At 60.3% G+C, this 110,787-nt stretch carries 113 protein-coding genes and 2 tRNA genes (2 of these 115 only partly in view); 67 read left to right on the top strand and 48 right to left on the bottom strand.

Translation table 11 applies throughout. The features are described 5' to 3' along the window. The 4 genes from AC1DTN_RS01345 to AC1DTN_RS01330 all read right to left on the bottom strand — a co-directional run. Positions 1 to 529, bottom strand: the 5' portion of a protein-coding gene (locus tag AC1DTN_RS01345; protein WP_477919666.1) for a thermonuclease family protein. Its footprint begins 248 nt before the window's first position; only the first 529 of its 777 coding nucleotides appear in the window; its start codon is at positions 527 to 529; the stop codon falls past the left edge of the window. Positions 530 to 539: 10 nt separating this feature from the next. Further along, complete coding sequence (locus tag AC1DTN_RS01340; RefSeq protein ID WP_037101171.1) at positions 540 to 1,208, bottom strand: S24 family peptidase; 669 nt, start codon at positions 1,206 to 1,208, stop codon at positions 540 to 542. A 220-nt stretch (positions 1,209 to 1,428) separates the two neighbouring features. Continuing rightward, positions 1,429 to 2,076, bottom strand: coding sequence for a response regulator (locus AC1DTN_RS01335; RefSeq protein ID WP_477919664.1), 648 nt, complete (start codon positions 2,074 to 2,076; stop codon positions 1,429 to 1,431). Between the two features lie 90 nt (positions 2,077 to 2,166). Then, positions 2,167 to 2,565, bottom strand: coding sequence for a hypothetical protein (locus AC1DTN_RS01330; RefSeq protein WP_439014028.1), 399 nt, complete (start codon positions 2,563 to 2,565; stop codon positions 2,167 to 2,169). 133 nt (positions 2,566 to 2,698) lie between these two features. Here AC1DTN_RS01330 and AC1DTN_RS01325 point away from each other — a divergent pair, with 133 nt between their 5' ends. Then, positions 2,699 to 3,052, top strand: coding sequence for a DUF952 domain-containing protein (locus AC1DTN_RS01325; protein WP_477919662.1), 354 nt, complete (start codon positions 2,699 to 2,701; stop codon positions 3,050 to 3,052). Continuing rightward, positions 3,049 to 4,137 carry a quinone-dependent dihydroorotate dehydrogenase gene (locus AC1DTN_RS01320; RefSeq protein ID WP_477919660.1) on the top strand — a complete coding sequence of 363 codons (1,089 nt, stop codon included), beginning with the start codon at positions 3,049 to 3,051 and terminating at the stop codon, positions 4,135 to 4,137. Before AC1DTN_RS01325 ends, AC1DTN_RS01320 begins: the two co-directional genes overlap by 4 nt. Here the strand turns inward: AC1DTN_RS01320 and AC1DTN_RS01315 are convergent. Genes AC1DTN_RS01315 through AC1DTN_RS01305 form a run of 3 tightly spaced genes read right to left on the bottom strand, consistent with a single transcriptional unit; the run spans position 4,113 to position 6,257 of the window. Next, positions 4,113 to 5,459, bottom strand: coding sequence for an MATE family efflux transporter (locus AC1DTN_RS01315; RefSeq protein WP_477919658.1), 1,347 nt, complete (start codon positions 5,457 to 5,459; stop codon positions 4,113 to 4,115). The two genes, AC1DTN_RS01320 and AC1DTN_RS01315, sit on opposite strands and share 25 nt — an antisense overlap. A gap of 32 nt (positions 5,460 to 5,491) precedes the next feature. Further along, positions 5,492 to 5,989, bottom strand: a complete 498-nt coding sequence (locus AC1DTN_RS01310; protein WP_477919657.1) for a CAP domain-containing protein — start codon at positions 5,987 to 5,989, stop codon at positions 5,492 to 5,494. 1 nt (position 5,990) lies between these two features. Next, positions 5,991 to 6,257: a DUF6460 domain-containing protein gene (locus AC1DTN_RS01305; RefSeq protein WP_007821228.1), complete on the bottom strand. Its 267-nt coding sequence runs from the start codon at positions 6,255 to 6,257 to the stop codon at positions 5,991 to 5,993. Positions 6,258 to 6,397: 140 nt separating this feature from the next. Between AC1DTN_RS01305 and AC1DTN_RS01300 the strand changes: the two genes are divergently transcribed. From AC1DTN_RS01300 to AC1DTN_RS01290, 3 genes are all read left to right on the top strand, one after another. Beyond that, positions 6,398 to 7,330: a methyltransferase gene (locus AC1DTN_RS01300; protein ID WP_113322955.1), complete on the top strand. Its 933-nt coding sequence runs from the start codon at positions 6,398 to 6,400 to the stop codon at positions 7,328 to 7,330. A 194-nt stretch (positions 7,331 to 7,524) separates the two neighbouring features. Continuing rightward, positions 7,525 to 8,160: a YitT family protein gene (locus AC1DTN_RS01295; RefSeq protein WP_477919655.1), complete on the top strand. Its 636-nt coding sequence runs from the start codon at positions 7,525 to 7,527 to the stop codon at positions 8,158 to 8,160. A gap of 211 nt (positions 8,161 to 8,371) precedes the next feature. Next, positions 8,372 to 8,539 (top strand): hypothetical protein, encoded by a 168-nt coding sequence (locus AC1DTN_RS01290; protein WP_310380111.1) that lies wholly within the window; start codon positions 8,372 to 8,374, stop codon positions 8,537 to 8,539. Positions 8,540 to 8,607: 68 nt separating this feature from the next. Here the strand turns inward: AC1DTN_RS01290 and AC1DTN_RS01285 are convergent, their stop codons facing one another. Further along, complete coding sequence (locus AC1DTN_RS01285) at positions 8,608 to 9,069, bottom strand: carboxymuconolactone decarboxylase family protein (RefSeq protein WP_113322942.1); 462 nt, start codon at positions 9,067 to 9,069, stop codon at positions 8,608 to 8,610. A gap of 36 nt (positions 9,070 to 9,105) precedes the next feature. Then, positions 9,106 to 9,606: an RrF2 family transcriptional regulator gene (locus AC1DTN_RS01280; RefSeq protein ID WP_439014036.1), complete on the bottom strand. Its 501-nt coding sequence runs from the start codon at positions 9,604 to 9,606 to the stop codon at positions 9,106 to 9,108. A gap of 96 nt (positions 9,607 to 9,702) precedes the next feature. Here AC1DTN_RS01280 and AC1DTN_RS01275 point away from each other — a divergent pair, with 96 nt between their 5' ends. Then, positions 9,703 to 12,213, top strand: coding sequence for a ligase-associated DNA damage response DEXH box helicase (locus AC1DTN_RS01275; protein ID WP_477919652.1), 2,511 nt, complete (start codon positions 9,703 to 9,705; stop codon positions 12,211 to 12,213). A gap of 21 nt (positions 12,214 to 12,234) precedes the next feature. Beyond that, positions 12,235 to 12,972, top strand: coding sequence for a ligase-associated DNA damage response endonuclease PdeM (gene pdeM / locus AC1DTN_RS01270; RefSeq protein WP_477919650.1), 738 nt, complete (start codon positions 12,235 to 12,237; stop codon positions 12,970 to 12,972). Between the two features lie 35 nt (positions 12,973 to 13,007). On the opposite strand, the gene AC1DTN_RS01265 is transcribed toward pdeM, so the two are convergent. Continuing rightward, complete coding sequence (locus tag AC1DTN_RS01265; protein WP_310378984.1) at positions 13,008 to 13,589, bottom strand: transglycosylase SLT domain-containing protein; 582 nt, start codon at positions 13,587 to 13,589, stop codon at positions 13,008 to 13,010. Positions 13,590 to 13,646: 57 nt separating this feature from the next. Beyond that, the gene (locus tag AC1DTN_RS01260) at positions 13,647 to 14,594 is read right to left on the bottom strand and encodes an alpha/beta hydrolase family protein (RefSeq protein WP_477919648.1); all 948 of its coding nucleotides are present in this window, start codon (positions 14,592 to 14,594) and stop codon (positions 13,647 to 13,649) included. A gap of 86 nt (positions 14,595 to 14,680) precedes the next feature. On the opposite strand from AC1DTN_RS01260, the gene AC1DTN_RS01255 reads away from it, so the two are divergent. Next, on the top strand, positions 14,681 to 15,262 hold the full coding sequence (locus AC1DTN_RS01255) for a TetR/AcrR family transcriptional regulator (RefSeq protein ID WP_310378980.1): 582 nt from the start codon (positions 14,681 to 14,683) through the stop codon (positions 15,260 to 15,262). On the opposite strand, the gene AC1DTN_RS01250 is transcribed toward AC1DTN_RS01255, so the two are convergent. From AC1DTN_RS01250 to AC1DTN_RS01215, 8 genes are all read right to left on the bottom strand, one after another. After that, entirely contained in the window at positions 15,263 to 15,823 is a 561-nt protein-coding gene (locus AC1DTN_RS01250; RefSeq protein ID WP_310378978.1) for a dihydrofolate reductase family protein, read from the bottom strand. It lies immediately after the preceding gene. 227 nt (positions 15,824 to 16,050) lie between these two features. Beyond that, positions 16,051 to 16,851, bottom strand: a complete 801-nt coding sequence (locus AC1DTN_RS01245) for a TIGR02186 family protein (protein ID WP_477919646.1) — start codon at positions 16,849 to 16,851, stop codon at positions 16,051 to 16,053. Further along, entirely contained in the window at positions 16,851 to 17,774 is a 924-nt protein-coding gene (locus AC1DTN_RS01240) for a sulfite exporter TauE/SafE family protein (RefSeq protein ID WP_113322951.1), read from the bottom strand. The genes AC1DTN_RS01245 and AC1DTN_RS01240 overlap by 1 nt, the downstream gene beginning before the upstream one ends. 224 nt (positions 17,775 to 17,998) lie before the next feature. After that, positions 17,999 to 21,766: a peptidoglycan-binding protein gene (locus tag AC1DTN_RS01235; RefSeq protein WP_477919644.1), complete on the bottom strand. Its 3,768-nt coding sequence runs from the start codon at positions 21,764 to 21,766 to the stop codon at positions 17,999 to 18,001. A gap of 284 nt (positions 21,767 to 22,050) precedes the next feature. Then, positions 22,051 to 22,416, bottom strand: a complete 366-nt coding sequence (locus tag AC1DTN_RS01230; protein WP_310378970.1) for a VOC family protein — start codon at positions 22,414 to 22,416, stop codon at positions 22,051 to 22,053. A gap of 83 nt (positions 22,417 to 22,499) precedes the next feature. Further along, the gene (locus AC1DTN_RS01225) at positions 22,500 to 23,201 is read right to left on the bottom strand and encodes an SDR family NAD(P)-dependent oxidoreductase (protein WP_477919643.1); all 702 of its coding nucleotides are present in this window, start codon (positions 23,199 to 23,201) and stop codon (positions 22,500 to 22,502) included. Between the two features lie 77 nt (positions 23,202 to 23,278). Next, a complete protein-coding gene (locus AC1DTN_RS01220; protein ID WP_477919641.1) occupies positions 23,279 to 23,962 on the bottom strand; it encodes a DNA-3-methyladenine glycosylase I in 684 nt (227 codons plus the stop codon). A 72-nt stretch (positions 23,963 to 24,034) separates the two neighbouring features. Further along, positions 24,035 to 24,424, bottom strand: a complete 390-nt coding sequence (locus tag AC1DTN_RS01215) for a hypothetical protein (protein WP_477919639.1) — start codon at positions 24,422 to 24,424, stop codon at positions 24,035 to 24,037. Between the two features lie 232 nt (positions 24,425 to 24,656). Here AC1DTN_RS01215 and AC1DTN_RS01210 point away from each other — a divergent pair, with 232 nt between their 5' ends. The 5 genes from AC1DTN_RS01210 (at position 24,657) to AC1DTN_RS01190 (ending at position 31,080) form a co-directional block, all read left to right on the top strand. Next, a complete protein-coding gene (locus AC1DTN_RS01210) occupies positions 24,657 to 26,450 on the top strand; it encodes an acyl-CoA dehydrogenase C-terminal domain-containing protein (protein WP_477919638.1) in 1,794 nt (597 codons plus the stop codon). A gap of 171 nt (positions 26,451 to 26,621) precedes the next feature. Next, positions 26,622 to 27,830, top strand: a complete 1,209-nt coding sequence (locus AC1DTN_RS01205; protein WP_477919636.1) for an acetyl-CoA C-acetyltransferase — start codon at positions 26,622 to 26,624, stop codon at positions 27,828 to 27,830. Positions 27,831 to 27,842: 12 nt separating this feature from the next. Further along, positions 27,843 to 30,056: a 3-hydroxyacyl-CoA dehydrogenase NAD-binding domain-containing protein gene (locus AC1DTN_RS01200; RefSeq protein ID WP_477919634.1), complete on the top strand. Its 2,214-nt coding sequence runs from the start codon at positions 27,843 to 27,845 to the stop codon at positions 30,054 to 30,056. 158 nt (positions 30,057 to 30,214) lie between these two features. Then, the gene (locus AC1DTN_RS01195; protein ID WP_477919633.1) at positions 30,215 to 30,562 is read left to right on the top strand and encodes an ArsR/SmtB family transcription factor; all 348 of its coding nucleotides are present in this window, start codon (positions 30,215 to 30,217) and stop codon (positions 30,560 to 30,562) included. Next, positions 30,559 to 31,080: an SRPBCC family protein gene (locus AC1DTN_RS01190; protein WP_477919631.1), complete on the top strand. Its 522-nt coding sequence runs from the start codon at positions 30,559 to 30,561 to the stop codon at positions 31,078 to 31,080. Before AC1DTN_RS01195 ends, AC1DTN_RS01190 begins: the two co-directional genes overlap by 4 nt. A gap of 30 nt (positions 31,081 to 31,110) precedes the next feature. Here AC1DTN_RS01190 and AC1DTN_RS01185 read toward each other — a convergent pair whose 3' ends face one another. After that, a complete protein-coding gene (locus AC1DTN_RS01185) occupies positions 31,111 to 31,422 on the bottom strand; it encodes an ArsR/SmtB family transcription factor (protein WP_113323635.1) in 312 nt (103 codons plus the stop codon). A 258-nt stretch (positions 31,423 to 31,680) separates the two neighbouring features. Between AC1DTN_RS01185 and AC1DTN_RS01180 the strand changes: the two genes are divergently transcribed. Beyond that, positions 31,681 to 32,703 (top strand): LLM class flavin-dependent oxidoreductase, encoded by a 1,023-nt coding sequence (locus AC1DTN_RS01180; RefSeq protein WP_310378956.1) that lies wholly within the window; start codon positions 31,681 to 31,683, stop codon positions 32,701 to 32,703. A gap of 114 nt (positions 32,704 to 32,817) precedes the next feature. On the opposite strand, the gene AC1DTN_RS01175 is transcribed toward AC1DTN_RS01180, so the two are convergent. After that, positions 32,818 to 34,005, bottom strand: a complete 1,188-nt coding sequence (locus AC1DTN_RS01175; RefSeq protein WP_477919629.1) for an MFS transporter — start codon at positions 34,003 to 34,005, stop codon at positions 32,818 to 32,820. A 206-nt stretch (positions 34,006 to 34,211) separates the two neighbouring features. Here AC1DTN_RS01175 and AC1DTN_RS01170 point away from each other — a divergent pair, with 206 nt between their 5' ends. After that, on the top strand, positions 34,212 to 34,775 hold the full coding sequence (locus AC1DTN_RS01170; RefSeq protein ID WP_113323632.1) for a TetR/AcrR family transcriptional regulator: 564 nt from the start codon (positions 34,212 to 34,214) through the stop codon (positions 34,773 to 34,775). A 3-nt stretch (positions 34,776 to 34,778) separates the two neighbouring features. On the opposite strand, the gene AC1DTN_RS01165 is transcribed toward AC1DTN_RS01170, so the two are convergent. Next, positions 34,779 to 38,279: a PAS domain-containing hybrid sensor histidine kinase/response regulator gene (locus AC1DTN_RS01165; protein ID WP_477919627.1), complete on the bottom strand. Its 3,501-nt coding sequence runs from the start codon at positions 38,277 to 38,279 to the stop codon at positions 34,779 to 34,781. Between the two features lie 220 nt (positions 38,280 to 38,499). Here AC1DTN_RS01165 and mscL point away from each other — a divergent pair, with 220 nt between their 5' ends. Next, positions 38,500 to 38,940, top strand: coding sequence for a large conductance mechanosensitive channel protein MscL (mscL, locus tag AC1DTN_RS01160; protein WP_192728207.1), 441 nt, complete (start codon positions 38,500 to 38,502; stop codon positions 38,938 to 38,940). 122 nt (positions 38,941 to 39,062) lie between these two features. Continuing rightward, positions 39,063 to 40,229 (top strand): pyridoxal phosphate-dependent aminotransferase, encoded by a 1,167-nt coding sequence (locus AC1DTN_RS01155; protein WP_477919624.1) that lies wholly within the window; start codon positions 39,063 to 39,065, stop codon positions 40,227 to 40,229. Here AC1DTN_RS01155 and AC1DTN_RS01150 read toward each other — a convergent pair. Beyond that, positions 40,226 to 40,906 carry a Type 1 glutamine amidotransferase-like domain-containing protein gene (locus AC1DTN_RS01150; protein ID WP_477919623.1) on the bottom strand — a complete coding sequence of 227 codons (681 nt, stop codon included), beginning with the start codon at positions 40,904 to 40,906 and terminating at the stop codon, positions 40,226 to 40,228. The genes AC1DTN_RS01155 and AC1DTN_RS01150 overlap by 4 nt on opposite strands. Before the next feature lie 474 nt (positions 40,907 to 41,380). Here AC1DTN_RS01150 and galE point away from each other — a divergent pair, with 474 nt between their 5' ends. The 3 genes from galE (at position 41,381) to AC1DTN_RS01135 (ending at position 45,609) form a co-directional block, all read left to right on the top strand. Beyond that, positions 41,381 to 42,415 carry a UDP-glucose 4-epimerase GalE gene (gene galE / locus AC1DTN_RS01145; RefSeq protein ID WP_113323627.1) on the top strand — a complete coding sequence of 345 codons (1,035 nt, stop codon included), beginning with the start codon at positions 41,381 to 41,383 and terminating at the stop codon, positions 42,413 to 42,415. Positions 42,416 to 42,524: 109 nt separating this feature from the next. Continuing rightward, on the top strand, positions 42,525 to 44,480 hold the full coding sequence (locus tag AC1DTN_RS01140) for a putative bifunctional diguanylate cyclase/phosphodiesterase (RefSeq protein WP_477919621.1): 1,956 nt from the start codon (positions 42,525 to 42,527) through the stop codon (positions 44,478 to 44,480). Positions 44,481 to 44,547: 67 nt separating this feature from the next. Beyond that, on the top strand, positions 44,548 to 45,609 hold the full coding sequence (locus tag AC1DTN_RS01135) for an enoyl-CoA hydratase/isomerase family protein (protein ID WP_477919619.1): 1,062 nt from the start codon (positions 44,548 to 44,550) through the stop codon (positions 45,607 to 45,609). 21 nt (positions 45,610 to 45,630) lie between these two features. Here the strand turns inward: AC1DTN_RS01135 and AC1DTN_RS01130 are convergent, their stop codons facing one another. Continuing rightward, entirely contained in the window at positions 45,631 to 47,691 is a 2,061-nt protein-coding gene (locus AC1DTN_RS01130) for an ATP-dependent helicase (protein ID WP_477919618.1), read from the bottom strand. A 114-nt stretch (positions 47,692 to 47,805) separates the two neighbouring features. Continuing rightward, a complete protein-coding gene (locus tag AC1DTN_RS01125) occupies positions 47,806 to 48,084 on the bottom strand; it encodes a hypothetical protein (protein ID WP_477919616.1) in 279 nt (92 codons plus the stop codon). Between the two features lie 204 nt (positions 48,085 to 48,288). On the opposite strand from AC1DTN_RS01125, the gene AC1DTN_RS01120 reads away from it, so the two are divergent. Then, positions 48,289 to 48,507 carry a BON domain-containing protein gene (locus tag AC1DTN_RS01120; protein ID WP_477919615.1) on the top strand — a complete coding sequence of 73 codons (219 nt, stop codon included), beginning with the start codon at positions 48,289 to 48,291 and terminating at the stop codon, positions 48,505 to 48,507. 82 nt (positions 48,508 to 48,589) lie between these two features. Further along, entirely contained in the window at positions 48,590 to 48,853 is a 264-nt protein-coding gene (locus AC1DTN_RS01115; RefSeq protein ID WP_477919613.1) for a hypothetical protein, read from the top strand. Positions 48,854 to 49,088: 235 nt separating this feature from the next. Here AC1DTN_RS01115 and AC1DTN_RS01110 read toward each other — a convergent pair whose 3' ends face one another. After that, the gene (locus tag AC1DTN_RS01110) at positions 49,089 to 49,331 is read right to left on the bottom strand and encodes a DUF982 domain-containing protein (RefSeq protein ID WP_007821147.1); all 243 of its coding nucleotides are present in this window, start codon (positions 49,329 to 49,331) and stop codon (positions 49,089 to 49,091) included. 149 nt (positions 49,332 to 49,480) lie between these two features. Next, positions 49,481 to 49,555, bottom strand: a tRNA-Thr gene (locus tag AC1DTN_RS01105). A gap of 154 nt (positions 49,556 to 49,709) precedes the next feature. On the opposite strand from AC1DTN_RS01105, the gene AC1DTN_RS01100 reads away from it, so the two are divergent. From AC1DTN_RS01100 to AC1DTN_RS01055, 10 genes are all read left to right on the top strand, one after another. Then, entirely contained in the window at positions 49,710 to 49,919 is a 210-nt protein-coding gene (locus AC1DTN_RS01100; RefSeq protein WP_037071850.1) for a hypothetical protein, read from the top strand. A gap of 116 nt (positions 49,920 to 50,035) precedes the next feature. Continuing rightward, positions 50,036 to 51,328: a UDP-N-acetylglucosamine 1-carboxyvinyltransferase gene (gene murA, locus AC1DTN_RS01095; protein ID WP_007821142.1), complete on the top strand. Its 1,293-nt coding sequence runs from the start codon at positions 50,036 to 50,038 to the stop codon at positions 51,326 to 51,328. A 113-nt stretch (positions 51,329 to 51,441) separates the two neighbouring features. Continuing rightward, a complete protein-coding gene (locus AC1DTN_RS01090) occupies positions 51,442 to 51,879 on the top strand; it encodes a DUF2948 family protein (protein ID WP_477919611.1) in 438 nt (145 codons plus the stop codon). A gap of 34 nt (positions 51,880 to 51,913) precedes the next feature. After that, the gene (gene hisD, locus AC1DTN_RS01085; RefSeq protein WP_477919610.1) at positions 51,914 to 53,212 is read left to right on the top strand and encodes a histidinol dehydrogenase; all 1,299 of its coding nucleotides are present in this window, start codon (positions 51,914 to 51,916) and stop codon (positions 53,210 to 53,212) included. Positions 53,213 to 53,216: 4 nt separating this feature from the next. Further along, a complete protein-coding gene (locus AC1DTN_RS01080) occupies positions 53,217 to 53,690 on the top strand; it encodes a UPF0262 family protein (protein WP_007821133.1) in 474 nt (157 codons plus the stop codon). Continuing rightward, positions 53,687 to 54,172 (top strand): arsenate-mycothiol transferase ArsC, encoded by a 486-nt coding sequence (locus AC1DTN_RS01075; RefSeq protein WP_477919608.1) that lies wholly within the window; start codon positions 53,687 to 53,689, stop codon positions 54,170 to 54,172. The genes AC1DTN_RS01080 and AC1DTN_RS01075 overlap by 4 nt, the downstream gene beginning before the upstream one ends. A gap of 120 nt (positions 54,173 to 54,292) precedes the next feature. Next, positions 54,293 to 54,511, top strand: coding sequence for a translation initiation factor IF-1 (infA, locus tag AC1DTN_RS01070; protein ID WP_003545338.1), 219 nt, complete (start codon positions 54,293 to 54,295; stop codon positions 54,509 to 54,511). Positions 54,512 to 54,569: 58 nt separating this feature from the next. Beyond that, positions 54,570 to 55,190, top strand: coding sequence for a Maf-like protein (locus tag AC1DTN_RS01065; RefSeq protein ID WP_113325745.1), 621 nt, complete (start codon positions 54,570 to 54,572; stop codon positions 55,188 to 55,190). Between the two features lie 122 nt (positions 55,191 to 55,312). Continuing rightward, positions 55,313 to 55,525, top strand: a complete 213-nt coding sequence (yacG, locus tag AC1DTN_RS01060; RefSeq protein WP_310378916.1) for a DNA gyrase inhibitor YacG — start codon at positions 55,313 to 55,315, stop codon at positions 55,523 to 55,525. A gap of 246 nt (positions 55,526 to 55,771) precedes the next feature. Further along, a tRNA-Phe gene (locus tag AC1DTN_RS01055) sits at positions 55,772 to 55,847 on the top strand. A 669-nt stretch (positions 55,848 to 56,516) separates the two neighbouring features. Here AC1DTN_RS01055 and AC1DTN_RS01050 read toward each other — a convergent pair. Beyond that, positions 56,517 to 56,750 carry a hypothetical protein gene (locus AC1DTN_RS01050; protein ID WP_477919606.1) on the bottom strand — a complete coding sequence of 78 codons (234 nt, stop codon included), beginning with the start codon at positions 56,748 to 56,750 and terminating at the stop codon, positions 56,517 to 56,519. Between the two features lie 184 nt (positions 56,751 to 56,934). Between AC1DTN_RS01050 and ku (AC1DTN_RS01045) the strand changes: the two genes are divergently transcribed. Further along, a complete protein-coding gene (gene ku, locus AC1DTN_RS01045) occupies positions 56,935 to 57,741 on the top strand; it encodes a non-homologous end joining protein Ku (protein WP_477919604.1) in 807 nt (268 codons plus the stop codon). 33 nt (positions 57,742 to 57,774) lie between these two features. Here the strand turns inward: ku (AC1DTN_RS01045) and ligD are convergent, their stop codons facing one another. Genes ligD through AC1DTN_RS01025 form a run of 4 tightly spaced genes read right to left on the bottom strand, consistent with a single transcriptional unit; the run spans position 57,775 to position 61,687 of the window. Beyond that, positions 57,775 to 60,300 (bottom strand): DNA ligase D, encoded by a 2,526-nt coding sequence (gene ligD, locus AC1DTN_RS01040; RefSeq protein WP_477919603.1) that lies wholly within the window; start codon positions 60,298 to 60,300, stop codon positions 57,775 to 57,777. A gap of 2 nt (positions 60,301 to 60,302) precedes the next feature. Next, positions 60,303 to 61,145, bottom strand: coding sequence for a non-homologous end joining protein Ku (gene ku / locus AC1DTN_RS01035; protein WP_439014068.1), 843 nt, complete (start codon positions 61,143 to 61,145; stop codon positions 60,303 to 60,305). Between the two features lie 12 nt (positions 61,146 to 61,157). Further along, positions 61,158 to 61,391 carry a DUF2188 domain-containing protein gene (locus tag AC1DTN_RS01030; protein WP_439014069.1) on the bottom strand — a complete coding sequence of 78 codons (234 nt, stop codon included), beginning with the start codon at positions 61,389 to 61,391 and terminating at the stop codon, positions 61,158 to 61,160. Between the two features lie 32 nt (positions 61,392 to 61,423). After that, complete coding sequence (locus AC1DTN_RS01025; RefSeq protein WP_113321830.1) at positions 61,424 to 61,687, bottom strand: hypothetical protein; 264 nt, start codon at positions 61,685 to 61,687, stop codon at positions 61,424 to 61,426. Positions 61,688 to 61,841: 154 nt separating this feature from the next. On the opposite strand from AC1DTN_RS01025, the gene AC1DTN_RS01020 reads away from it, so the two are divergent. The 4 genes from AC1DTN_RS01020 to AC1DTN_RS01005 all read left to right on the top strand — a co-directional run bounded on the left by AC1DTN_RS01020 (position 61,842) and on the right by AC1DTN_RS01005 (position 66,586). Then, a complete protein-coding gene (locus tag AC1DTN_RS01020; RefSeq protein WP_113321831.1) occupies positions 61,842 to 62,270 on the top strand; it encodes an OsmC family protein in 429 nt (142 codons plus the stop codon). A gap of 96 nt (positions 62,271 to 62,366) precedes the next feature. Next, a complete protein-coding gene (locus AC1DTN_RS01015) occupies positions 62,367 to 63,818 on the top strand; it encodes an FAD/NAD(P)-binding protein (RefSeq protein ID WP_439014070.1) in 1,452 nt (483 codons plus the stop codon). A 114-nt stretch (positions 63,819 to 63,932) separates the two neighbouring features. Next, on the top strand, positions 63,933 to 64,826 hold the full coding sequence (locus tag AC1DTN_RS01010) for a DMT family transporter (RefSeq protein WP_477919600.1): 894 nt from the start codon (positions 63,933 to 63,935) through the stop codon (positions 64,824 to 64,826). A gap of 65 nt (positions 64,827 to 64,891) precedes the next feature. Beyond that, a complete protein-coding gene (locus AC1DTN_RS01005; RefSeq protein ID WP_477919598.1) occupies positions 64,892 to 66,586 on the top strand; it encodes a hypothetical protein in 1,695 nt (564 codons plus the stop codon). 1 nt (position 66,587) lies between these two features. Here AC1DTN_RS01005 and AC1DTN_RS01000 read toward each other — a convergent pair whose 3' ends face one another. The 4 genes from AC1DTN_RS01000 to AC1DTN_RS00985 are packed head-to-tail and all read right to left on the bottom strand — an operon-like array spanning position 66,588 to position 72,348. Continuing rightward, positions 66,588 to 68,228 (bottom strand): VOC family protein, encoded by a 1,641-nt coding sequence (locus AC1DTN_RS01000; RefSeq protein ID WP_477919597.1) that lies wholly within the window; start codon positions 68,226 to 68,228, stop codon positions 66,588 to 66,590. Between the two features lie 21 nt (positions 68,229 to 68,249). After that, a complete protein-coding gene (locus AC1DTN_RS00995; RefSeq protein WP_477919595.1) occupies positions 68,250 to 69,845 on the bottom strand; it encodes a response regulator in 1,596 nt (531 codons plus the stop codon). Positions 69,846 to 69,848: 3 nt separating this feature from the next. After that, on the bottom strand, positions 69,849 to 70,274 hold the full coding sequence (locus AC1DTN_RS00990) for a response regulator (RefSeq protein WP_007821084.1): 426 nt from the start codon (positions 70,272 to 70,274) through the stop codon (positions 69,849 to 69,851). Continuing rightward, positions 70,261 to 72,348, bottom strand: coding sequence for a sensor histidine kinase (locus AC1DTN_RS00985; RefSeq protein WP_477919886.1), 2,088 nt, complete (start codon positions 72,346 to 72,348; stop codon positions 70,261 to 70,263). Before AC1DTN_RS00985 ends, AC1DTN_RS00990 begins: the two co-directional genes overlap by 14 nt. 259 nt (positions 72,349 to 72,607) lie before the next feature. Between AC1DTN_RS00985 and AC1DTN_RS00980 the strand changes: the two genes are divergently transcribed. The 3 genes from AC1DTN_RS00980 to AC1DTN_RS00970 all read left to right on the top strand — a co-directional run bounded on the left by AC1DTN_RS00980 (position 72,608) and on the right by AC1DTN_RS00970 (position 74,609). Beyond that, positions 72,608 to 72,979 (top strand): response regulator, encoded by a 372-nt coding sequence (locus tag AC1DTN_RS00980; protein WP_439014073.1) that lies wholly within the window; start codon positions 72,608 to 72,610, stop codon positions 72,977 to 72,979. Positions 72,980 to 73,436: 457 nt separating this feature from the next. Beyond that, positions 73,437 to 74,141, top strand: a complete 705-nt coding sequence (locus tag AC1DTN_RS00975; RefSeq protein ID WP_439014074.1) for a response regulator transcription factor — start codon at positions 73,437 to 73,439, stop codon at positions 74,139 to 74,141. A gap of 30 nt (positions 74,142 to 74,171) precedes the next feature. Further along, on the top strand, positions 74,172 to 74,609 hold the full coding sequence (locus tag AC1DTN_RS00970; RefSeq protein WP_007821076.1) for a response regulator: 438 nt from the start codon (positions 74,172 to 74,174) through the stop codon (positions 74,607 to 74,609). A 70-nt stretch (positions 74,610 to 74,679) separates the two neighbouring features. On the opposite strand, the gene AC1DTN_RS00965 is transcribed toward AC1DTN_RS00970, so the two are convergent. The 4 genes from AC1DTN_RS00965 to ybaL all read right to left on the bottom strand — a co-directional run bounded on the left by AC1DTN_RS00965 (position 74,680) and on the right by ybaL (position 80,385). Beyond that, complete coding sequence (locus AC1DTN_RS00965) at positions 74,680 to 75,396, bottom strand: sensor histidine kinase (protein ID WP_439014075.1); 717 nt, start codon at positions 75,394 to 75,396, stop codon at positions 74,680 to 74,682. A 96-nt stretch (positions 75,397 to 75,492) separates the two neighbouring features. Further along, positions 75,493 to 78,045, bottom strand: coding sequence for a protein translocase subunit SecD (gene secD, locus AC1DTN_RS00960; protein ID WP_477919592.1), 2,553 nt, complete (start codon positions 78,043 to 78,045; stop codon positions 75,493 to 75,495). Between the two features lie 84 nt (positions 78,046 to 78,129). After that, complete coding sequence (locus AC1DTN_RS00955) at positions 78,130 to 78,510, bottom strand: hypothetical protein (RefSeq protein WP_477919885.1); 381 nt, start codon at positions 78,508 to 78,510, stop codon at positions 78,130 to 78,132. A gap of 54 nt (positions 78,511 to 78,564) precedes the next feature. Continuing rightward, on the bottom strand, positions 78,565 to 80,385 hold the full coding sequence (gene ybaL, locus AC1DTN_RS00950; protein ID WP_477919590.1) for a YbaL family putative K(+) efflux transporter: 1,821 nt from the start codon (positions 80,383 to 80,385) through the stop codon (positions 78,565 to 78,567). A gap of 34 nt (positions 80,386 to 80,419) precedes the next feature. Between ybaL and AC1DTN_RS00945 the strand changes: the two genes are divergently transcribed. Then, positions 80,420 to 80,725: a helix-turn-helix domain-containing protein gene (locus tag AC1DTN_RS00945; protein ID WP_113323607.1), complete on the top strand. Its 306-nt coding sequence runs from the start codon at positions 80,420 to 80,422 to the stop codon at positions 80,723 to 80,725. A 6-nt stretch (positions 80,726 to 80,731) separates the two neighbouring features. Here AC1DTN_RS00945 and AC1DTN_RS00940 read toward each other — a convergent pair whose 3' ends face one another. Further along, positions 80,732 to 82,156, bottom strand: a complete 1,425-nt coding sequence (locus AC1DTN_RS00940; protein WP_477919588.1) for an ArnT family glycosyltransferase — start codon at positions 82,154 to 82,156, stop codon at positions 80,732 to 80,734. A gap of 650 nt (positions 82,157 to 82,806) precedes the next feature. Between AC1DTN_RS00940 and AC1DTN_RS00935 the strand changes: the two genes are divergently transcribed. The 13 genes from AC1DTN_RS00935 (at position 82,807) to visR (ending at position 95,157) form a co-directional block, all read left to right on the top strand. After that, entirely contained in the window at positions 82,807 to 84,435 is a 1,629-nt protein-coding gene (locus AC1DTN_RS00935) for a globin-coupled sensor protein (protein WP_477919586.1), read from the top strand. A 63-nt stretch (positions 84,436 to 84,498) separates the two neighbouring features. After that, complete coding sequence (locus AC1DTN_RS00930) at positions 84,499 to 84,795, top strand: STAS domain-containing protein (RefSeq protein WP_007821057.1); 297 nt, start codon at positions 84,499 to 84,501, stop codon at positions 84,793 to 84,795. Next, positions 84,792 to 85,157: a chemotaxis response regulator CheY1 gene (gene cheY1, locus AC1DTN_RS00925; RefSeq protein ID WP_003570362.1), complete on the top strand. Its 366-nt coding sequence runs from the start codon at positions 84,792 to 84,794 to the stop codon at positions 85,155 to 85,157. Before AC1DTN_RS00930 ends, cheY1 begins: the two co-directional genes overlap by 4 nt. Before the next feature lie 18 nt (positions 85,158 to 85,175). After that, a complete protein-coding gene (locus AC1DTN_RS00920) occupies positions 85,176 to 87,473 on the top strand; it encodes a chemotaxis protein CheA (RefSeq protein WP_477919584.1) in 2,298 nt (765 codons plus the stop codon). A gap of 6 nt (positions 87,474 to 87,479) precedes the next feature. After that, complete coding sequence (locus AC1DTN_RS00915; RefSeq protein WP_439014082.1) at positions 87,480 to 87,947, top strand: chemotaxis protein CheW; 468 nt, start codon at positions 87,480 to 87,482, stop codon at positions 87,945 to 87,947. Further along, complete coding sequence (gene cheR / locus AC1DTN_RS00910) at positions 87,944 to 88,855, top strand: protein-glutamate O-methyltransferase CheR (RefSeq protein WP_439014083.1); 912 nt, start codon at positions 87,944 to 87,946, stop codon at positions 88,853 to 88,855. The genes AC1DTN_RS00915 and cheR overlap by 4 nt, the downstream gene beginning before the upstream one ends. Continuing rightward, positions 88,852 to 89,898: a protein-glutamate O-methylesterase CheB gene (gene cheB, locus AC1DTN_RS00905; RefSeq protein ID WP_113323613.1), complete on the top strand. Its 1,047-nt coding sequence runs from the start codon at positions 88,852 to 88,854 to the stop codon at positions 89,896 to 89,898. The genes cheR and cheB overlap by 4 nt, the downstream gene beginning before the upstream one ends. After that, on the top strand, positions 89,898 to 90,287 hold the full coding sequence (locus tag AC1DTN_RS00900; RefSeq protein ID WP_007816129.1) for a response regulator: 390 nt from the start codon (positions 89,898 to 89,900) through the stop codon (positions 90,285 to 90,287). Before cheB ends, AC1DTN_RS00900 begins: the two co-directional genes overlap by 1 nt. After that, positions 90,284 to 90,838 (top strand): chemoreceptor glutamine deamidase CheD, encoded by a 555-nt coding sequence (gene cheD, locus AC1DTN_RS00895; protein WP_007816127.1) that lies wholly within the window; start codon positions 90,284 to 90,286, stop codon positions 90,836 to 90,838. The genes AC1DTN_RS00900 and cheD overlap by 4 nt, the downstream gene beginning before the upstream one ends. Positions 90,839 to 90,854: 16 nt before the next feature. Continuing rightward, positions 90,855 to 91,244: a chemotaxis protein CheT gene (gene cheT / locus AC1DTN_RS00890; protein WP_113323614.1), complete on the top strand. Its 390-nt coding sequence runs from the start codon at positions 90,855 to 90,857 to the stop codon at positions 91,242 to 91,244. 114 nt (positions 91,245 to 91,358) lie between these two features. Then, on the top strand, positions 91,359 to 93,053 hold the full coding sequence (gene fliF / locus AC1DTN_RS00885; protein ID WP_477919581.1) for a flagellar basal-body MS-ring/collar protein FliF: 1,695 nt from the start codon (positions 91,359 to 91,361) through the stop codon (positions 93,051 to 93,053). Between the two features lie 602 nt (positions 93,054 to 93,655). Beyond that, positions 93,656 to 94,402, top strand: a complete 747-nt coding sequence (gene visN, locus AC1DTN_RS00880) for a transcriptional regulator VisN (RefSeq protein ID WP_113323616.1) — start codon at positions 93,656 to 93,658, stop codon at positions 94,400 to 94,402. A gap of 8 nt (positions 94,403 to 94,410) precedes the next feature. Next, on the top strand, positions 94,411 to 95,157 hold the full coding sequence (visR, locus tag AC1DTN_RS00875) for a transcriptional regulator VisR (RefSeq protein ID WP_113323617.1): 747 nt from the start codon (positions 94,411 to 94,413) through the stop codon (positions 95,155 to 95,157). 65 nt (positions 95,158 to 95,222) lie between these two features. On the opposite strand, the gene AC1DTN_RS00870 is transcribed toward visR, so the two are convergent. The 6 genes from AC1DTN_RS00870 to motA all read right to left on the bottom strand — a co-directional run bounded on the left by AC1DTN_RS00870 (position 95,223) and on the right by motA (position 100,459). Then, the gene (locus AC1DTN_RS00870) at positions 95,223 to 95,663 is read right to left on the bottom strand and encodes a hypothetical protein (protein WP_477919579.1); all 441 of its coding nucleotides are present in this window, start codon (positions 95,661 to 95,663) and stop codon (positions 95,223 to 95,225) included. 5 nt (positions 95,664 to 95,668) lie between these two features. Beyond that, positions 95,669 to 96,748, bottom strand: a complete 1,080-nt coding sequence (gene flhB, locus AC1DTN_RS00865; RefSeq protein WP_439014085.1) for a flagellar biosynthesis protein FlhB — start codon at positions 96,746 to 96,748, stop codon at positions 95,669 to 95,671. Between the two features lie 131 nt (positions 96,749 to 96,879). Further along, complete coding sequence (gene fliG / locus AC1DTN_RS00860; RefSeq protein WP_007816114.1) at positions 96,880 to 97,917, bottom strand: flagellar motor switch protein FliG; 1,038 nt, start codon at positions 97,915 to 97,917, stop codon at positions 96,880 to 96,882. A 28-nt stretch (positions 97,918 to 97,945) separates the two neighbouring features. Continuing rightward, positions 97,946 to 98,572, bottom strand: coding sequence for a flagellar motor switch protein FliN (fliN, locus tag AC1DTN_RS00855; protein WP_113323619.1), 627 nt, complete (start codon positions 98,570 to 98,572; stop codon positions 97,946 to 97,948). Positions 98,573 to 98,638: 66 nt separating this feature from the next. After that, on the bottom strand, positions 98,639 to 99,586 hold the full coding sequence (locus AC1DTN_RS00850; protein WP_113323620.1) for a FliM/FliN family flagellar motor switch protein: 948 nt from the start codon (positions 99,584 to 99,586) through the stop codon (positions 98,639 to 98,641). Continuing rightward, positions 99,587 to 100,459: a flagellar motor stator protein MotA gene (gene motA, locus AC1DTN_RS00845; protein ID WP_037071050.1), complete on the bottom strand. Its 873-nt coding sequence runs from the start codon at positions 100,457 to 100,459 to the stop codon at positions 99,587 to 99,589. Between the two features lie 249 nt (positions 100,460 to 100,708). Here motA and flgF point away from each other — a divergent pair, with 249 nt between their 5' ends. From flgF to fliP, 13 genes are all read left to right on the top strand, one after another. Then, positions 100,709 to 101,443 carry a flagellar basal-body rod protein FlgF gene (gene flgF, locus AC1DTN_RS00840; RefSeq protein WP_439014086.1) on the top strand — a complete coding sequence of 245 codons (735 nt, stop codon included), beginning with the start codon at positions 100,709 to 100,711 and terminating at the stop codon, positions 101,441 to 101,443. Between the two features lie 15 nt (positions 101,444 to 101,458). After that, complete coding sequence (gene fliI, locus AC1DTN_RS00835) at positions 101,459 to 102,859, top strand: flagellar protein export ATPase FliI (protein WP_439014087.1); 1,401 nt, start codon at positions 101,459 to 101,461, stop codon at positions 102,857 to 102,859. A 2-nt stretch (positions 102,860 to 102,861) separates the two neighbouring features. After that, entirely contained in the window at positions 102,862 to 103,404 is a 543-nt protein-coding gene (locus tag AC1DTN_RS00830; RefSeq protein WP_007816102.1) for a hypothetical protein, read from the top strand. A 170-nt stretch (positions 103,405 to 103,574) separates the two neighbouring features. Continuing rightward, positions 103,575 to 103,967 (top strand): flagellar basal body rod protein FlgB, encoded by a 393-nt coding sequence (flgB, locus tag AC1DTN_RS00825; RefSeq protein ID WP_132652652.1) that lies wholly within the window; start codon positions 103,575 to 103,577, stop codon positions 103,965 to 103,967. Positions 103,968 to 103,971: 4 nt separating this feature from the next. Then, a complete protein-coding gene (gene flgC, locus AC1DTN_RS00820) occupies positions 103,972 to 104,391 on the top strand; it encodes a flagellar basal body rod protein FlgC (protein WP_113012948.1) in 420 nt (139 codons plus the stop codon). Further along, entirely contained in the window at positions 104,391 to 104,732 is a 342-nt protein-coding gene (fliE, locus tag AC1DTN_RS00815) for a flagellar hook-basal body complex protein FliE (protein ID WP_310378846.1), read from the top strand. Before flgC ends, fliE begins: the two co-directional genes overlap by 1 nt. A gap of 19 nt (positions 104,733 to 104,751) precedes the next feature. Next, positions 104,752 to 105,540, top strand: coding sequence for a flagellar basal-body rod protein FlgG (gene flgG / locus AC1DTN_RS00810; RefSeq protein WP_310378844.1), 789 nt, complete (start codon positions 104,752 to 104,754; stop codon positions 105,538 to 105,540). Positions 105,541 to 105,556: 16 nt separating this feature from the next. Further along, the gene (gene flgA, locus AC1DTN_RS00805) at positions 105,557 to 106,039 is read left to right on the top strand and encodes a flagellar basal body P-ring formation chaperone FlgA (RefSeq protein WP_439014089.1); all 483 of its coding nucleotides are present in this window, start codon (positions 105,557 to 105,559) and stop codon (positions 106,037 to 106,039) included. Further along, positions 106,036 to 107,157, top strand: coding sequence for a flagellar basal body P-ring protein FlgI (locus AC1DTN_RS00800; protein ID WP_007816089.1), 1,122 nt, complete (start codon positions 106,036 to 106,038; stop codon positions 107,155 to 107,157). Before flgA ends, AC1DTN_RS00800 begins: the two co-directional genes overlap by 4 nt. After that, on the top strand, positions 107,154 to 107,693 hold the full coding sequence (locus AC1DTN_RS00795; protein WP_439014090.1) for a MotE family protein: 540 nt from the start codon (positions 107,154 to 107,156) through the stop codon (positions 107,691 to 107,693). Before AC1DTN_RS00800 ends, AC1DTN_RS00795 begins: the two co-directional genes overlap by 4 nt. After that, positions 107,690 to 108,403, top strand: coding sequence for a flagellar basal body L-ring protein FlgH (flgH, locus tag AC1DTN_RS00790; RefSeq protein WP_007816086.1), 714 nt, complete (start codon positions 107,690 to 107,692; stop codon positions 108,401 to 108,403). Before AC1DTN_RS00795 ends, flgH begins: the two co-directional genes overlap by 4 nt. A 12-nt stretch (positions 108,404 to 108,415) precedes the next feature. Continuing rightward, complete coding sequence (locus AC1DTN_RS00785) at positions 108,416 to 108,919, top strand: flagellar basal body-associated FliL family protein (protein WP_439014091.1); 504 nt, start codon at positions 108,416 to 108,418, stop codon at positions 108,917 to 108,919. Further along, positions 108,916 to 109,653, top strand: a complete 738-nt coding sequence (gene fliP / locus AC1DTN_RS00780; protein WP_007816083.1) for a flagellar type III secretion system pore protein FliP — start codon at positions 108,916 to 108,918, stop codon at positions 109,651 to 109,653. The genes AC1DTN_RS00785 and fliP overlap by 4 nt, the downstream gene beginning before the upstream one ends. A gap of 103 nt (positions 109,654 to 109,756) precedes the next feature. Here fliP and AC1DTN_RS00775 read toward each other — a convergent pair whose 3' ends face one another. Then, on the bottom strand, positions 109,757 to 110,787 hold the 3' portion of the coding sequence (locus AC1DTN_RS00775; RefSeq protein ID WP_439014092.1) for an O-linked N-acetylglucosamine transferase, SPINDLY family protein. 889 nt of this gene lie beyond the right edge of the window; the window shows 1,031 of its 1,920 coding nt (coding positions 890-1,920); its start codon lies off the right edge, out of view; it ends in the stop codon at positions 109,757 to 109,759.

Raw genomic sequence — 110,787 nt, 5'->3', positions numbered from 1 at the left:
GCAGGTAAAGCCGCAGCGCCGTCTTCGCCATCATGCCGCATGGCCACTGCTTGCCATCCGAGCCGCAGCTCTTGTCGGCGGGCGTCTCGATGACATTGGCAATCTGCAGCCTGCGTTTGCCGAAGGAGAGGATGCCGGCGCTCTCCACTGTCGGCCGCAGCAGTTCCACGCTGTCCTTTCCAGCAGGCGCAGTTGATGGCGTCTCAGTCGGCGCAGGAGCGCTTTGCGCCATTGCATCCGCTGGCGCATTTTCGGAAGAGGCCTCTGCTGTGTTTCCGGATGGAGCCGCCGCCGGCTCGGTTGGCGCAGGCTCCGTTGCCCGAGCGATCAATTCAGCATCTTCGTCTGTGATCGATACAGGCGGTTTTGCCACATCGGCGGTCGTATCGGGCAGCGCCGCGGCTACGCTTCCGGCATCGGCGTTGGATGACAGGCCCTCGCTTCCATCGAGCCGCGCTTGCCCGGCCAAGAGCAGGCCAACCACAGTCGCCATCCCCGCGATACCTGTGATGAAGGCTGCAGGGCGCATGATTATTTTCCTATTGGCTGGCCCAGATGATGCGGGCAATCCATTCGACGTCGGAAAGCTCGATCGTCCGGTTAGGATGTTCGGGATTGAGCGACAAAAGTTCGATGGAGCGCGGGCTCTGACGCAGAAGCACCTTGGCCATGACCTCGCCCTCGCGTGTCTTGACGACGACGCGGTCGTTGCGGCGCACTTGCGCACCGGGCTCCACTATCAGCACATCGCCGTCGCGATAGAGCGGCATCATGCTTTCGCCCTGTACCTCGAGCGCATAGACGCCAGCCTTCTGCGAGGGGCCAGCCGGAAATTCCACCACATCCCAGCCTTGGCCCGCAGGAAAACCGCCATCGTCGAAAAAGCCGCCAGCGCCCGCCTGTGCAAAGCCGAGCAGGGGAATGGAGCTTCCCTGTGAGGCAAAAATACTGTCCGGCAGGCTGGCGGCGGCGGCACCCGCCGGCCGCATGAAGCCAAGGAACTGCTCCATGCTCGCCCCCGTCGCCTCCAGCACCTTGGCGATGGATTCCGTCGAAGGCCAGCGCAGGCGCCCGTCTGCCGAGAGCCGCTTGGATTTGTTGAAGGAGGTCGGATCGAGCCCCGCCCGCCGCGCAAGACCGGACGGCGTCAGGTCATGCCCTTCGGCAAGCCTGTCGATCGCTCCCCAGATCTGGTCATGTGACAGCATATGCGTCCGGTTCCGCGGTCCATCCGGCCGCTTTCTATCGCCGGCAGATTAACCGAGGTACTTCCCCGAGTAAAGTGAAAATGAGGAATAAAATCCTGTCCCCTTAGAGCGCCGTGCGTCCATTCGGACGCACAAAGGACGCTCTAACTGTTTAAATCTGCGCATCAGGCCTTCCGAAAATCGATTCCGATTTTTCGGGCGGATGCTGTAGGGCGCAGGCTCAGGCGACCATCGCCATATTGATCTTGCCGAGCTGGATGACCGCCTGCGTGCGGCTGTCGACGTTGAGCTTCAGGAGGATTGCCGAGACATGCGCCTTGATCGTCGCTTCGGAAACGCCGAGTTCGTAGGCGATCTGCTTGTTTAGGAGTCCTTCGCCGAGCATGGTCAGCACCCGGCTCTGCTGCGGTGTCAGCGTATGCAGGCGATGGATGAGGTCGGCGACATCGGGGTCCTGCTCCTGTCCATCGCGATAGCTCTCCGGCGTGGCAATGTCGCCCGCGAGCACTGTCAGGATGCCGCGGCGGATATCCTCGATGCCTGAGGATTTCGAAATGAAACCGGAAGCGCCGAGCTCCAGCGCCCGGCGGATTGTCGTGGTGTCATCGGTTGCCGAGATGATGACGATCGGCAGGCTGACGAATTCGGAGCGCAGCGCCATCAGGCCGGAAAAACCGCTGACTCCGGGCATGGCAAGATCGAGCAGCATCAGGTCAGCATCCGGGTGCTCTCCCGCAGCAGTTCTTGCCGCGGAGAAATCCCCGGCTTCGACGATCTCCTGCCGTCCTTCCATGCCGGTCACCGCCTGCCGCAATGCGTCACGGAAAAGCGGGTGGTCATCAGCGATGATGATGGTCTGTTCCTGCATCGAAAACTCCCTCCCAAGAGCTCGATCCCGTCAGTCCTGTCCGGCTCCCCCGCACGAACATGACTCTCCACTTATATGAATATAACCAGATCAACTCCGCTGCGGAAGGGGATTGGCCTTGTCTTCCGCCTGGAATTCCCGAACTATACCCATGAAACTGCGCATCATCCGCTCCATGATGCCGATCGAGCGGTCGACTTCCGCATCCGTCGGCAAGGCGGGCCGGGCGGCTGTATTCTTCTCCAGCGCGCTCACCCGATCGGCAAGCCGGTCGAGTTCGTCCTCATAGGCGGCGCGTTCATCGGCCGCCATGCGGCAGACCAGCGCCCCGTCTTTTTCGGTGCAGAGCGACATCGCCCCCGTCTGCCGGTCGAGGCGCACGAAATGGTCGCCGCTGCGCTCGAGCTGGAAGCGGGCTGCGTCTGGCTCCGCCGCCAATGCCGCAAGCGGCAGAAGACCGGCGGCAAGCATGATTGCAAATGCCTTCATCGTCTCATCCTCCGCAAAGCCTGGTGCCTGTCCGTTTTTGCGCCCGCAGGCGTGGACATCGCCGTCTCTTTGGGGCAAAGCCCTCATCAGGAAGGCCAGCCCCCTCTCAACAAGGCCAGCCAACGGGATCATCATGACCGCGACACCGACCCTTTACAAGATCGTGCCGGAGGCGCTCTGGCAGGAAGCCAGACAAACCGGCGTTTTTCATGGCGCCGGCATCGATCAGAAGGACGGCTTCATCCATTTCTCGACGGCAGACCAGGTCAAGCAGACGGCAGCCCTGCATTTTGCCGGCCAGACCGGCCTTGTCCTCGTCGCCATCGATGGCCGTAATTTCGGTGACAAGCTGGTCTTCGAACCCTCGCGGGGCGGTGCGCTCTTCCCGCATCTTTATGCCGATCTGCCGCTTTCGGCCGTACTCTGGGAAGCGCCTTTGTTGGTCGACGATGCCGGTACCCATATTTTTCCGGAGCTTGCACCGTGATCGATCCCTTCAAGCGCATCGCCCGCCGCGGCCTCTTCCTCTTCGATCCGGAAACCGCGCACGGCATGTCGATCGCGGCACTGAAATCGGGCGTCGTGCCCGCGTGCCGCATCGCGCCGGATCCGCGTCTGCGCCAGACCGTTGCTGGTCTCGACTTTGCCAATCCGCTCGGTATGGCGGCAGGCTATGACAAGAACGCGGAAGTGCCGGAGGCACTGCTGAAGCTCGGTTTCGGCTTTACTGAGATCGGCACCGTTACACCGAAGCCGCAATCGGGCAATCCGCGCCCGCGCATCTTCCGCCTGGTGGAGGATGAAGGCGTCATCAACCGCCTTGGCTTCAACAATGAAGGCCATGAAGCGGCCTTCCGCCGTCTGTCGCAGATCGGCCGCGCCGGCATTATTGGCGTCAATATAGGTGCCAACAAGGACAGCGAGGACCGTATCGCCGATTATGTCGCCGGCATCCGCCGCTTCTATTCGGTCGCCCGCTATTTCACCGCCAATATTTCCTCGCCTAATACGCCGGGCCTGCGCGATCTGCAGGCACGCGAAAGCCTCGCCGCACTTTTGTCGGCCGTGCTGACGGCACGCGACGAGGAAGCTGAAAAGGCTGGCCGAAAAATCCCGGTCTTCCTGAAGATCGCCCCTGATCTTACCGAAGAGGGCATGGATGACATTGCCGCGGAGGCGCTGTCGCATGCGCTGGATGGTCTCATCGTATCCAATACGACGCTTTCGCGCGATGGCCTGAAGGATCGGCTCCAGGCGAAGGAGGCCGGCGGCCTTTCCGGCGCACCGCTCTTCGAGAAATCCACCGCTGTGCTTGCCAAGATGCGCAAACGTGTCGGTCCGGCCCTGCCGATCATCGGTGTCGGCGGCGTCTCCTCGGCCGAAACGGCGCTGGAGAAGGTCAGGGCAGGGGCAGATCTCGTGCAGCTCTATTCCTGCATGGTCTATGAAGGCCCGGGCCTTCCCGGCACGATCGTTCGCGGTCTTTCGAAGCTGCTCGACCGCGAAAAGGTTACCTCGATCCGCAATCTCAGGGATAGCCGCGTCGATTACTGGGCGGCACGAAACGTCTGAGCCGCCCGCGGCTTGATCAGCACCGCCAGGAAGAAGCCGCGAAACAGAAGGAAGGCATTCATCGCCAGCCATAGGCCATGATTGCCGAAGAGCGGCACGAAGACGGCGAGCATGGCGAGATATCCTGCAAAGGACATCAGCATCCGGTTGCGCATGTCGACGGACCAGGTCGCGCCGATGAAGACCCCGTCCATCAGGAAGGCGAGCGCACCTGTCAGCCCCGTGACCGCCGCCCAGGGCAGATAGGTCTCGGCCGCCGCCTGCACCTCGGGCGAATTGGTCAACACTGAAATCAGAGTGGGGCCGGCAAAATAGAAGAAGCCGGAAATGATCGCCGCCAGCCCGAAGGACCAGAGGATCGTGAGTCTCAAACCGCGGTCGAAGGCGGGCCGGTATTGCGCGCCGATCGCCCGGCCGGTGATCTGCTCGGCGGCATTGGCAAGGCCGTCGAGATAATAGCCCGACAGCAGGAAGAAGTTCATCAGCACGGCATTGGCCGCCAGTGTTATGGCGCCGAAGCTGGTGCCGATGCGGGTCATGATCGCGAATGAGCCGATCAGCACGAAGGTGCGGATCAGGATGTCGCGGTTCAGCGCGAAGAGTTCGGCGAGCTTGCTCCGCGAAAAGACCTCCATCCGACTTGGCCGATACGCTTTGTCGAAACTGCGCAGCACGATGAAAAGACCGGCAAGCGCGCCCGCCGTTTCGCCCGCCATCGTGCCCCAGGCGACGCCTGAAACGCCCCAGTCGAGCGAAAGCCCGAGATAGATGGAAAGCAGGATATTGATGCCGTTGATCAGCGCCTGCAGCAGCAGCCCTGTCCGACCCTGACCGCGGCCGAGGACGAAGCCGAGAAGGGCGTAATTGGCAAGCGCTGCCGGTGCGGCGAGAATGCGGATCGAGAAATAGGTGCTGGTCGCCTCGGCAATCCGCCCCTCCGCCCCCATCAGCTTCAGCCCGATCAGGATCAACAGCGGTGATAGCATCAGAAGTGCCAGACCGGAGCCGAGCGCCGAGACGATCGCCCGCCAGAAGACGGCCTGCTGCTCATGCGCGTCACGCCGCCCGAGCGCCTGCGCCGTCAGTCCGGTTGTGGACGCCCGCAGGAAATTGAAGCTGCCCATGATGAGGTCGAACAGCATGGCGCCGATCGCCAGCCCCGCCAGCGCTTCCGGATCGCCCATATGGCCGACGACGGCGGTATTGGTAATACCGAGCAGCGGCGTGGTCATGAAGCCGAGCGTCATCGGAATGGCGATCGACAGCACCAGCCGGTGCGTCACGTCGAATGCCAATGTATTTCTGCTGCTGCCGGTATCCATATCCGCCTCTTGGGGAGAGAGGCGGAATCGCCTCAGCTGGAAAGCACCATGGCCCAATAGGGCAGATTCTTGGAAGACGTATTATGTGCAACGGCAACGCCGAGACCGCTATAGCGTCCGAGCATATTTTCCAGATGGTGGGGGGAATTGATCCAGGCAGCGACGACCGCGTCGACGCTCTGCTGGCCCGACGCAATGTTTTCGGCGGCCGGCAGGGCAACACCGCTTGCCTTCACGCGGGCGCCGAAACTGTCTGTCATGCCCATCAGATGCTTCATCCTGCCCGCACTTGCCATGCGCTTGGCCTGGAAGATCGCGGCGGCACTTGCATGCGGATCGACGCTGAGCGGCGGCAGGCCGTTCTTGGCGCGAAGCTGGTTGACGAGCGGTAATGCAGAAGCCGTCTCGTCTGCGGCATTGGAAGGCGTGGTCGCAAGTTTCGGGGTCGTCGTGCAGCCGGCAATGCCGGCCACCAGTGCAAGACCTGAAAGCTGCAGCAGGCCGCGGCGTGAAAGGATGATTGAGCTCATGTTATTTGCGATAGCTGAAAAGACGGATGATGATGAAGATCGGGATGACGATGGTCGCACCCAGGATCAGATAGTCGCCGACGCGGCCAAGCGCAGAGAAGCCCTGCCGCCATAGATGGATCACGAAATCACGGAAGTTGTAGATAAGTTCCCAGGGGGTCAGCCCAAAGATGGCCATGACGAAGCCGACGATCAGCGACACCACCAAAAGTTTGATGATCGTGCGGCCAATGGAATCGCCGAGGAACCTGTTCACCTGATCGGACATGCGCCATCTCCTGTTTGCCTTGAGATACGGTCGCGGCGATTCGCCCGCAAGCCTTTTCCGCCAAGACAGCACCGCCTCTGAAATAGGACTTGAGTTTTTTTGTGGCCGAAGCCAAATGCCGCCAGCCAAAGGGTCTAATCATGCAGCCAAGCCAGCTCTCATCCGGCGATGTCATCGCCGACCGCCGTGCCGATTACGCCAGGATGCTGGATGAGGGCGGCGAGCCGGATGCCGCCGCCGAGCTGATGGAACAGGCGCTGGAACTGGTACCGGCATGGGCTGCAGGTTGGTACCGCCTCGCCACCTACCAGGAAAAGGTGGGCAAAACGGATGCCGCCGTCGAAGCCTATCGCCGTACGCTGGAACTCGATCCCGAGGATGTTTTCGGCTCGAGCCTCAAGCTTGCTCTGCTCGGCGACACTGAGACGCCGGCCCAGCCGCCAAGCCGCTATGTTGAACGCCTCTTCGACGATTATGCCGATCGTTTCGAGACCTCGCTCGTCGAGAAGCTGGACTATTCCGTTCCGCAGAAACTTGCGGCGCTCGTCGCGTCGACCGGAAGGCACTATCGGCGTGCCGTTGATCTCGGCTGCGGTACGGGCCTGCTCGGCCCTGAAATCCGCGCCCAAGTCACGGAGCTCGAAGGTTTCGACCTGTCGCAGAACATGCTGGCGAAGGCTGCCGAAAAGCATATCTACGACCACCTCGCCCAGGCAGACCTGTCGCTGGCGCCCGAAGCCTCCGGTCTCTTTGCCGATGGCGGGCGGCACCGCGCCGATCTCGTCACTGCCGCCGACGTGCTGATGTATCTCGGCAATCTGGAAAGCGTCTTTGCGATCCTCGACGACCTCGCCATAGCGGGCGCCGATTTTGTCTTTTCGGTCGAGGATGGCGGCGAAGGCGATGGCTTCAGCCTGGCGCCGTCACTGCGTTATGCCCACTCCCAATCCTATGTCGAAGGGCTGGCAGCGGCGCACGGTCTCGAAATCGTCGACATCGTCAAAACCACCATTCGCAAAGATGGCGGCAAACCGGTTTCGGGCATTCTGTTCCTTACGCGCAAGACCGACTGAACGCATATTTCTTGCGATTTTAAAATAGGTCAGCATTACTTACGTATTTCGCTTGCGCGCAACCTTGCAAGGCCTGATAATCCGGCCATTCCGGGAGAAGCGACGCGCCCCCAAAGCGCAGCACGCACCGCATCCACCCTTACATTTCCTCTTCCTCCGGCCTGTCCGGAGCCGCCGCTATTGGAGATCGCGTCATGAGCCAGCTCATCAGTGCCCTCGGTTTCTGGAACACCACTGCGACGCGTCACACGCCGGTCGAGGATGTGCAAGGCATATTCTCCGGCAGCCTCGTTTCCGCGCTCGGTCTCTATGTACTCGCCAGCGCCGGGCTTCTCACCGGCAGCACCGCCGGCATTGCCTTCCTGCTGCACTATGCTTTCGGCGTGAATTTCGGCCTCGCCTTCTTCCTGCTCAACCTGCCCTTCTTCTATCTCTCGTGGAGGCGCCTTGGCATGGCCTTCACGATCAAGACGTTCATCGCTATCGGCCTGACCTCGCTTCTCACCAGCCTGCAGCCGAAGGTTATGGAGATCGCCGCCATTCATCCGGCCTGGGCGGCTCTTCTTGGTGGTCTGCTGCTTGGCTACGGCCTTCTGGCGCTCTATCGCCATCGCGCCAGCCTCGGCGGCGTCGGCATTCTCGGCATCTATATGCAGGAGCGTTTCGGCATCCGCGCTGGCCTCGTGCAGCTTGTGATCGACATGTGCGTGCTGGCCGCCGCCTTTTTCGTCACCACGCCGCCGGTCGTCTTCTATTCCGTGCTCGGTGCCGTGGTCCTCAACCTCTTCGTCGCCGTCAACCACAGGGCCGACCGCTACATCGCGCTCTGAAGCATCTCGCGCAAAACCGTGCAGCTGTTTTGCGATAAAGACATGCGAAGACAAGAGCCTAAGGCGTGGTAGGCGAATCTGAAGGATGGCGACACGCTTTGGGGCAGTTCTAACCTTACAAATCCGTAAGCCATTCTAAACAAAACGTAACTTGCCCGTGATCGGTCCTGGCGCGACACTTCTCCTCGCGCCGGATATGATGAAGTGAGCTATGTCAGATTTGGAAAAGCTTGTCAGACGCCGCATGCAGGAAGAATACGCTAAGGGTTCTTCTGCAGAGGAAATCGCCAAGGTCGTTCGCGACATATTCAACAGCGTCGACCTCTCGGGCAAATGGCCTGGAGCCGTTGCCGCACGGGCCACGACTGATCACGGGTGACCGTATAATCAACCGACCCGAAACCTTCGGGTCGGTCGCTGGGATGAATTCCCTATAGGCAGAATCTATCAGGCTGCCTTCTGCGGCGCATCGATCGGATGCTGGCTGCGGAAGCCGACAGCAAGCCGGTTCCAGATATTGATCGTGCCGATTGCAACCGTGATCTTGGTCATTTCTTCTTCAGAGAAATGCGCCTTCAGGGCTTCGTAATCGGCATCCGGCGCACCAGTCTCTGCAATCTTCGTCACCGCATCGACCCAGCCGAGCAGCGCGCGTTCGCGGGCGTCGTAAACCGGCGATTCCCGCCATACGCACATCAGGTTGATCCACTGTTCGGAAAGCCCGTGATGGCGCGCTTCCTTCGAATGCATGTCGACGCAATAGGCGCAGCCATTGATCTGCGAGGCACGAAGCTTGATCAGGTGAATGAAGCGCTTATCCAGTCCGGATTCCTGCACATACTGCTCCAGAGCGACGACGGCCTTATAGGCATCCGGAGCGGCTTTGCCGAAGTTGAAACGTGCTTGCATGGTATTTCTCCTTGGGTTGGGGTTTGTGTTAGGGGCTCAGCGAGCCACTTTTCTTTCATGTATTTCCATGAAGGCGCAGCCTCTGGCTGCGATCCCGCCGTCATCATCAGCGGAAAGTTCGGACAGAATGTCGGCGATGCTGGTGTTCGCGAGTTCGGCGCGATAGGCGCGCTCGGCTCTGAGCATTGCCGCCGTGACCTGGCAGGGCTTGGTGAAATAGCGCTGCGGCAGCGGGTTCGGGCCGCGCTGGCGGATCTCGGCGCAGCGGAAGGCAGGCGCCGGCCCTTCGACCGCGAGCACGATATCGAGCAGCGAAATGTCTTCCGGCTTCTTCGCCAGCCGGTAACCGCCCTTCGGCCCCGGCACTGTCTCCAGAATTCCGGCTCCCGAAAGCGCCTGCAGGTGCTTCAGCAGATAGCTCGTCGATACGCCGTGATATTCGGCGAGGGCTGCGGCCGATAGCACGCCGCCCGCCGAAAGCCCTGATAGTACCGCCGTGCAATGAATGCTCTGTTCGACGCCGTCACCAAGCTTCACAGCCGATCTCCTTTAATCATGGATATTATTTATCCACGATTATGCTGGGGAGTCAATACCGCTTCTATTCGTCCGCGTTTGAACTACATTTGCCCCGTGGATCAGATCGATGCCGAGACCAGCCTTGCCTTGCCTACACCCTTTCTCCGCTGGTTTGCGGAAAAGGGCTGGCGCCCGCGCGCCCACCAGCTTGAATTGCTGGCCCGTGCCGAAGCCGGCGAGAGCACGCTGCTGATTGCGCCAACCGGCGCCGGCAAGACGCTCGCCGGCTTTCTGCCGTCGCTGACCGCCCTCACACGCCGTGGCAAGATCCCGCCTGGCTCGGCCTTCACGGGCATCCACACGCTCTACGTTTCGCCGCTGAAGGCGCTGGCCGTTGATATCGAGCGCAATCTCATGAAGCCCGTCACCGAGATGGGCTTGCCGATATCGATCGAGAACCGCACCGGTGATACGCCGAACGCCAAGCGCCAGCGCCAGAAGCTCAACCCGCCGGACATCCTGCTGACGACGCCGGAGCAGGTCGCCCTGTTATTGGCAAACCGGGAGGCCGAACGCTTCTTCAAGGATTTGAAATATGTCATCTTCGACGAGCTGCATTCGCTCGTCACCTCAAAGCGTGGGCACATGCTCTCGCTCGGCCTTGCTCGGCTGCGCAGGCTTGCACCCGATTTGAGGACCATCGGGCTCTCTGCCACCGTTGCCGAACCCCTGGATTTGCAGAAATGGTTGGTGGCACAGGAGGAGGGCACGGAGAGCCATGCCGGCCTAGTGCTCGTCGAAGGCGGCGCAAAGCCCGAGATTTCCATTCTCGATACGCAAGAGCACATCCCCTGGTCCGGCCATGCCGCCAAATATGCGATCCCGGATGTCTATCGACAGCTCATCGATCACAAGACGACGCTGCTTTTCGTCAATACCCGCTCGCAGGCCGAAATGCTCTTTCAGGAGCTCTGGACGGTCAACGAGGAAAATCTGCCGATCGCGCTCCATCATGGTTCCCTCGACGTTGCCCAGCGCCGCAAGGTTGAAGCCGCGATGGCCGCCAACCGGCTGCGGGCCGTCGTCGCCACATCGACCCTCGACCTCGGCATAGACTGGGGCGATGTCGATCTGGTCATTCATGTCGGCGCGCCCAAGGGCGCCTCGCGCCTTGCTCAGCGCATCGGCCGCGCCAATCACCGCATGGACGAACCGTCGAAGGCGATCCTCGTCCCCGCCAACCGCTTCGAGGTCATGGAGTGCCAGGCAGCACTCGATGCGAATTACATCGGCGCGCAGGATACGCCCCCCGTCGGCCGCGGTGGACTCGATGTGCTTGCCCAGCACGTGCTCGGCATGGCCTGCGCCGAACCCTTCGACATGCTGGAACTCTATGATGAGATCACCAGCGCCTCGCCCTATGCCGATCTTCCATGGGAGACATTCGAGCGTGTCGTCGACTTCGTCGCGACCGGCGGCTACGCCCTGCGCACCTATGAGCGTTATGCCCGCATCCGCAAGACCAAGGAAGGCCGCTGGCGTGTCTCCAATCCGCAGGTCGCCCAGCAATATCGCCTGAACCTCGGCACCATTGTCGAGGATCCGATGCTGAACATCCGCATGGCCAAACGCGGCGACGGCGGCAGGCTTGGCCGTCCGGGTGCAGTGCTAGGCAAGGTCGAGGAATATTTCCTCGAACAGCTTGCACCGGGCGATACTTTCATCTTCTCCGGCAAGGTGCTCCGCTTCGAAGGCATCCGGGAAAACGAGGCGCTGGTGAGCCAGGCCTATTCCTTCGATCCGAAAATCCCTTCCTATGCCGGCGGCAAGTTCCCGCTCTCGACCTACCTTGCCGATCAGGTCCGCTCGATGCTCGATGATCCCGACCGCTGGCACCGCCTGCCGGATCAGGTGCGAGACTGGCTCTCACTGCAGAAAGAAAAATCTCTCCTGCCGAAACGCGACGAGCTGTTGATCGAAACCTTCCCGCGCGGCAGCCGCGGTTACATGGTCATCTATCCCTTCGAAGGTCGGCTCGCACATCAGACGCTCGGCATGCTGCTTACCCGCCGTCTGGACAGGACAGGGGCTAAACCCCTCGGTTTCGTCGCAACGGATTATTCCCTTGCCATCTGGGGGCTTGAAGATCTCGGCCTGATGATCGCCAACGGCCGCCTCAGTCTTTCCGATCTCTTCGATGAGGACATGCTGGGCGACGATCTGGAATCCTGGCTGAATGAATCCTTCCTTCTGAAGCGCACCTTCCGCAATTGTGCCGTGATCGCAGGTTTGATCGAGCGGCGCCATCCGGGAAAGGAAAAGACCGGCCGGCAGATCACCGTCTCCGCCGACCTGATCTATGATGTGCTGCGCACCCACGAGCCCGATCACATCCTGCTGCAGGCAACACGGCAAGATGCTTCGACCGGTCTTTTGGATATTTCCCGCCTTGGCGATATGCTGAGGCGAATCAAGGGCCACATCACCCACCGGGCGCTGGATCATATTTCGCCGCTCGCCGTGCCGGTCATGCTGGAAATCGGCCGGGAATCGGTACCGGGTCAGGCTCATGACGCCCTGCTTGCCGAAGCCGCCGACGATCTGATCGCCGAGGCGATGGCATAAGAACTTGGCCTGAAACTTGGAATGACTGAAGTGATGAACCGCCTGGCGCTCGCGCGCGACATGACTGGCCTTGCCGCAATACCGGGCGTCGAAACCGCCATTCACGGTGTTGCGGCCGTCTGCGATCCGCTTGGCGCGCTCTATCTGCCGGATGCCGGCATTCTCGTCGTCTCCGACCTGCATCTGGAAAAAGGGGCGGCCTTTGCCCGCCGCGGCATGATGTTGCCGCCTTACGATACGCTGGCGACGCTCACCGTGCTCGCAGCCGTCATCTCCCGCTACGACCCGAAAATCGTCATTTCGCTCGGCGACAATTTTCACGACCGTGTCGGCTCGCGGCACCTGCCGGATGCCTTCCGCACCCTGATCGTCGAAATGGCCCGCGGCCGCGAATGGATCTGGATCAACGGCAATCACGACCCTGACGGCACCGTCGACCTGCCGGGCACCTGTTCGGACGAGCTATATTATGCCGGCCTGACCTTCCGTCATGAGCCGCGCGATGGCTTGCAGAAGGGTGAAATCGCCGGCCATCTGCATCCCGCAGCCACCGTCCGCCGCCGCGAAAAATCCGTTCGCCGTCCCTGCTTCGCCACGGACGGCGCCCGCCTGCTGATGCCCGCCTTCGGCGTCATGAGCGGTGGTCTCGACCTCGGCCACAAGGCTATGAAGGGTCTCTTCGACAAGGCGTCGCTGATTGCTCATCTGCTCGGGCGTGACAGGATCTATTCGGTCCGGTACGACAATTTGCGGGGCTGACACCTCCCCCTTTCCCACTGGGAGAAGGGAATAACTCAATTGCATCCCTGCAATTGCTGCTGATAGGTCCCGGCCATCCGCGCAAACTTCTGCGCCGTCTGCTGCAGCTGACCATTGTTGCGCCAGTCGCCGCGCTTGTATCCCGTCGGACCGGAATAATAGGCAAGGTAGAGACCATAGGCGTCGTTGAGCGGAATACCCGTCGCCTGGCTGTTGCTGTAGTGGTACCAGCCGATGAAATCGATCGCGTCGGCGAAGTTGGTACGCGTTGCGGCCCAGTTGCCGGTTTCGGACTGGTAGTGGTCCCAGGTCCCGTTCAGCGCCTGCGAATAGCCATAGGCCGTCGAAGGCCGCGTCCAGGGAATGAAACCGAAGAGTTTCGTGCGCGGCGGCCGCGCATAAGGCTGGAAGCCGGATTCGACATACATGGTCGCCATCAGGATTGGCACCGGCACGCCGTATTTCTTCTCCGCACGCTCCGCAGCACCCTGCCAGCTTGTGAAGAGACCATCCTTCTGATCGAAGACGGCGCAGATATTTCTCGTCTGGCGGGGCGCTGTCGCGCAGCCGGCAAGCAGGGCCAGCCCGATGACCGCGAGCACGATACGAGTACGCATGCTACAAACCTCTCGTTTCCGAGAGATTACTAACTCGTAAACGTTAAAGAGCGGTTTTTATGCGAATACGAGATGTTCCGATGGCTTTTTACCAGGCCAGGGATTGGTGCCGTCCCGCAGCCAGAGCAGAGTGTCGAGCCAGAAGCCGGCGGCGTGGCGGGCGTGGAAAAGATCGAAATGTCCGATCCTCGGAAATCCAAGATCTTCCGGCGTCAGCAGCACTTCTTCCACCTTTGCGTTGCGATAATGGGAAAGACCGCGCCTGATAGCGTGGACAGTCGCAATCTCATCATCGGTGACGGTGAGGCTCAGGATTGGCGCATGAAAACTCTCAAAGGGCTTCGACGCACCGGCTCTTTCGGCAGCCGATGGATGAGGGTCGATCCACCCCCGCTGGAACGCCCAGTCGAGCGCAACGCCCTTCGGAAGATCCTCGAGCCAGCCGAGACGCCGCCCTGGAAAATAGCCGAACAGCAAGGTCGTCGCTGGCATGAAAAGATGCCATTTCAGGAGCAGCCGCCAGCGGTGCGCGGGGGCATAGTCTCGCCAGTTCCCATATTGCGCGCCGACTGCAAGCATGCGCGTGATGCGGTCGGCATGCACCGAAAGGCCGGGCAGAAAGCCCCCGATACTGTGTCCGACGACGAAAAGCGGCTGGCCGGGCCGCTGGCCTTCCATGAAAAGCAGCGCCGCATCGAAATCCCGTTCACCCCAGTCCCGCCAGCGATAGCCGCAGCCGCGTAACCGTTCCGGGCGCGACAGGCCGATGCCGCGATAATCATAGGTCAGCACGTCAAAGCCGTGTTCGGCGAGAAAGCGCGCATAGTAGTGATAATAGTGTGCCGCGACGCCGGTTGCCGGATTGATGACGACGCTGCCATTGTTGCGGTCGCTGATTGCACTCCAGAGATGGCCGCGAAGTTCCACGCCGTCACGGCAGCCGATCGCGACAGCTTCTGCCTCCCGTGCAAGGTCGCTCTTCCTCCGTTTTCTTGCAGCCGACATATATCTCTCCCTTGCCTGCACTTTGGCCGGGACAGTAGGCGACAGTTGATGTTGAGGATACTCACTAGTCGGTATACATTGCCGACATGGTCAAATCCGCTTCCGACACGCGCGAACGCATCGTCACCGCCGCCGCCAAACTGTTCTACAGCGAAGGCATCCGGGCCGTGAGCGTCGATGCCGTGGCGGAGAAAGCCGATGTCACGAAGCGCACCCTCTATTATCATTTCGACAGCAAGGACGACCTGATCACCGCCTATCTGGAAACCCGCGATCAGCCCAATCTTGCGGTCTATCGGCGCTGGTTTGCGGAAACGGATGGGGATCTGGCGGCGAAGGTGAAGGGTATATTCGACAATCTTGCTCGCTCGGCCCGGCATCCGAAATGGAAGGGCTGCGGTTATCTCAGGACCTCGGCTGAACTTGCCAATATGCCCGGCCATCCCGCCATCAAGGTTGGCGCCGCGCATAAGAAGAATGTCGAGCAATGGCTCGCTGCTCTCTTCGAGGAGCAGCATCTTGTCGAGGCGCCAAAGCTCGCCCGCCAGGTCGTTCTGCTGCTCGACGGCTCCTTTGCCGCCGTGCTCCTGCATCGCGATCCCACCTATATGGAAACGGCAGGCGAAGCGGCCGCAGCCTTGGTGGCTGCAGCCGGTAAAGGCAAATGATCAGACTGCCCTGACGGGCTCATAGCGCAGGATCACCGCGCCGCTCTTCGTCACAGACGAGTCGAGCAGTTTCAGGGTCTGCTGCGCATCCGCAGGCTTGAAATGCGGATTACCGCGGCCGAGAATAACGGGCACGAGGCAGATGCGGATTTCATCCACCAACTCCGCCTTCAACAGGGTATCGGCAAGCTCGGCGCTGCCGAAGACGAAGATCGTCTTACCATCTTCTTCCTTCAGCCGCTTCAGCTCGGACACCGGATCATTGACGACGCGCGTATTGTTCCAGTCCGCCTTTTCCATGGTCCGCGAGACGGCGATCTTGGCGATGCCGTTCATATAGGCCTTGATCTTGTCTTCGCTCTCCGCGCTCGGCCAGTAGGCGGCCATGCCCTCATAAGTCTTGCGGCCGAAGACCAAAAGGTCGCCTTCCTCACCGAACTGCTCGGCATATTTCTCGAGCTCTGGTCCCCAGGCCAGATTGTGAAACTCGATATCCCACGGCTTCGTCCCTTCGAAGTAACCGTCCAGCGTCATCAGGTTCCAGACAACAAGCTTCCTCATCTCATCCTCCTTGGACCATGTTCTTCAAAACCAGTTGCCATAAGCAACTGGTTTTGAAATTAGCTTGACTGATAGTGAAATGCAAGCGGTTATGAGCAAGAAGACTTTGAATGGTGGCTATGGCAGGCATCGGGACAAGCGTCCGCCCACCGGGTACGTCATCGTCCCCGGACGTTTGATAAAAGCCCATTTGAAAGTCATCGCCGCGACGGCGGACCTCCGCCCGATCAATCCTTGCGGAAAATCAGGCTGGCGCCCCATCCCGTCAGCACGGCCAGCAACACCGCAAAGCAGCCGTAGAAAATCGGTTGCTCATGCGCCGCATCGGTAATCGTCTGCTCGATGCCCGTCTTGATGACGCGTAGCGGCTGCGATTTCTGCGTCACGAACTTCCCGCTCTTGAACAGATAGGCACGCACCGTATGCACGCCGTTCGGAATATTGGCCGGCAGCCGCAGGCTTGCCTTGAAGAGGTTGGAGGAGACGAAACGAACGCCGCTCGGATCGCGCTCGTAAAGCCCGCCCGACTGCTGCAGACGCCTGAAGGCGGTGCGGAATTCGTTGAGACTGTTGAAGTTGCCGGCAAAATCGATCGGCCGCAGCGGAATATGGTCGATGCCGATACCCTCTCCGGTCAGGTCGAGCGGCGTCGTGATGTCATCGATGGAGCGCGAACTCGACATCGAATAGGAATGCGGTACGTCGGCAAAGGTCATTGACGAGGTATTGATCCAGATGCCGAAGACCCGCTCCTTCTTGCGCACCGTGGCGTCTTCGCGCGGGCCTTCCAGAACCACGATGACATCATACTGGCCGATGGCGAGCAGCAGGTCGTCGGTATTCGTCACCGCGCCGAAAATCGTCAGATCCGCGCCGCGGAAATCGGAGGTAATGGCGATTTCGCTGGTGGAAGTGCCGATTTCCAGCCCCTCGCGCTCTGCCCGCGTCGTTCCCTGTCCGGGCAGCAGCACCTGTGCCGAGGCGGCGACAGGCATGAGAAGGGCAAGGAGCAGGAGGAGCCGAAGCATCAGTTCCCCATTCCCATGACCACCGAATAGATGTCTTCCGGTGTCACGACCAGTGCGACTGCAAGGCGCAGGCCGACGGCAAGAACCAGCAGGCCGAGCAGAGCGCGCAACTGTTCGCCACGCAGCCGCTGGCCGACGCGCACGCCATACTGCGCACCGATGACGCCGGCGAGCATCAGGAAGAAGGCGAGCACGATATCGACCGAATAGTTGGTCGCCGCCTGCACGATCGTCGTATAGGCGGTCACGAAGATGATCTGGAAGAGCGAGGTCCCGACGACCACATTGGTCGGGATGCGCAGCAGGTAGATCATCGCCGGCACCATGATGAAGCCGCCGCCGACACCCATCACAGAGGTGAGGATGCCGATCGAAAATCCGAGTGTCACGATCGGGATCACCGAGAGATAGATCTTCGATTTCTTGAATCGCACCTTCAGCGGCAGCTTGTGCACCCAGTGCTGATGGCCCGGTCGCCGTGGGGCAGGCGCTTCGTTACGGGCGGCACGGCGCATGGCGTTGACGCTTTCCCAAAGCATCAGCCCGCCGACCGTACCGAGGAAGACGACGTAAAGCAGGGAGATGAAGAGGTCGAGCTGACCGATGGCGCGCAGCAACGAGAAAATCCAGATGCCGACCGTCGCGCCCGAAAGACCGCCGACAAGCAGCACCGTACCGAGCTTCACATCCAGCGTACCGCGCCGGAAATGTGTGATCGCCCCCGATATCGAGGAAGCCACCACCTGGTTGGCGCCTGTCGCGACGGCGACGACCGGGGGGATGTTGTAGAAGATCAGGAGGGGCGTGATCAGGAAGCCGCCGCCAACGCCGAACATGCCGGACAGGAAACCGACGGCGGCCCCCATGCCGAGAATGATGAAGATGTTCACCGACAATTCTGCGATGGGCAGATAGATTGTCACAGCCGACCCCGATTATTGCCGCTCCTGCCGGGGCGGCACTCTCATGTCCCCATTCGAATGGCGCATCCTACTGTCAAATCGTTGCCAGAGGCTTTCGAAGGAAAAAAGCCATGGTCAGCTGGATGCGAGTCCCGATATGTCCCGCATAATCCGGCTTTTTTCAGGTTTTGTGACGGTCGGCGCGAAAGGTGCAAAGCCCTGCGGCAGGGTGCCGCCGGGTTGTCTTAGATGGCCTTGGCGCCTGGCTTGTTGCGCTCCAGAAGCGCCTTCACCGTCTCGTCATTGACCTTGCCGGTCGGCTCCTGGCCGATCGACTTCTGGAAGTTCTTGATGGCGGTCACCGTCTTGGCGCCCATCTCTCCGTCCGGCGGGCCGGCGTCGAATCCGTTATTGTTGAGGATCGCCTGGATGTTGCGGATGGCCTTCTTCATGTCGACGGTTGCCGTCTTCGGCGCAGCGCCGCTCGCCCATGCGTCCGGAATCTCGATGCCGTTCGCCTTGTTGTCGAGCGGCTGCGGCTTCCAGAGGTCGGCCTTGGCACGGGCGCGTTCGAGCTGGTCCGGCTTCATGGCATTCGCCACTTCGTCGCGCTTCTGAGCGGCGTCCTTGTCACCGGCCCTGGCGGCGATCGCAAACCACTTGTAGGATTCTTCCAGATCCGCCGGCACGCCATTGCCGCGGGCACAGAGGATGGCGAGGTTGAACTGGCTGTCGGTGATGCCGAGGTCGGCTGCCTTCTGGAACCATGAGGCGGCCGTCGCATAATCCTGCTGGCCGAGCGCGCCGGAGGCGTAGAGTACGGCGAGATTGTGCATGGCGCTGGCATTGCCCTGGGCTGCAGCCTGTTCGTAGAGGGCCTTGGCCTTCTGCACGTCGCGAGCGACGCCATTGCCCTTCTCATACATGCTGCCGAGACGGTACTGCGCCGGCGCAAAGCCCTTGTCGGCGGAAAGCTGGTACCAGCTCGCGGCCTGCTTCTGGTCGGCGGCAAGGCCGTTGCGGCCTTCGGTGTAGCGCGCCCCGATCTCGAAAAGCGCCAGCGCATCGCCGTTGCGTGCCGCGTCGGCGAGCGGCTGCGGCTGGATCGTGTCTGGAACGATGATGGAGGCAGCAGCAGGAGCTGCCAGCGTCGTTGCTGCCGGTGCGGCGGGCGCGTTCGGAACGAAGCCGGACGTCTCCTGTGCCGGTGCCTGGTCGAAGGATTCGGCTCCTTCGCCGTCAAGCGGCGCTACATCGGTCAGGTGGTCGGGTGTCGCCGCCTGCGGCTCTGGGGGAGCGGCCGCCTCGGGAGATGTTGTCTCCGGCGTCATCGCCGGCACCTGAGCGCCGATTTCCGGCGCGGTTGCTTCCGGTACAATCGGCGCAGGGGCCGCCATGTTGGCCGGCGGCGTTTCGGTCGCACCGGTCAGGGCCGAGACTTCAGCCGGCGGCGGGGCCTTTTCGCCCGTCGTCAGCGTGCGGGCAAGCGGGAAGGCCATGATGGCGAGCAGTACGGCGCCGACTGCCAGCAGGATCGGCCGGCGGAAACGCGAGAAGACGCCACCCTTGCCAGCTTTTTCAGGCTTGCCGGCACGGCGCTCGGCGCGCGTCGCAGGCTTTGAGTTGCTGTCGATCTCCATGGCGGCAGCCTGCGCGGCGCGGCGCGCAGCGGCTATATAGTCGGCCCGATCGTTTTCGGTGGCCGGCTTGCCGCGCTGGGCGTTCTGGCTGGCGCGCACGCGCTCCAGGATCTTCTTCACATCAGGTGCGCCCGAGCCCGGTTCCAGCAGCTCGTTTGCCGCCTCAGTCGGTACCACGTCGACGGGATCGATCGACGGAGCGGGATCGATGACTGTGCGCTCGGTGACCGCCTTTTCTTCCGTCTTGCGCGCGGGCATCAGCTTGCGGCCAAGGCTTGCGAGCAGGCTGCCTTTGGCGGGAACGACTGGCTTTTCCAGCTGGCTGGTAGCGTCGATGGCGATCGCGCTGGTGCTGTCGGCCAATGCCGCTTCCGGCATACGCGGCGCCGCCTCTTCGGCGATGGCGGCCGTGCGCAGCACAGGCGAAGCCTTCGGCGCCTGCATCACCGGAGCTTTAGCCGGCTCCCGGGCTGCATCGACCAGTGCGTAGGGATCGACGTCGAAATCGACTTCTGCCGCCGGTATCCGGGCGGCCGGGCGAACCCGCTCTTCCATCGTATCCAGCCGGTCGGCAATATGCACCAAAGTCTCGTGCAGGGCCTGGAAGGTCTTGTGGGTGCGTTCTTCGCCGTCGCGGCTCAGATCTTCGAGATGCCGCAGATCTTCGGCAAGCGCGACCAGGGCCGACATGTCGGCTGCTGCAGGCGCAGCGCCCTGCGCTCCGCCATTGCGCGAATAAGCATCGACCACTGCTTCTGCCGCCTGTCGCGCTGCCTCGATGATATATTCGTCGTTCGTCGCGATATAATCTTCGATCGCGCCCATGCGGCGGTCGAGATTTGCCGACACTTCGGCGTTTTCGCGTGGTGCGCTCAAGAGTTCGGAGAGATTGGCGATCTGATCTTCGAGGTTCTTCAGCGCGCGCGTGTCAGTCGGCGCGGCCGCCGTGCTTTCTTCGAGCCGCGCGGCGATGTCGCTGAGCCGCCCTTCGAGACGCTGAAAGGCGCTGTCGTCGATAACAGGTGCCGGGGCGGGGCGGATTTCCATCTCGTCGATGCGGCGTGCGAGATAGTCGAGCCGCTTGGCGAGCGCATCATTAACCGAGCCGCTTTCCAGCGCATCGATCTTGCGGGAGATGTCGGAAAGCGTGCCGGTCAGGTCCGGCTGCGGCGCGGCCTTCTGCGTGCGTTCGAGCAGATAGGAAAGGTGCTCAAGCCGCTCGTCGAGACGTGAAGTCGCTTCGGTATTGGCGAGGTCTTCAACGCGCGCCGTCAGCGCTTCCAGCCGGCCTGCCATGTCGTCAGCTGGACCGGGCCGGCTCATAGCGGCGCGTCCCATCAGCTCGATCTGGTCGCCAAGTGCGGAAAGGCGGTTTTCCAGCCGCTGCATCAGTGCCGGGTCGTTACCCGTGGCAGTGCGTCCACTGGCGGCGATCGCGCGGCTGATTTCGTCGAGCCGCGTGTCCATGGCGGCGAACTGTTCGGACATGATCCGGTCGTGCGGCTGGATCATGTTGCCGAATTGCTCGACGGCCGAAGCAATCGCGATGAGTTTGTCTTCCAGCGCACGAACGGCCGGACTTTCGCCCATGCCGCCGAGATGCCGCTTGATGTCGTCAAGCCGGTAGGCGAGCGACACGAGCTCTCCCTGCAGTCCGGCCGTGTCGAGCTCTGCCAGGCGGTTTTCCACATTGTCCCAGCGCTGTTCCATGTGGCGCATCGAATCTTCACGCGCCAGCCCGTCCATCAACGAACGCAGCTCCTCGAATTCGTTGCGCAGGCCGGTAGCCTCCGGTCCGGCCGAGCGGCTGGTGAGCTGCGCAATGCTCTGTGACAGACGACCCATGTCGGCGCGGATGTCGTCGGCGAAATGCCGGTCCTGCGCGCCGGTCTTGATCTCGCGCAGTTCCGTGCGTAGCGCATTCATCTCGCGCGTGACACCTTCGGAAATATCGCGCTTCAGGTCCTGCCGCAGATTGACGAGCGCCTGGGCGATTTCGGTCATCGTATCGTCGGAGGCGCGGAAGGCGGGTGCCGCCGGCTGCGGCGCCGGAGAGCGCTGCGGGGCAGGCGCGAGAGCCGGTTCACGCAGAAGGGCCGGTGCCGCTTCGCGCGTATAGGCGCGCTCGCGGTTCTCTCTGGTAGCGTCGAGCGCGCGCTGGCGCTGGCGGATTTCCGCAAGCGGATCGGCCGCGCGCGGCGCATAGGGACTGGCGTAGGGATCGCGTTCGGGCGTCGGATTGCGGGGCCGCTGTTCGCGCCCGCTGCCCATCAGGCCCTCGATCCGCGCCTCCAGCCCTTCGATGGTGCGGTTCAACGCGTCGAGCGAGGTCCTGTCGGAATGCCGGGAAGAATGTGATCGCGATCCGTTCATGTTCTTGCTCGCTTCGATTGCCCGATCTGGGCCCGATCATTGCTTTTTCCGAAGCGTACCGGGGCACACGTCGGAGAGCGCCATCCATAAGGAAATAGTCAATTAGACTTTCCTCAAGCTGGATAGACTTTCGGCGACACTCCTGAAACGCGAGACAAAGAAAAGGAATGCAGATCGCCAATGCTCACCGCGCACCTTTTACGAAACGTGGTAAAGAACTCGTTAACCCGGATGAGAATTTTTTAACTTTTGCTTTTTTGGCGCGTTTCCACTGATGGAAATCGTCAGATCGGCCGTTTGTATTGCAGCTCGATCTTCACGCCTTCGGGGCCATAGACGAAGACCTGGCCGAGATCGGTTTCCGGAATATCGTAATATTCGTGGCGATAGCCGCTCGCCTTGATGCGAGCGAGCGCCGGTTCGAATTCGAAGAGGCTGAAGGCCACATGGTTGAAGATGCCGGGCGGAAAGTCGCCTTCGCGCTCCGTCAGGCTCAGATGGATCACCGGCTGGTCGTCGAGATAAAGCCAGTGGCCCGGCGTGGAAAAGGGTGGCCGATAGCCTTCCTTCACGCCGAGAATGCTTTCCAGAAAGCCCATCATGACAGGCGCATTGCGGGTATCGATCGTCACATGGTCCAGGCGCAGCATCGTTCCCTCCCGAGCTTTCGAAGCCAGTCAGATCCTACCGGTTTCAGCGCCTTCGGGAAAGCGCATATGCCGCGCCGGCCGGATCAGAAACTTTCCGTCCAGGGCCGCAGTTCCACCTCCTGCGACCAGGCGCTGCGGTGCTGCAGCAGCACGCCGATATAGGACTGCGCGATCGCATCGGGCGAAAGCGTACCATCAGGCTTGTCTTCCCGGTCGGGTCTCACTGCCGATCGTACCCCGCCATCGATGATGAAATGCGCCACATGGATGCCGAGCGGCCCGAGTTCACGGGCGGCACTTTGGGCCAGCCCGCGCAGAGCGAATTTTCCCATGGCGAAGGGCGCCGATTGCGCATAGCCCTTGATGCTGGCCGTCGCCCCCGTCAGCAGGATCGCGCCACGTCCCCGCGGGATCATGCGTTTTGCCGCCTGCTGGGTTACGAGGAAGCCGCCGAAGGCGCTTGTGGCGATTGCCTGTTCCACCTCAATAGGATCCAGTTCGGCAATCGGCCCGCGCACCCGGCCGCTGGCATTGTAGACCACAATATCAGGCTCTCCGATCTCGGCATCCACGCGTTCGAACAGGGCGGAAACCGCCGCCGGCTGCGAGGCATCGGTTGCAAACGCCTTGGCTCCGGTTTCCTCAATCAACGGCCCGAGCTTGCCGATATCGCGCGCCGCAAGGCCCACTTTCACGCCGCGCTCTGAAAGCATGCGGGCAAGCGAGCCGCTGATGCCGGAACCGGCGCCGACGATCAGCGCGCTGCGATAGGGAAACTCGGCCATGATCTTCTCCTTCAGGATGAGCCTTTTGGAGAGGTAGGCAGTCGCTGCCCGTCAAAAAACCGCTGGCCGGAAATATTTCATTCTTCGGGCGTGTCGATCGAAAGCCCGCAGATGCGCGAGAGATAGGCAAGCGGCAGGCCCGTTTCCGCGGCCCAGCGGTTGAAGGTCTGCTGGATCAGCTGCTGGTCCTTCTTGCCGGTTCCGGATAAAGACAGCGGCACGCCCGCATCCCTCAGGCAGGCCAGCACATCAGTGGTCATGATGAAGCAGTCGCGACCGATGCCGCGCAGGAAATATTGACCCGTGGCTCCGCCCAGCCGGCTGCCGCGCTTGGTGAGCACTTCGAGCAGGCCGATAAGATCCTCACGCGGCCAATCGGCGAAGAAGGCGCCGGCGCTGCCGGCCTCGTTCGCAAGCTCGCGCACGAAGGCGGCATTGGCGCGTACCGACATGATCTTCGCGCCGTTCTTGACGATGCGGTCATCAACAGTCAGACCATGCCAAAATTCGTCGGGAGCGATGTTGAGGGCGGCAGGATCGAAGCCATCGAAAGCCTCTTCGAAGCCCTGCCATTTATTGTCGATGACCTTGTGAACGAAGCCGCTGTAGAAGATGCGCCGGGTCATCTGCGAAAGAATGCGATCATCGGGCAGCGCGCGCAACGCCTCATGGTCAGGCATGGCCGGCAGCATCGCTTTCAGCGCATCGGCTCCGCCTTTTCTCTCTTCTGCACGGCGCCTTATGATATCGAAATCGCTCAAGGCCTGGCTCCCCGAATGGACTTTGCTTGCGCAAGCCTATTCCGGGAGCTGTCCTGCCTTCAAGCGGTTAGCTCAGGCTGCTACGGTTTCGCGCACCTCATCTAAGAGGAAATGCACGATCAGATAATCGATCTTGTAATGCCGCCCGCTATCGCTGACTTTCTCCTCGCTGCCGCCATCGGCAGGGTGCCAGGGGTGATAGTGCGGGTTGGTGGCGATCAGTGTCACCGCCTTGCCGGCGTAGGGACCTTCGCCCGGCCGGAACCGCATCTCTGCCAGCGGCCAGATGCGTTCGTAGGTTTCCATGGGAATACGCACTCTCAGCGCCTTGCGCAGAACCGGAGGCTCGTCATGCGCAACAAGCCGTTCGCCGTTGACCGGCTCGACTGTTAGGGGCTCGATGGTCACTTCCTCCGCCGTATCGAAAATGGAATTGAACTCCGCAGGCCACGCTCTCTTCATGAAACAGCTCCTCCCAGGCTTCTCCAAAGTCGCAAGAGGAGTGTAGCGCGCTTAGCCGGAGAAGCAACGCACTATTCCCGCTGAGGCGAAATGGCGCTGCATGGTTGGCCCTCTCCACCCACTTCACAAAATTGCGCGCATGCGGAATTTGACGTTTACGCAAACGTCAATATTTTGTAAGAGAGTCTCAAGGCCGGAGCGATCCGGTTGCCGAATTGGAGGAATTCGAACGATGCCAGTCTACAAGGCCCCGGTGAACGACACGCTCTTCGTGCTCAACGATGTGCTGGGTCTCGAGCGCTACAACAATCTCCCGGGTTTTGCCGATGCCACGCCTGACATGGTGGAGGCCATTCTGGGCGAGGCGGCGAAGGTGGCCGAGGAAGTCCTGTTTCCCCTCAATTATCCCGGTGATCAGGAAGGCTGCCTGCGCCACGACGACGGTACGGTCTCGACGCCGAAGGGTTTCAAGCAAGCCTATCAGGCCTATCGCGAAGGCGGCTGGATCGGCCTTGCCGTGCCGGAGGAATTCGGCGGCCAGGGCTTGCCCTACACATTGCACGCTGCCGTCGGCGAATATACTTCGGCGGCGAATATGTCGCTGATGATGTATCCGGGTCTGACGCAAGGCGCTATCGCTGCGATCCTCGTCCACGGTACCGACGAGCAGAAGAGCACATACCTGCCGAAGATGGTGGACGGCAGCTGGTCCGGCACCATGAACCTCACCGAGCCGCATTGCGGCACCGATCTCGGCATGCTGCGTACCAAGGCAGTACCGCAGGCGGATGGCAGCTACAGGATATCAGGCCAAAAGATCTTCATCTCTGCCGGCGAGCATGACCTGGCCGACAACATCATCCACCTGGTGCTGGCCCGCATCGAAGGCGCGCCTGAGGGCACCAAGGGCATCTCGCTTTTCATCGTTCCGAAATTCCTTGTCGGCAAGGACGGCGCGCCGGGCGCCCGCAATGCCGTCTCCTGCGGTGTCATCGAACACAAGATGGGCATCCACGGCAACGCCACCTGCGTCATGAACTACGACGAGGCGACTGGCTTCCTGATCGGCGCCGAAAACCGCGGCCTCAACGCCATGTTCGTGATGATGAACGAGGCCCGCCTGATGGTCGGCCTGCAGGGCATCGCCATTTCCGAGATCGCCTATCAGAACGCCGCCAATTACGCCCGCGATCGCATCCAGGGCCGCTCGCTGTCTGGCGTGAAGGCGCCGGACAAGAAGGCCGATCCCATCATCGTCCATCCCGACATCCGCCGCTCGCTGATGACCATCCGCGCCTTCAATGAAGCCGGCCGCGCCTTCCTGCTCTGGACCGCGCTCAAGTCTGATATCGCCCATCGCGCCACCGACGAGAAGGAGCGCCAGACGGCCGACGATATTCTCGGCCTCGTCACCCCGATCCTGAAGGGCGTGATGACCGACAAGGGCTTCGATCATGCCGTCATGGCTCAACAGGTCTTCGGCGGTCACGGCTATATCGAAGAGCATGGCATGAGCCAGTATGTGCGCGATGCGCGCATCGCCATGATCTATGAAGGGGCGAACGGCATCCAGGCGCTCGATCTCGTCGGCCGCAAATTGGCGCTGAACGGCGGCCGCGCCGCCATGGCGCTCTTCAAGGAGATCGGCGATTTCTGCGAGGAAAACCGCAATGACGAACAACTGAGCTTCTTCACCAAGCACCTGAAAAAGGGCTTGAACGACGTGCAGGGCGCGACCATGTGGTTCATGCAGAACGCCATGGCCAAGCCCGACAATGCTGGTGCCGGTTCCACCGATTACATGCACCTCTTCGGCCTTGTCGTTCTCGGTTATATGTGGGCGCGCATGGCAAAAGCCGCCAACGAGCGTCTTGCCGCCGGCGACGCCAGGGAGGACTATCTGAAGAACAAGCTGATCACGGCGAAATTCTTCATGGAGCGCGTGATGCCGGAAACCGCATTGCGCAGGGCCCGCATCGAAACCGGCGCCGACACGATGATGGAACTCGCCGCCGAAGCGTTTTGAGCCATTTCTCCCTCCCCTTGCGGGGAGGGTTGGGGGTAAGAAGCGGTCGGCACAGCCGACGAAACGATCCAGTGGATCGTTTCGAGCGCCGAACGCCCTGAGTTTAAGCGAAGGGCTGGGTAGTCTTCGCAGATTTCAAAGGCGCGTCCGCGCCGCCAGGGAGATGAGACAATGACCGAGGTTTTCATTTACGACCACGTCCGCACGCCCCGCGGCCGCGGCAAGAAGGACGGCTCACTCCACGAAGTGCCCTCCGTCCGTCTCGCGGCAAAGACGCTGGAGGCGATCCGCGACCGCAACGGCCTGAATACGGAAACGGTCGACGACATCGTCATGGGCTGTGTCGATCCGGTCATGGATGCCGGCGCCGTCATCCCCAAGGCTGCTGCCTTCGAGGCCGGTTATTCGACGAAAGCACCCGGCATGCAGATCTCCCGCTTCTGCGCCTCCGGCCTCGATGCCGTGAATTTCGGCGCCGGCAAGATCGCGCAGGGCGCTGACGATATCGTCATCGCCGGCGGCGTCGAAAGCATGTCCCGCGTCGGCCTCGGCATGTCCGGTGGTGCCTGGTTCATGGATCCCTCCGTCAATTTCCCGGCCTATTTCATGCCACAGGGCGTTTCGGCCGATCTCATTGCCACCAAATACGGCTTCTCCCGTGACGACGTCGACGCCTATGCCGTCGAAAGCCAGAAGCGCGCCGCAAACGCCTGGAACAACGGCTGGTTCAAGAATTCCGTCATCCCGGTAAAGGATCAGAACGGCCTGACCATCCTTGCTCATGACGAGCACATGCGCCCCGGCACCGACATGCAGGCGCTCGCCTCCCTCAATCCCTCCTTCCAGATGCCCGGCGAAATGGGCGGCTTCGAAGCCGTCGCCATTCAGGCCCATCCGGAAGTCGAGCGCGTCAACTACGTCCACCATGCCGGCAATTCCTCGGGGATCGTCGATGGCGCCGCTGCCGTCCTGCTCGGCTCGAAAGCAGGGGGGGCAAGCATGGGCCTGAAGCCGCGCGCTCGCATCAAGGCCTTCGCCAATATCGGCTCCGACCCGGCGCTGATGCTCACCGGCCCGGTTGATGTCACCGAAAAGCTCCTGAAGCGCACGGGCATGACGCTTGCCGATATCGACCTCTTCGAATTGAACGAAGCCTTCGCCGCCGTCGTGCTGCGCTACATGCAGGCTTTCGACATTCCGCACGACCAGATCAACGTCAATGGCGGGGCAATCGCCATGGGCCATCCGCTCGGCGCGACCGGCGCCATGATCCTCGGCACCGTACTGGACGAACTGGAGCGCCGCGATCTCAATACCGCTCTGGTCACCCTCTGCATCGGCGCCGGCATGGGCACGGCAACCATCATCGAACGCGTTTAAGGGAGAGAGACGATGAGCTACACCAACTTCACCGTCGAGACCGATGCGGACGGTATTGCCCTGGTCACCTGGGACATGCCCGGCAAGTCGATGAACGTCTTCACCGAAGAGGTGATGAACGAGCTCGATGCCATCATCGATGCGACGGTCGCCGACAGCGCCGTCAAGGGCGTGGTCATCACCTCGGGCAAGTCCTCCTTCTCGGGCGGTGCCGATCTCTCGATGATCAAGTCCATGTTCACACTCTACCAGCAGGAGAAAGCCGCAAATCCTGACGGTGCGGCACAGAAACTCTTCGATCTGGTCGGCCGCATGACCGGCCTGTTCCGCAAGCTCGAAACCTGCGGCAAGCCCTGGGTTTCCGCCATCAACGGCACTTGCATGGGCGGCGCACTGGAAATGTCGCTCGCCTGCCATGGCCGCGTGGCCTCCAACACCAAGAGCGTCAAGATCGCCCTGCCGGAAGTCAAGGTTGGCATTTTCCCAGGCGCCGGCGGCACGCAGCGGATCTCGCGCCTGACCGATGCCCAGTCCGCCTTGCAGATGATGACGACGGGCCAGTCGCTGAACGCCTCGCGCGCCAAGGCCATGAACCTCGTCCATCAGGTGGTCGAGCCGGATCAGCTCATTCCGGCCGCCAAGCAGATGATCAAGGATGGCCTGAAGCCCGTCGCCCCCTGGGACGAAAAGGGCTTCAAGGTGCCCGGCGGCGGCATCTGGACGCCCGCCGCAGCCCAGCTCTGGCCGGCAGCGCCGGCGATCCTGCGTCGCGAAACATCAGGCAATTATCCCGGCGCGCTCGCCATCCTGAAATGCGTCTATGAAGGCCTGCAGGTTCCCTTCGATACGGCGCTGAAGATCGAGCAGCGTTATTTCACGCAGGTGCTGCAGACCACCGAAGCCTTCTCTATGATCCGTTCGCTCTTCATCTCCATGCAGGAGCTCAACAAGGGCGCCCGCCGCCCGGCCGGTGTGCCGAAGATGGAACTCAAGAAGGTCGGCGTCGTCGGCGCCGGCTTCATGGGCGCCTCGATCGCCTATGTCACGGCCGCTGCTGGCTTCGAGGTCGTGCTGATCGACCGCGATATCGAAGCTGCCACCAAGGGCAGGGGCGTTGGCGAGGGCCTTGTCAAAGATTCTATCGGTAAGGGTCGTCTTACGCAGGAGGAGGGTGCAGCACTTCTATCCCGCCTGACACCCTCCGCCGATTATGCAGATCTGAAAGATGCCGATCTCGTCATCGAAGCCGTTTTCGAGGACCGTGCCGTCAAGAAGGCGGTTATCGAGCAAGTGGAAGCCGTCATCCCGGAAACGACGATCTTCGCCTCCAACACCTCGACCCTGCCGATCACGGGCCTTGCCGAAAATTCGAAACGCCCGGACCAGTTCATCGGCGTGCATTTCTTCTCGCCGGTCGAAAAGATGATGCTGACCGAGGTCATCCTCGGCAAGAATACCGGTGACCGGGCACTCGCCGTGGCCCTGGATTATGTCGCCGCCATCAAGAAGACCCCCATTGTCGTCAACGATACCAGAGGCTTCTTCGTCAACCGCTGCGTCTTCCGCTATATCCACGAAGCCTATGACATGCTGATCGAAGGCGTGCCGGCGGCAATGATCGAGAATGCCGCCAAGATGGCCGGCATGCCGGTCGGCCCGCTGTCGCTGAACGATGAAGTGGCGATCGATCTCTCGCAGAAGATCCTCAAGGCAACCGTCGCCGATCTCGGCCGCAAGGCCGTCGACGAACGCCACCTTGCCCTCATCGACAAGCTGGTGGACGAACTCGACCGTCGCGGCCGCAAGAACGGCAAGGGTTTCTACGAATATCCGGCAAAACCCGCCAAGAAGTTCCTCTGGCCCGAGCTGAAGACGCTCTATCCGCAGAAGCCGGCCGACGAAATCGACGTTAACACCCTGAAGCAGCGCTTCCTGGTCACCATCGCGCTCGAAGCCGCCCGTACCATGGAAGAGGGCATCGTCACCGATCCCCGCGAAGCCGATGTCGGCTCCATCCTCGGCTTCGGCTTTGCGCCCTATACCGGCGGCGCGCTGAGCTACATCGACGGCATGGGTGTAAAGGCCTTCGTGGACCTCGCCGAAAAGCTGGCCTCCAGCTATGGCGTCCACTTCAAGCCGACGCCGCTCTTGAAGGACATGGCTGCGAAGGGCGAAACCTTCTACAGCCGCTTCGATCCCTATCCGGCAACTGATAAGGCTGCATAATTGGTGAGGCGCCGCGGCTCGTAAGGGCAGCGGCGCCGCTCTCACATTCCCTCCATCTCTGGCTGGGCTTGAGCGGAGAATCCTGCTGCAAGCGCACGAACAGCCAACTCAAAACACTTAGCCCTTGCGCTAAGTATCAGATCCTGATACTTAGCCTTATGGATTACCATTCACATCAACTCGACAGCATATTCCTGGCATTGGCCGATCCCACGCGCCGCGCCGTCATCGGTCGTTTAGGCACCGGCCCAGCCAGCATCAGCGACCTTGCAAAGCCTTTCGACATGGCCTTGCCGTCCTTCATGAAACACATCCACCTTCTGGAAGAGACAGGCCTGATCGAAACGAGAAAGCAGGGCCGCGTGCGCACCTGCACGCTGGAAAGGAAGCGTCTCGCGATGGTCGACGGCTGGCTTTCGGCTCAGCGCGCCATCTGGGAAGCCCGCACGGACAGGCTCGAAGCTTTCGTCACCGCCACGCAATCCGAGGAGGAGAAATCCCAATGAATATCAATGTGAATCCCGATCTCGATCTGACCATTTCGCGCGTCATCAAGGCCCCGCCGGCTGCCGTCTGGAGCGCCTGGACCTCACCGGCAAGATTCGAAAAATGGTGGATCCCAGCGCCGGCGCTCTGCCGTGTCGCCGCCATGGAAGTCAAACCCGGCGGCGCCCTCGTGACCGAGATGAGCGAGGATGGCGGTTCCTTCCAACACCATCTCAGCGCCTGCTATCTGGATATTCAGGAAGGCCGGCGCCTCATTTTCACCAATGCGCTCCTCGGCGGCTGGCGCCCCGCGCCGACCCCTTTCATGACAGCCATCATCACCTTCGCCGACCATCCCGAAGGCACCGATTACAACGCCCTCGTCATGCATAAGGACAAGGATACCCGCAACACGCATGTGGAGTTGGGCTTCTACGACGGCTGGGGGCACGGTCGCCGAGCAATTGGCGAAGCTCGTGGAGAAATAAAGAATGTTCATGCCCGGCGTAGTAGCCAGGCTAGAGCAGTTAACCGGTGACGGTGGGGAATGCAGGCGATACGAAGTCTCCTAACCCGCCAGCCGGCGATCCGTTGTCTGGCCCTCGTCGAACATTTCGCTCAGCATCTCAAGGATCACATGGACCTTCTCGGATTTGACCGAGTAGTAGATCGTCTGCGCATCGCGTCGCGTCTTGACGAGATCTCTGCTGCGGAGCTTGGCGAGGTGTTGGGAGAGTGCCGATTGGCTGATTCCGATAATATCGGCGAGGTTGTTGACCGCGACCTCGCGCTCGGCAAGCGTCTTCAGCATCCGCAGTCGATGGGCGTTCGCCATGACCAGCAGCAGGTCGGCTTTCTTTTCAAAACTATCAGTATTCATTGCTTTCCCTTCACAATTTAGCGGACGGCAATTTATATGACTAATTAAGAATTGTCTTAAGAGTATGGCCGGGAACAAATTTTTCCCCCTGCTTTTGTGGGGTTTCCCGATAGACCGCGTTCTGTGCCGCAACTGCGCGGCGCCGAATTCGCATTTGATCAGTCATTCGGTTCAGAAATCTCCTGCGAGCGCCTATATGCCTGTCAGGAATCATGACAAGAAGCGTGCGGGGCACACTTCAGTTTAAGCGATGGAATCATGAAGAAGATCGGTTTTCTCTCGTTCGGGCATTGGACGCCCTCGCCGCAATCCCAGACGCGCTCGGCAGGCGATACGCTGCTGCAGTCGATCGATCTTGCCGTTGCCGCCGAGGAGCTTGGCCTGGACGGCGCCTATTTCCGCGTCCACCATTTTGCTCGTCAGCTTGCTTCGCCATACCCGCTGCTCGCGGCCGTCGGCGCCCGGACCAGCCGCATCGAGATCGGTACCGCGGTCATCGACATGCGCTACGAGAACCCGCTCTACATGGCTGAAGATGCCGGCGCGGCCGATCTGATTTCCCGCGGACGCCTGCAGCTGGGCATCAGCCGCGGCTCGCCCGAGCAGGTCATCGATGGCTGGCGCTATTTCGGCTACAACCCGCCGGAAGGCCAGAGCGATGCCGATATGGGCCGCCGCCATGCCGAGGTCTTCCTGGAAGTGCTGCGGGGCGAAGGCTTCGCCGAGCCCAATCCGCGGCCGATGTTCCCCAATCCCCCCGGCCTGCTGCGGCTCGAGCCGCATTCGGCTGGTCTGCGTGAGCGCATCTGGTGGGGCGCAGGCTCGAACGCTACGGCAGTCTGGGCCGCCAAGCTTGGCATGAACCTGCAGAGTTCGACGCTGAAGGATGACGAGACGGGCGAAGCCTTCCATATCCAGCAGGCCAAGCAGATCCGTGCTTATCGCGAGGCCTGGAAGGAAGCCGGCCATCAGCGTGAGCCGCGCGTTTCCGTCAGCCGCAGCATCTTCGCGCTGGTGAACGATCGCGACCGCTCCTATTTCGGCTATGGCAATGAAGGGCAGGACAAGGTCGGTTTCATCGACGAGAATACGAGGGCAATCTTCGGCCGTTCCTATGCCGCCGAGCCCGATGCTCTCATTGAGGAGCTTAAGAAGGACGAGGCGATCGCCGAGGCCGATACGCTCCTGCTTACCGTCCCCAACCAGCTCGGCGTGGAATACAATGCCCACGTCATCGAATCGATCCTGAAATATGTCGCGCCGGCGCTCGGCTGGCGGTGATCGTATCCTGCGATGGCATATAGCATGTCGCGCAAAAATGTGCGCGATCTTGCGATAACGACTTGCGAAAACAAGAGCTTAAAGCGTGGCGGATCTGAAAGATCGCGACATGCCTTAAGCCGTCGCCGTCTCCCTTGTCGCGCCCATCACCATCAGCCCGGCAAGGCTGAGGAGGACGATGGCGGTTGCGTAGATGTCTGTGGTCATGCCGTAGCCGATTGACTTGACGAGGAAGCCGGCAAGGATTGCCGGCAGGCTGAAGGCGAGATAGCTCTGAATATAGAAGGCCGAAAGCAGGCCGGCCCGTTCTTCCGGCTTGGCAAGTGGCATGATCGTGCCGATTGAGCCGAGGAAATTGGTGCCGAAACCGGCGCCCGTCAAAAGCGTGCCGACGAGCAGTAGCGGCACATTGGCAAGATGCACGCCCGCGACGACCGTTGCGATGCCCAATGTTTGGGAGGCGACTCCGAAGATGAGATTGGCTTTCGGGCTGCGGTTGCGGCGCAGGAAGACGGCGATTGCGCCCGACAGCATCAGCGCTGCCACGACCGCGCCACCCGTCAGCGGCGCGGGGCTGCCGGTGGTCGAAGCGACCAGGGAGGGCACGAGCGACAGGTAGAAGCCGCCGAGCGTCCAGTTGGCGATATTGATCGGTGTCACCAGCGACAGCGGCTTCTTCACCTGCTGCGGAATGAAAATCGTCGGCTTCAGCGAGTTGAAGACACCGGGCCGCGTGCCGCCCGTCTCTCGCGTCAGCCACAGCGCAACGGCCTGCACGGCAAAGGCGGCAAGCAGCAGGGCATAGACGAGATGCAGTGGCTCGGGTCCATATTGGATCAGCGCGCTGGTGCCGATGGCGCCGATCGCCATGCCGGAAAGCGGCGCGAGCGAGTTGACGATCTGCCCCTTTGCCCGGTCGATATCGACAAGGGCGGCACCCAGCGAAGCGCCGGCGATGCCAGTCGCAAGTCCCTGCACGATACGAGCTGCGATCAGCCATTCCGGCCCGCTGGCAATGGAAAACAGCGCCATGGCGATGATTTCGAGCACCAGCGCGCCGAAAATGACGGGCCGCCGTCCGAGATGGTCGGAGATGGAGCCGGCAATCAGCAGGGCTGCGAGCAGTGCGAAGGCGTAGACTGCGAAGATCACGGTGATCAGGATGGGAGAAACGGCAAAGCTTTCCTGATAGATGCGATAGAGAGGCGTCGGCGCGGCCGATGCGCCGAAGAAGATGGCGAGCGTCAGAGCATGGAAGCCCATGGGCGACGAATTCTTGATGGATTCGGAAGCGGCGACCATATAAGCTCCTTAAAGCTAATTTATTGCGTTAGCTCTATCTAGGACGCACAAAGCCTAAAAGCAAATAATTTGCGTTTACGGAAGTATGAAAGTTTCTGAACTGTTGGCCGCGGTTTTGCACTCGGAATTGCGTAAAAGGAGCTGGAAGCGTGCTAGGCGAATCTGAAAGATCGCAGCACACTTCAGGCGGATAAGGTTGGTTCGAAATGGCAGTGAAAGAGAATATCCGTCCGGGTGGCAGAAGCGCGCGTGTTCAGGCTTCCGTGCATGCGGCGGTGCGTGACCTCCTCGTAGAGATGAGCCGTGCAGAGATCACCGTGCCGCTGATCGCTGCGCGTGCAGGCGTGACGCCTTCCACCATCTATCGCCGTTGGGGTGACCTGCAGGAATTGCTGGCCGACGTCGCCGTGGAGCGCCTGCGCCCCGATATGGAGCCGGCCGATACCGGTACCGGCGCCGGTGATCTGGAGGCCTGGGCCGAGCAATATGCCGAAGAAATGTCTTCCGGTCCTGGCCGTGAATATATCCGCGATGTGCTCTCCGCCCAGACCGGCGACAACGCCAACAAATGTTGTAACTTCACCCGTCAGCAGATCGAGGCGATTGCCGGTCGAGCGAAGGAGAGGGGCGAGGCGTTCCCCGATGTCGATGCAGTGATGGATCGCGTAGTCGCCCCCATCATGTACCGTATCCTGTTCGGCGATGTCCCGACCGCGGCCCGCGTCCAGGAGCTTGTCGGCCACGTCTTCGGCCGGCGCAAGGCAGCCTGATCTTCACTCCGCGGCGGTGCGCTTCAGGCCGGAAATCTGGGTGATATAGGCGCGAAGCGCCGCCGGCCGCACCGGCTTGTGCTGTACGGCGATGCCATGCTTCTCCGCCTCGGCGCGCACCTCCGGCGTCCTGTCGGCAGTGACGAGCAAGGCCGGAATATCGACACCGAAATGCTGCCGCAGATGCAGGATCGCTTCGACCCCGGTCCCGTCGGCAAGATGATAGTCGGCAATGACAAGATCGGGCGGCTGACGCATCGACAGCGCTTGGACAACAGAAAGCGAATCCGCCGCCTGCGTATCGCAGCCCCATCCGTCGATCAGCAGCCGCATGCCTTCGAGGATCTTGGTTTCGTTGTCGATGCAGAGGATGCGCAATCCCTTCAGCGGCTGCGCCGTGCGGTCGACGGGAACGACGGCTGTTGCTGCGTCCGCGCTCTTCGAGATATCGAGCGGCATGAGAATGCGGAATTCCGTGCCCTTGCCATGCGTTGAATGAAGCTCGACCTTGTGATTGAGCACGCGGGCGATGCGGTCGACGATGGAGAGGCCGAGCCCGAGGCCCGATGCGGTCTTGGCACCCTCATCCAGCCGCGCGAATTCCTTGAACACGGTCCGGAATTTCGAAGGCGGTATGCCGATGCCGGAATCCATCACCTGGATCATCACTTGATTGCCACGTCGTCTTACCCCGACCAGCACCTTGCCGCTGACAGTATATTTGATGGCATTGGAAACGAGGTTCTGTACCAGACGGCGCAGCAGGTTCGGATCGGAGCGCACCCGCAGGGAGGTCGGCATGACCTTGAGCTTCAGTTTCTTCTCGCGGGCGATCGGTGCAAAATCGGTCTCGATGCGCTCGAGTAGATCTGAAAGCGGCACGGAAGCCAGCCGCGGGCGCATGGCGCCGGTATCCAGCCGGGAAATATCGAGCACGGCGCCGAGAATGGATTCGACCGATTCCAGCGCGGAATCGATATTGCGAACGATCGGGCTGTTTTCCGATTGCGCCATGCGTTCGACGAGCGCGGAAGAATAGAGCCGGGCCGCATTAAGTGGCTGCAGAATATCGTGGCCGGCGGCAGCAAAGAAGCGCGTCTTACCGATATTGGCTTCCTCGGCCGCTGCACGCGCCTCCGCGAGCTCCTTGTTGACGCGGGTCAGTTCCGCGGTGCGCTCGACGACACGCTGCTCCAGCGTCTCGTTTGCCTGTTTCAGCGCCCGGTCGGCGGCCACACGCTGGGTGATGTCGGTGAAGGTCGCGACGATGCCCTTGTCCGGCATGGCGTTGGAACGCACTTCGATGATGCGCTCGCCGCCGCCGAGCACCAGCGGGAAGGGCTTGTCGAGCGTCAGGAAATGCCGCACCGCTTGGCCCTGGTCGCCGGGCGCAATATCGCCGCGCTGGCTGAGGATACTGACGATTTCCGATAGCGGAAAACCCACCTGGCCGGCATTTTCCGGCAGGTCCAGCAATTGCCGGAAGCGGCGGTTCCAGATCGTCAGCCGATTGGAACTGTCGAAGACGGCAATGCCCTGATCCATCTGCGAGAGCGCCGTCTGCAGCATATCCTGATTATATTGCAGTGCTTCGCTTGCCTGATCGAGCAGCCAGGCCGTGTCCGAGGAAGCATCCTCGATTTTTTGCAGGATCAACGACAGCACGAGCCGCGCTGAAGAGGAGCCGATGGCGCTGCCGAGAAGCTGCTCGGTGAAATGGATGAGCGCCATATCCGCCGGCTGGTCGTCCTCCAGCTTGCGTCCTGACGTCTGCTCGTAAGTCGCAAGCGAGCGCTGCATGCGCTCCTCGCCGAGATAGCGGGCGATCGCCGTCTTGAGATCTCCGACGCTAATGCGGGTCTTCCAGCCCCGCGTGGCAAATTGCGAGCGCGAATGCCGCTTGACGAAGATGCCGGCCTGGATGCGTTCCAGCGGCTTGGCGTTGCGCGTCAACGAGCCGACGATGAAGGTGGCGGTATTGACGAGCAGGCTCATTGCCGTCGCATTGACGAGCGGATCGGCATCTGGGCCGGTGAAGAGCGTTGTACCGGGAAAGATGAAGCCGAGGAAACTGCTCGCTACATAGGAATAATCCGGGCCTCCGAATGAGGGCAGGAACAGCAGGTAGACCCAGATGACGAATCCGGACGAGAGGCCGAGGATGGCGCCGCGTGCATTCGCCCGCCGCCAGATCATGCCGCCGAAGAGGGCGGGCGCAATCTGCGCGATGGCGGCAAAGGAGAGCAGGCCGATCGAGGCAAGCCCTGCCGTGCTGTCGGTCGAACGGTAATAGGCGTAGCCAAGCAGCAGCACGGCGAAGATGGCGCTGCGGCGGATATTGAGCAGGCTCTTTGCGAAGTCGTCGCGCTGGCTCGCAAGGCCCGCGAGCTTCCGGCGTAGGAAGAACGGCATGACGATGTCGTTCGACACCATGATGGAAAGCGCTACGGAATCGACGATCACCATGGCGGTCGCCGCCGAAAATCCGCCGATGAAGGTGATCAGCGAGACAACAGGCATTTGCCCCACAAGCGGCAGAGAGAGCACGTAAAGGTCTGCGTTGCCGTTGCCGCCGAAGGTCAGCAGCCCGCCGATCGCAACCGGCAGCACGAAGAGATTGATGGCGATCAGATAAAGCGGGAAGAGAAAGCCCGCGAGCCGGAGCTGCTTTGCCGTGCGGTTTTCGACGACTGTGACATGGAACTGGCGCGGCAGCATGATAATGGCGAAGGCCGAAAGCAGCGTCAGCGTGATCCATCGGCTGAGCGGTGTCTGATAGTCGAGTGCGGCGGTGACCAGAGCGTTCTCCGATCCTTTCTGCCACAGGTCGCTTGGCCCGTCGAACAGGAACCAGATAACGCAGATGCCTGCCGTCAGGAAAGCAACCAGCTTCACCATCGATTCCATCGATACTGCGAGGATGAGCCCGTCCTGATGTTCCGTCGCATCGGTGTGGCGGGTACCGAACATGATCGCGAAGCAGGCAAGCACCAGCGTGACGATCAGCGGAAGGTCGAGGAAGTAGAGGTTGCCGCTGCCGATGCCATAGTCGGACGGATTGACCATGGCCGTGACCGTCGCTGAAATGGATTTCAGCTGCAGCGCGATATAGGGGATGGTGCCGATGAGGCAGATCAGCGCCACGATGGTTGCGACAGTGGAATTCTTGCCGTAGCGCGCGGCAATGAAATCGGCGACGGATGTAAGCTTCTCGGCCTTGGCGAGCTCGATGATGCGCTTCAAAAGCGGCATGCCGAGTGTGAAGACGAGGATCGGCCCGATATAGATCCCGGCAAATTCCAGCCCATGATGGGCTGCAAGGCCGACACCGCCGAAATAGGTCCAGGAGGTGCAGTAGATCGCCAGGCTGAGCGCATAGACCACCGGCCGACCGCCTTCCGGCACACCGAATTTCCGGCTCCGGCGGTCGCCGTAGCTTGCTACTGCGAAAAGCAGCAGAAGATAACCCAAGGCAAACGCAAATATGACCCAGCCTGGAAGCATCGACCCTCCGCCGGCGGACTATCCGCCGTCCTCCCGGAACAGTTCCGAGATTAGGGCAATTCAGCAAGTTTGAAAATTCCCGCGGCCTTGGTCTTAAGTTCTACGCGGATGGGGGCAGTGTCCGAATATTTCCAATTGCCGATTGATTAATTGAGATGAAGGTGTAGCTAATGAAAACAACGGCATGTCTTTGAAAATGCATCAAGGGGAGACAGATCGGATGCTCAATGAGTTCAAAGCTTTCATCGCCCGCGGCAATGTCATGGATCTCGCAGTCGGTGTTATCATAGGCGGCGCCTTCGGCGGCATCGTCAAGTCGCTGGTCGAAGACATGATCATGCCGATCGTCGGTGCGATCTTCGGCGGTTTCGACTTCTCCAACTACTACATTCCGCTGTCGAAGGAGGCCTTTGGGCAGCCAACCCTTGCACTTGCCCGTAGCCGCGGGGCCGTTTTCGCGTACGGCAATTTCATCACGGTCCTCATCAATTTCCTCATCCTCGCCGTGATCATTTTCCTGATGATCAAGGCTGTGAACATCCTGCGCGAGCAGGTCGAGCGCAAGGAAAAGGAAGCGCCGGCAGAGGTTCCGCCGCCGCCGGCCGATGTCGCGCTGCTGACTGAAATCCGCGATCTTCTCGCCAAGCGCCCAGCCGTCTGATCCGGTCCTAAGCCCGTTCGCTCCGGCCGGGCTCATCCATCACGAAAATCGATATGCCATCACGCAATGTCATAGGATTTGCGTCCGCAAATCCGCTATGAAGGCGTGAACTGGAGATATGCATGTCGATTGTAAGCAGCCTCAGCCCGCGCGCCATTGCAGCGCCAGAAAGCGGGATCGTCGAAGTCGTCAATTATGCCCGTGGCCGTGAGGGCCTCTTGCCGCTCTGGGTCGGTGAGGGCGATCTTCCCACCCCCGATTTCATCAATCAGGCGGCCATGCAGGCGCTCGCCGCCGGCGAGACCTTCTATACCTGGCAGCGCGGCATTCCCGAACTGCGCCAGGCGCTGTCGGATTATTACTTCAGGCATTTCGGCATCCGCCTTCCGGTCGAGCATTTCTACGTCACCGGTTCAGGCATGCAGGCAATCCAGATCGCCGTTCAGGCACTGACCTCGCCCGACGACGAACTTGTCTATCTTACGCCGGCCTGGCCAAATATCGCTGCCGCCCTGGAAATCGCCGGCGCCCGTTCGGTCGGCGTCGAGCTGCAGTTCGAAGGCGGCACCTGGGCTGTCGACCTCAATCGCATCGAAGCGGCGATCACGCCGAGGACCCGTGGCCTCTTCATCAATACCCCATCAAACCCGACCGGCTGGACCGCGACGAAGAGGGATCTGGCGGATATCCTGACGTTGGCTCGAAAACATGATCTCTGGATCATGGCCGATGAGATCTATGCGCGTTATTTCTATGCTGGTGGCCGCGCGCCGTCTTTCCTCGACGTCATGGAGCCCGGCGACAAGATCATCTTCGTCAACTCCTTCTCCAAGAATTGGTCTATGACCGGCTGGCGGGTCGGCTGGATCGTTGCCCCGCCGGAAACCGGGCAGGTGCTCGAAAACCTGATCCAGTATTCGACCTCGGGCGTCGCACAGTTCATGCAGAAGGGCGCAGTCGCTGCCCTCAACGAGGGTGACGCCTTCGTGCAGTCGAATATCGACAAGGCAACCCGCTCCCGCGATATCCTCTGCGATGCACTGATCGCCACCAATCGGGTCGAAACACTGAAACCCGATGGCGCGCTTTACGCCTTCCTCAAGATCGACGGGGTTACCGACAGCCGTAAGGCTGCGATCGACATCGTCGACAAGACCGGCGTCGGCCTTGCCCCCGGCACGGCCTTCGGACCCGGCGGCGAGCTTTTTCTGCGCGCCTGTTTCCTGCGCGATCCGGCGCAGGTGACAGTCGCGGCCGAGCGGCTTTGCGACTATATCCTGAAGCTCTAGGCGGAGCGACGCATCGCTTCCGGTAGCACGGGTAACAGCGTCACATTCCGGCCCTCGACGATGATGACTTCGCCGTCTCTCAGCGGCTGAAAGGGCGTGCCGGCTTCTTCAAGGAAGTGGACGGTCTTTTCGGCAGCTTCGGCCTCGTCATGGTCAGAGCGGTAATGCGGGACGATGGAGAAATCGACGAGCCCGAGACCGTCCCACAGGATTGCTTCGTCGTAATCCGGTGCAAGCTGCTGCGGATCGTCCATGATGTCGATGCCCTTTAGCGAGGGCGTTGCAACGACCGACCCGGCGCTGAAGCCGCCATAGACGAGCGCATCCTGGCGCAGCAATTCTCCGATGATGCGATCGAAGCCGCTCTGCCGCATGGCCCGCCGCAGAAGAAAGGCATTGCCGCCGACGCCCCAGACGAGGTCGAAGCCGGCGAGCGCCTTTTTCAGCGCGTGCGGTTGCCCAAAATAGTCTCGCAAATCCACTTCTTCCGCCTCGATCCCCCAATCGGCAAGTTCTTCCTTGGGATCGTAGATATTGGCCTCGTAGGCACGCCGGGCCTCGGCCGGAATGAAGTCCAGCGCGTTCTGGATGACGGCGGCGCGCCGTCCGCCATTGAGAAGTTTCCTCAGCCGGAAGGCGCTGGCGCCGAGCCGGTAGGATGACAGGTAGAGTCTCATCGTTGCCGCTCCCTGTTTTGGAGAAGCGGGTTACGAACCGGCATTGAGAGAAGATCTTGTGCCACGAGAAGTCCTTTGCATGGGGCGGACATCGGGGCAGAAACACAAAACCCCGCGCGTGTCCGGCGGGGTTGGGTCGGTGGTAGTGAACAGTTTCAGGTCACAAGCCGACGCCCCCACCGCAAAGGGTGGTCGTCATGCCCATCATCATAGCCTGGAACGCAAAGTTGTTCATGCACCTACTTTGACTTGCCGTGAACGCCTTGTCAACGCGCCCGGAATAAGGGGCGGCAAAAGGCGGTTTTGTCCCGAAACCGGCTGTTCGATAAAATTGTAGAAATACCTGAAATCCGCCTCTAACCACATCTCCAAACATACCGGCCGCAAAGGCTTTCCGAGGCCGTTTGATAACAAAATCGGAAAGGAAAAAGCCGTTCTGATGCTCCCGAAAAAGATAAAACAGGGAATGCAGACATGGCGGTTCTGGTGACAGGTGGGGCTGGATATATCGGCAGCCACATGGTTTGGACGCTGCTCGATGCCGGGGAAGATGTGGTCGTGCTCGACCGGCTCTCCACCGGTTTTCGCTGGGCCGTGGCGCCGGCGGCGCGCTTCTATCTCGGCGATGTCGCCGATCCGGATGTGCTGAAGAAGATCTTCATCGAAAACGATATCGAGGCGATCATTCATTTCGCCGGCTCCGCCGTCGTGCCGGCCTCGGTCTCTGACCCGCTTTCTTATTATGACAACAATTCCGGCAAGACACGTGTCCTGCTGAGTGCTGCGATCAAGGCGGGCATCCGTAACTTCGTCTTCTCGTCGACAGCCGCTGTCTACGGTCAGCAGAAGGGCTCCGCGCCCGTGAAGGAGACGGCGCCGCTCAATCCGGAAAATCCATACGGCCAGTCGAAGCTGATGACTGAAATGATGCTTCGTGACGCCTCTGCCGCCTATGACTTCAGCTATGTGGCGCTGCGTTACTTCAACGTTGCAGGCGCCGATCCGCAGCTGCGCACCGGCCAGTCGACCTCGGGCGCGACCCACCTCATCAAGGTCGCCTGTGAGGCCGCACTCGGAAAGCGCGACAGCATCGCCGTCTACGGCTTCGACTACCCGACCCATGACGGCACCGGTGTGCGCGACTACATTCATGTGAGCGATTTGACGGCAGCGCATTTGAAGGCGCTCCAGCATCTGCGCCAGGGCAGGGGGCCACTTGTCGCCAACTGCGGCTATGGCAACGGCTATTCCGTGCTCGATGTGTTGAACATGGTCACCCGCTTGAACGGTCACTCGTTCAAGATCAACATGGCGCCACGCCGGCCGGGCGACGCAGCAAGCGTCGTCGCCGATGCGACCCTTGCCCGTCGCGTGCTGGACTGGACACCGAAACACGACTCGCTGGAAACCATCGTCCGCAGCTCGCTCGATTGGGAACTCTTCCTGATGAACAGGAGCGTCGACGATCTGCACAGCATTCATCGCGCACTGGCTGCGGCTTCTTTCTGAAATGCAATCGAACATTTACCATCCCAGCGCAGTGCGGGTGGCCTGACGTTACGTGAATAAGGAATAATCAAGCTTTCTCTGGCTCGTTTCCGCCAAGGGAAAAGGGATCATGAAGAACTTCATCGCGTCACTACGGCTGCAAAAAGATAATCCGAAGTTTCTGGTGGCGCAGTTCGAAGCTTTGTCATCGCAGATTCCGATTCTGTACGTTCTCCTCGTCATCAATGCGCTGGCTGTCGCCATCACCCACATCAAGTCGGCGCCTCTTTGGCTTTCGCTCTACATCCCCGTCGGTCTCAGCATCGTCTGCGTCTTCCGCCTCTGCTGGTGGGAGATATCAGGCAAGGAAAACGTCACGCCGGAACGTGCGCTGCGGCTGATGAAGGTGACGCTGGTCGGCGCGGTGATCCTCACGATCGGCTTCGGCGGCTGGGCTATCGCGCTCTATCAATATGGCGATGCCTCGCAGCAGGGCCAGATCGCCTATTTCCTGGTCGTAACCGGCATTTCCTGCGTCTTTTGCCTGATGCATCTGCCGCTCGCCGCGGCAATCACCACGGTCATCACTTTCACAGCCATGATCGTGACCTTCCTCTTTTCCGGCAACCCGGTCTTTGTGGCCACGGCAGTCAGCGGCTTGTTCCTGGTGCTGCCCTTCCTGCGTGTCATCAACAGCTACTTCCAGAATTTCGCGCACCTGGTGCGGCTTGCCGAAGAGCTCAAGCAGAAACAGGCCGAAGCTGAGGAACTGAACCTCGTCAACAGCCGCAACGCGCTCCAGGACCAACTGACCGGCCTTGCCAATCGCCGCAGCTTCTTCCTGTCGCTCGAAAGGATGCTGTTGAAGGATCCGTCTTCACCGCCTGTCATCGGCATCATCGATCTTGATGGCTTCAAGCCGGTCAATGACGTCTTCGGCCATGCGGCTGGTGATCTCGTGCTGAAGGAGACAGCACGCCGCTTCGTCTCGCTGTTGGGCGATCAGGGTATCGTCTCGCGCCTTGGCGGCGATGAATTCGGCATCATCTTCCCCTCCGACATGACGCTCAGGGCCGTCTCTGACCTCGGTGTGGCGCTCTGTGCGGCCGTACGCGACCCCTTCGAGATTCCAGACGGCTCGGTGCGTGTTTCCGGTTCCTGCGGCATCGTCTATCCTGAGGTGGGCGAGTACACGGCCGAAGATCTTTACGAGAAAGCGGATTTCGCTCTCTACCAGGTCAAGAGCAAGCGCATCGGCGGTGTGGAATTCTTCTCGCCGGAACACGAAAAGATCCTGACGCAACGCTATCTGATCGAGCTGGAGCTGCAGGCTGACAATTTCGCCAAGGAGTTGAAGCTCGAATATCAGCCGATCGTGGAGCTGCGCAGCGGCCGCGTCGTCGGTTTTGAGGCCCTTGCGCGCTGGGATAGCGCCCGCTTCGGCCGCATCAGTCCGGATGCCTTCATTCCGGCCGCCGAACGCACGGCGGTGATCGGCCGCATGACACGCATTCTCTTCGGCCAGGCGCTCGACGCACTGAAGATCATGCCGGCGCACCTGCGCGTCTCCTTCAACCTGTCGGCCCGCGACATCTGCGATCATGAGACATCGATGGCATTGCTCGCGATGATCAGCCGCGCCGGCGTCGATCCGAAACGCATCGAGTTCGAGATCACCGAGACGGCACTCCTGTCCGACTTCGACACTGCCGATCAGGTGATCGGCATGCTGCGTGCTGCCGGCATCTCGATCGCGCTTGACGATTTCGGCACGGGCTATTCGAGCTTGAGCCACATCCACCGCCTGGCCTTCGACAAGCTGAAGATAGACAAGGCCTTTGTGATGAATTTCGACCGCGATGCGCGCTGCATGAACATCACCCGCTCCGTCGCCAACCTCTGCCAGAACCTCGGCATCGCCTCCGTGGCCGAGGGTGTGGAAAGCGAGGATGTGGCCGAGTCGCTAAAAGGCATCGGCGTAAGATTGGCGCAGGGCTATTATTTCTCGAGGTCGCTCCCGCTGGAACTGGCGATCGATTACGCGGCGCGGCGCGATGTCGCCGTTTCGCAGTCCCTCTCGGCCTGATTGATCAGTCAGCCACTGGAACCCCGACCCGACCCGGTTTATTCATGGGTCAGGAGTGAGGTGGATCATGGACAACAGCAATCAGAGCGAAGTCATTGTCGAGCGACGGGGCACGGCAGGCATCATCCGGCTGAACCGCCCAAAGGCGTTGAACAGCCTGACGATCCCCATGGTGCGCGCGATCACCGCCGCGCTTGATGAGTTCGCCACCGACGGAAACGTGGCCACCGTTATCGTCATGGGTGAAGGCGAGCGTGGCTTCTGCGCCGGCGGCGATATCCGCGCCATCCACCTGAGTGGCCGCGCCGGCGATGGTCTCGCGGAAATCTTCTGGCGCGAGGAATTCCGCCTCAACCACAGGATTGCCACCTATCCGAAGCCGTATGTGGCGCTGATGGACGGCATCACCATGGGCGGCGGCGTCGGGCTTTCCAGCCACGGCCGCCACCGCATCGTCACCGAGCGCACCCGCCTTGCCATGCCGGAAACCGGCATCGGCTATTTTCCCGATATCGGCGCCACATGGCTGCTGCCCCGCACGCCGGGCGAAAGCGGTACGTGGATGGCCCTGACCGGGCTCGATATCAATGCTGCCGATGCGATCCATACCGGGCTTGCCGATTTCTATATGCCTTCCTCGCGTCTCGAAGAGGCGGTCCAGCGTCTGACGAACCTGCCTGCGGGAAGTTCGTCGGACGATGTGGACGCAGCGCTAGGCGATCTCTCGGAACAGCCGGGCGAGGGCAGATTGCAGGCCAATGCCGCGATGATCGACCGTGCTTTTCACTTCAACCGCGTCGAGGACATCGCATCCGCACTGGGTGCGGAGGAGGGTGAATTCGCTGCCGAAACCCGCCGTGTGATGCTCACACGTTCGCCGACCAGTCTCAAACTTGCCTTGCGGCTGCTGAGAGCCGGCCGCCAGAGTGGCACGCTCGGCGAATGTCTTGCCCGCGAGCTCGGCGCCTGCATGCACATCCTGCATGGTCCGGATTTCTACGAGGGCGTCCGTGCAGCCGTCATCGACAAGGACCGCAATCCGAAATGGTCGCCGCCGACGATCGCCCTGGTCAATGATGAGATGATCGGCCGCTTCTTCGAGCCGGCAAAGCCGCCCCTTTTGCTCTAACCCTGCTGGTCAGGAGAGGTTTCAACGCCACATGCCGCGCATACGCGCGCCGACATCAATACGCACTTGCCGCGCCTGCTGGGCGGCTGCCGTATCGGTCTTGACCTGCGGCCAGCCGCAGACCTCGAAGAATTGCAGCAGCGTGGCTGGAATGAAGCGGCTGCGCGACGCATAGACATGCCGGTCGCCCTGCGAATTCTGACCATAAGTGAAGAAGCGTTGCGGCACGACGAGATCGAGACTGTCCTTGGCGCGGGTCATCGCCACATAGAGCAATCGCCGCTCCTCCTCGATTTCTGCCGTCGTGCCGACTGCGAGATCTGAAGGGATGCAGCCGTCGATGACGTTCAGCATGAAGACCTTGGTCCATTCCTGCCCCTTGGCCGAATGGATGGTCGAGAGGATGAGATAGTCCTCGTCGAGCAGCGGCACGCCTGCCTGATCCGAAGTCGCATCGGGCGGATCGAGTGTGAGCTCCGTCAGGAATCGCTCACGCGAGGCATAACCACCGGCGATCTGCTCGAGTTGCACGAGATCGGCAAGCCGCGCGCTCGCATCCTCATGCAGCCGTTCCAGATGCGGCTCATACCATCGCCGTACCAGCTCGATCTCGGCCGGCCAGCCAGCCTTGCCGGTCTTCAGCTCCTGCATGGTGGAAACGAAGGAGGTCCACTCCTCGCCCGAGCGCGGCGGTGCGGGCATGACGGCAAGCGCTGCGATCGGGCTTGCATCGTCAGCCATCTGGTCCAGCACCTTCTGCGCGGTGGACGGGCCAACACCCGGAAGGATCTGCATCAAGCGGAAACCAGCCACACGGTCGCGCGGGTTCTGGGCAAAGCGCAGCGCTGCCAGCATGTCCTTCACATGCGCACTGTCGAGGAATTTCAGCCCGCCAAACTTCACGAAAGGAATGTTGCGGCGGGTTAGTTCCACCTCAAGTGGGCCGCTGTGATGCGAGGCGCGGAAGAGCACGGCCTGGCTTTTCAGCTTCACGCCCTCCTCGCGATTGTCGAGAACCTTGTCGGCCACATAGCGCGCCTGATCGTTCTCGTCGCGCACCGTCACCAGTCGTGGCCGTTCCGGCGATTCCCGCTCCGTCCAGAGGTTCTTGGTGAAACGCTCGGAAGCAAGGTCGATCACCGCGTTGGCGGCGGCAAGGATCGGCTGCGTCGAACGGTAGTTGCGGTCGAGCGTGACGATATTGGCGGCCGGGCTGAAGGACGCCGGAAAATCGAGGATGTTGCGCACCGTGGCCGCACGGAAGGAATAGATCGACTGCGCATCGTCGCCGACAACGGTCAGGCCCTGGCCATCAGGCTTGAGGGCAAGCAGGATCGAAGACTGAAGCCTGTTGGTGTCCTGATACTCGTCAACGAGCACATGGTCGAAGCGGCTGCCAATATCCTCGGCGATCATGGGTTCGGCCACCATCTGTGCCCAGTAGAGCAGCAGGTCGTCGTAATCGAGCACATTCTGGCTCTGTTTCGACTCGACGTAACAGGCAAAAAGCTCACGAAGCTGCTTTTCCCAGGTGGCGCACCAGGGGAAGGCGTCGCGCAGCACCAGCGGCAGTTCCGTTTCGGAGTTTACGGCACGGGAATAGATGGCAAGGCAGGTGCCCTTCGTCGGAAACCGGCTTTCCGTCTTTGAGAAGCCGAGATCGTGGCGCACGAGGTTCATCAGGTCGGCGCTGTCTTCCCGGTCATGAATGGAGAAGGCCGGGTCGATGCCGATCTGTTCGGCATAGTTGCGCAAGAGCCGCGCGCCGATGCCGTGAAACGTGCCGCTCCAGGCGAGCGCATCCGCCATGATGCCGGAATTCTTGCCGAGAACCTCGCCGCAGATACGCTCGACGCGCCGGCCCATTTCGGCAGCCGCCCGGCGCGAAAAGGTCATCAGCAGGATACGGCGCGGATCGGCACCCTTGAGAACGAGGTGCGCAACGCGATGCGCGAGCGTATTGGTCTTGCCAGAACCGGCGCCGGCGATGACCAGCAGCGGCCCGGCCACATGGCTGCCGTCGGTGAGTGTGCCGTGCTCCACGGCCATGCGCTGCTGGGGATTGAGTCTTTCGAGATACATCCAGCCGTCCGGTTGGGCTTCGCGGGAGAATCAACGCCCGCGAATAAAATCAGATGTTCCTTGGATGTTCTCGATTGGCGCCGCTGTCAAGCAGGCGCTGGCTGCCATGCACTATTACGGAAAGTCCGGCACGATCTGCCGCCGCACCAGCTTCAGGCTGCGGTCGGGCTGGAGAATATAGGTTTCGTAGACGCGCTGGCCCTGCTGATCGTAGAAGTCGTTGTGGACGGCGCTGCCGATCGGCGATTTCGTCAGCTTCGTGCGCGGCTGCCCGCCATAGGTGATGCTGCCGGGAATGGGCTCCAGCGCAGGCGCGTCCGCGGCGGAACAGCCGGCCAGCAAGGGTACAGCCAAAAGGGTCGTAGCAAGCAGGGCAGGCACAAGCGCTTTCATCAACATTTTCCTCGGCCGCAATTGCATGGGGCTTCTGCCGACGGGAACAGGAGTATCGGAGCACCACCATCACGGCGACTATGCATCCAGCCGGCTGCGTATGGCAACAAACGTCGTCTTCTTGCGTTAAACCCCTATTAGGTAATGTCAGGAACGGTCATGGTGCTGCGGTTTCACGGCTCGCCACCCCACGAGGAAGCCTGGATGAAGGGCCACAACACGGCCGCCATGCGCGCGTCCGTGGAAAGCGCCCTGCATGCCGCAGCCGATCTCGATGCGACCGAAATCGTCGTCTCCACCATCGGCTCGTCCGTCATTCTCGAAGGTTTCGTGAGCCAATGGGGTGATAGCGAGCGGGCCTTGGCAATCGCCGAGGACATTGTCGGAAGCGGTTACGTGCATTGCCGCCTGCTGGTGAGATAAATCACGATCCGCACAGGAATTTCCAAGGAACCAACTCCCTGTCCCGCGTGTTGAAAAGCTGATTTCAATACGGGAGACAATAATGCAAACGCTGATACGCCTGTGGGCCGCGGCCCTGCTTCTGGGATGCGGCGCCTTTGCCGGCTCCGCCTATGCCTCACTTGAAACCGATATGAACTATTCGGCCCTGCCGAAAGATGAAATAGCGCTGAACGAATATACCAGCGCCGCTGTCTGCAATTCCGCCGAACCGCATTACCTACCGTCCTTCATCCGTGCCGCAGATGGCACAATCATCGGTGTAGGATATATTCAGGTGGAGGATGAGGATACTTCGGATTGCTGATAGAATATTCGAAGTTTCTTTCGAACGAGGCTCGTCTGCAGTCTCCCGCAGAAGGTGACGAGCCTCTAACCATCATCATGATGGCTGGCGTCGTTCTATTGATGAACAGATGAATGGCGCAATGTCTTTCGAGACAAAGCCCTGCGCGAGCTCCGGGCAGGGTTAAGTGAAAATTAAGCATTGCTTCGTTTCGGAACAGATCGGACTTCTGTTGTCCAATACCGCCGCCGAAAGCTTAATGCACTTTAAGCTTTGCTTCCTCGGCCGCCGCCATAAACTCCGCGCGGGCCTCTTCGACGGTCTTTCTTCCATCGAGCGCGGCGCGGCAGGCGCTGCGGGCCTTGAGATATTTCAATCCGCGTACGGCAGGCCAGAGATCGGTCAGGCAGGTCAGCGCGTCAAACGGTCCGTTAACCGTGCGTGCTCCCGCCTCTTCGAAACCTACCTTGATCGGACTATTCCATCGTTCAGTTGCCATCGACGCTCCTCCAGCATGTCTCGATAGAAACATTGAATGAAGCCTTCGGGTTCCTCCGCAAAGGCATTCAGAATGCTAATATTCTAGCGAGATTTTTGCCGGCAGCAATGGCGCCGATTGGCGCGGGGGATAATGCTAAAGGAGAAAACTGGTGCTGCCGAGTGGGATTGAACCACCGACCTCACCCTTACCAAGGGTGTGCTCTACCACTGAGCTACGGCAGCAGGACCAGACGCGAGAAGCGGAAACGCTCAATTCGCGTGAACGGGGCGGCTATTGCCACAGCTTCGGCAGGAGTGCAAGCCGCAAATTCCAACTTATCTGGGAATAACGTCCCGCCCACTTTTGGAATGGCGCGAATTCGGGTAGTTCTGGGGGATGAACGAAGAGACTGAGAAGGCCCGGCAGAGCCGGAAAGCGGCCATGGAAGCCCAAGCGGCATTGCGCCGCGAACGGGCTGCCGAAAAGCTGAGAGAAAATCTTTCAAGACGCAAACAGCAAGTGCGCGCGCGCCGATCCGGCCAGGCGGACGAGACGAATGGGCTGCCCGCTGCAAAAACGCCTGCCGCAAAAATGGACGAATCGTAATGTTCGGTCCGCGACGAATTGAAGCGTGCGGGGATTTGCTCTAAAGACCCCCACTTCTTGCCTTGCCCCCACAGGCAAAACTTTTGAGGAAAGGCGGGCCTCGCCCGTAAGTGCACATGGATCGTATCAGAATTGTCGGCGGCAATGAGCTTAACGGCATCATTCCGATTTCCGGCGCCAAGAATGCCGCGCTGCCGCTGATGATCGCCTCGCTGCTGACGAGCGATACGCTGACGCTCGAAAACGTGCCCCACCTTGCCGATGTCGAATTGCTGATGCGCATCCTCGGCAATCACGGTGTTGATGTCGCCGTCAACGGCCGCCGCGAGCGGCAGGAAGATTCCTACGCCCGCACGATCCATTTCACCTGCCGCACCATCGTCGATACGACCGCTCCCTACGAACTGGTCTCGAAGATGCGTGCTTCCTTTTGGGTCATCGGTCCGCTCCTGGCCCGCGAAGGTCATTGCCGCGTTTCGCTGCCGGGCGGCTGCGCAATCGGCACGCGTCCGGTCGATCTCTTCATCGACGGTCTGACCGCGCTCGGCGCGACGATGGAAATCGATGGCGGTTATATCAACGCCAAGGCACCGCAGGGCGGCCTCATCGGTACGCATTACACCTTCCCGAAGGTCTCGGTCGGCGCCACGCACGTCCTGATGATGGCGGCAACACTTGCCCGCGGCACGACCGTGATCGGCAATGCCGCACGCGAGCCCGAGGTCGTCGACCTCGCCAACTGCCTGAACGCCATGGGCGCAAAAATTTCCGGCGCAGGCACCTCGACCATCACGATCGAAGGCGTCACCTCGCTTTCGGGCGCGCGCCATCGCGTCCTGCCTGACCGTATCGAGACCGGCACCTATGCTATGGCCGTCGCCATGGCCGGCGGCGATGTCGTACTTGAAAATACCGATATTGCCCTGCTGGAAACGGCGCTGGAAACGCTGCGCCGCGCCGGCGCGGACATCTCGTCGACCAACAATGGCATGCGCATCAAGCGTAACGGCGCCGGCATCCAGCCGGTCGATATCGTCACGGATCCCTTCCCGGGCTTCCCGACCGACCTGCAGGCGCAGTTCATGGCGCTGATGACCCGCTCTTCCGGCATCTCGCATGTCACCGAAACCATTTTCGAAAACCGCTTCATGCATGTGCAGGAGCTTGCCCGCCTCGGCGCGAAGATCTCTCTGTCGGGCCAGACGGCCAAGATCGAGGGTGTCCAGCGGCTGAAGGGCGCCCCGGTCATGGCGACCGATCTTCGCGCTTCCGTTTCGCTCGTCATCGCCGGGCTTGCCGCCGAAGGCGAGACCACGGTTTCCCGCGTCTATCACCTCGATCGTGGCTTTGAGCGGCTGGAAGAAAAGCTGACCCGCTGCGGCGCCATCGTCGAGCGCGTCAGCGAGTAAGAAAGGGCGCTTATGCGCCCTTTATCCCGGTTGCGTATTTGGTCTGAGCGCCTTATCTCCCTTGTCTGACAGATCGCCGCAGGTGCGGCTGAAAGACATGGGATAGAGGCTGGATGACCGACCTGAAGCTTGTTGCGCTCGATAGCGAAGACTTGGCCGTCATTTCCGCACATATGCAGGACAGCGTCCTCAAGGTAGCCGATATCGACTGGTCGCCGCGCGACAAGCAGTTTTCGCTCGCCGCCAACCGCTTCGTCTGGGAAGAGGCGGCCCGCAAGCGCAAGGGTTTCGAACGCCGCCGCGCTGCTCTCGTTTTCAAGCGCGTGCTTTCCGTCCGCTCGATCGGCATCGACCGTGCTCGGCGTGACGACGTGCTGTCGCTGCTGGCCTTGCGTTTCGAGCAGAAGGGCGAGGGGCCGGAAGGCACGCTGGAGCTTTCGCTGTCCGGCACGGCTTCGATCGCCCTCGATGTCGAATGCATCGAAGTGCAGCTTGCCGATATCGGCGGCGCCTGGGAAACGACTTCTAAGCCGCGCCACCCCGGCACTTGAGCCCAACAGTTTCGATCAGAGAAGGAATACCGCCTTGGCAATCTGGCTCACTCAGGCATCCGATGGTTTTGAGCAGCGTTTCGCGGCTTTTCTGACCACCAAGCGGGAAGTCTCCGAAGACGTCAACGCCGTGGTACGCGCCATTATCGATGACGTGCGCACACGCGGCGATGTCGCTCTCGCCGAATATTCGAAGAAGTTCGACAGCATCGACTACGCCACCGTACCGATGCGCGTCACCGAGGAAGAAATCGACAATGCCGTCGAGGTCGTCCCCTCGGAAGTTCTCGGCGCCTTGAAGGTTGCCGCACTCCGCATCGAATCCCATCACCGTCGTCAGCTTCCGAAGGACGATATCTACGAAGACAATATGGGCGTGGGCCTCGGCTCGCGCTGGACGGCAATCGAAGCCGTCGGCCTCTATGTGCCGGGCGGCACGGCGAGCTATCCGAGCTCGGTCCTGATGAACGCCGTACCGGCGAGGGTTGCAGGGGTCGATCGCATTGTTATCGCCGTGCCGGCGACGGGCGGTTCGGTCAATCCGGCGGTGCTGGCCGCGGCCAAACTTGCCGGCGTCAACGAAATCTACCGCGTCGGCGGCGCGCAGGCGATTGCTGCCCTTGCCTATGGCACGGAAACGATTGCCCCGGTTGCCAAGATTACTGGCCCAGGCAATGCCTATGTGGCCGCCGCCAAGCGCCAGGTCTTCGGCACTGTTGGTATCGACATGATCGCCGGCCCGTCAGAAGTGCTTGTCATCGCCGACAAGGACAACAATCCCGATTGGGTTGCTGCTGATCTGCTCGCCCAGGCCGAGCATGACGAGAGCTCCCAGGCCATCCTGATCACCGACGACGAGGAATTCGGCAAGGCGGTCGAAGCGGCCGTCGAACGGCAGCTGAAGACGCTGAACCGTGCAGAGACTGCTGCGGCTAGCTGGCGCGATTTTGGCGCAATCATCCTTGTCTCCGATCTCAAGGATGCCATTCCGCTCGCAAACCGTATCGCCGCCGAACATCTGGAACTCGCCGTTGCCGATCCCGATGCCTTCGTGGACAAGATCCGCAATGCCGGCGCGATCTTCATCGGCGCCCACACGCCCGAAGTGATCGGCGATTATGTCGGCGGCTCCAATCACGTGCTGCCGACGGCGCGTTCCGCCCGCTTCTCCTCCGGCCTTTCGGTTCTCGACTTCGTCAAGCGCACCTCGATCCTGCGGCTAGGTCCGCAGCAGCTCCGTGACCTTGGCCCGGCAGCGATTGCGCTTGCCGTTTCCGAAGGCCTCGATGCCCATGCGCGATCGGTCGCGATCCGCCTGAACGTCGAAAGGTGAGGGAATGGTGAAGGACGACTTTCGGCTCTGCGACGTTGTCCTTGACGATACGATCGGCCGTTCGACTCCTGATGTCGAGCATGAGCGCGCGGTGGCGATCTTCGACCTGATCGAGGAGAATTCCTTCACACCCGTCGGCCATGCCGGCGGCCCCTACCGGCTGAACATTTCTCTGGTCGATTCCAAGTTGGTCTTTTCCATCACCACGGAAAAGGGCGAGAATGTTGCAACCCATATCCTGTCGCTGACGCCCTTCCGGCGGATCGTGAAAGACTATTTCATGATCTGCGAGAGCTATTACGAGGCGATCCGCTCGGCCTCACCGAGCCGCATCGAGGCGATCGATATGGGCCGGCGCGGCATTCATAACGAAGGTTCGCAGACCCTGAAGGACCGTCTCTCGGGCAAGATAGATGTCGATTTCGACACCGCCCGGCGTCTCTTCACGCTGGTCTGCGTGCTCTATTGGCGTGGATGACGGCGATGGAGCCGCATGTCGAAACGGAGGACGGAAAGCGGCCGGGCGCCATCCTCTTCATGTGCGGGCTGAATGTCATCCGCTCGCCGATGGCAGAAGCGATCGCCCGTAGCATTCTGCCCGGAAATACCTATATAAGGTCTGCCGGCGTTCGCGCCGGCGAACGCGATCCTTTCGTCGATGTGGTGCTGGAAGAAATAGGCCTGTCGCTCGGCCGCCGCCAGCCGCAGACGCTGGAGGAGCTTGAGGACGATTATTTCGACCTCATCATCACGCTCTCACCGCAGGCCCATCACGCAGCACTTGAGCTGACCCGCTCCAGTGCCGTTGACGTGGTCTACTGGCCGACCATGGATCCGACGGTCGCGACCGGAACGCGCGAGCAGATATTGGACAGCTATCGAGAGGTTCGCGATCACCTCGCCGGCCTCATCGAAAGCCGGCTACTCAAGAGAAATGGCATCGCCGCGCAATCGGCATGAAACAAAAGATAGAAAGCCCGATCTACGAGGTTCACAAATCCCCGTTGATTGTGTAGTTTCCGCGCAAATTTTGAGGCGCCCAGCGCCGCTTTACCCAACACACAGGAAGAAAACCCTTATATGCCGAAAGAAGAAGTCCTCGAATTCCCGGGTATCGTGACCGAACTTCTGCCGAATGCGACATTCCGCGTGAAGCTCGAAAACGAGCATGAGATCATTGCCCACACCGCCGGCCGCATGCGCAAGAACCGTATCCGCGTTCTCGCCGGCGACAAGGTTCTGGTCGAAATGACGCCCTACGACCTGACGAAGGGCCGCATCACCTACCGCTTCAAGTAAGCTTGGTCTGCGAAGCTCCCCGGAGTTTCCGCTCCCGCCTGCCGATGGTCGAGGTTCCATGGCGCTGAAATACAAGCTCATTCTGGCCTCGGGCTCGCCCCGCCGCGTCGATCTGCTCAATCAGGCCGGCATCGAGCCTTCGCGCCTGATGCCGATGGATATCGACGAGGCACCGAAGAAGTCGGAGCATCCACGCTCGCTCGCTCGCCGCCTCTCAGGCGAAAAGGCGGAAGCGGCACTTGCCGCCATCAAGGGCGACATCACCTGGAAGGGCAGCTATATCCTGTCCGCCGATACGGTGGTCGCTGTCGGTCGCCGCATTCTCGGCAAGGCGGAATTTGCCGATGAGGCGTCAAACTCGCTGCACCTGCTCTCCGGCCGCAACCACGTTGTCTATACCGGCATCTGCCTGATCACGCCCGATCGCAAGGTGCGCCACAAGATCGTCGAGACGAAAGTGCGCTTCAAGCGCCTGTCGAGCTTCGAGATCGAAAACTACATTGCCTCGGGCCAATGGCGCGGCAAGGCCGGCGCCTACGGTATCCAGGGGCTGGCTGGCACCTTCGTGCAGAAAATGGTGGGCTCCTACACCAATGTCGTGGGGCTGCCGCTTTATGAAACCATTCTGCTTCTGACCGGCGAGGGCTTTGATGTCCACAGCCGTTGGCCCGAGGGCTGATCTCCCGCTAGAGCGCCGTGCGTCCATTCGGGCGCACAAAGGACGCTCTAGCTTGTTGAATCTACTCATCAGGCTTTCCGAAAATCGGAACGATTTTCGGGCCGATGTTGTAGGAGGAAACCATGTCTGATGAAATGAAGACCGACGACAAGGTCAAGCCGCTGCGCAAGACGCGCCCCTGCCCGGAATGCGGCAAACCGTCGAACCGCGAACACTATCCCTTCTGTTCCAACCGCTGCCGCGAAGTGGACCTATCGCGCTGGCTGACGGGCTCCTACGCCATCCCCGTGGCCGACGACGAGACGAAGGCGGATTATCCCGACGAGGAAAACTAGGGCAACTCCAGCAAAAATGTGCAGCGGTTTTTGCGTCCGCAATTGCGTGAAGACCAAGGAACAGACTAGGTTGTCCACTGCGAAGCCTTTATTTTTCCTCGCAAATCGCCAAAATCCGCAGGACCGTCAAAAAACTATCATTTGATGCTTGCCATGGGCGAACAAGATGCTATAACCCCGCTCGCTTCCGGGGCGAACCAAGGCCCTGACATTCTCAAGCAGGATGTTTCCTAGGAAGCATGGCTAGCCCAGGTAGCTCAGTTGGTAGAGCAGCGGATTGAAAATCCGCGTGTCACTGGTTCGATTCCGGTCCTGGGCACCATTCAATCTCTGAAGCATTTCTATCCAAACATACATGGCATTGTAGAATGCGGTGTATCCACCTTTGTGCGCTCGGTAGGCGCGACTTCACGACATCATGAGCGGCCCGCCTTTTGAGGCTCATCATCATGCAGGAAGCAGATATCGATCCTCAGGGGAGAAAATGTTTCCAACTGGTTGTGGATCTAACCTGACTGGGGTAGCGCGCCGTACACTAAACCCTGCGCCATCTTCACCTCCTCTGCACAATCCCGCGTAACCCTCGGACCTTAGTCCGTTTCGGATAGGCGCATTTTTGCGCATGATCCGAAATTGGATCGCAACAATGGGGAGGATACTGTGATCTACGAAAAGCGGAATATTACCGACAGTCCGAAAGAACGGACGCTCTTCGAGAGGGAAGCAGCGGATGCCCTCAACAAGCATTATCGGCGTCCGATCGCTATCTGGTTTTCCTGGCAGCCAGGGCAGAAGCCTAACACCATCGATCTGCGGGCCACTCCCCAGGTACTAACTCAAGCTGAGAGTCGAGGTCCGAGAGGGCTTCCATGATTTGAGAGACCGTGCCGAACGAACTGCGGGACGATGCCCATGCAAACTCCCGACCCTTTGCGTTGACGTTCGATGGCCGCTTCAGTTCTCATCGGCTGCGACGCTCCGCACCGCATCGTCAAACAGAAATGTCGTGCGGCTCTTCAACCGGCCGGAATTCCGGCGGACGAGAGAATGGCGAAGGTCCGAGGTCGAAGCTCGAGAACCAGCCCGGCGGTCCGTATTTTGTTTCGTCGCTCAAATTCGGCGGCGGAAACAGTCCGGCAAACTTCGCGTAGGAGATCATCACGCCGAAAAACAGCGTAAGGGCGAAGGCGACTTTCTTGGCTCGGGAGACATCATCTTTTTGCATTTGTTTGCCTGCTCATAACGAACATCGAACCAGTTGGTACGAAAATCGTGTCAGGAAATTGTCGAAACGAATATGTGATTGCGACCGGGCCTCTTGGCCGTTGCATTCCGTTGGAACGTCGCCGGAATTTTCTCTCCAATATGGAATGGACGGAACCTCTCGCGACCATTTCCGTTTATGGCCCATGGCCCGTCAAACATTCTGGAAAGGTTACCTCAAGCTCTCGCTTGTCACCGCGTCCGTTTCACTGACGCCGGCGACGACGGAGTCGAGCAAGGTGCGGTTTCATGTATTGAACCGCGCAACGAAAAACCGCGTCGAAAGCCGCTATGTCGATAGCGTCACACACAAGCCCGTTGCCGAGAGGGATCAGATGAAAGGCTATCCGCGTGGCGAGGACGACTATGTTCTGCTCGAGGACGAGGAGATCGAAGAGGTGGGGCTGGAAAGCACGCGCACAATCGATATCGATACTTTCGTGCCGCGCGGGTCGATCGACTGGATCTGGTACGACAAGCCGCATTTCCTGGCGCCGGAAGACAAGGTCGGCATTGAGGCCTTCTGTGTGATCCGCGAGGCGATGAAAGCCAACGATGTCGTCGGCATCGCTCGGCTGGTGCTTTACCGGCGAGAGCGTGCGGTGCTCCTGGAACCCCAAGGCAAGGGCATCATTCTCTGGACGCTGCGTTATGGAGACGAGGTGCGCGAACCGGCCGCCGAACTCGATATGAAGGCGAAGGTCGATAGCGAGTTGCTGACCCTGATGAAAAAGCTGGTCAAGGAAGAGACGAAGGAATGGAGCCCTTCGATGGTACAGGATCCGGTTCAGAAGCGGCTGAAGGCGTTGATCCGCAGCAAGGAAAAGAACCTCAAGAAGGCTGCCCCGGCTCGCAAGCCTCCACCGGTGAAATCGACGGGCAATGTCATCAACATCATGGATGCACTGAAGAAGAGCCTGGCCACTGAAGGCGGTAGCGGGAAGTCGCGATAATCTTAAAAAGTCAGCAGGGTTGGAAGTGAAGCCCTATCGCTTCCGCTTCTGCAATGGCTTTGCCGCCGCAAAGAACCCATCCCAAGGGTCCTTGCTAAGCGCATCGAGCCGCGCCGGCGTATTATCGACGGTGAAATAGGCGGGGCCGATTTCGGTGGTCAGTTCACTCCATTCCAGCGGCATGGAAACGGCCGCACCCGGGCGAGCGCGCGCGGAATAGGCGGCAACGGCGGTGTTGCCGCGGCCGTTCCGAAGATAGTCGATAAAGATCTTGCCGCTGCGCTTCGCCTTGGTTGCGGTTGCAAGATAGCGCTCGGGATCATCTTGCGACATGCTGTCTGCCAGCCATTTGGCAAAGCCCTTCACATCCGCCCAATCGGCCTTCGGCTCAAGCGGCGTCACTACATGCAGGCCTTTGCCGCCGGATGTTTTGACAAAGGCTGCAAGGCCTTCACCTTCGATGCGCTCCTTCAATTCGTAAGCTGCCGCTATCACATTTTCCCATGGCACATCCTCGCCGGGATCGAGGTCCATGGTGATCATATCGGGTTTTTCCCAATTGTCCGTCGTCGTGCCCCAGGGATGGATTTCCAGCGCGGCCGATTGCACCAGCGCCACGACACCGTCGAAATCGGTAATGCGCAGCAGCTTCTCGCCACCCTTGTCTTTGGGGTCGGTAATTTCCTCGATATGGTCGTTCATGCCTTTCCAGGCATGTTTCTGGAAAAAGCGCTGATGGCCGGAAATCCCGTCGGGCAGGCGCAGCAGGGCAAGCGGCCGGTTGACCACATAGGGCGCCATGAGGTGCCAGACCTGCGCATAATAATTGGCGAGGCCTTCCTTGGTGACGCCCTCATCCGGCCAGTAGATGCGGTCGGGATGAGTGAGCGGCACCGCCAATTTCGGCAGGTTTTTCGTGGTCGTCTTTTCCATCTCGCGCACAACGTCCTTTACCGGCTTGTCCTCCCGTAATCCGCGGAAGGCCGCGTGGCGCAGATTACCATCCGCCGACCATGCGCGGAACTCCACTTCGGCAACGAGCTGCGGCTTGACGTAATGCAGGCCGCGCCGTTCCTCGGCGGTCAGCGTGTCGTCGAAGGAATTCTGCTTCATCTCCATCGCAGAAAGCCGCTCGTAAAGCATCTGCGCCGTCGCGACCGTGAAACCAGTGCCGACGCGGCCGACATGCTTCAGCGCGCCATCCTCGTAATAACCCATGGCGAGCGAGCCGATGGCATTCTTCATCGCGGTCGAGGGCACATAGCCGCCGATGACGAATTCCTGCCGCTGCGAGCATTTCGACTTGATCCATTCACCGTTGCGGCCGGAAATATATTTGCTGTCGCGCTGCTTGGAGACGACGCCTTCGAGGCTGAGCCGGCAGGCGTGATCCAGCACCAGCCCGCCGTTCTCGTTGAAATGCGTGCTGTAACGCAGCTTGCTGCTATCTTTGGGAACCACGGTCTCCAGCAGACGTTTGCGTTCGAGGAGGCTTACATCGAGCAGGCTGTATCCGTCGAGATGGAGCAGGTCGAAAGCATAGAAAACGAAGCGGTCGTAACGACCTTCGCTAAGGTCGTGCTGCAGGGCGGAGAAGTCCGACGCGCCGTTATCGCGCTCGACGACGAGTTCACCATCGATGACGGCCGTTTCGACCGGCAAAGATGCAAAGGCATCGACAAGGTCCCTGCCGAATTTCTCCGTCCAGTCGAGACCGCCGCGTGTGAGCATCGTCACCCGCCCATTCTCAATATTCACCTGCAGCCGGTAACCGTCGAACTTGATCTCGTGGATCCAGCCCTCACCGGCCGGTGGCTTGGGTTTCAGCTTGGCGAGCGCCATCTCGATGAAGTCGGGCATATCAGCTTTTTTCGCGCCCTTCGGCCAATCCCGCTCTTGTGGGGCAGGGGACTTTGCCCTTCTCGCTGGCGGCGCCTTGGCCTTTGCGGCAACGGCCTTGCCACCCTCCGGTCTGGAGTGCCAGGTGGCATCGGGATATTCCGCCACCTCTTCGAGTTGCCGGCCGGTCTTGGCGGATTCGGGGCGCTCTTCGAGGATATCGGCTTCGCCCTCACGGCGGGCTTCTTCGTCGTCGCCCTTGATGAGCAGCCAGTTTTCGCGCTTCTCGCCGGGTTTTCCATGCATGCGCACCAGATGCCAGCGCCCCTTCAGCTTCTCGCCGTCGAGTTCGAATTCCATGTGCCCCTTGCGATAGGCCTTGTGCGGATCGCCGAGCGGCGTCCAGCTGCCGCGATCCCAGACGATGACCGTGCCGCCGCCATACTGTCCCTTTGGAATGATGCCTTCGAAATCGCCATAGGAGAGAGGATGATCCTCGACATGGACGGCAAGGCGCTTGTCTTCGGGGTTAAGGCTCGGTCCCTTGGTGACGGCCCAGCTTTTCAGCACGCCGTCCATCTCAAGGCGGAAATCATAGTGCAGGCGGGTGGCGTCGTGCTTCTGGATGACGAAACTGTTGCCTGTCGCCCGGCCTTTCCGGCCGCGCGGCTCCGATGTGATCTTGAAATCGCGTTTGGCCTGATAGGTTTCGAGCGCCATGATCAGCTCGCTTTTCTGCTGGTTCTATCAGAGGTCTTGCGTGCGGCAGGCTTCTTCGCCGGCGCCTTGCCGCCCATTTTCGCACTTTGGCGCAGCGCCTCCATGAGATCGACTACCTTGCGCTCCGGCTCGCGCTTGCGTTTCGGCGGCGCCCGCCCTTCGATCTTGGCTTTCACCAGCTCGACGAGCGCGGCCTCGTAGCGGTCGTGGTATTCACTCGGGTCGAAACGGCCCTCTTTGGTGCCGATGATATGGCCGGCAAGCTCCAGCATCTCCTTGTCGAACTTGATATCGGGAATGTCCTTGAAGACGGAGCTTGCCGAGCGCACTTCATAGTCGAAGTTCAGCATGGTCGCGATGATGTGGTCGTCATGCGCGCGGACGAGCAGCGTGCGATTGCGGCGGAAGAGCACTGCTTCGGCAAGAGCTGCCACCCTGCCGTCAACCATGGCTCTGGCAATCAATGCGAGGGCTTCCGCATCATGCTCGTCGACTGGTGCCAGATAGTAGGGGCGGTCGAAATAGAGCTTGTCGATCCCGTCGAAGGGAATGAATCCCTTCACGTCAAGCACCTTCTCGCTTTCGGGCATGATCTCCGATATCTCATCACCTTCGATGAGGATGTAGTCACCGCTCTCCGTCCGATAGCCCTTGACCTGATCGTCGCGCTCCACCGGCTTGCCGGTTTCGCTGTCGACGAACCGCCGCTCAACGCGATGGCCAGTCCTGCGGTTGACGATGTTGAAAGAGACGCGTTCGGAAGAGGAAACGGCGGTATAAAGGCCAACGGCGCAAGCAAGGTCGCCGACCTTTAGATGGCCCTTCCAGCTTGCGCGTCCCGCCATCGTCTCCTCCGTTCAGAGCCTGCTGTTGCTTTTGTCGGTGTCGATCTGCTGGAATTTCCAGCCGCTTCCATCCGGCGCCGGGTAGGCGAGCAGCGCATCGCCCTTGCCGATCTTCTGGCGCGCGGCTGCGTTTCTTGCGCGATCCATCGCCTGTTCTGCTGTGGCATAGGGTTCAGACAATGTATCACCGAGCTTGTAGGCCCAGCCATTGTCATGCGGAACGATCTGATAGGTGATGTCGGCCATGTGCTTTCCTCCTTGTCAGCCGTTCTGGTCATTCATTGCCGGGACGAGCGGCTGCGCCGCTCGTCAAGCGCGATGATCTTTTCAAGCGATGCTATATCCTCGCTGGTGACGACAGGAACCGGATCGGCGGCGATCGCCTCCAGTACTTCCTTGGATACCGCACCGTTGCGGATTGCCCATTCCAGCGTCTCACGTGTCTCCCGCTCGGCCTTGAGCTGGGCATAGAGCGCGACGATCAGCCGGTCGCGCGCATCCATACTGCTGCGTTTGCGGTCGATCTTGCGGATGCCGGGCATGGGAAAGTCCTGCCTTCATGAGGTTTTTCAGGTGAAAAAACCGCTGAACAGAGGAAAGGTTCCGCTGAGCGGTGCAACGAAAATCAAAATCGCCGCATTGCGGGTTTGCGGCCGAGACACTATCTGAAAGCTCTATTCAATAGAGGATTACAATATGGCCGATCTCAAGGCGCGTCCCCGTCCCACAGGTGCAAGTGCCGTTCTTGGTCGTACCGGTTTTCCGCACGTTACGTCGGTCACCGGCGGTGAGATCGATATCGTCACCAGCCCATCACAGCCGGGCTTCAACCCGCTCGACCTGCTCTATTCCTCGCTTTCGGCCTGTCTCGTGCTGAGTGCCCGCATGGCGGCAAGCCAGCTCGGCGTCCTCGACAAGATCACCGAGATGACCGCTGATGTGACCGGCGAAAAGGCGGCGGAAGGGCTGTCGCGCGTCGCCAAGTTCAACATCATCTTCTCCATCAAGGGCGATATCGACGAGGAAACGCGCCGCAAGATTGCACATATGGCCGAAGACGAAATCTGCACCGTCAGCAACACCATCAGAGGCACTCCGGATTTCGCAACCACGATCTCCGGCTGATCGGGTCGCCGCAGGTTTCTGCATGAAAATTATAGACAATGGGACCGGAGCATTGCGTGGCCTCCGGGCTCCACCTATGCTCCGGCATCGATTGAAATGACGCCGGCTGAGATGCAGTTCCAGACAGAACCTTCGAACGAACAGAAATCCCAGCGGCCGCTCGTCGCCATCATCGGCGGCGGCGTTTCCGGGGCGGGTGTCGCCTATCATTTGCTGAAGCTTGCCGGCGCCGATGCACCCGATATCGTGGTCTTCGAGCCGCGCCCCATGCTGGGCCGTGGCCTTGCCTATGACACCGCCGATCCGGCGCACCGCATCAATGTGCCGGCCGCCAAGATGAGCCTGCAGCCCGATGATCCGGAGGAGTTCCAGCGCTGGATCGAGGCGAACAATGCCGTGCGCGACGATCCCGAGGCTGCGCGCGAGAACGGCCAGCTTTTCCCGCGCCGGCGCGTGTTCGGCGATTATGTCGGTGCACTTCTGAAGCCCTTCCTGAAGTCGGGTGCCATCACTCATCGCCGCGCCACAGTGACGGCCATCCGCCGCCAGCGTGATAGCTGGGTGATCCTCGACGATAAGGGCGGGCGCACTGAGACCGATATTGTCGCCATCGCCACCAGCCATCCGCCGCCGGTGGCGCCGGGCAGGCTGGCGGCTATTCTTGGCGATCATCCTCGTTTCGTTGCCGATACCACGAAACCAGGTTCCCTTGAGGTCGTGCGGCCGCAGGACAGAGTTCTCGTCATCGGCAACGGGCTGACGGGGGCAGACGTGATCGCTTCGCTTGCGCGAAACGGCCATGAGGGTCCTGTTGTGGCGATTTCTCGCCGCGGCCTGCGCTCTCGCGGCCATGCCGCGGTTCTGCAGGAACCCTTTGGCGATTTCATCGCCGATCCCGCATCCTCGGCAGTCGCGCTGTTGCGCAAGATCCGGCTGACCATTCTCCAGGCAGCCGAGCAGGGCTCGAGTTGGCATGCCGTCATCGATCAGGTGCGCTCCCAGGGGCACGATCTCTGGCGCGCTTTGCCGGTCGCCGAGCGGCGGCGCATCGTCCGGCATCTCAGGTCCTACTGGGATGTTCACCGTTTCCGCATCGCCCCGCAGGTGGAGGCGGTGCTCGATTCAGCAATCGAAGCCGGCCGGCTGGAAGTGCTTGCAGCATCCGTCGCCGATGCCAAGGTCGAGGGTGAAACGATCCGCATCACCCTGCAGCCGCGGCATGCCCGCGAAAGAGTGGAACGAACGTTCGATGCCGTCATCGTCACGACCGGTCCCGCACATGGTGGTATTTTGCAGACGCAACCCTGGCTCGGTGAACTCGAGCGCGAAGGCTATCTCGTCCTTGATCCCACCGGTCTCGGACTTGCTTGCTCCGAGCGTTCCGAAGCGCTCGGAGCGGATGGTCAGGCGATCCCCTCGTTGCTCATTTCCGGTCCGCTTGCGCGTGGAACCTTCGGTGAATTGATGGGATTGCCGCAGATCACCGAACATACGGTCTTCGTTGCCCGCGAGATCACAGACAAACTGAAAGCCGCAGCCGCGAGATAATTGGCGACCTATTTCTGATCGATCTGTCGTTCTCTGACTGTCTTCGAGGCGCGACTCCTGATAGTCGCTGCGTCAGTCGCGGCTGAGATCGGCCGCGCAGAAAGCATCGAGATCATGTCGCAGGCCGCTTCCTCCGTTTCCGAAACTCCATCTTCCAGCCGTCTCCCGCTAGTCGCCCTTATTATTGGCGGCGCGGCGATCGGTGGATCGCCGATCTTCGTGCGGCTTTCCGAGGTCGGGCCGATGGCAACGGCCTTCTGGCGTGTGGCACTGGCGCTGATCCCGATCTTCATGTTCTCGCTTCTGCGCAAGGATACCGGCCCCAAGCCGAAGAGCCTTGCCGATTATGGCATGCTGATCCTGCCGGGCGCCGTGTTGGCGCTTGATCTGTCGGCCTGGCATCTGTCGATCACCATGACCTCGGTTGCGAATGCGACACTGCTCGCAAACCTTGCGCCGGTCTTCGTGACCGCCATCGGCTTTCTGTTCTTCGGCACCAAGGTTACCCGCGTCTTCGTGCTCGGCCTCATCCTGGCATTGGCCGGCGTGGTCGTGCTGAAGGGCGGGCCTGCTGCCTTTGGAAATGGCGACCTGCGCGGTGATGGCGTCGCCATGATCGCCGCCTTCTTCTATGCCTGCTACATCCTGGCGATCGGCGCGCTGCGCAGTCGTTTCGATACGATCCGTATCATGCTGTGGAGCACAGCCTCTGCCGCAGTCGGCGTCTTCCCGCTTGCGTTCTTCTTCGAAGGCCACATGCTGCCGGCAAGCCTTTACGGCTGGTCGGTGGTCTTCGGCCTTGCCTTCGTCAGCCATGCCGGCGGGCAAGTGGCGATCGCCTATGCGCTTGCCTATCTGCCGGCAGCCTTCTCCTCGCTGACGCTGCTTCTCCAGCCGGTCGTGGCGGCCATCCTCGCCTGGGCGCTGCTCAACGAATCGATCACGGCAATGCAGGCCTTGGGCGGCCTGATTGTTCTTGCCGGTATCACGGTCGCACGGCGCGGATAATCCCGTTTAAAGGAAGCTTGACCATTGGCTGATAGATCTGTCCCGGAGTTTGGGCAGGATCGGCCATGGCGAACCTTGATCAGGTATTTTCAGCTGAAGTTCAAAAGGCGGAAAAGCCGCAGGAAGTCGCTGCGCGGCAGGCTTCGACTGCGCCCTTGCTGGCTTTCATGGCCCTTGCCGCCATCCTTGTCGCTCTCTTCAAATTTCCGCCGCTCCTCGATTATGCAAACCACTATGCCCGTATGTGGCTGCTTGCCGGCGGCATAAAGGAAGCACCCTTCCCCGAAATCTACGCGATCGAGTGGAACCGCACTTTCACCAATGTCGGCATTGATCTGCTCGCCCGCTTCATCGGTCCCGTCATCGGCGTCTCACTGCTCGCCCGCGTCCTGCTATTCCTGGCGATTGTCCTGCCGCCGCTCGGTGCCATCGTACTGCATCGGCGCCTGTTCGGCGGCAGCTATTACTGGCAGATCGGCATGCTCTATCTCGCCTGGTGCGCCACGCTGGTCGGCGGTTTCATCAATTTCCAGATAGGCCTCGGCCTTGCATTGTTGTTTGCAACGCTGGACCACCGCCTGGAGTCCGGGTCTGCAGTCAGGCTCTTCTTATGGCGGGTGGCCGTATCGCTGCTGCTCACCGTCGTCCATATATTCTCTGTAGGCTTTTTTCTGGCGATCGTCTGCGGACTGGAATTTTCCTGGCGCTTTGATGTCCTCAAATCTCGTTCGGCGGTCCTGCACCTTGCCGGCAGGCTCGCGGCGGCAATGATCGCCTGCCTGCTGCCGCCGGTCGCGCTGGCGCTGACCGCCGACCTCCCAGGCAGTCATGTGGGCGGCATCGTGGCTGCTTGGAACGACGGCCCAGTGCTGCTGGTTTTCAATCTGCTGTCGGCCGTCTGGACCTATGTTGCGCTCGTCGATGTAATCTTCCTTGTGCCGATTCTACTCGTTTGCAGCAGGGCGATTGCCACGAAAAACATGCGCATTCATGCAGGGCTCGTTATCACCGTGGCAGGCCTTCTTGTGCTATCCATCCTTTCGCCACGGCATGCTTTTGGCACCGGTTGGATAAGCTGGCGCTTCCCCATCATGGCCGCCCTTGTCGGCATGGTGATGATCTGCCCTTTTCAAAAGATCGGCCGCCGTCGGGCCGTCATCCTGTTCCTCGGCTTGAATGTCGCTGTCTTTGGCCGGACTGCCTGGATCGGTTTCAACTGGTGGCGGGGGCAGGTCGATGTTACGAGCGTAGCGAAGGTGCTTGAAGCCATTCCCTCGGGCGCCGCGATCCTGCCGTTGCAGCACGATCCGGCCTTTGCTGAGATAAAACTCGATCAGCGGCATTACGCATTCACCGAGGATACGTTTCGGCATCTGCCGACATTGGCGATTCCACTGGCGCATGCTTTCGTTCCGACGCTCTTCAGCGCGCAGGGCAAGCAGCCTCTTGCCGTCCTTCCATCCTGGTCAGATCGCTCGGTACCGGAAGGAAATCTCTTTTCAACCGGCGTTCTGTCCTGTCCAGGTCTGATGGCGGAGGCCGCCAGCTTCACGCCCTATCTTGTCGACTGGCGCAGCAAGTTCGATTTTATCCTGGTCGTCAACGCCGACGTCGTCGATCAGAATGTCGGCGACGTCATGCCGGCGGGTACCCATCTCCTGAAAGACGCCGGTTTTGCAAGGCTCTACGGGATCGATCGCAACGCGCCGACGGCAGGGGATGCCGTTCCGGCATCATGCCCAGACAGCTTCCACTGGTAGCTTATTGGGTTCCCTGCAGTTTGCTTTCCTGCAGCAGCCACTTTTGAATGATCGGCACGTCGGCATCGCCGAGATCGTGACCGCCGGGTATGACGTCGGAATCGACGGTCGCACCCGACGTCTTCAGCCGCTCTTCCAGCTCGCTCGCATATTTGCCGTAGGCATCCATCTTGCCGCTGATGACAAGCAGGTCCGTGCCCTTCAAGTCGGCATGCGGATAGGCGCTGAGCACCGGCATGGAGCGCAGAAGCACAGCCTTGTGCACCAGGTTCGGGTGCAGGTAGAGCAGCGAATTCAGAAGGTTAGCGCCATTTGAGTAGCCGACATAGACGATCTTCTTCGGATCGAGACCATAAGATTTGACCGCACCTTCGATGAAGGCGGCGAAGGCTTCGGCTTCGTTCTTGATGTCGTCCTGGTCGAAGGAGAAAGGCGTGATGCGCTTGTACCAGCGCGGGAAGCCTTCCTCGGTCGCGCGCCCACGCACGCCGAGAAGGGTGGCGCGTGGCGCGACCTTGTTCAGCAGCGGCATAAGCGTCGTCTCGTTGCCGCCGGAGCCATGCAGCAGCACGAAGACGCTGCCGTCGGGATCGGGCGGCGTATAGAAACGATGGACGAAAGGCAGGTCGCGATAATTGATGCGCGGTTGACCGGGCATGGAAAACTGCGGCAGCACGACCTTCAGGTCGCTGAGATTGGTGATCGAATCTTTCGGCGGAATGAAGAGCTTGGTCCCGAGTGTAGCTTTCGGCTCATCCACCATCATGCCCGGCTGGTTGGTGGCAAGCTCTATAAGCGTGCCGCCGGGCTCGCGGGCGTAGAGCGAGCGGAAGTATTTGCGATCGTGCAGATTGGTCGCCGATGCGTTTTCCTTTTCGAGCGCCTTGTGGACGGCCAGCACGGCTTCGTCGTCATCTGCGCGGAAAGCCACATGATCGACGGTGCCGGTACCCGGCGCGCCGGACCAGAAGCCACGCGCATCGCGCACGTCGATGATATCGCCCGACTGGGAGACGAGGCGGTCGATCGTGCCGCGATTTGCATGGAACCTGTAGCCGAAATGGCTTTCGATGAAATGGCGGCTCTCGTTCGGCTTTTCGGTCAGCATGGTCGCACCGCGCACGCGCTGCACGGCATGCTCGATCGGCACATCGCCACCATTCCAGACGGCCGGCGACTTCAGATCCTTGGCGCCGGCAAGCTTGACGATGACATTGTCGGGGTCCTTCAACCGCAGCACCGGCTCGCCGAATTCATCCGCGGGGCCTTCCGAGCGGAAGCCGAAGCGCATGGCACGCGTCAGCCAGTAACCGATACTGGTCGGATCGATCGCCAGCGACATTTCGCTGATCTGACCGTAGCCAGCCCGGCCGAGTGCTCCGTCCTCCCAGACGAGGAAGGTGACGAGCGAGCCAGGACTGCCCTCTGCATCGCCATAGAAGAGGTGAAGCTGTGTGGCGTCCTCGAAACCGGCCGTCTGTTTGACGAGCCGCATGCCGAGGAATCCGGCGTAGAAATCCACATTCGCCTGCACCTTGCGGGTGATCAGCGTGATATGGTGTATGCCTGAAGCCATGGATGAAAGCCCGAATTGAAAAGGCGAGGCCAGAAGCGCGAGTATGAGGGTCGTTGCTAGCGTCATACGTTGCCAATGACCTTTTCTCTAATTTTGTTCCGCAAAAAGCACAAGTGCGTCACCACGCGGCAGGAGCTCCAGCGTGTCGACTTCCTCCAATGCTTCTTCGAGTTGTTGCAGCGTCGGCGGCTTGATCATATAGGCGAGCGCGCCGAGGTCTTTTGCCCGTTGCATGTCGCTTTCGTCGCTTGACGTGCTGAGCACACAGACCGGAATCCTATTCAACCGATGATCGGCTGAAAGCGCGTTCAGCACTTCGAAACCATCCATGATCGGCATGTTGATATCGAGCAGCATCAGATCGATCTGCGGCTCGCCGGGAACGCCGGCGCGCTGCTCCAGAAGCCGCATCGCCTCGCGGCCGTTGGTCGCCACATGCAGGTTGAAGTTCACCTTCTCGCGCCGCATCAACTTGATCTTCAGAAGCTGGATATCGGCCGGGCTGTCTTCCACCAGCAGCACTTCGGCGAGCCTGCCGCGGCTTTCGCTCGTATGGTCGGATGCTTTTGCCGCCTGTGGCTGTTCGCTGGTGGCCGGCTGATCGCCTGATATCTTCGCGAGCGGTACTTCGAGCAGGAAGGTCGCACCCCTGCCGGTCTTCGCCTCGCACCAGATCGATCCGCCATGCAGCTGCGCGATGCGACGGCATATGGCAAGCCCGAGCCCTGTGCCTTCGATGCCGCGGCCGACGAGGCGCTTGAAGGGTTGGAAGATCAGCTCACGATGATTAGGGTCGATTCCGGGCCCGTTGTCATCGACCGTCAGGCGGCATATCCCCCTGTCTGCTATAGCCGAAACGCGCACTTCCGGAACGATATCCTCGCAATAGCGGATCGCATTGGAGACGAGGTTCTGTAAAAGCTGGATCAGCAGCGTCGCGTCGCCCATCACCTCCGGCAGCCGACCGCGGATGATGATCGCCTGCCGGCTTTCGATCTGCTGATGCAGATTGTGCTCCACCTGATCGAGCACGGCCGACAGCGAAACCGGCTTGAGCTCGAGCTCGCTCGAGACCTCCAGTTTCGTGAAGCCCGAGACCTTGACGATCAGGTCTTCCATGTGATCGGCGGCGCTGAGGATATAATCGAGAAGCTCGCGGTCCTCGGCCGGCAGCTCGGCCGAGCCGTGCAGGATGCGGCTGAAGGATTTGATCGTTCGTAGCGGCTCTTTGAGATCATGCGCCATGGCGCGGGTGAAGATTTCGAGCGACTGCCGCTTCTGCTCAAGCTTTGCCTCCAGTGCACCATGCATCATGGCGTTCTGGATGCAGCGATGTAGCGTCTCGGGCGAAAGCGCATCCTTGGTGAGATAGTCGCGCGCACCGCTTTTCATCACTTCAACTGCGACGGTCTCGTTGCCCTGGCCGGTCAGCATCACCACATTCGCGGCCGCATCTTGGGCGAGGATTTCCGAGAGCACGCCAAGGCCGTCGCGGCCGGGAAGCGAATAGTCGAGCAAAATACAGTGAGGGTGTCTCTGGCTGTTGAGGGCGAGACCCTCGTCACCGCTCTCGGCCTCGATCACGGTATAGTTCGTGCCGGAGACGCGCGCCAGCATGCGGCGATAGACTTCCCGGTCGTCTATATTGTCATCGATGATGAGAACGCAGCAGTCTTCCGCCAAACGTCAGTCCTCTAGGGGCAGGATTGCGATTTCGAACCAGTATTCCTTGAGCCGCTGGATAGCGGCGAACAGTCCGTCGAGATCGACCGGTTTCTGTACATAAGTGTTGGCGCCGAGCGCATAGCAGCCCTCGATGTCGCGCTCGTCGTCCGATGTCGTGAGGATCACGACCGGGATCTTGCGCCAATGCGCATTGGACTTGATCGCCTCAAGTGTCTTGCGCCCGTCGAGACCCGGCATATTGAGGTCGAGCAGGATGAGGCCGGGCTTCGGCGCCATGGTGGCGAGCACGTCGAGCGCTTCCTGACCGGAGGCTGCCCAGCGGATGGGGTTGCGCAGATTGGTGCGCTTGAAGGCCCGCATCGTTGCTTCGAAATCGTCTTCGCTGTCCTCGACGATGAGGATCGGTTGCGTGTCACGCTGCAGCATTCTGGCCCTCGCGCTTCCTTCCCAAAGTAAAGTAAAATGTCGTGCCGATTCCGACGTCCGACTCCAGCCATATCTCACCATTGTGACGCCCAATGATCTTGCGCACGAAGGTGAGCCCTGCGCCGGTGCCGTCCTCGGAATCCTGCGATTTTTCAAGCCGTTTGAAAATGCGGAAAATATCCTCGTGGAATTCTTGGGGTATGCCCTTGCCGTTGTCCTTCACGTAGAAGACGTTGCGGGCCGTCGTCCCGTCCTTGCCGGCATAGCGTTCCAGATAGCCGACGCTGATGAGCGGCACGGGTTTGTCGTTGTATTTGATGGCATTGGTGACGAGGTTGCGGAATACCTCGGTTAGCCGCGGGGCATCGCAGACGACCTCCGGCAGCATCCCGTCGATGACGACCTTCGCATGCCGCTCCTCCAGAAAAAGCTCCATGGTGGCGACGACGTCGCGGATGATCGAACCGATATCGGTTCTTTTGACCGCGAGCTGCTGGCGACCGATGCGCGAGAAATAGAGAAGATCGTTGACGAGCTTTTCCATGCGCTGACTGAGCCGGACAAGTCGGTTAAGCCGGCGCACGCCGTCTTCGTCGAGCTTCTCCTCATAATCTTCCAGCAGGAAACGCGAATGATTGTGCAGGCCGCGCAGCGGTTCCTTGAGATCATGCGAGGCGATATAGGCGAACTCATCGAGATCGTGGTTGGAGCGTTCGAGATCGGCCGTATATGCCTCGAGCTGCACAAGCGTCGTCTTCATCCGCTCCTCCTGCCGCATGCGCTCGCTGATATCGCGCACGATGCCGACGAAGGTCTTGCCCGAGCTGCCGACGACAGCGCTGACCGAGAGGTCGATTGGGAAGACCACGCCGTTCTTGCGCCGGCCGGAGACCATGCGCGTCGTGCCGATGATGCGTTCCTCACCGGTGCGCCGGTAATTGCCGAGATAGGCGTCATGTTCGGAATGATAGGGTTCCGGCATCAGCATCTTGATATTGTTGCCGATCACTTCCTGCGGCGTGTAACCGAACATGGTCTCGGCGGCTGGATTGAAGCTCATGATCCGCCCCACCTCGTCGATGGAGATCACGGCGTCAGGCGTATTGCGCACCAGCGCGCTGAAGCGGATGCGCTCGGTTTCCAGATGCTGGCTGTTGCGCATGAAATAGAAGACGAAAATGGCAATCAGCCAGAGCGTTGCTGCCGTGATCGAGCGATTGGTGGCTTCCCGCCAGTAATCATTCTCAGCATGGTTGACGGCGAAAAAGCCAAGCAGGATCAGGACAGTGCAGACGAAGGCGAATAACATCGGCGCGTTGCGATTACCGAACCAGAGCGCCGTCAGCACGAGCGGGACATAGAGAATACCGTTTGCCACGCCAAGCGGCGTATAGAGATCGACGATGAGGCCGGTAAAACAGATCGATGCCGGTATCCAGAGGGGGATCTGTGCCCTGTTGGTTGGCAACATCCACCAGGATCTGGCGAGAAGCCCGCAACCGAAAGCCACCAGACCGATAGCCGTAGGCAAGGCCATCGCGGCATAGGGACCCCAGCGATATCCCTGTTCGGCATCTGTGACGTATCCGGCAAGCGCGATCATGCCGAGCGTGATCGCGATATAGCTGGTGAGTTCCTGTACAAGCTGGCCGCGCGGCTCCTTCCCATAGAGCGCAAAGAGAATGGAAAGATTTGATATCAGGAAGATCAGCGCTGTGTTCGGCCCCATGCCGCCGCCGATCTGCTCGACAAAGGTTGGAGAGATGAAAAACTGCGTCAGGAACACATCGACATTATGTATCGTGCGGCCGAGCGTGATGATCTCTGTTAGGCGCACCGCGGAAAGCAGGGCGGCAAGGCTGCAGGCAATGACGGGCACGATGCGGTTAGGCTTGCCTGTCTCCATCGACGTGGCAAGCCCGATACCCGACAGCACGAAGCAGATGGCGGTATTGAATGCCATGGACGGAAAGCCGGGCACGATCGAGATGATGATTTCGACCTCCAGCAGCCACCCGGTCAGCGCCGTCAGGCCGAGCAGGACCAGCAGGTAGCCGATGACGAGCGCGACCATGCGGTAGCGACCGCTTTCCGCCCCGTCTCGTCCTGATGTAGCAGTATCCCGCACCTGCATCACCTCTCCGCCATGTCCTTGTTGGCGAGCCATCTTTTCCGAAATCTATGAATACTCAATAGGCAGATTGTTGCGCAAAACATGCTTTTTACGACAGTAAATCCCTAAAGGTCGATATCGAATTTTAGTGAAGTGGCGTTAATGTCTCAGTGAAGGACAGTGCAGAACATCAGAAACAATATCCGGATTGTGGTGCCAGATGTCGATCTTGTTTTACGTCGACGATAGCAGGGATGATCTCTTCTATCTCGACTATATCCGAAAGAAACAACAGGTGGATGTTGATCTATTCTGTTTCCCGACCGCACAGGCTGCATTCGAGGCGCTTGAGGAGCGTCTGGAAAGAGGCGAAGGCGCGCCGGATATACTGATCGCCGATCTCTACATGCCTCTCGACAGCGGCAGCGGGCTGATCGCGCGGCTGCGACAGGATGATCGCTTTTCCACCATGCAGCTCGGCGTGTGCAGCGGTTCGGATGCGGTGGAGGACCGAGAACGGGCACTTGCCGCCGGTGCCGATTTCTACCTTGAGAAGCCGCTGGACTTTGCTAGGATCATCGGCAATCGGTGATTGCAGAAAGCGCAATTTATTTGCATGCAAAAAGTGCGCGACGCCTGCAAGAAAGCACAATTGACAAGCCTGGCAGTGCATTTCAAACTGCACCCGAAGAGAAGAAAACCAAAAAGCACTGAGAGAGCCGCCCGATCCCTGTTCGCCGCCACGAACGTCAGCCAACCCCTTAGCTGATGGCCCGACCGGCTCTCCCGCGCTTACTTCTGGCACTGTCTTCCGCATCCATGGATGTTGAATACGGAGAGATTGGGATACCTAGGTAAGAGCTACTATTCGAGTAAACTGTCCTACGCATCACCTGTAGTTGAGATGTCTCTGCCTGCGATATCGAAAGTCCCCATTTCGTTATCGATCATCAACTATCTCGCAATTTTTGTAGCTGTTCGCGCTTAAGACGTATATCCCAAGATTTCGGGATCGTCGGAATGAGAATTGGGGAGGAGGAATGGTGGGAATGACCAGTGCTGCCGCAGTTCCCTTTCATGCCGGTCCGGAACTTAGCCGGGCTATCAATCGCACGGATTTTTTTCGCCTGCTGAAGGCGGCCGCACAGCACTACAATTTCGACAATTTTACCCTGGCGCGCATTTCGGAGGCTGCAACTCCTTTCGGCGAACGCGATGTCGTCATCACCAATGTCGCCGAACGGCGCATGAGCCTCTTTGTCAAGACCCTCAAGGAAGCGCTGGGAACCGCCAAGGCGCGGACGGCGCAGTTTTTGACGACACCGGTGCATGGAAAAAGTGCGGCGATAGAAGGCTACCCGCCAGACCTCGTCTTTAATGAATTCAGCGGCAACACATTCCTTTTCATTCCACTGTTTACGCCGGAAGGACGTCGCTACTGCCTGGTGCTCGCCGGCCAGCGTCAGGAGCCGGACCAGGGCGAGGTGGCGGATATTCTGCTCGATGCCATGCGCATCTTCGACAAGCTGTATGAGGAAATCCTGACGCAGGAAATATCCGGTCGGCTCACGCAGCGCGAAACCGAAATCGTCAAATGGACGAGCGAAGGCAAGACCTCTGCGGAGATCGCCATAATCCTCGGTCTTTCGGAACATACGGTCAATTCCCATATCACGGCCTCCGTCCGGAAGCTCGATGCCGTCAACCGCGTTCATATGGTGGCGATTGCGTTGCGAAACGGTCTGGTTTCGTGAGCTGGTTTCATTTCGGGGAAAGCTGAAACGATGAGTGCGGAAGCAACGCGCAGGAATGCGGTAAAGGTATTATTCGTCGATGACGAGTTTATCGAATTCCGTTCGCTCAAAAAGAAGATCGCCGATCTCTCCGAACCGCGTGTCGATGTCGAATATTCTCAATCGATCGGTGATGCGCTGGACAAGATAAAGGCCGCTCGCTTCGATCTCATCCTTCTCGACAACCGCCTGTTGCCGAATGCGGATTTTCGCGAGACCGTACCTGAACTCAGGGGCATCGGCTATACCGGCCCGATCGGTGTCGTCTCGACCGATATATCTGGTAACTATTTCCAGGAATTCCCCGATTACGGCGTCGATTTCCGCATCGGCAAAGATGAGATCGACGTCCAGACGCTACAGCACATCATCCGGGAATACGTGACCTATGATGTCCCGGATTTCTGGAAGGATGATTACAGCATCTGACCGGAAAGCCTGATGCGTAGATTCAAAGAGTTAGAGCGTCCTTTGTGCGTCCGAATGGACGCACGGCGCCCTAAGCCGGCAGGCGGATCGCAAAGCGGCTGCCGCTCTCATCGGAATGGTCGAGCCTGATATCGCCGCCGAACGCGCCGAGCAGGTCCCTCGTGGTCGTCAGGCCAAGCCCCGGTCCGGGCACGCTGCCTGCTTTCGGCAGCTTCCAGAAGGCATCGAAGATCTTCTCCCGATAGGCAGGTTCGATGCCGCAGCCGTTATCAGCAACGATGATGCGCCAGTCCGCACCTTCCCGTGCGGCCGTCACGGTGACGTGGGGCGCAGCGGCGCCATGATATGTCAACGCATTGGAGAAGAGGTGCCTCAGAACAATGGTCAGAAGTGCGGCATCGCTGCGGATGAGAGGCAGATTGTCCGCATCAAGTGCCGCGCCGTTCACCGGAAATTCCTCCAGCGACTGCTTCCAGGCCTCTTGCGCAACGTCGGTGAGGCGCACGTCACCGATTGTAATCTGCGGCGTCGTTCCCGCAAGGCTCATCAATGCCTTGGTCAGCCTCTGCGCCGTCTGGGCCTTGTCCATGATCATCCTGAGGCTCTGCAGCTGTTCGCTGTCGAGCGTCGGCTCCAGATCGTCGAGCAGCATTTCCGCATACATGGCGATATGGCGGAGCGGCGATTGCAGGTCATGCGAGGCGGTCGCGAGGAAGCGTTTGATGCGCTCCTCCTGATCCCCGGTGGAACCGGCTTCCGGCTTTTTCGCCGTCGGGTTGGAAGACATGTCGCGGTGCTCCCGATCTCTTTGAACTGAACATAGAAAGAGGGCGCCGGCTGTGCAACCGGCGCCCTCTCCAAGTCCACCTTAAATATCGACGGTTTAGCCTGCCGTTTTGCGCGGCTGGCCTGCATCCGGCGGAATGATTTCCACGGCTGCATCGTTCGAAGCTGCCACTGCCTTGGCATGGCGGCGGCGCCAGTCGCCGAGGAAGAGCAGGATCGGTGCTGCGATGAAGACCGAGGAAGCGGCGGCGACGAGAATGCCGAAAGCCATCGGCACTGCAAAGCTTTCCACCGCACTACCGCCCCAGATTGCCATCGGCAGGAGCGAGAGGAAGGCTGTCGCATTGGTGTAGAGGCTTCGGGCCAACGTCTCGTTGATCGACTTGTCGATGATTTCGCGCAGCGGCATCGACTTGTAGAGGCGCATGTTTTCACGCATACGGTCGTAGACGACGACCTTATCGTTCACCGAGTAGCCGACGAGCGTCAGGATGGCGGCGATAGCCGTCAGGTTGAAGTCCAGACCGGTCAGCGCGAAGAAGCCGATCACCTTCGTCACGTCGAGCACGAGCGTGACGATGGCGCCGACGGCGAAAGGCCATTCGAAGCGGTACCAGATGTAGAACAGCATCGCGAGGCTGGCGATCACGACGGACAGGATACCTGCCCAGGCAAGCTCGCCGCTGACCTTCGGACCGATGACATCGGTGCCGGTGACGGTTGCCGACGGGTCGATCTTGACGATCTCGGCCTTGAGCTTGGTCACGGCTGCCGTCTGTGCCTCTTCGCCGCCTTCTTGGCGCTGCGCGCGTACCAGCATGGTGTTGTTGTCACCGAAGGACTGCAGGGCCACTTCGCCAAGGCCAAGGCTGTTCAGTTCTTCGCGGAAGCGGCCGAGATCGGCAGCGTCCTGTGTCTTCACCGACATCTGGATACCGCCACGGAAATCGACGCCGTAGTTGAGGCCCGGATAGACGAAGAGTGCGATCGAGGCGATCGACAGCAATGCGGAGACGGTCACACCGAGGAAGCGGGCCTTCATGAACTGGATATGCTTGTCGTAGGGGCTGAAGAAGGAGAACATCGGCTTGATGTTGATCGTCTTCATCTTCCGGCGGCGGGTGATCTCGATCATCGTGACGCGCACGAAGGCGACCGAGGTGAACATCGAGATGATCAGGCCGAGCGCCATGGTTACGGCAAAGCCGCGAACTGGGCCGGAGCCGAACCAGAACAGGACGGCTGCGGCGATCAGCGCCGTCATGTTGCCGTCGATGATGGTCGAATAGGCGCGGCGGAAGCCGGTGTCGATGGCGGCAAAGGCGCTCTTGCCCTTGCGGCTTTCTTCGCGGATGCGCTCGTTGATCAGGACGTTCGCGTCGACCGCAAGGCCGATGCCGAGCACGACGCCGGCGATGCCGGGCAGCGTCAGCGTCGCGCCGACAAGCGTCAGCGCCGAGAAGGTCAGGATCGTGTGGATGAGAAGCGCGGTGTTCGCCAGAATACCCCAGGTGCCGTAGAGCACGAAGATGAAGGCGGCGACGAGCGCGAAACCGACGACGCCGGCATAGAGGCCCATCCGGATCGCATCCGCGCCAAGGTCGGCGCCGACGGTGCGTTCTTCGATGACGGTGAGTTTGGCGGGCAGGGCGCCGGCGCGCAGCATGGCGGCGAGCGTGTTGGCGCTATCAGTCGAGAAGTTGCCCGAGATCTGGCCGGAACCGCCGGTGATCGGCTCGCGAATGACGGGCGCGCTCAGCACCTTGTCGTCGAGGACGATCGCGAAGGGATTGCCGACGTTCTGGCGGGTAATTTCGGCAAAGCGGGTTGCACCGGCGCTGTCGAAGCGGAAGGTGACGACCGGCTGCTGGCTCTGGTCGAAGCTGACGCGGGCATCCGAGAGGCGGTCGCCAGAAATCTCGACGCGGTCGAGAACCGGGTAGCTGTTACCCTCGTCGTCCTTCATGATCGTCACACCCGGGCCGGCCTGGCCGTTCGGGGCGAGCATGTGGAAGGACATCTTGGCGGTGGAGCCGAGCAGTTCGCGAAGGCGGGACGGATCCTGCGCGCCCGGAAGCTGCACGAGAATGCGGTTGGCGCCGATACGCTGGATCGTCGGCTCGGCAACGCCGACCTGGTCGACGCGCTGGCGGATGACTTCAAGGCTCTGCGTGACGGCATTGTCGACGTTTGTCGAAATACCGGCCGGGGAGAAGCCGATAGTGATGTTGCCGCCATCGGCTGTGACTGCAAGATCGGACTGGCCGGCGCTGATGCCGCTGGCGATCACATTGCCGAGCGTGCGAAGCTGGGTGACGGCCGCATCGCTTTGCGACGGATCGGCGAGCGAAACAACGATGTTGTTATTGTTGCGGACAACCGACTTCGGCTGGATGTTCTTTTCGCGCAGCACACGGCGTGCGTCCTGCAGGAGCGAATTCAGGCGCTCCTTGGTGAGGTCGGCTTCATCGACTTCGAGCACGAGGTGTGAACCACCGCGAAGGTCGAGACCGAGAGAAACCTGGCTGTGCGGCAGCCAGGAGGGGATGCGCTGCAGCACGCTCTGCGGCAGCGCATTCGGCAGGGCGATCAACAGGCCGAGCACGATGATCACCGTATAGGTGAACACCAGCCATGGTGAATTGCGCATGTTTTAAATCCTTGGATAATGCTTGGGCCGGCGCAACCGCGCTGCGGCATGTCTATGGATCAGAAGCGCCCGAAGGCGTGTGATTCAGGCAGCTTGCGGCGGTGCGCGCGGCTGGTGGGCCCTGGCTGCCGCAATGGGCAGCGGGACATCGAATTCAGCTGCCCCCGTGGCAGCGCGCCAGTCGGCGAACTGCAATGCAGGAACAATGGTAAGCGCCGCCGGGCCGGTATCCTGGAGCGATTGTTTCGGTGCGGCCTTGCGATCACTGATCAGCAGGCCGCGGATGGCGTCTCGCGCCGTAACCTGCGTCTGCTGCGAATCCCGGCTGGAAGAGGAAAGGCTGTTCGGTGCTGCGGACGGGCCGATGACGATATTGCCGCCGAAAAGCAGGCCGAGATAAGCAAAGATCGCAACGACGACGGAGGCGGCAATACGGCTTGCCAGACGGCGCTGTTCCAGCACCATCTCCCTTGTATCGGCGATTTCACTCCCAGATCGGCTCAAAGGCGCGGCAATCTCTCATTCTTTTTCCGGCGGATACTCCACCGACGGCACGATTGTACCAGCCGAAGGTCCGTCTTCATAGGGTGCACTGTCATGATGCACTTGGGCGAGCCGGTCAACCATGCCAAGCGCAATTTCCCGCTCTCCCATGATCACCGTGTCGGCGCCGTATTGCCGCAGTTCGTCCACTTCGGCGTCGGAATGGGCGCGTGCAACGATCAGGATCGATGGATTGATGGTGCGGCCCTGCTCGGCGATGCTGCAGGCCTCGAAGGCGTTTGGGATGGCGATGACGAGGCTGCGGGCGCCGGCGATGTTGGCGAGATCAAGTGTTTCGCGAGAAACGGCGTTGCCGGGGATGACTTCGACGCCTTGCGCGCGCAATTCAATGATGCGCTTGTCTGAATCCTCGATGACGACGAAGGGCGTGCCTGATGATTTGAGGTTCTGGCCGACGATGCTGCCGACACGACCGTAACCAATAAGGATCGCATGGCGGTTCAGCGCTGTCGGATGGACCTCGTCGCTGTCGGCCACGGCCTCTTCCGGTGCCGGCGAAACCTCAGTGGCCGGAGCAGTCTCGGTGGCCGGTTCCTCGCGCTTCGGGCTTTCCAGCAGTGGCCGGATGCGGTCGCAGACGAAGAAGAGCAGCGGGTTGATGATGATCGAGATGATCGCGCCGGCAAGGATAAGGTCGCGCCCTTCCTCCGGCAGCAAGCCGAGATCGACGCCGAGGGCGGCGAGAATGAAGGAAAATTCGCCGATCTGCCCGAGGCTCGCCGAGATCGTCAGCGCCGTACTGACCGGCTTCTTGAAAAGCAGGACGATCAGGAAGGCTGCGATCGACTTGCCGATCACGATGATGAAGACCGTCGCAAGCACCGGCAGCGGTCGCTCGATCAGGATGTTCGGATCGAAGAGCATGCCGACGGAGACAAAGAAGAGCACCGCGAAGGCATCGCGAAGCGGCAGGCTTTCCTGGGCGGCTCGATGGCTGAGCTCGCTTTCGGCGAGAACCATGCCGGCAAAGAAGGCGCCGAGCGCCAGCGATACGCCGAAAAGCTTGGACGCGCCGAAGGCGACACCAAGAGCAATTGCCAACACGCCGAGGCGGAAGAGTTCACGCGAACCGGTATGAGCGATGCGGTGCATGGTCCAGGGAATGAGCTTACGGCCAAAGACCAGCATCAGGGCGACGAACAGCGCCACTTTAACCAGCGTCATGGCGATGATGCCGCCGACGCCGAGATCGAGGCCGAAAATCCGGTTGAGGCCCGCCGAGAGAGGCTCGACCGGGCCATGACCATCGCCGGTGATGCTGGCGGCCGCCGGGATGAGCACTAGCGCAAGCACCATGGCAAGGTCTTCGACGATCAGCCAGCCGACGGCGATGCGCCCACGCTCCGTCTCGACGAGACGCCGCTCCTGCAGGGCTTTCAGCAGCACGACCGTGGAGGCGACCGAAAGCGCTAGGCCGAATACGAGGCTGCCGCCCGTCGGCCATCCCATGAAAGCACCAAGACCCCAGCCGAGCAGCGTGGCGAAGCCGATCTGCACGACCGCACCCGGCACCGCGATGCCGCGCACGGAAAGCAGGTCCTTGAGTGAGAAATGCAGGCCGACGCCGAACATCAGCAGGATGACGCCGATTTCCGCAAGCTCAGGCGCAAGGCTCTGATCGGCAACGAAACCCGGCGTGTGCGGACCGACGAGAACGCCTGCGACAAGATATCCTACGAGAGGGGGCAGGCGCAGGCGATTGGCGAGCGCGCCCAGGATAAATGCCAGCACAAGGCCGCCGACGATTGTTGAAATCAAAGGCGTATCGTGGGGCATCGCTTTCTCCCGATCTGGAAATCCTGTTCAAAACATGACATATTTGATTTATATTGACCAATATGGGTGGTTTGAAATTATGGGTCAAGGTGCAAAAGAAACAATTCTGACGCCCGCTTTGTGCCGCGCGGCTCGTGGTCTGCTTGATTGGACGCAGGCGGACCTCGCCGAGAAGGCTGCCGTCTCCCGTAGCACGATACGCGACTATGAAGGCCGTCACCACGAAATCCATCGTGCGACGGAGGCGCAGCTGCGCCTTGCCTTCGAGGAGGGTGGCGTAAAATTTATCGAAATAGAAGGCTGCGGAACCGGCCTCTGCCTGCCCGGCCCGGTGAACTGAGCTGCCTTAGGGCTGCATCAGGCAGGCCGCACCGACCTTATAGACATAGATCGTATCGCCTCTGTAGTTGCCTTTTTCCGGCTGCCAGCTTTTCAGCATTTCCGGCGTTTCGTTCGCGCAACTCAGCGGCTTGGAGGTCAGGAACAGAACCTGCCCGCTGGTATCGGCCGGGAGGGCGAATTCCTGTTCGTAATAGCTGTCCGGCAGATCGGCCGGCGGACGGGCATATATCTTGTAGGGTCCGGCTCTCAGCGTGTGGAAGAGATCGGCGACCATGTCCCTGTTGTCGGTGACGATGATGCCGGCGCCGGCCTGCGCGGCAAGATCAGCAGCCTCGCGGCTCACTTCGGCCCGGCCGAGATAGCGCTGCATGACTTCCTTGCCGTTTGGCAGCACCAGTTGATGTGCGAAGATCGTTGCGAAGGGGAAGAGCAGGCAGGCAACGCCATTGATGGTGAGCGAGGTTCTGAGACCCTTCGGCCACAGGCGGTGAAGCAGCCAGACCGCCAGCACGATACCTGCCACATAAGCCGTTACGGCCCAATTGGCATAGGCCTTGGCGACGGTTGCCTGCAGGGTAATGAGCAGCACGACCGGGATCGAGAGCCAGACGAGCATCTTCTCACGCGGTTCACTGCGGCCGCGGATCATGTTCCAGACGGCCCAGAGCATAGCGAAGAAGACGATCGGGCCGACGACGCCGAACTGCGCGGAGAAGAATTCCAGCCCGCCGCGGATATTGCTGCCGAGATCGTTCCAGTGGGCGATATCCTGCGTGTGGCGCACCGTCGTATTGTTGTGCTGGAGGTTCCACCACAGGTTCGGGAACGCGATGACCGAGGAGGTGACGACCGCGATGATGAAATCGCGCACCGAAATCCGCGCCGACGGAATGAGCAGCAGCGCAATCGCTCCGCCGGGCACAAGGAAGAGCACGGCATATTTCGTAAGAAACGCCAGCCCGACACCGACACCCATGAGAAGTGCAAGCCCGACGGAGCGGCGCTGCGTCAGTTCGAAATAGGCAATGAGCGCAATGGCTATGAAGAAGAGCAGGATGACGTCGGTGGAGAAGAACACCGAAGAAAGCGCAACCGCCGGCAGCGTGATATAGGTTGCGCCGACCCAGCCTTCGATCTCAGGCCCGATGAAGCGCTTCGCCATTTTCATCAGCACCAGCGCGGTCGCCATGTGGAAGAGGGGGCCGGGAAGCCGCAGCCAGTAAATGTCGCTGGAGCCGGCAAGCTCGGTGAAGATCCTGAGAACCCAGGCAATCATCGGCGGCTTGGAATAGTAACCGAAGTCGAGATTTTGCGACCAGAACCAGTATTGCGCCTCATCGACGAAAAGGTCCGTCGTATCGAAATGCAGCGTCACGATGCGGAAGATCGTAAACGCCAATATGATGATGAGGCCGGTCCGAGCTGACATAATCCCTTACTTCCGCTGACACAGGAGCGCGTGTCGATACACCAACGGTGCCGGGCTGCCAACGGGAAAGGTAAAGGTAGATTTAAGGCGCAGTGACCTCTTAGAAGACGCGAAGCGTGCGGTTGTCGCGGTGTGTCGCGATCAGGTCGAGGAGGGCAACGGCTGCGGCGATCGAGAGGGCGATCAGGCAGGAACCCATTCCGAGAACTATCATTTCTCTTTCCTTATTGACGTCATGTCAGGCTCTATAAAACGGGTCTATAACATAAAGCTTGCGTGTGCCTTGTAGCAGCGATGCAACTCTGCGCCAGTATTTACTAGGTGAACTCTCCCAATTGTCTCAAAAGCTACCGGCGGGAATGGCTTATTAACCTTCAAGCAAGGAATTAACCATAAACATTGGGGTACACGTCGGAATGGGAAGATGCACTCGTTCCCACCAGGCATGACGCCGTACCGCCGTACCGGGTCGATCCGGTATCCATCTTCTTCAGGCAGCTCCGAAACAGAATTGCTGATCAGGAGGCTTCAGTCCCTCGGTTGCGACCGGTGGCGAAGAGCACCTCTGCGTATCGCATTCATCGGAATCTGCGAAGGTTTTTGGCCGGGTTCGCCCGGAAAGTGGTTGGGGATAGGCGTTGAGGCAGGATATGCCATCAGATCAGGCTCGTGGAGCACAGGCAGGCAGCCTGCGCGACCGCCTGCGCTTTGCCGGCCTCGACACCGACCAGTGCGAGATGGTTCGCCGTAACCGTCCCGCCCTCGAAGCCCATCTCAAGGCCGGCCTGCGCGATCTCTTCCATCGTTTCCAGTCCTTCCCGGATGCCTCGCGCAATTTCGAGAGCGAGCGTCAGATCGAGCGTCTCCACGACCTGCAGTCCTCGCACTGGGACGTGCTCACGGATGCGCGATTCGACAGCCTCTATGCAGAACGCGTCAAGGTTCTCTCCGATACCGAAAGCAAGATCGGCCTCGACCCTCGCTGGCACGTGGCCGGCCACGGCGTCATGCTGGAACACGTGATTTCCGGTCTGGCCGATGAGCTGGCCGGTCGCCCGGTACTGCCGTCGGCCAAGCGGCGTGCTCGCGAGATCACCGACCTGATGACCTCAATCATCCGCATCGTCATGGTTGATGTCGAAATCGCCGTCTCGCTGCGTTTCAATGCGCTGCGCTCCACGCAGCAGCGCGCACTCGCCGATCAGCGTGCCGAAGGTGAAGCGGAAGTCGCCCGCATCTTCAGCGATGTCATCGAAGGCCTGTCAGCCCGGGACTTGACGCAGCGCGCACCGGTCGATGGCGCTCACACCGACATTGCCGCCGCGCTGAACGCCGCACTCGACAACCTCCAGACGGAATTTGCCGCAATTGCAGAACGCAATGCGAAGGCGGAAGCCGCAACGCAATCGCTCGCCGGCGCATCCCGTAGCTTCGCCGGCAATGCTTCCGGTCAGGCCGGGCGGCTGCAGCTTTCCGCCGCCGCCCTTGCCGGCATCGTCGAGCGGGTCCGCGAGGGTGCAGCCGGCAGCCGAGCCGCCGAACAGGCTGCTGCCGCGACGCGTGCGGCCGTCGAGGAAAGCGGTGAGGTCGTCGGCCGCGCGATCAGCGCCATGGCTGATATCGAACAGTCTGCGGAGAAGATCGGCCAAATTATCGGTGCGATCGACGAGATTGCCTTCCAGACGAACCTGCTCGCTTTGAACGCCGGCATCGAAGCTGCCCGCGCCGGCGAATCCGGCCGCGGCTTTGCCGTCGTGGCGCAGGAAGTGCGGGCGCTCGCCCAGCGCTCCGCAGAAGCTGCCCGTGAAATCAAGACGCTGGTGACCACCACCAAGACACAGGTGGATGCCGGCGTGCAGATGGTCGGCCGCACACAGGATTCGATTGCCAGCATCGTCCGTCAGGTGACCGACATCAATGCCGCAATCGCTGGCATCGCAGGCGAGACGGGTGAACACGCCGCCGGTCTCGAAGCCGTGACCGCAGACGTTAAGGGCCTCGGCGGCGAAGTCGCCGACAATGCCGGCTTTGCGGAACGTTCAGCCGAAGGCGCCAATCATCTTCATACGGTCATTCTGGAACTCGGCCAGACGATCCGCGAATTCCGCATTGCGCGGGAAAATGCCTATGCAACCCGGCCTCATCAGGTGGGTGTTTCTGCCTCCCGGACGGTTGCGATCGCAGCTCGCCCGGAAGTGGTCGAAGACGATTACGAAAATGACGATTTCAGCATGCTTCAGCCTCTCGCAAGCGCCGGAGGTGGGCGGAATGTTTACTAACCTATCGGATTATGACGCCGGCTCGCTTTCGCGGGTTGGGGACAAGGGGACAAGGAAAAGCTGATGGCAGCAAAGAAGAGTGCCAAGACGCTGGAGTTGCCAGCGGTTCTTGATCTCAATGAGGCTTCCGCATTGCGCGACAAGCTTCTCTCCATGCGAGGAAACCCTCTGGCGATCGATGCTTCGGCAGTCGAACGCATCGGCGCTCTTTGCGCCCAGGTTCTGATGGCCGCCGAGAAGACCTGGGACCAGGACAAGCAGTCGATCACCTTCTCGAAGGTGTCCGACGCATTTCAAAAAACCATGCAGCTGGTTGGCGTCAATATCGACCATCTGCTTGCCAAGGAGATCCGGCAATGAAGAAGAAAGTACTGACGGTGGACGATTCTCGCACCATCCGAAACATGCTTCTCGTAACGCTGAACAATGCAGGTTTCGAGACGATCCAGGCTGAAGACGGCGTTGAAGGCCTCGAAGTTCTCGAAGAATCCAATCCTGATGTCATCGTCACCGACATCAACATGCCGCGCCTCGATGGCTTCGGCTTCATCGAAGGTGTGCGTCGCAACGAGAAGTACCGTGCGATCCCGATCCTGGTGCTGACCACCGAAAGCGATGCGGAAAAGAAGAACCGCGCCCGCCAGGCTGGTGCCACCGGCTGGATCGTCAAGCCCTTCGACCCCGCCAAGCTGATCGATGCCATCGAGCGTGTAACCGCTTAAAGCCCAGGATTTGCTCCTATGGATATGAACGAAATCAAAGAGATCTTTTTCCAGGAGTGCGAGGAACAGCTCGCCGAACTGGAATCCGGTCTCCTGAAAATGAATGATGGCGATCGCGACCCGGAAACCGTCAATGCGGTCTTCCGCGCGGTGCATTCGATCAAGGGCGGCGCCGGCGCCTTTGGCCTGGATGACCTCGTCGCCTTCGCCCACGTCTTTGAGACCACACTTGATTGCGTTCGTTCCAACAAGCTTGAGCCCAACCAGGACGTCCTGAAGGTCATGCTGAAGTCGGCCGACGTGCTCGCCGACCTGACCAATGCCGCCCGCGATGGCGGCAGCGTCGATGAAAGCAGAAGCCGCGGCCTCGTCAAGGAACTGGAAGCGCTTGCCCATGGCGAGCTGCCGTCTCCCTCGGCAGCTTCCGAGGCGCCCGCGCCGAAGCCGGCCCCAAAGGCCGCTCCTGCTCCGGTTGCTGCAGCCCCGGCTCCCAAGCCGACCGATGATAGCGGCTTCCAGCCAGTCCCCTTCTCCTTCGACGATTTCGGTGGCGAAGAGAAGCCGATCGATCTGCCGGCCTATGAAATCACCTTCAAGCCGCGCTTCGAACTCTATTCAAAAGGTAACGACGCCACCCTTCTGCTGCGTGATCTCTCCCGCCTCGGCGAGATGAGCATCTATTGCAACACCGATGCTCTGCCGGGCCTTGAGGAGCTCGATCCCGAAGGCGCTTATTTCTTCTGGAACATCACGATCAAGACGGACAAGGGCGAAGACGCCATCCGCACGGTCTTCGAATTCGCCGAATGGGATTGCGATCTGACCGTGAAGCCGGCAGAAGACAGCAAGCCGGGCGAGACCAACGAAGAACTGCCGATGATCCCGGTTCCATTCGATCTCTCGATCCTGGACGATGGCGGGGCCTCCGAAGCGCCGGCCGCTGCCGACACCAAGGCCGACGACACCGCTGCTGCCGTTGCTGCCGCTGAAACGGCGACCAACGTCGCGCAGATGGCTGCTGCCGCTGCCCGCGTCGAAAAGAAGGAATCGGCAGCCGCTGCTGCCGCCGCCGCAAGTGCAGCGGCGCAGAACAATGCCGCTGCCGGTGCAGGCCAGACGATCCGCGTCGATCTCGATCGCGTCGACCGCCTGATCAACCTCGTCGGCGAGCTTGTCATCAACCAGGCGATGCTCTCCCAGAGCGTCATCGAAAACGACACGACCGGCACGTCCTCGATCAACATGGGCCTCGAAGAGCTGCAGCAGCTCACCCGCGAGATCCAGGACTCGGTGATGGCGATCCGCGCCCAGCCTGTGAAGCCGGTCTTCCAGCGCATGTCGCGTATCGTTCGCGAAATCGCCGACATGACCGGCAAGTCGATCCGCCTGATCACCGAAGGTGAAAACACCGAAGTGGACAAGACGGTCATCGACAAGCTGGCCGAGCCGCTGACGCACATGATCCGCAACGCCGTCGACCACGGTATCGAAACGCCCGAAAAGCGTGCCGCCGCCGGCAAGAACACTGAAGGCACGGTCCGCCTCACGGCAAAACATCGTTCGGGTCGCATCCTGATCGAGCTTGCCGACGACGGCGCCGGCATCAACCGCGAAAAGGTTCGCCAGAAGGCGATCCAGAACGATCTCATCCCGGCGGACGCCAACCTGTCGGATGAAGAAATCGACAACCTGATCTTCCTGCCGGGCTTCTCCACGGCCGACAAGATCTCCGACATCTCCGGCCGCGGCGTCGGCATGGACGTCGTCAAGCGCTCGATCCAGGCACTCGGCGGTCGTATCAACATCACCTCGAAGCCGGGCCACGGTTCGGTCTTCACCATGAGCCTGCCGCTGACGCTCGCCGTCCTCGACGGCATGGTGGTCACGGTTGCCGGCCAGACACTGGTCGTACCGCTGACGGCCATCGTCGAGACCCTGCAACCGGAAGCTGCTGCGATCCACTCCTTCGGTGCGAGCCACCGTCTGATCTCGATCCGCAACTCCTTCTGCCCGCTGGTCGATGTCGGTCGCATCCTGAACTTCCGCGCCACCCAGGCCAATCCGGTCGAAGGTGTCGCACTGCTCGTCGAATCGGAAGGCGGCGGTCAGCGCGCGCTCATGGTCGATGCGATCCAGGGCCAGCGCCAGGTCGTCATCAAGAGCCTCGAGGCGAATTACACCCACGTTCCGGGCATTGCCGCAGCAACCATCCTTGGCGACGGCCGCGTGGCCCTCATCCTGGACGTGGACGCAGTGGTCGGCGCCTCGCGCGGTCAGTCCCTGAAGGCTGAAATGTCTCTGGCGGCAGTAGGATAAGAGGCAATGTCGTACACGGCAAAAAATCTGACCCTCAGCGGAAGCGAACTCATCGCGTTTCGCATCGGCGATCAGGAATTCTGCGTGAACATCATGGCAGTCCGCGAAATCCGGGGTTGGACCCCGGCGACCGCGATGCCGCACTCGCCATCTTATATGATTGGCGTCATAAACCTGCGTGGCGCGGTGCTGCCGATCATCGATCTGTCGGGCCGACTTGGCATGAAGCCGGTCGATCCGACCGCCCGCCACGTCATCATCGTCGCCCAGGTCCGCCGCAAAACGGTGGGCCTGCTGGTCGACGCTGTTTCCGACATTCTGACCGTCAATGAAGATGACATCCAGCCCACGCCCGAGATCTCCTCAGACCTTCAGCGTCAGTTCGCCCGCGGCATTCTCTCCATCGAAAAGCGAATGATCTGCCTGATCGAACTCGAAGCCCTGTTCCCCGACACCGAAAGCGAAGCCGCATGAACGCACTTGGCGTAAAAGATCAGAGGCAGTCTGGTGCTGACGAGGTTCTGGCGAGCGGGGAATACCCGCTGACGCGCCGCGATCTCTCGGAAATCGCCGCCATGATCTATGCGGATGCCGGAATCTATCTCAATGAGACGAAGGCCTCGCTGGTCTACTCTCGTCTGTCGAAGCACATCCGCAATCTCGGCCTTTCGGGGTTTCGCGAATATTGCGAGCTTGTCGCTTCGCCGGCAGGTGCTGCCGCCCGGCGCGAGATGCTGTCACACCTGACGACAAACTTCACGCGTTTCTTCCGAGAAAACCATCATTTCGAACACTTGCGCGACCATGTGCTGCCCGATCTACTGAACCGGGCGCGCGCCGGTGGCCGTGTCCGCATCTGGTCTGCTGCGTCCTCGGATGGGCAGGAGCCCTATTCGATCGCGTTGACCGTTCTGTCAATGATGCCGAACGCTGCCGACTACGACTTCAAGATTCTCGCGACCGACATCGACCCGAAGATCCTGGCGATCGCCCGGGCTGGCGCCTACGACGAAAACGCGCTGGAAACCGTCTCGCCTGCCATGCGTAAGCAATGGTTTACCGAGGTCGAGATGCAGGGACGCCGCAAGTTCCAGGTCGACGACCGCGTGAAGCGCCTCATCACCTACAACGAACTGAACCTGATGGCCCAGTGGCCGTTCAAGGGCAAGTTTGACGTCATCTTCTGCCGCAATGTCGTAATCTACTTTGACGAGCCGACCCAGATGAAGATCTGGCAGCGCTTTGCCGGCCTGCTGCCGGAGGGCGGCCATCTCTATATCGGCCATTCCGAGCGCGTCTCGGGCGAGGCCAAGCACGTCTTCGACAATATCGGCATCACCACCTATCGCTATACGTCCAAGGGTATCGGGAGGAAGGCATGAGCGCTCCGGCAAGAGTTCTCGTCGTTGACGACTCGCCGACCATGCGCGGCCTGATCTCGGCCGTCTTGAGTTCGGATCCCGAAGTCAACGTCATAGGCCAGGCCGGCGACGCCCTGGAGGCGCGCGAGGCGATCAAGCGGCTGAACCCCGATGTCTTAACGCTGGATATCGAGATGCCGAACATGAACGGCCTCGACTTCCTCGAAAAGATCATGCGCCTGCGGCCCATGCCCGTCATCATGGTCTCGACCATGACGCATCGCGGCGCGGAGGCGACGCTCGCAGCCCTTGAAATCGGTGCCTTCGATTGCGTCGGCAAGCCGCAGCCGGGCGAGCCGCGCCCCTTCGGCGACCTCGTCGAGAAGGTAAAGGCTGCCGCCCGCACGCAGCGCAATTTCGCCAAGCCGGCCAAGTCTGCCGCCGTCACGCCGCTCGCAGTGGCCGATTTCCGCGTCGGCCGCAAGATCGTGGCGATCGGTTCTTCGACCGGTGGCGTGGAAGCCCTGATCGCCGTGCTGCAGAAATTCCCGGCGAACTGCCCGCCGACCGTCATCACCCAGCATATGCCGCCGACCTTCACCAAGAGCTTTTCCGAACGGCTGAACCGCCTCTGCGCGCCGGTCGTGGAAGAAGCGACCGATGGCGCCCGTCTCGAGATCGGCAAGGTCTATCTTGCGCCTGGCGGCGAGCGTCATCTGCAGGTCTCCAATGCATCGGCGCCTTGCTGCCGGCTGGTCGAGCGGGGGCCGGTCAATGGCCATCGTCCATCGGTCGATGTGCTCTTCGATTCGGTTGCCGAACTCGCCGGACGCAATGCCGTCGGCGTGATCCTCACCGGCATGGGTCGCGATGGCGCCGCCGGGTTGTTAAAAATGCGACATGCAGGGGCCAGAACGCTTGGTCAGAACGAAAAAACCTGCGTCGTTTACGGAATGCCAAGAGTTGCCTACGAACTTGGCGCAGTTGAACAGCAGCTCCCGCTTGCTGCTATCGGCGAAGAAATATTGAAAATGACAGCCGCCCGAAAGGAAGGGACCGAATAATGTCGATCGCGGAGAAAATCAAAGTTCTGATCGTTGACGATCAGGTTACGAGCCGCCTGCTGCTCAGCGACGCGCTGACGCAGCTCGGCTTCAAGCAGATCACCTCTGCCGGCGATGGCGAGCAGGGTATGAAGATCATGGCGGAGCAGCCCCACCACCTCGTGATCTCGGACTTCAACATGCCGAAGATGGATGGCATCGGCTTCCTGCAGGCAGTCCGCAGCAATCCGAACACCAAGAAGGCGGCCTTCATCATCCTCACCGCACAGGGCGACCGTGCGCTGGTGACCAAAGCAGCGCAGCTCGGCGCAAACAACGTTCTGGCCAAGCCCTTCACCATCGAAAAGATGAAAGCGGCTATCGAAGCCGTGTTTGGAGCCCTGAAATGATCACTGAGGGTGCGGCCCGCCGCGTGCACATCATTCAGGGTGAATATAAGGTCCTGAGCGACCCGGATGCGGTGCTCACGACCATCCTTGGGTCGTGCGTGGCAGCCTGCCTCAGAGATCCTGTCGCTGGTGTTGGCGGCATGAACCACTTCCTGCTGCCGGGGACAGGCAACACCCCGATGACCGGCGGCGATGCCACGCGATACGGCGTACATCTCATGGAACTGCTGATCAACGGCCTCCTGAAAAAGGGCGCGCGACGCGACCGGCTGGAGGCCAAGATCTTCGGAGGAGCGAAGACGATCTCGACATTCTCGAATGTCGGCGAGCAGAACGCGGCCTTCGCCGTGCAGTTCCTTAGGGATGAAGGCATTCCGGTGGTCAGCTCCAGCACCGGCGGTGAGCATGGACGCAAGATCGAATATTGGCCGGTTTCCGGCCGTGCCCGGCAATACCCCCTGACCGGCGCCGAAACGCAGAAAACCGTCGCTCTCGAGCAGCGTCCCGCCGCTCCGCAGAAGCCCGCCGAGACCAGTATCGAATTCTTTTAATGGCGAGGATTTTTATATGACTTTTACACCGATTATCGAGCCGCCGGCGCCGGTCGAGGCGCTGAGCGACATATTGATGCGCATTGTCTCCGAGCTTCACGACGTTGCCTACCTGATGGAACGGATCGAGCCTCAGCTGATCGAACTGGGCGGCTCGGAAATCCTGAATTCCCCTGATAGCATGAAGGTGATGCAGGGCATCGATCTCGCCGTGCAGAAATCGCGCGGTCTGGCCGAATTCATCGACACCATCACCGGTGAAATTCCGCAGAACTGGTCGATCGATGTCGCCACCGCGCTGAGCCTTGTGAAGCTTGCCGAAATGCAGAAAGCACTCGGTGGCGGTACCCGTCACGGCCACTCCCAGCCGCTCAGCAAGGCGGCCGGCGACTTCGATTTCTTCTGATACCGCAATTCATTCCCGCATGCGCTGAACGAAACGCTCGCACAAGTTTCGGCGTCTATTCGTCAAATGAGGCAATAAGCCTGCTTTGTCTTTGACGGATCGTGCGAGAACAGAATGAATCTGTTAAATCAATTAGTTCAGATTATTAAGAACTTTGGTTCGCTTGGGCGGACGCGTTTGATGATCCTTGGTGGGGTCGGCGCCGCTTCCATCGCAATCATCTTGGCCGCGGCAATTTTCGTCAACAAACCGGCCCAGGAAACGCTTTATGTCGGCCTGGAGAAGCCCGATCTCAATCAGATCAGTATGGCGCTCGCCGAAAGCAACGTCGATTTCCAGGTTGGAACGGACGGCTCCAGCATCACCGTACCAGCAGGCATGACGGGCAAGGCCCGCCTGCTGCTTGCCGAACGCGGCCTGCCGAATAGCGCCAATGCCGGTTACGAGCTCTTCGATAATGTCGGTTCGCTCGGCCTCACCTCCTTCATGCAGGAAGTGACCCGCGTCCGCGCCCTCGAAGGTGAAATCGCCCGCACCATTCAATCGATCTCAGGCATCACCGCCGCGCGCGTCCACATCGTCATGCCCGAGGTCGGCAATTTCCGGAAGGCCGAACAGAAGCCGACGGCCTCCGTGATGATTCGCGCCAGTGCCGCGACGGGGCGAAACGCCGCCACCTCGATCCGCCACCTCGTCGCCTCGGCCGTGCCGGGGCTTGATATCGCTGACGTGACGATCCTCGATTCCGCCGGCCAGCTTCTCGCCTCCGGCGATGACGCCGCCAACGGTACGCTGAACCGCTCGCTCAATATCGTCCAGAACGTCCAGCAGGAAGTCGAATCGAACATCGACAAGGCGCTCGCCCCGTTCCTCGGCATGGACAACTTCCGCTCCAGCGTAACGGCCAATCTGAACACCGACGCCCAGCAGATCCAGGAAACCACCTACGACCCGGAATCCAAGGTCGAGCGCTCGGTCCGCTCCACCAAGGAAGCCCAGCAGTCGCAGCAGAACCAGGCCGACAACGCGACGACGGTCGAGCAGAACATTCCGCAGGCCGCACCTGAAGCTGGCGGCGCCACCGGCCCGCAGTCGCAGGACAAGTCCGACAAGCGCGAAGAGCAGACCAACTACGAAATCAACAGCAAGACCACGGCCACGACGCGCAACAGCTACCGGGTCGAAAAGCTCTCGGTCGCCGTCGTCGTCAACAAGGGCCGCATCGCCAAGATGGTGGGCGAACCGGCAGACCAGGCCAAGATCGACGCCTATCTCGCAGAGATGAAAAGCATCGTCGCCTCGGCCGCCGGCCTCGATACCAACCGAGGCGACGTCGTCACCGTCACCGCAATGGACTTCCTCGAGAACCAGCTTCTCGACGATGCCAACAATGGCGTCCATGTCATGGACATGCTGAGCCGCAACCTCGCAGGCATCATCAACTCGCTGGCCTTCGTCGCGGTCGCCTTCGTGGTGGTCTGGCTGGGCGTGCGTCCTCTCATCCGCACCGTCAACGGCTCGGGTTCATCCACCGCAGTTTTCGGCGACGCCACTCCGGAATCGGCTGGCCTGGAACTGCCCGACTTCGCACCGTCGGGCGCTTCCGCGGGCGGCGCACTCATGGATGGCTTCGGCTCCGACTTCGGCTTCGACAGCACCGAGGATCTGCTCAGTCTCGGCGACGACGACGGCAACTTCAACCGCCGCGTCAAGGAAGGTCCGGAACGCAAGCTCGCCCGTATGGTGGAGATCAACGAGGAGCGCGCCGCGAAGATCCTCAGGAAATGGGCCATCGACGAAGCTGCATAATGAAAAGGCCGGGAAACCGGCCTTTTTCTTTCTCGTCTGTGGATATATCGGCCGGTAACAAGAACGTTACCGGCACTCGTGACCGGCTCGTAAGGAGCCGGTTACTCTATTGCAGAGAGTTCTGATGTAGAGATCGCCAGGCAGCGGGATGACGCCCTTCGCATGATGCTCAAGCCGTGCATAAGGCGGATGGCGCAAGTATGTCTCCAGTAGAACAATAGATCGTTGCTTTCGCGCGTTTGAAATCTGCTTCTACCGGGGCTTTCGGTTGCGGCACTTCCTTGGCCGGAACTGTGATAATTACGTCATTCAGACCGATAATTCCGCTCAGTGTCACTCGCGCATAAGGTGAGAAACATTGCGGCCAATGCCAGAATCATCCTAGTTTTATACATCTTCGCGAGAGTGGAGTGGTGATCGAATCACTGCATGGAAGGTCGCAAAAGTAAATCCCCAGAAGTCGGAGATGGTGATTTACGATGGTTGGCTTACCCTTAAGTGATTCGAAGTGGGATTCGCGTGGGGCATGTGTTTGAATCCCTTTCACAAAAACCGAACTTCTTTGCGAGAACCGACAGTTTCTCAGCCGCAGGTCACTGCCAATGGATATGGACATATTTCAGGCGAATAAAGGCGAGAAGCAGATGGCGAACTTCGTCGGCGCCAATGTGCCGGATCTTTTGCCGCGCGACGAACTGATCGATCGCCTTCGCGTCATCGCCGAAACCGGCAAATTGCATGCCGGCTTGCTGGCGCTGACCGAGTATGTCGGCGCCATGCACTATCTGATGGCGCGCTGCGATCTCATCCAGGAAAGCGGTCTGGACTTTATCGTTTCGTCCGACTGGCCTTTCGATCTGGTGAAGGAGGTCGCCAATGACCTGGTCGTGGGTTATGCGCGCTCGACCGAATTCGAGAAGTGCATGCAGGTGCTGCAGCCGGGCTTCGCACTCCTGCCGGACAGCGCCGATGTGCCGCATGGCGCGAGCCGCCAATATTGCTCGCTGACCTTGAATGTCGGCCGCTCTCGCCTGGTGCTGATGTTCTTGTTCAGGGAAGGTTTCGTTCTTTCGCCGGAACGTCTCCGGGACGTGGGCCTGCTTGCAGGCTATTTCGCAAGCTTCCTTCGGTGCGGGGGCACGAAGGTCGATCGCGATTTCGAACTGACCGACCGGGAGCTGGAATGCCTCTTCTGGATTGCGGAAGGCAAGACAAGCGACGAGATCGCCATGATCCTCGGCATCTCCCGGAATACCATCAATAACTATATCACCAGCGTGATGCGGAAGACTGCAACGAAGACGCGTTCCGAGGCGATAGCCTTCGCCGTTCGCAACAATCTCGTCTGAGGGAAATTATGGGCCATCATCCAGGCAGGGCGCTAGGCAATACGGACCAGATGCGCATGGTACGTGTGAACAGGATTTCCAGCCGGTCTGACCTTTTCCCGCGCCTGATTGCCATGCAGAAGCTCGCGGATGCGCAAGGCTTCGCCGTTTTTCGTGTCACCGGCTCCGGCGTGCCGGCAAAGCAGCGACTGATCTGCGAGCTGGAAAACTGGAGTCCCTCGAATGCCGGCTTCGGCAAGGGCTTCGTCGATGCCCATGGCGAGGCTTTGCTCGACCATATCGATCGCTCGCTGCTGCCTTTGTTCTGGGCCGGTAGCCATGATCGTGCAGCTCCTGGCCCTGCCGACTTCTCTCCCTTCATGGTGAGGCTGAAAGACGGCATGGTGCCTTTCTCCGGTCTCGCATTTCCAGTGCGCCTTGGCGCCATCGGCAATGGCTTCGTGCTTTTCACCGGCGACGATATCGATCCGTCGAGCGATACGATCATCGAGCTGCATGGCCGGTGCTGCAATGTGATGATGGACCTTCTGTCGCTCGATGAGCGGCGTGCGGCGGCGACCGAAGCGCTGAGCGAGCGTGAGATCGCCTGCCTTCAGCTTGCCGGCGACGGCCGTATCAGCGAAGAAATCGCCGACAAGCTCGGCCTGTCCGTCCACACGGTGAACGCCTATCTCGGCTCGGCGACCATTAAGCTCGATTCGGTCAACCGCATCCAGGCGATCGCGAAGGCGATACGTCTCGGCTACATCAGCTAGGGCTCTGAGAACGGCAAAGCCCGGCGCCTTGCGGGCCGGGCCTGATATTCTCAAACGGAAGTGCTTTAGCCGGCGAGCGCCTGCAGCTTTGCCACTATATAGCGCGCTTCGTGCAGGCTTCTCTGGAGAAAAGCCGTGTTTGCGTCCGGATCGCTGGAGGCGTTCTGAAAGGAAATATGATTGATCTCGATGCCGGCATGGTCTTCGGCGAGTGTCAGCTGCGCATAGACGGTCACGCCGCGCGGCTTGATTTCGAGATCGAGCACAACTTCAGGCTTACCGCCCCATTCCAGCGTATAATTTCCCCCCAGGCCGAAGTTGACAGTGCCAGGATGGAAAAACAGTTCCGCTGCGGAAGCGACGAGGTCGGCGAGATTGCCGTAATACTCGAAACGCAGCAGAGAAATGAGATCGGATGCGTCCAGAAGCCTGAGCTCGGTTGCGACCGGGCTGATCGCTTCTGCAAGGATTTTTTCACGCTGGGCAGAGTAGGGGCATTTTTTCATTCGACTTATCTTACCCGTTTGTTCTTGGCCTCCGCGGCGTAAACCCGATGAATGAGTTCCGCGACGGCCTTATAGAAGACTGACGGTATGACACTATCCACCGAGACTTGCGCAAACATGGAGCGTGCGAGAGGTGGATCCTCGAAGACAGGGATGTCGTTCTTCTCGGCGATCTCTCTGATTTTTAACGCAATAAGGTCCTGGCCCTTGGCAAGGACGACCGGTGCATCGTTTTCTTCGCGTACGTAGCGCAGCGCTACGGCATAGTGCGTCGGGTTGGCGATGACGAGGGTGGCACGCTGGACACTGGCGATCATGCGTCGGCGGGCGCGGTCACGCATGACAGAGCGCTGCCTGCTCTTGACGAAGGGGTCGCCCTGCGACTGCTTATTTTCTTCCTTTATCTCGTGCTTCGTCATCTTCAGTTCGGTGAACCAATGATAGCGCGTCCAGAAGACGTCGGCGATCGCAACGATCGCGGTGGCGACCAGCATGACGATGATGATCTTGCGCATCGCGGTCATCATGCGAACCATGATCGTCTGGGGATCGGAGAACATCGCATCGATCGAGCCGAAATATTCGCTTCTGAGGACGAAGAAGAGAATCACTCCGACGACAACCACCTTGAACAGCGACTTACCGAATTCGACGAGGCCTTGAAGGCTGAAGAGCCGCGACCACCCCTTGATCAGTGAAATACGCGAGGCCTGCGGACGGATGCGTTCGAGAACCGGAGTCGGCAGGTTCTGAAAGACGGACGAGGCGATGCCGAACGCCATGAACATGATGAAGGCAGGGGCCAGAAGCGCAGCCATAGCCCAGCCGAGCTTCGCAAAGAGCGAGAGGACGTCAGGTCCGGTCTCGATCTTCCACTGATCTGGCTGCTCGAAGACGTCACGCAGGGTCTCGGCCATGTGTGACGTCGCGTCGGGAAGGAAGAAGACGAGATAGATGAAGGTCGCCAGAATCGTCGTGAAGATCGAGATTTCGCGCGAGTGGGGGGTATTACCTTTTTCGGCAGCATCAGACCGCTTTTTCGCGGTAGGGGCTTCTGTTTTGCTGTCCTTGTCTTCATCGGCCAAGTCTGCGGCCCTCCGTCAAAGAAAAAGGCCGCGACTGGAGCGCGGCCCATTTCCCCGAAGGGTAGTCTTGTGCGTGCTGCTGATCAACCGCCGCCTTGTGGGCGGGGGGGCTTGTCAACAACTGCGATCGTCTAGGCGGCGGCCGGGCCGCCTTCCTTTTCCTTGAGCTCGATCTGGCCGGCATTGGCCAGGCGAATCGCTTCCTGCGCGACGGCGCGCCGCGCAATCGCGATCTCGCGTGGATTGACGCCGGCCATGCCGCTCTGCAGATCCGATTCGATCATGCGGCGCTGGCGCGGGCTGATGGAGGAAAGGACCGATTCGCGGATTTCGGCCGATGCGCCGCGCAGTGCGACGGTGAGAACGTCGGACGAAATATCGTTGAGCAGCATCACGCGGCTGCGCTGCGGCATCAACATGAGGTCTTCGAAAAGGAAGATCTTCGGACGAACCTTGTTCACCGCTTCGCGGTTGATCGATTCGAGCGAGGTGAGCAGCGTGTCGACCTGCGGTTTGTCCATTTCGTTCATTAGGTCGGCGACCTTGGTGGAGCCTGACGCGTTGCGTTCCGCGTCGATCTCGGCAAGCAGCGTCATCACCTGGTTTTCGATGATCTGCGCGGCCTTCGGGCTGACGCCCTTCATGTTGACCGTACGGTTCATGATGTCGGCGCGGCGGTTGTCGGGAAGCTGCAGCAGCACCTTCGCGCCGAAGGACGACGGCATCATGGACAGGATATAGGCAACGGTCTGCGGATGCTCGCGCAGCAGGAACTGGGCGACGAAGGCAGGTTCCGCCTCGGCGAGACGGTCCCAGATGGATGTTTCGTAGGCCTGGAAGGCGGTACGGCGGCCAAGCAGGCTGTCGACTTCGTCAGGCGTCAGCCCTTCCTCGAGGATGGCCTCGATCGCCTTGGCGTTGTCCATCAGACCGGCGCCTTCGGTGAAGAGATCTTCGAATTCGCCGACGAGCTGAAGAAGCTCGTCCGGCGGGATGGCACGAAGCGCCTGGGCAGATCCGATGATGGTCTGCAACTCGGCCTGCGTGAAATATTTCAGCAGTCGGCCGGCGACCCCCTTCCCCATAGCGAGAAGAACTGCCGCCGCCTTTTCAGCCTGGGTCAACGGTTTCCCGGCAAGTGCGCCGCCGAAATCGTCAAAGTCCATCATGGTCTAACCTCTCCGTCCCGCACAGGGATCAGGCTTTTTTCGTGCTCAAAACTTCTATCAGTTTTACACCGAATCGCGTGTCGTCGTTATCAAGAACCGTAATCTCGCCGCGTGCAATCCTGCGGCCATTCACCATTATCTCGACCGGCTCGCCGATCTTCTTGTCGAGCGCGATGGTAGCACCCTCGGTGAGGTTCATCAGGCCGGAAACCTGCATGCGGCTCGTCCCGAGCACGATCTGGACATCGATAGGGATGTCCATGATCAGGTCGAAGTTCGAGTTCAGTGCGCTCCCGAGCGGTGCCGGAGCGGACTGGAAGGAATTGCCGCCGAAGCTCGGCGCGGCGTCAAGGCTGGGAAAGCCTGCTGCGCCCATGCCGGCAGCATTGTCACCGAAATCACTGCCCCCGAAATCGCCGCCTGCAAAATCGGCACCGCCGAAGGCGGTTTCGCCGGCATCACCACCGAACGGCGAAAGGTCCGTTCCTGCTGCGAAAGCATCGTTCTGCAGGTCGTCGCCGAACTGCGGAAGGTCGCCGTCCGAATCTTTCTTCAGCACGCCGCGCAGATCGTCGATAGCCTGATCCAGATCGGCTTCATTGCCCGGCATGTCCAGGGAGAGGTCACTATTCTGCTGTGTCTTCTTCGTAGCCATGAAATCACTATTCCAGTTGAAACTTGCCTCAAACTGCCTTTGTGGCCCTGAGAGCGAGAGAACCGATTAATTCATTAAGTGCCGGATCAGCTCATCATCCGAATTCATGGTGTCTTTCACTCGCACCATGTAGTTGTCGCCTGAACGCCCGAACTCGCACACATACAATTCTCGGCTGTTGGCGCTGACTTCGACGCGTACGTCGCCGCTGTCGCGGAAAGGAATGACGTCGCCGGCCATCAGTTTGGAAATCGTTCTGAGCGTCAGATCCTGCAGGCGGATCTTCGCTTCGAGGGTCACCTGCGACCGGCGAACCTGGTCGCCGATCTGCTCCGTCCACTCCGGCGACTTGCTCGGCTGCTTCTTCGGCTTCGGGGCAGAGACCTTGGTCTTGAGCAGCGCTGCCTGGGGGACGATCAGGCTGAATTCGGAAGTGATGCCGGCAAGCGTGATCGACATGTTGATTGCCGCCGCGAATTCATCCGGACGGTCTTCCGGCGGACGGATGCGTGCTTCAAGAGCGAAGGGAGCCGACAGGCTGGGCTCGAATCCGCCAGGCGCGTTGACGGCAGAACGCAGCACCTTGGAAATCTTGTCGAACACCATGCCGGCGAGGTCGATCTCGATAACGGAGAGAAGCCGGTCGGCCGGCTCCTCGATCGTTTCGGCAGCAGCGCCAAGCAGATGTTCCATCAGGGTAATGATGAAACTGTTGCCACAGGCGATGGTGATGTTCTGAGACCAATTGCGCAGCGTCGCATCGACCAGCGTCATGTTGGAGCTGAGATCGTCGATCAGATGATTCTTGTAACCGATCTCGCAGCCGAGATAGCCGACTGTCACGTCGAGGCCGGTTTCGCTCTTCAGGATATCAGGAAGGAATTCGCTGTAGATATCGCTGAAGGAACTGCAGAGCTTGGCAACCCTGCCCTTGTCGCCGAGACCGCCGGTCAGTTTGGCAAGGAGAGCTGGATCCATTGTCTGGTTGTCATGCGAAGCATTGCTCATAGTCATTTAAGCTGCCTTGTTTTCGCCACCTGGGTTCATCATTTCCTGTTCCACTGCGTCGATCGACGGGCGTTCATACGCCGAGATCGTCTTACGGCCATATTCGAGGGCGACCTGCGGCACCGAGCCGTTCATGTAGGCAAGCAGGGTCTGCTTGACGACGACGTAGAGGCGGTGCTGCTTGGAGCGGACGACCTTGATCTGCGAGACCAGCGGTGAGCAGACGCAGTAGGAAAGCAGAATGCCGAGGAATGTGCCGACGAGGGCCGAACCGATGAGGTGGCCGAGCACTTCCGGCGAGTCGTTGATATGCGCCATGGCCTTGATGACGCCGAGAACCGCCGCGACGATACCGATAGCGGGGAATGAATCGCCCATGATCTGGATCGCGTGGTAGGGCTTCATCTTGTCATGAAGGATGGTGTTGATTTCTTCGTCCATCAGCGCCTCGATCTCGTGGGAGCGGGCGTTGCCGATGATGATCAGGCGCACATAGTCGCAGATGAAGGCCGTCAGTTCCTTGTTCTTCAGAACCGTCGGAGCCTGCTGGAAGATCGTCGATTCGGCCGGATTGTCGATATGCGCTTCGATTTCGTTGCGCGATTTCGTACGCAGGTCGCGCATCAGTGAATAGAGCACGCCGAGCGTATCGAGGTAGTTGCGCTCCTTGGGAACGGAGTGCTTGAAGGCCTCTCCGAGCGCCTTGCCGGAGTCCTTCACCACCTTCATGGGGTTGGCCATGATGAAGCTGCCGAGACCCGCGCCGCCGATGATCAGGAATTCGAAGGGCTGAAAAAGAGCATCGACTTCGCCGCCCATGGCCATGAAGCTACCGACGATACAGCCGCAGACAACTACAAATCCGATAATAATATTCATCGTCAGCCCAATCTGAACGTTGCTTTTCTTTGCGACGGATAGGGTTTGTGCCTTGCGTGAGGCTGATGAACGCGGCTTTCGCGCATTCATTTGCGCTACCAGCTTCGCGCAAGGATTTGCCTTCATATTGAACGTGACGAGTGGGCCTATGCGCGCCCATGTCTGAGATGCCGCTCAGCGGAACCCGTGGCCGAACTAAAAGGAGCCCGGTGTTTCGTCCCGTTTATCGCCAATGTGGAGCTTACCGACATGCAATCCGGTCTTTACGTTTCCCTGTCGTCGCAGATGGCTCTCGAGAAACGCCTGACGACGATCGCCGACAATATGGCCAACGTGAACACGACCGGTTTTCGCGGCACTGAGGTAAAGTTCGATGAAATGTTGGCGAACAACGAGAACAAGACGAACACCAAGGTCGCCTTCGTCTCCCAGGGCAACGACTACCTGGACACCACTCACGGCGAAATGCAGCACACCGGCAACATGCTCGACTTCGCCATCAAGGGCGATGCCTGGTTCTCTCTCGATACGCCCGCCGGCCGCGTTCTGACGAGGGACGGCCGCTTCACGATGCGGGATACCGGCGAGCTGGTTTCCATCCGCGGCTATCCGGTTCTCGATGCAGGCGGTGCGCCGATCGTGCTCAACACCGCCGGCGGCGAGCCGAAGGTCGGCACTGATGGCATCATCTATCAGAATGACCGCCAGGTCGGTTCACTCGGCCTCTTCGAAGCCGATATCAGCAAGGGTTACCTGCGCTACGAAAACAGCGGCATCATGACGACCGAGCAGCCGCGCGCCGTCGTCGACCGCTTCAATGTCGGTGTCGAGCAGGGCTATCTGGAAAACTCCAACGTCAATGCGATGCACGAGATGACGCAGCTGATCGAGGTGAATCGCGCTTTCGATAGCGTGTCGTCGCTGATGCGCGACAGCGAAGACTCCTTCAAGGAAGCGGTTCAGACGCTGGGCGGCAGCCGCTAAGGCAGGGTGTGAAGCATGAACACCACCCTGTTGACCGAGGACGCGCTCTCGCCGAAGCTCACGCATCTCGGCGACCTTGCAAAGCGCTACACGTCGCCGGAATTCTCCGTGACCCATGGCGGTCGCGTGCACACCATCGCCGCCGGCCACTATACCGTCCGCGGCCTTTCCCGGCATGTGCGGCTTGGCGAGTTCGTGGCGCATAAATCCGCGACGGGTGTCCATCTTGGCGAAGTGGTCAGGGTAGAGCCGGACCTGGTTTACGTCTGCCCGATCGAACCGGGCGAGCCGATCGGCATCCATGACATCGTCATCCGCAAGGGTGCCTTCCGTATATCTCCGTCAGACAGCTGGTGCGGCCGCACCATCAATTCCCTCTGCGAGCCGATCGACGGTCTCGGCCCGATCACCGAAGGCCTGGACCGCCGTTCGATCTCGAACACTGCGCCGCCTTCGATGACGCGGCAGCGCGTCGAAAACGGCTTCAAGACCGGCGTGCGCGCAATCGATATCTTCTCGCCGCTCTGCCTCGGTCAGCGTCTCGGCATTTTCGCCGGCTCCGGCGTCGGCAAGTCGACGCTGCTGTCGATGTTGGCCCGTGCCGACGCCTTCGACAAGGTGGTGATCGCGCTGGTCGGCGAACGCGGTCGCGAAGTCCGCGAATTCATCGAGGATACGCTCGGCACCAATATGAAGAAGGCGATTGCCGTCGTTGCCACCAGCGACGAGAGCCCGATGCTGCGCAAGATGGCGCCGCTGACGGCGGTCACGATCGCTGAGCACTTCCGCGACAAGGGCGAAAATGTTCTCTTCATCGTCGACAGCGTGACGCGCTTCGCCCATGCCATCCGCGAGGTGGCGACCGCCTCGGGCGAGCCGCCGATCGCGCGCGGCTATCCGGCGTCCGTCTTCACCGAGCTGCCGCGTCTTCTGGAGCGCGCCGGTCCCGGTCCGGAAGGTGCAGGCACCATCACCGCGATCATTTCCATCCTCGTCGATGGCGACAATCATAACGACCCGATCGCCGACTCCACTCGCGGTATTCTCGACGGTCACATCGTTCTCCAGCGAAGCCTGGCGGAGGAGGGGCGCTACCCGCCAATCGATCCGCTCGCATCCATCTCGCGTCTTGCCCGCAAGGCCTGGACTCCGGATCAGGAGAAGCTGGTTTCCCGCCTCAAGGTGCTGATCCACCGCTTCGAGGAAACGCGCGACCTGCGCCTTATCGGCGGCTACCGTCCCGGCGCCGATGCCGATCTCGACATGGCGGTCAAGCAGGTACCGATCATCTATGACGTCCTGAAACAATCTCCGGGAGACCGCGAATCGCTTGATGCCTTCGCCGATCTTGCCGGTGCTCTCAAGGCCGCCGCCGGCGTACCGACTCCGAGTGCGCCTATTCAAAGGAGGGCCTGATCATGGCCGATTTCGAAGACGAACGGATCGCCGCGCTGAAAGAGCGTAACAAGGGAGTGCTGCTCGACCGCGCGCTGACCTTTTTGGGTTTGGCACTTGCCGGCGCTTCCGCCTTCTTCCCCTGGTACGTCTTCTTCAACGCGGACAAGTTCGGCATCAGCGTCGCCGATAGCAATGCCTCTCGTGAATTGCCGAACTGGCCGGCGCGCAACGTCTTCAGCGTTTCACCGCTCGCCATGGTCAACAAGAACGATGAAGGCAAGAAAGTCCCACCGATCGACAATATGACGACGGCAACCGTTTCCGAGCTCGGCAAGGAGCGCAATGGCGACGCCTCGATGGAGGATCAGCCTTTCCCCGGCAAAGGCTCTTTCCGTTTGCTGCACGTGGCCAACGGCCGGGCGCTCATTGAAGATCCTTCGGGCATGTATGTCGTGCGCGTCGGCTCGATCCTGCCTGACGAAAGCCGCCTTGCCACATTGGAACAGCGCGACGGCAAGTGGGTGATCGTTACTTCCAAGGGTGAGATCTACCAGAACAACTAGTTCAGGCAAGAGGACGAATCGCTGTGAGGCCCTGTCGGAGAAACGACCGGGCGGCGGATGGTCGCTGTCTGCAAGTAATCTCGAAGAATGGCTTGTAAAGCCCGCATTTACCGTAAGTCCCACGCAAGATTACCGCCCTAGGTTCGGCCTAGTAAAAACGGAGAGTTCTCATGCAACCGATTCAACTTTTCGACTTGGCTTCAAAGCAGGCGGAATGGCTGACGATTCGTCAGGAGGTTGTTGCCGGCAACATCGCGAATGCAAACACGCCGAAATTTCGGGCGAAGGATGTGACGCCTTTTCAGGCTGTGCTCGACCAGTCGGACGTCACCATGACGCGCACCAATCCGATGCACCTGAGCGGCAACGATTTCAGCACGAGCGGTGACATTGACGTGAAGGATGCCGCGCTCGACCAGGAAATCGGCGTTCAGGAATCCGGCAACACCGTAGGTGTGGCCGAAGAACTCTCCAAGTCCGGCGAGATCAAGCGTCAGTACGACCTGAATACCTCGCTCGTCAGTTCCTTTCATCGAATGATGTTGATGACCGTAAGGAAGTAGCCTCATGGATCCGCTTTCAGCAGCAATGAAAATCGCAGGTTCCGGGCTCGAATCGCAGTCGACACGTCTGCGCATCGTCTCGGAAAACATCGCCAACGCCCGCTCGACAGGCGACACACCCGGTGCCGATCCTTATCGCCGCAAGACCATCACCTTCGGCCAGCAACTGGATCGCACCAGCGGCGTCGAGACCGTCAACGTCAAGAAAATCGGTACTGACGAAGGCGATTTCACCAAGGAATATGATCCGAGCAATCCGGCTGCGGACGAGAAGGGCATCGTCAAGATGCCGAACGTCAACATCCTGATCGAGATGGCCGACATGCGCGAAGCCAACCGTTCCTATGACGCCAATCTGCAGACGATCAAGCAGACTCGCGACCTCATTTCCTCGACGATCGATCTCCTGAAGAGCGGACAATAATGATCAGCAGCGTACAGAACGTAAGCAATCTCTCGATGACCCGCGCCCTCGGCGCCATCGACACCGAAAATTCCGCCTCCTCTTCGACCGCAACCTCATCTGCTGCGGCCGGCGTTTCCAACGGCCTGAGCTTCGCCTCCGTCATGGGCAACATGGCGACCGAAGCCGTCAGCAGCCTGAAGGGCGCGGAAAACATGTCCTTTGCCGGCATCAAGGGTACGGCCTCGACGCGCGAGGTCGTCGATTCCATGCTGCAGGCGGAGCAGACGCTCCAGACTGCAATCGCCATTCGCGACAAGGTCGTCTCGGCCTTCCTCGAAGTCACCAAGATGCAGATGTAACTGATTTGAGGACGAACACATGAGAGCGCTCGCCATTGCAGCAACGGGCATGGATGCCCAGCAGACTAACCTGGAAGTCATCGCGAACAACATCGCGAACATCAATACGACCGGTTTCAAGCGCGCCCGCGCCGAGTTCACCGACCTTCTCTATCAGACCGAACGCGCCAAGGGTGTCGCCAACCGCGCCAACCAGGCTGTCGTTCCCGAAGGCGCCAATATCGGTCTCGGCGTCCAGACCTCGGCCGTGCGCAACCTGCATCTCCAGGGCGAATTGACCCAGACCGGCAACGACCTCGACGTCGCAATCGTCGGCAAGGGCTTCTTCCAGATCCAGTCGACGGACGGTACGACGCTCTATAGCCGTGCCGGTGCGCTCAACAAGAACGATCAGGGCCAGCTCGTCAACATCGACGGTTATGAAGTCATCCCCGGCGTCACTATCCCGCAGGGCTCCACCGAGCTGACGATCAGCCGCTCCGGCGAAATCACCGCCAAGCTGCCCGGCCAGACCACTCCGACCACTCTCGGCCAGCTTACGCTCGCCGACTTCGTTAACGAGGCAGGCCTGCAGCCGATTGGCGACAACCTCTTCCAGGAAACGCCGGCATCCGGCGAAGCGGTCATTGGCAATCCTGACGAGGATAATATGGGTTACCTCAAGCAGGGCTACCTGGAATCCTCGAACGTCGATCCGGTCAAGGAAATCACCGAGCTGATATCGGCCCAGCGCGCTTACGAAATGAATTCCAAGGTGATCACGACAGCTGATGAAATGGCATCCATCGTCAGCAAGAACCTGAAGTAAGAGGGAAGGGCCGAACATGATGTTTCGCCGGGCAGGACACATCCAAGGATGGGTGGCTGCGGCCACGATCGCAATCGCTGGCATGATCATGCCGGCAGCAGCGGATGCCGGCATGGGTTATGCCGTTGTCCCCACGACGATCATCTATCCCGGCGACACGATTTCGAGCGCTCAGCTTCAGGAAGTCGAGGTCACCAATCCCAACCTCGCCGGAGACTATGCAAAGTCGGTCTCCCAGGTCGAGGGTCTGGTTTCCAAGCGCACGCTCCTGCCGGGGCGGACGATTTCGATCTCCGCCCTGCGCGAGCCCTATACGGTCACGCGCGGCTCCAATATCCGCCTGGTCTTCCAGCTTGGTCAGATGACCATTTCCGCTGCCGGCTCGCCTCTTGAAGATGGTGCGACCGGCCAGATGATCCGTGCACGCAATATGGATTCCGGCGTCATCGTCAGCGGCACCGTGCTCGCCGACGGTACGGTCCATGTGAGGGCAAAATGAAGTTCTTCTTTCGTATCCTGAGCCTGGTTGCGGTTCTGGCGATGAGCCTGACCGATGTCGCGCCTGCATGGGCGCTGACGTCCCGTATCAAGGACATTGCCTCGCTTCAGGCCGGCCGCGACAACCAGCTCATCGGCTACGGTCTTATTGTCGGCCTGCAGGGAACCGGCGACGGTTTCCGTGCTTCGCCTTTCACCGAGCAGTCCATGCGCGCGATGCTGCAGAACCTCGGCATCTCCACGCAGGGCAGCCAGTCGAACGCCAAGAATACCGCGGCCGTCATGGTCACCGCCAACCTGCCGCCTTTCGCAAGCCCCGGCAGCCGAATCGATGTGACGGTCAGCTCGCTCGGCGATGCGACCTCGCTGCGTGGCGGTACGCTCATCATGACCTCGCTGTCGGGCGCCGACGGCCAGATCTATGCCGTCGCCCAGGGCGCCGCCGTCGTCACTGGCTTTCAGGCTCAAGGACAGGCCGCGACCGTGACTGAGGGTGTGACGACGGCCGGCCGTGTACCGGGTGGCGCCATCATCGAGCGCGAGCTGCCGTCCCGCTTCAAGGATTCGGTCAATCTCGTCCTGCAGCTCCGCAACCCGGACTTTTCCACCGCGATCCGCATTGCTGATATCGTCAACGGCTACGCAAAGGCACGCTTTGGCGGTCCGGTCGCGGAAGCTAAGGATTCGCAGGAAGTCGTCATCGAGAAGCCGCGCGAAGCCGATCTTACGCGCCTGATGGCCGATATCGAAAACCTCGTGGTCGAGACCGACACGCCGGCCAAGGTCGTCATCAACGAACGCACCGGCACGATCGTCATTGGTTCGGATGTTCGCGTCTCGCCGGTCGCCGTCAGCTATGGCACATTGACAGTGCAGGTAACCGAAACGCCGCAGATCATCCAGCCGGAGCCCTTCTCGCGCGGTGAGACCGCTGTCCAGCCGCAGACGGATATCCAGGCGCAGAAAACGGGCGGACGGGTCGCTATTATCGACGGTCCTGACCTGCGCACTCTCGTTGCCGGTCTCAACAATATCGGTGTCAAGCCGGATGGCATCATCGCCATTCTCCAGGGCATCAAATCTGCAGGCGCCCTGCAGGCGGAGCTTGTGCTGCAATGAGCAAGATCACGAACCAGAACTCGATCGTCGAACTGTTGCGCCGGCTGGCATTGCCGGCCGCAGGCCTCGTGCTGCTTTCCATTCCCGGCGCCTTCGCCCAGGAGGTGGCGCCGGCAGGCGACATCACCTCGACGGACGAGGTCAAGCAGTTCTGCACGAATATCGCCGATCCGGCCCGCGATCAGCGCTATCTCCTGCAGAAGCAGGAGCTCGAGAAGCTGCGTGCTGATATCGACAGCCGCGTCGCCGAGATGGACAAGCGCAAGGCGGAATACCAGGACTGGCTGAAGCGGCGTGATGATTTCCTCAAACAGGCCGAGGCCGGCCTGACGGATATCTACAAGAAGATGAAGCCGGATGCCGCAGCGCTGCAACTGCAGGATGTCAGACCCGAACTGGCCGCGGCCGTCATCATGCGGCTCGGGCCGCGTCAGTCGAGCCTGATCCTGAACGAGATGGATTCCACCAAGGCCGCCAAAATCGCCGGTATCATTGCAAGTGCATCTGATCCCAATACCTCGAAGGATCCTTCATGAATAAGCGTTTACCGGCTGTGATTGTCGCCGTCGCACTCCTTGCAGGCTGCCAGTCCACGGCAGTCAACGAGATCGGCCGCGCGCCTGCCATGAGCCCGATCGGCAGCGGTCTTGCCTATGGCCAGACGCCGCAGATGGGGCTCTATCCGAAGCAGCCGCGTGCGGTAGCCCAGGGCTATTCACTGTGGAGCGATTCGCAGGCCGCGCTCTTCAAGGATGCGCGCGCTCTCAACGTGGGCGATATCCTGACAGTCGATATCCAGATCAATGACAAGGGATCCTTCGACAACGAGACCAATCGCAGCCGCAAGAATTCGAGCGGCATGAACTGGGATGTCAACGCCCAGGTCTTCGGCTGGACGCCGCAGTCCAAGACGGATCTGACCTACGGTTCCGACACGAGCACGGACGGCAAGGGCAAGATCGAGCGTACCGATAAGCTCAACCTTCTGGTTGCCGCCGTTGTCACCGGCATTCTCGAAAACGGCAACCTGGTTATCAGCGGTTCGCAGGAAGTTCGCCTGAACCAGGAACTGCGTATCCTTAACGTCGCCGGCATCGTGCGTCCGCAGGACGTCAATTCCGACAACCAGATCTCCTACGACAAGATCGCCGAAGCCCGCATTTCCTATGGTGGCCGTGGCCGCCTGATGGAAGTGCAGCAGCCGCCGCGCGGCCAGCAGGCCGTCGATCTCTTCTCGCCGCTTTGAGGCTGAACCAAGATGGCAGACAACGAAACAGGCGAAGGCAAAAAGAAGTCGAGCGGCATGGTGATGACGATCATCGGCCTTGCCGTGCTGACGCTCGTCGGCGCCGGCGGCGGCTGGGCGGTCGGCAACATGGTGGCCCCGAACATCCGCAGTGCTACAGAGGCTGAACAGGCGAAAGAGGCCGAGGCCAAGAAGAAGGCCGAGGGCGGTCTTCCGAAAATCGCGAACGAAGCCAACAACATTGTGCTGCTCGATCCGGTCACCTCGAACCTCGCTTATCCCTCGGAAAACTGGATCCGACTCGAGGTGGCGCTGATGTTCAACGGGCCGCCGGATGTCAAGGTCGCCGAGGATATTCACCAGGATATCCTCGCTTATGTCAGGACCATTTCCCTTCAGCAGATCGAAGGGCCGCGCGGCTTTCAATATCTCAAGGATGACATCCAGGAACGTGTTGACCTTCGCTCTCAAGGGCGCGTATCGAAGGTCATGTTCAGGACCTTTGTCATCGAATGATTCGACTTATAGTTTTCCTTGCCGCCATGATGGCGGTGCCGGAACTGGCGGTAGCCCAGCAGCTGCCGACTGATCTGTTGAATATCCCGGTCGACGGCTCTGTCGCCGCCTGGATCATCAGGACATTCGGCCTGCTGACCGTGCTTTCGGTCGCGCCGGGTATCCTCATCATGGTGACGAGCTTCCCGCGCTTCATCATTGCCTTTTCGATCCTGCGTTCGGGCATGGGCCTGTCTTCGACGCCCTCGAACATGATCCTTCTCTCGCTTTCGCTGTTCATGACCTTCTACGTCATGTCGCCGACCTTCGATAAGGCCTGGCAGGACGGCGTTCAGCCGCTGCTTGCCAACCAGATCGATGAGGCAACGGCAGTTCAGCGCATTGCCGAGCCGTTCCGCACCTTCATGTCTGCCAATACCCGCGACAAGGATCTGGCGCTCTTTGCCGATCTGGCCCGCGAGCGCGGCCAGAATATCCAGACGACCGAGCCGATCGACTACCGCATCCTCCTTCCCGCCTTCATGATCTCGGAGATCCGGCGCGGTTTCGAAATCGGCTTCCTCATCGTCCTGCCCTTCCTCGTCATTGACCTGATCGTTGCAACGATTACCATGGCGATGGGTATGATGATGCTGCCGCCAACCTCGATCTCGTTGCCGTTCAAGATCCTTTTCTTCGTGTTGATCGACGGCTGGAACCTTCTGGTCGGCAGTCTCGTGCGCTCCTTCAGCTGACGGGGCAAAGGCGGAGCGCCGTCGCGTACTTTCTTCCTCTCGCAAACATAAACCCGCCGGATCGCTCCGGCGGGTTTTATGTTGCTGAATGTGTCTGAGCGCCTTAGCTATTCGAACCGAAGGGCTCGGTGCGCGGCGGCAGTGCCGGGACGTCAATATGATCAGGGCCGAGGCCCTGCTTGGCGCGCTCGGCGATCATCTCGTAGCCATGTTCGAGGTGGTGGCAGAAGCGTTCGGCATCGAAGAGCGGCGCGATGTAACGCTTTTCCTGCAGATGTTTCTTGTAGCCGGCGACGAGTTCCGGGTTGAGTGCGAGCTCGACGGCGAGATCCTCGTAGGCCTGGAGATCGTCGGCGACGAGTTCCGGCAGGTCGATAGCCCTGAGCAGGCTCCCGCTGACACGCGAGGCGAAATTGGTACCCTTCATCGTCAGGACGGGAAGGCCGCCCCAGAGCTGTTCCGAAGTCGTGGTGTGACCGTTGACGGGGAAAGTATCGATACCGAGATCTGCCGCCTGCTGACGGCTGATGTGCTGTTCATAAGGCGCACGCGGGCAGAAGATGATCCGCTTCGGCGATATGCCGCCGGCCTGGAAGCGCTCGAGCAGATTTTCCATGTTACGAGCCGTGTTCGCCATCAGCCAGAGCACGCTATCGGGCGCACGCTTGAGGATCCGGCACCAGCTGTCGACCACTTGCGGGGTGATCTTACGGTTACCGTTGAAGGATGCGAAGATGAAGGCGTTTTCCGGAAGGCCAAGCTGTTCGCGCGTGACCGGCTGCGGCTGCGGGCGGTTCGCCGGATCGTTCGGCTGATAGCTCTCCGGCATGCGCAGGAATTTCTCGTGGTAGAAAGGCTTGGCCAGGTCAGGCAGCACCGAGTGATCGCCGATTACATAGTCGAGATCGACATTGAGCGTGCTGCCGGGGAAACCCAGCCAGGCGACATGGATGGGCGCTAGCGGCAAATTGAAGGAGGAGGCGCGGCTTCCGGACGTATGACCTTTGAGGTCGACCATGATGTCGATATTTTCGGCGCGGACGGCCTTCAGGATCGCTTCGTCGGACTGGCCGTAGACATCGACGACCTTGCCCCAGCGGCTGCGATCGGCCTTGTTCTTCTCCAGGTATTCGG

It is taken from the genome of Rhizobium sp. 01T444 (genome assembly GCF_056398305.1).
The sequence above is the reverse complement of the archived record's forward strand: the minus strand, read 5'-3'. Positions and strand labels throughout refer to the sequence as shown.

Excerpts from the sequence above, each read along its gene's own strand:
- AC1DTN_RS00955 (WP_477919885.1), bottom strand. The coding sequence starts at position 78,510 with ATGGTGCTGGAACAGCGCCGTCTGGCAAGCCGTATTGCCGCCTCCGTC.
- flgG (WP_310378844.1), top strand. The coding sequence starts at position 104,752 with ATGAGAGCGCTCGCCATTGCAGCAACGGGCATGGATGCCCAGCAGACT.
- AC1DTN_RS01165 (WP_477919627.1), bottom strand. The coding sequence starts at position 38,279 with ATGCTTCCAGGCTGGGTCATATTTGCGTTTGCCTTGGGTTATCTTCTG.
- AC1DTN_RS01265 (WP_310378984.1), bottom strand. The coding sequence starts at position 13,589 with ATGCGTACTCGTATCGTGCTCGCGGTCATCGGGCTGGCCCTGCTTGCC.
- infA (WP_003545338.1), top strand. The coding sequence starts at position 54,293 with ATGCCGAAAGAAGAAGTCCTCGAATTCCCGGGTATCGTGACCGAACTT.
- fliN (WP_113323619.1), bottom strand. The coding sequence starts at position 98,572 with ATGGCTACGAAGAAGACACAGCAGAATAGTGACCTCTCCCTGGACATG.
- AC1DTN_RS00930 (WP_007821057.1), top strand. The coding sequence starts at position 84,499 with ATGGCAGCAAAGAAGAGTGCCAAGACGCTGGAGTTGCCAGCGGTTCTT.
- AC1DTN_RS00850 (WP_113323620.1), bottom strand. The coding sequence starts at position 99,586 with ATGACTATGAGCAATGCTTCGCATGACAACCAGACAATGGATCCAGCT.
- AC1DTN_RS01225 (WP_477919643.1), bottom strand. The coding sequence starts at position 23,201 with ATGGCCGAGTTTCCCTATCGCAGCGCGCTGATCGTCGGCGCCGGTTCC.
- AC1DTN_RS01155 (WP_477919624.1), top strand. The coding sequence starts at position 39,063 with ATGTCGATTGTAAGCAGCCTCAGCCCGCGCGCCATTGCAGCGCCAGAA.
- fliG (WP_007816114.1), bottom strand. The coding sequence starts at position 97,917 with ATGATGGACTTTGACGATTTCGGCGGCGCACTTGCCGGGAAACCGTTG.
- AC1DTN_RS01115 (WP_477919613.1), top strand. The coding sequence starts at position 48,590 with ATGCAAACGCTGATACGCCTGTGGGCCGCGGCCCTGCTTCTGGGATGC.
- AC1DTN_RS01050 (WP_477919606.1), bottom strand. The coding sequence starts at position 56,750 with ATGCAAAAAGATGATGTCTCCCGAGCCAAGAAAGTCGCCTTCGCCCTT.
- AC1DTN_RS00800 (WP_007816089.1), top strand. The coding sequence starts at position 106,036 with ATGAAGTTCTTCTTTCGTATCCTGAGCCTGGTTGCGGTTCTGGCGATG.
- flgA (WP_439014089.1), top strand. The coding sequence starts at position 105,557 with ATGATGTTTCGCCGGGCAGGACACATCCAAGGATGGGTGGCTGCGGCC.
- AC1DTN_RS01205 (WP_477919636.1), top strand. The coding sequence starts at position 26,622 with ATGACCGAGGTTTTCATTTACGACCACGTCCGCACGCCCCGCGGCCGC.
- fliF (WP_477919581.1), top strand. The coding sequence starts at position 91,359 with ATGAATCTGTTAAATCAATTAGTTCAGATTATTAAGAACTTTGGTTCG.
- AC1DTN_RS01335 (WP_477919664.1), bottom strand. The coding sequence starts at position 2,076 with ATGCAGGAACAGACCATCATCATCGCTGATGACCACCCGCTTTTCCGT.
- AC1DTN_RS01015 (WP_439014070.1), top strand. The coding sequence starts at position 62,367 with ATGACGCCGGCTGAGATGCAGTTCCAGACAGAACCTTCGAACGAACAG.
- AC1DTN_RS00920 (WP_477919584.1), top strand. The coding sequence starts at position 85,176 with ATGGATATGAACGAAATCAAAGAGATCTTTTTCCAGGAGTGCGAGGAA.
- AC1DTN_RS00975 (WP_439014074.1), top strand. The coding sequence starts at position 73,437 with ATGACCAGTGCTGCCGCAGTTCCCTTTCATGCCGGTCCGGAACTTAGC.
- AC1DTN_RS00795 (WP_439014090.1), top strand. The coding sequence starts at position 107,154 with ATGAGCAAGATCACGAACCAGAACTCGATCGTCGAACTGTTGCGCCGG.
- cheB (WP_113323613.1), top strand. The coding sequence starts at position 88,852 with ATGAGCGCTCCGGCAAGAGTTCTCGTCGTTGACGACTCGCCGACCATG.
- cheY1 (WP_003570362.1), top strand. The coding sequence starts at position 84,792 with ATGAAGAAGAAAGTACTGACGGTGGACGATTCTCGCACCATCCGAAAC.
- AC1DTN_RS01125 (WP_477919616.1), bottom strand. The coding sequence starts at position 48,084 with ATGAAAGCGCTTGTGCCTGCCCTGCTTGCTACGACCCTTTTGGCTGTA.
- AC1DTN_RS01170 (WP_113323632.1), top strand. The coding sequence starts at position 34,212 with ATGGCAGTGAAAGAGAATATCCGTCCGGGTGGCAGAAGCGCGCGTGTT.
- AC1DTN_RS01295 (WP_477919655.1), top strand. The coding sequence starts at position 7,525 with ATGAGCCAGCTCATCAGTGCCCTCGGTTTCTGGAACACCACTGCGACG.
- AC1DTN_RS01185 (WP_113323635.1), bottom strand. The coding sequence starts at position 31,422 with ATGAATACTGATAGTTTTGAAAAGAAAGCCGACCTGCTGCTGGTCATG.
- motA (WP_037071050.1), bottom strand. The coding sequence starts at position 100,459 with ATGAATATTATTATCGGATTTGTAGTTGTCTGCGGCTGTATCGTCGGT.
- ybaL (WP_477919590.1), bottom strand. The coding sequence starts at position 80,385 with ATGCCCCACGATACGCCTTTGATTTCAACAATCGTCGGCGGCCTTGTG.
- AC1DTN_RS01200 (WP_477919634.1), top strand. The coding sequence starts at position 27,843 with ATGAGCTACACCAACTTCACCGTCGAGACCGATGCGGACGGTATTGCC.
- ku (WP_439014068.1), bottom strand. The coding sequence starts at position 61,145 with ATGGCGGGACGCGCAAGCTGGAAGGGCCATCTAAAGGTCGGCGACCTT.
- AC1DTN_RS00940 (WP_477919588.1), bottom strand. The coding sequence starts at position 82,156 with ATGTCAGCTCGGACCGGCCTCATCATCATATTGGCGTTTACGATCTTC.
- AC1DTN_RS01255 (WP_310378980.1), top strand. The coding sequence starts at position 14,681 with ATGGTCAAATCCGCTTCCGACACGCGCGAACGCATCGTCACCGCCGCC.
- AC1DTN_RS01325 (WP_477919662.1), top strand. The coding sequence starts at position 2,699 with ATGACCGCGACACCGACCCTTTACAAGATCGTGCCGGAGGCGCTCTGG.
- flgH (WP_007816086.1), top strand. The coding sequence starts at position 107,690 with ATGAATAAGCGTTTACCGGCTGTGATTGTCGCCGTCGCACTCCTTGCA.
- AC1DTN_RS01005 (WP_477919598.1), top strand. The coding sequence starts at position 64,892 with ATGGCGAACCTTGATCAGGTATTTTCAGCTGAAGTTCAAAAGGCGGAA.
- AC1DTN_RS01250 (WP_310378978.1), bottom strand. The coding sequence starts at position 15,823 with ATGAGGAAGCTTGTTGTCTGGAACCTGATGACGCTGGACGGTTACTTC.
- AC1DTN_RS00985 (WP_477919886.1), bottom strand. The coding sequence starts at position 72,348 with ATGGTCGCGCTCGTCATCGGCTACCTGCTGGTCCTGCTCGGCCTGACG.
- AC1DTN_RS01075 (WP_477919608.1), top strand. The coding sequence starts at position 53,687 with ATGACGGCGATGGAGCCGCATGTCGAAACGGAGGACGGAAAGCGGCCG.
- AC1DTN_RS01260 (WP_477919648.1), bottom strand. The coding sequence starts at position 14,594 with ATGTCGGCTGCAAGAAAACGGAGGAAGAGCGACCTTGCACGGGAGGCA.
- secD (WP_477919592.1), bottom strand. The coding sequence starts at position 78,045 with ATGCGCAATTCACCATGGCTGGTGTTCACCTATACGGTGATCATCGTG.
- AC1DTN_RS00915 (WP_439014082.1), top strand. The coding sequence starts at position 87,480 with ATGTCGTACACGGCAAAAAATCTGACCCTCAGCGGAAGCGAACTCATC.
- AC1DTN_RS01110 (WP_007821147.1), bottom strand. The coding sequence starts at position 49,331 with ATGGCAACTGAACGATGGAATAGTCCGATCAAGGTAGGTTTCGAAGAG.
- AC1DTN_RS01080 (WP_007821133.1), top strand. The coding sequence starts at position 53,217 with ATGGTGAAGGACGACTTTCGGCTCTGCGACGTTGTCCTTGACGATACG.
- flgC (WP_113012948.1), top strand. The coding sequence starts at position 103,972 with ATGGATCCGCTTTCAGCAGCAATGAAAATCGCAGGTTCCGGGCTCGAA.
- AC1DTN_RS01290 (WP_310380111.1), top strand. The coding sequence starts at position 8,372 with ATGTCAGATTTGGAAAAGCTTGTCAGACGCCGCATGCAGGAAGAATAC.
- AC1DTN_RS00870 (WP_477919579.1), bottom strand. The coding sequence starts at position 95,663 with ATGAAAAAATGCCCCTACTCTGCCCAGCGTGAAAAAATCCTTGCAGAA.
- AC1DTN_RS01000 (WP_477919597.1), bottom strand. The coding sequence starts at position 68,228 with ATGACGCTAGCAACGACCCTCATACTCGCGCTTCTGGCCTCGCCTTTT.
- galE (WP_113323627.1), top strand. The coding sequence starts at position 41,381 with ATGGCGGTTCTGGTGACAGGTGGGGCTGGATATATCGGCAGCCACATG.
- AC1DTN_RS01175 (WP_477919629.1), bottom strand. The coding sequence starts at position 34,005 with ATGGTCGCCGCTTCCGAATCCATCAAGAATTCGTCGCCCATGGGCTTC.
- AC1DTN_RS01285 (WP_113322942.1), bottom strand. The coding sequence starts at position 9,069 with ATGCAAGCACGTTTCAACTTCGGCAAAGCCGCTCCGGATGCCTATAAG.
- AC1DTN_RS01330 (WP_439014028.1), bottom strand. The coding sequence starts at position 2,565 with ATGAAGGCATTTGCAATCATGCTTGCCGCCGGTCTTCTGCCGCTTGCG.
- flgF (WP_439014086.1), top strand. The coding sequence starts at position 100,709 with ATGCAATCCGGTCTTTACGTTTCCCTGTCGTCGCAGATGGCTCTCGAG.
- visN (WP_113323616.1), top strand. The coding sequence starts at position 93,656 with ATGGATATGGACATATTTCAGGCGAATAAAGGCGAGAAGCAGATGGCG.
- AC1DTN_RS01135 (WP_477919619.1), top strand. The coding sequence starts at position 44,548 with ATGGACAACAGCAATCAGAGCGAAGTCATTGTCGAGCGACGGGGCACG.
- AC1DTN_RS01090 (WP_477919611.1), top strand. The coding sequence starts at position 51,442 with ATGACCGACCTGAAGCTTGTTGCGCTCGATAGCGAAGACTTGGCCGTC.
- AC1DTN_RS00830 (WP_007816102.1), top strand. The coding sequence starts at position 102,862 with ATGGCCGATTTCGAAGACGAACGGATCGCCGCGCTGAAAGAGCGTAAC.
- AC1DTN_RS01245 (WP_477919646.1), bottom strand. The coding sequence starts at position 16,851 with ATGCTTCGGCTCCTCCTGCTCCTTGCCCTTCTCATGCCTGTCGCCGCC.
- ku (WP_477919604.1), top strand. The coding sequence starts at position 56,935 with ATGGCCCGTCAAACATTCTGGAAAGGTTACCTCAAGCTCTCGCTTGTC.
- AC1DTN_RS01065 (WP_113325745.1), top strand. The coding sequence starts at position 54,570 with ATGGCGCTGAAATACAAGCTCATTCTGGCCTCGGGCTCGCCCCGCCGC.
- AC1DTN_RS00965 (WP_439014075.1), bottom strand. The coding sequence starts at position 75,396 with ATGTCTTCCAACCCGACGGCGAAAAAGCCGGAAGCCGGTTCCACCGGG.
- mscL (WP_192728207.1), top strand. The coding sequence starts at position 38,500 with ATGCTCAATGAGTTCAAAGCTTTCATCGCCCGCGGCAATGTCATGGAT.
- cheT (WP_113323614.1), top strand. The coding sequence starts at position 90,855 with ATGACTTTTACACCGATTATCGAGCCGCCGGCGCCGGTCGAGGCGCTG.
- AC1DTN_RS01100 (WP_037071850.1), top strand. The coding sequence starts at position 49,710 with ATGAACGAAGAGACTGAGAAGGCCCGGCAGAGCCGGAAAGCGGCCATG.
- fliP (WP_007816083.1), top strand. The coding sequence starts at position 108,916 with ATGATTCGACTTATAGTTTTCCTTGCCGCCATGATGGCGGTGCCGGAA.
- ligD (WP_477919603.1), bottom strand. The coding sequence starts at position 60,300 with ATGGCGCTCGAAACCTATCAGGCCAAACGCGATTTCAAGATCACATCG.
- AC1DTN_RS01140 (WP_477919621.1), top strand. The coding sequence starts at position 42,525 with ATGAAGAACTTCATCGCGTCACTACGGCTGCAAAAAGATAATCCGAAG.
- AC1DTN_RS01180 (WP_310378956.1), top strand. The coding sequence starts at position 31,681 with ATGAAGAAGATCGGTTTTCTCTCGTTCGGGCATTGGACGCCCTCGCCG.
- AC1DTN_RS01305 (WP_007821228.1), bottom strand. The coding sequence starts at position 6,257 with ATGTCCGATCAGGTGAACAGGTTCCTCGGCGATTCCATTGGCCGCACG.
- AC1DTN_RS01120 (WP_477919615.1), top strand. The coding sequence starts at position 48,289 with ATGAAGGGCCACAACACGGCCGCCATGCGCGCGTCCGTGGAAAGCGCC.
- AC1DTN_RS01030 (WP_439014069.1), bottom strand. The coding sequence starts at position 61,391 with ATGGCCGACATCACCTATCAGATCGTTCCGCATGACAATGGCTGGGCC.
- AC1DTN_RS01300 (WP_113322955.1), top strand. The coding sequence starts at position 6,398 with ATGCAGCCAAGCCAGCTCTCATCCGGCGATGTCATCGCCGACCGCCGT.
- AC1DTN_RS01130 (WP_477919618.1), bottom strand. The coding sequence starts at position 47,691 with ATGTATCTCGAAAGACTCAATCCCCAGCAGCGCATGGCCGTGGAGCAC.
- AC1DTN_RS01315 (WP_477919658.1), bottom strand. The coding sequence starts at position 5,459 with ATGGATACCGGCAGCAGCAGAAATACATTGGCATTCGACGTGACGCAC.
- fliI (WP_439014087.1), top strand. The coding sequence starts at position 101,459 with ATGAACACCACCCTGTTGACCGAGGACGCGCTCTCGCCGAAGCTCACG.
- visR (WP_113323617.1), top strand. The coding sequence starts at position 94,411 with ATGGGCCATCATCCAGGCAGGGCGCTAGGCAATACGGACCAGATGCGC.
- AC1DTN_RS01215 (WP_477919639.1), bottom strand. The coding sequence starts at position 24,424 with ATGAAGAGAGCGTGGCCTGCGGAGTTCAATTCCATTTTCGATACGGCG.
- AC1DTN_RS00990 (WP_007821084.1), bottom strand. The coding sequence starts at position 70,274 with ATGCTGCAGCGTGACACGCAACCGATCCTCATCGTCGAGGACAGCGAA.
- AC1DTN_RS01210 (WP_477919638.1), top strand. The coding sequence starts at position 24,657 with ATGCCAGTCTACAAGGCCCCGGTGAACGACACGCTCTTCGTGCTCAAC.
- cheR (WP_439014083.1), top strand. The coding sequence starts at position 87,944 with ATGAACGCACTTGGCGTAAAAGATCAGAGGCAGTCTGGTGCTGACGAG.
- AC1DTN_RS01020 (WP_113321831.1), top strand. The coding sequence starts at position 61,842 with ATGGCCGATCTCAAGGCGCGTCCCCGTCCCACAGGTGCAAGTGCCGTT.
- cheD (WP_007816127.1), top strand. The coding sequence starts at position 90,284 with ATGATCACTGAGGGTGCGGCCCGCCGCGTGCACATCATTCAGGGTGAA.
- AC1DTN_RS00785 (WP_439014091.1), top strand. The coding sequence starts at position 108,416 with ATGGCAGACAACGAAACAGGCGAAGGCAAAAAGAAGTCGAGCGGCATG.
- pdeM (WP_477919650.1), top strand. The coding sequence starts at position 12,235 with ATGACTGAAGTGATGAACCGCCTGGCGCTCGCGCGCGACATGACTGGC.
- AC1DTN_RS01150 (WP_477919623.1), bottom strand. The coding sequence starts at position 40,906 with ATGAGACTCTACCTGTCATCCTACCGGCTCGGCGCCAGCGCCTTCCGG.
- yacG (WP_310378916.1), top strand. The coding sequence starts at position 55,313 with ATGTCTGATGAAATGAAGACCGACGACAAGGTCAAGCCGCTGCGCAAG.
- AC1DTN_RS01195 (WP_477919633.1), top strand. The coding sequence starts at position 30,215 with ATGGATTACCATTCACATCAACTCGACAGCATATTCCTGGCATTGGCC.
- AC1DTN_RS01190 (WP_477919631.1), top strand. The coding sequence starts at position 30,559 with ATGAATATCAATGTGAATCCCGATCTCGATCTGACCATTTCGCGCGTC.
- AC1DTN_RS01010 (WP_477919600.1), top strand. The coding sequence starts at position 63,933 with ATGTCGCAGGCCGCTTCCTCCGTTTCCGAAACTCCATCTTCCAGCCGT.
- murA (WP_007821142.1), top strand. The coding sequence starts at position 50,036 with ATGGATCGTATCAGAATTGTCGGCGGCAATGAGCTTAACGGCATCATT.
- AC1DTN_RS00980 (WP_439014073.1), top strand. The coding sequence starts at position 72,608 with ATGTCGATCTTGTTTTACGTCGACGATAGCAGGGATGATCTCTTCTAT.
- AC1DTN_RS01235 (WP_477919644.1), bottom strand. The coding sequence starts at position 21,766 with ATGAACGGATCGCGATCACATTCTTCCCGGCATTCCGACAGGACCTCG.
- AC1DTN_RS01025 (WP_113321830.1), bottom strand. The coding sequence starts at position 61,687 with ATGCCCGGCATCCGCAAGATCGACCGCAAACGCAGCAGTATGGATGCG.
- AC1DTN_RS00900 (WP_007816129.1), top strand. The coding sequence starts at position 89,898 with ATGTCGATCGCGGAGAAAATCAAAGTTCTGATCGTTGACGATCAGGTT.
- fliE (WP_310378846.1), top strand. The coding sequence starts at position 104,391 with ATGATCAGCAGCGTACAGAACGTAAGCAATCTCTCGATGACCCGCGCC.
- AC1DTN_RS01340 (WP_037101171.1), bottom strand. The coding sequence starts at position 1,208 with ATGCTGTCACATGACCAGATCTGGGGAGCGATCGACAGGCTTGCCGAA.
- AC1DTN_RS00945 (WP_113323607.1), top strand. The coding sequence starts at position 80,420 with ATGACATATTTGATTTATATTGACCAATATGGGTGGTTTGAAATTATG.
- AC1DTN_RS00935 (WP_477919586.1), top strand. The coding sequence starts at position 82,807 with ATGCCATCAGATCAGGCTCGTGGAGCACAGGCAGGCAGCCTGCGCGAC.
- AC1DTN_RS00970 (WP_007821076.1), top strand. The coding sequence starts at position 74,172 with ATGAGTGCGGAAGCAACGCGCAGGAATGCGGTAAAGGTATTATTCGTC.
- AC1DTN_RS01310 (WP_477919657.1), bottom strand. The coding sequence starts at position 5,989 with ATGAGCTCAATCATCCTTTCACGCCGCGGCCTGCTGCAGCTTTCAGGT.
- flgB (WP_132652652.1), top strand. The coding sequence starts at position 103,575 with ATGCAACCGATTCAACTTTTCGACTTGGCTTCAAAGCAGGCGGAATGG.
- AC1DTN_RS01230 (WP_310378970.1), bottom strand. The coding sequence starts at position 22,416 with ATGCTGCGCCTGGACCATGTGACGATCGATACCCGCAATGCGCCTGTC.